The 115343-nt window shown below is 40.8% G+C and carries 83 protein-coding genes, 16 tRNA genes, 2 rRNA genes and 2 other RNA genes (1 of these 103 cut by a window edge); 73 read left to right on the top strand and 30 right to left on the bottom strand.

What is annotated here, in order from left to right; translation table 11 throughout:
* The 4 genes from OM33_RS13430 to OM33_RS13415 all read left to right on the top strand — a co-directional run.
* Positions 1 to 1979, top strand: a 23S ribosomal RNA gene (locus OM33_RS13430); it begins 902 nt to the left of the window's first position.
* Between the two features lie 135 nt (positions 1980 to 2114).
* A 5S ribosomal RNA gene (gene rrf / locus OM33_RS13425) occupies positions 2115 to 2229 on the top strand.
* 720 nt (positions 2230 to 2949) lie between these two features.
* Positions 2950 to 3034 (top strand) — tRNA-Leu (locus OM33_RS13420).
* A 146-nt stretch (positions 3035 to 3180) separates the two neighbouring features.
* Positions 3181 to 3678, top strand: a complete 498-nt coding sequence (locus OM33_RS13415) for an RDD family protein (RefSeq protein WP_038642426.1) — start codon at positions 3181 to 3183, stop codon at positions 3676 to 3678.
* A 46-nt stretch (positions 3679 to 3724) separates the two neighbouring features.
* Here OM33_RS13415 and lptG read toward each other — a convergent pair whose 3' ends face one another.
* Both lptG and lptF read right to left on the bottom strand, forming a co-directional pair.
* Entirely contained in the window at positions 3725 to 4789 is a 1065-nt protein-coding gene (gene lptG / locus OM33_RS13410) for an LPS export ABC transporter permease LptG (protein ID WP_038642423.1), read from the bottom strand.
* A complete protein-coding gene (lptF, locus tag OM33_RS13405; RefSeq protein ID WP_038642421.1) occupies positions 4786 to 5901 on the bottom strand; it encodes an LPS export ABC transporter permease LptF in 1116 nt (371 codons plus the stop codon). Before lptF ends, lptG begins: the two co-directional genes overlap by 4 nt.
* 155 nt (positions 5902 to 6056) lie before the next feature.
* Between lptF and pepA the strand changes: the two genes are divergently transcribed.
* From pepA to iscX, 5 genes are all read left to right on the top strand, one after another.
* Positions 6057 to 7568, top strand: a complete 1512-nt coding sequence (gene pepA, locus OM33_RS13400) for a leucyl aminopeptidase (RefSeq protein ID WP_038642419.1) — start codon at positions 6057 to 6059, stop codon at positions 7566 to 7568.
* Between the two features lie 21 nt (positions 7569 to 7589).
* The gene (locus tag OM33_RS13395) at positions 7590 to 8030 is read left to right on the top strand and encodes a DNA polymerase III subunit chi (protein ID WP_038642417.1); all 441 of its coding nucleotides are present in this window, start codon (positions 7590 to 7592) and stop codon (positions 8028 to 8030) included.
* Between the two features lie 17 nt (positions 8031 to 8047).
* Positions 8048 to 10894 (top strand): valine--tRNA ligase, encoded by a 2847-nt coding sequence (locus OM33_RS13390; RefSeq protein WP_038642415.1) that lies wholly within the window; start codon positions 8048 to 8050, stop codon positions 10892 to 10894.
* Positions 10895 to 11075: 181 nt separating this feature from the next.
* Positions 11076 to 13235 (top strand): S46 family peptidase, encoded by a 2160-nt coding sequence (locus OM33_RS13385; RefSeq protein WP_038642413.1) that lies wholly within the window; start codon positions 11076 to 11078, stop codon positions 13233 to 13235.
* 108 nt (positions 13236 to 13343) lie between these two features.
* Complete coding sequence (gene iscX / locus OM33_RS13380; protein WP_038642411.1) at positions 13344 to 13547, top strand: Fe-S cluster assembly protein IscX; 204 nt, start codon at positions 13344 to 13346, stop codon at positions 13545 to 13547.
* A 3-nt stretch (positions 13548 to 13550) separates the two neighbouring features.
* On the opposite strand, the gene OM33_RS13375 is transcribed toward iscX, so the two are convergent.
* Positions 13551 to 14402, bottom strand: coding sequence for an HDOD domain-containing protein (locus OM33_RS13375; protein ID WP_038642408.1), 852 nt, complete (start codon positions 14400 to 14402; stop codon positions 13551 to 13553).
* A 437-nt stretch (positions 14403 to 14839) separates the two neighbouring features.
* On the opposite strand from OM33_RS13375, the gene OM33_RS13370 reads away from it, so the two are divergent.
* From OM33_RS13370 to OM33_RS13300, 15 genes are all read left to right on the top strand, one after another.
* Positions 14840 to 15448, top strand: a complete 609-nt coding sequence (locus OM33_RS13370; RefSeq protein WP_038642406.1) for a GTP cyclohydrolase II — start codon at positions 14840 to 14842, stop codon at positions 15446 to 15448.
* 67 nt (positions 15449 to 15515) lie between these two features.
* Positions 15516 to 16331, top strand: coding sequence for a BPSS1780 family membrane protein (locus tag OM33_RS13365; protein ID WP_038642404.1), 816 nt, complete (start codon positions 15516 to 15518; stop codon positions 16329 to 16331).
* Positions 16332 to 16796, top strand: coding sequence for a regulatory protein RecX (locus OM33_RS13360; RefSeq protein WP_038642402.1), 465 nt, complete (start codon positions 16332 to 16334; stop codon positions 16794 to 16796).
* A gap of 8 nt (positions 16797 to 16804) precedes the next feature.
* A complete protein-coding gene (alaS, locus tag OM33_RS13355) occupies positions 16805 to 19405 on the top strand; it encodes an alanine--tRNA ligase (RefSeq protein WP_038642400.1) in 2601 nt (866 codons plus the stop codon).
* Positions 19406 to 19407: 2 nt separating this feature from the next.
* Complete coding sequence (locus tag OM33_RS13350) at positions 19408 to 20622, top strand: aspartate kinase (protein ID WP_038642398.1); 1215 nt, start codon at positions 19408 to 19410, stop codon at positions 20620 to 20622.
* Positions 20623 to 20704: 82 nt separating this feature from the next.
* Positions 20705 to 20896, top strand: a complete 192-nt coding sequence (gene csrA, locus OM33_RS13345; RefSeq protein WP_038642396.1) for a carbon storage regulator CsrA — start codon at positions 20705 to 20707, stop codon at positions 20894 to 20896.
* A gap of 115 nt (positions 20897 to 21011) precedes the next feature.
* A complete protein-coding gene (locus OM33_RS13340) occupies positions 21012 to 22835 on the top strand; it encodes a DUF885 domain-containing protein (RefSeq protein ID WP_038643392.1) in 1824 nt (607 codons plus the stop codon).
* Positions 22836 to 23004: 169 nt separating this feature from the next.
* Positions 23005 to 23097: transfer RNA gene (locus OM33_RS13335), tRNA-Ser, on the top strand.
* Positions 23098 to 23107: 10 nt separating this feature from the next.
* Positions 23108 to 23184 (top strand) — tRNA-Arg (locus OM33_RS13330).
* 59 nt (positions 23185 to 23243) lie between these two features.
* Positions 23244 to 23320, top strand: a tRNA-Arg gene (locus OM33_RS13325).
* A 59-nt stretch (positions 23321 to 23379) separates the two neighbouring features.
* Positions 23380 to 23456 (top strand) — tRNA-Arg (locus OM33_RS13320).
* A 194-nt stretch (positions 23457 to 23650) separates the two neighbouring features.
* A tRNA-Arg gene (locus tag OM33_RS13315) sits at positions 23651 to 23727 on the top strand.
* 993 nt (positions 23728 to 24720) lie between these two features.
* Positions 24721 to 24957 carry an OadG family protein gene (locus tag OM33_RS13310; protein WP_038642394.1) on the top strand — a complete coding sequence of 79 codons (237 nt, stop codon included), beginning with the start codon at positions 24721 to 24723 and terminating at the stop codon, positions 24955 to 24957.
* Positions 24958 to 24974: 17 nt separating this feature from the next.
* Complete coding sequence (gene oadA, locus OM33_RS13305; RefSeq protein ID WP_038642392.1) at positions 24975 to 26765, top strand: sodium-extruding oxaloacetate decarboxylase subunit alpha; 1791 nt, start codon at positions 24975 to 24977, stop codon at positions 26763 to 26765.
* Between the two features lie 15 nt (positions 26766 to 26780).
* On the top strand, positions 26781 to 27911 hold the full coding sequence (locus tag OM33_RS13300; protein WP_038642390.1) for a sodium ion-translocating decarboxylase subunit beta: 1131 nt from the start codon (positions 26781 to 26783) through the stop codon (positions 27909 to 27911).
* Positions 27912 to 28121: 210 nt separating this feature from the next.
* Here OM33_RS13300 and OM33_RS13295 read toward each other — a convergent pair whose 3' ends face one another.
* Together OM33_RS13295 and OM33_RS13290 are read right to left on the bottom strand one after the other, a co-directional pair.
* Positions 28122 to 30314: a DUF6351 family protein gene (locus OM33_RS13295; protein ID WP_038642388.1), complete on the bottom strand. Its 2193-nt coding sequence runs from the start codon at positions 30312 to 30314 to the stop codon at positions 28122 to 28124.
* Positions 30315 to 30398: 84 nt separating this feature from the next.
* On the bottom strand, positions 30399 to 31715 hold the full coding sequence (locus tag OM33_RS13290; RefSeq protein WP_038642386.1) for a peptidoglycan DD-metalloendopeptidase family protein: 1317 nt from the start codon (positions 31713 to 31715) through the stop codon (positions 30399 to 30401).
* Between the two features lie 186 nt (positions 31716 to 31901).
* Between OM33_RS13290 and tyrS the strand changes: the two genes are divergently transcribed.
* Positions 31902 to 33101, top strand: a complete 1200-nt coding sequence (gene tyrS, locus OM33_RS13285; protein WP_038642384.1) for a tyrosine--tRNA ligase — start codon at positions 31902 to 31904, stop codon at positions 33099 to 33101.
* Between the two features lie 30 nt (positions 33102 to 33131).
* Entirely contained in the window at positions 33132 to 33638 is a 507-nt protein-coding gene (locus OM33_RS13280; protein ID WP_038642382.1) for a methylated-DNA--[protein]-cysteine S-methyltransferase, read from the top strand.
* 17 nt (positions 33639 to 33655) lie between these two features.
* Here the strand turns inward: OM33_RS13280 and OM33_RS13275 are convergent, their stop codons facing one another.
* The 4 genes from OM33_RS13275 to OM33_RS13260 all read right to left on the bottom strand — a co-directional run bounded on the left by OM33_RS13275 (position 33656) and on the right by OM33_RS13260 (position 36824).
* Positions 33656 to 34480, bottom strand: a complete 825-nt coding sequence (locus OM33_RS13275) for a helical backbone metal receptor (RefSeq protein ID WP_052141010.1) — start codon at positions 34478 to 34480, stop codon at positions 33656 to 33658.
* Positions 34458 to 35411 carry a cobalamin biosynthesis protein gene (locus OM33_RS13270; RefSeq protein ID WP_038642380.1) on the bottom strand — a complete coding sequence of 318 codons (954 nt, stop codon included), beginning with the start codon at positions 35409 to 35411 and terminating at the stop codon, positions 34458 to 34460. The genes OM33_RS13275 and OM33_RS13270 overlap by 23 nt, the downstream gene beginning before the upstream one ends.
* Positions 35412 to 36122, bottom strand: coding sequence for a 5'-methylthioadenosine/S-adenosylhomocysteine nucleosidase (gene mtnN, locus OM33_RS13265; RefSeq protein ID WP_038642379.1), 711 nt, complete (start codon positions 36120 to 36122; stop codon positions 35412 to 35414).
* A gap of 111 nt (positions 36123 to 36233) precedes the next feature.
* Positions 36234 to 36824, bottom strand: a complete 591-nt coding sequence (locus tag OM33_RS13260) for a DUF2726 domain-containing protein (protein ID WP_038642378.1) — start codon at positions 36822 to 36824, stop codon at positions 36234 to 36236.
* A gap of 254 nt (positions 36825 to 37078) precedes the next feature.
* On the opposite strand from OM33_RS13260, the gene OM33_RS13255 reads away from it, so the two are divergent.
* Complete coding sequence (locus OM33_RS13255; protein ID WP_038642377.1) at positions 37079 to 38905, top strand: type 1 glutamine amidotransferase family protein; 1827 nt, start codon at positions 37079 to 37081, stop codon at positions 38903 to 38905.
* Positions 38906 to 38948: 43 nt separating this feature from the next.
* On the top strand, positions 38949 to 41270 hold the full coding sequence (locus OM33_RS13250) for an ATP-binding protein (protein WP_052141009.1): 2322 nt from the start codon (positions 38949 to 38951) through the stop codon (positions 41268 to 41270).
* On the opposite strand, the gene arcA is transcribed toward OM33_RS13250, so the two are convergent.
* From arcA to OM33_RS13235, 3 genes are all read right to left on the bottom strand, one after another.
* Entirely contained in the window at positions 41271 to 41984 is a 714-nt protein-coding gene (gene arcA / locus OM33_RS13245) for a two-component system response regulator ArcA (RefSeq protein WP_038642376.1), read from the bottom strand.
* 108 nt (positions 41985 to 42092) lie between these two features.
* On the bottom strand, positions 42093 to 42599 hold the full coding sequence (locus tag OM33_RS13240; RefSeq protein ID WP_038642375.1) for a YfiR family protein: 507 nt from the start codon (positions 42597 to 42599) through the stop codon (positions 42093 to 42095).
* Positions 42596 to 44248 carry a HAMP domain-containing sensor histidine kinase gene (locus OM33_RS13235; protein ID WP_038642374.1) on the bottom strand — a complete coding sequence of 551 codons (1653 nt, stop codon included), beginning with the start codon at positions 44246 to 44248 and terminating at the stop codon, positions 42596 to 42598. Before OM33_RS13235 ends, OM33_RS13240 begins: the two co-directional genes overlap by 4 nt.
* A 142-nt stretch (positions 44249 to 44390) precedes the next feature.
* Here OM33_RS13235 and OM33_RS13230 point away from each other — a divergent pair, with 142 nt between their 5' ends.
* Complete coding sequence (locus OM33_RS13230) at positions 44391 to 44846, top strand: hypothetical protein (RefSeq protein ID WP_038642373.1); 456 nt, start codon at positions 44391 to 44393, stop codon at positions 44844 to 44846.
* Here the strand turns inward: OM33_RS13230 and OM33_RS13225 are convergent.
* Positions 44828 to 45850, bottom strand: a complete 1023-nt coding sequence (locus OM33_RS13225; protein WP_038642372.1) for a methyltransferase — start codon at positions 45848 to 45850, stop codon at positions 44828 to 44830. The two genes, OM33_RS13230 and OM33_RS13225, sit on opposite strands and share 19 nt — an antisense overlap.
* Positions 45851 to 45853: 3 nt before the next feature.
* Positions 45854 to 46579, bottom strand: a complete 726-nt coding sequence (gene trmB / locus OM33_RS13220; protein ID WP_038642371.1) for a tRNA (guanosine(46)-N7)-methyltransferase TrmB — start codon at positions 46577 to 46579, stop codon at positions 45854 to 45856.
* A 163-nt stretch (positions 46580 to 46742) separates the two neighbouring features.
* On the opposite strand from trmB, the gene mutY reads away from it, so the two are divergent.
* Complete coding sequence (gene mutY, locus OM33_RS13215; RefSeq protein WP_038642370.1) at positions 46743 to 47801, top strand: A/G-specific adenine glycosylase; 1059 nt, start codon at positions 46743 to 46745, stop codon at positions 47799 to 47801.
* A 31-nt stretch (positions 47802 to 47832) separates the two neighbouring features.
* Positions 47833 to 48105 carry an oxidative damage protection protein gene (locus OM33_RS13210; protein ID WP_038642366.1) on the top strand — a complete coding sequence of 91 codons (273 nt, stop codon included), beginning with the start codon at positions 47833 to 47835 and terminating at the stop codon, positions 48103 to 48105.
* A 47-nt stretch (positions 48106 to 48152) separates the two neighbouring features.
* Here the strand turns inward: OM33_RS13210 and OM33_RS13205 are convergent, their stop codons facing one another.
* Positions 48153 to 50903 carry a hybrid sensor histidine kinase/response regulator gene (locus OM33_RS13205; RefSeq protein WP_038642364.1) on the bottom strand — a complete coding sequence of 917 codons (2751 nt, stop codon included), beginning with the start codon at positions 50901 to 50903 and terminating at the stop codon, positions 48153 to 48155.
* A gap of 408 nt (positions 50904 to 51311) precedes the next feature.
* On the opposite strand from OM33_RS13205, the gene OM33_RS13200 reads away from it, so the two are divergent.
* From OM33_RS13200 to OM33_RS13155, 10 genes are all read left to right on the top strand, one after another.
* A tRNA-Phe gene (locus OM33_RS13200) sits at positions 51312 to 51387 on the top strand.
* 27 nt (positions 51388 to 51414) lie between these two features.
* Positions 51415 to 51490: transfer RNA gene (locus OM33_RS13195), tRNA-Thr, on the top strand.
* Positions 51491 to 51547: 57 nt separating this feature from the next.
* Positions 51548 to 51623, top strand: a tRNA-Phe gene (locus OM33_RS13190).
* A 27-nt stretch (positions 51624 to 51650) separates the two neighbouring features.
* Positions 51651 to 51726 (top strand) — tRNA-Thr (locus OM33_RS13185).
* Positions 51727 to 51771: 45 nt separating this feature from the next.
* Positions 51772 to 51847: transfer RNA gene (locus OM33_RS13180), tRNA-Phe, on the top strand.
* Between the two features lie 500 nt (positions 51848 to 52347).
* The gene (locus tag OM33_RS22075) at positions 52348 to 54483 is read left to right on the top strand and encodes an EAL domain-containing protein (RefSeq protein ID WP_052141008.1); all 2136 of its coding nucleotides are present in this window, start codon (positions 52348 to 52350) and stop codon (positions 54481 to 54483) included.
* A 125-nt stretch (positions 54484 to 54608) separates the two neighbouring features.
* Complete coding sequence (locus tag OM33_RS13170; protein WP_038642362.1) at positions 54609 to 56027, top strand: efflux transporter outer membrane subunit; 1419 nt, start codon at positions 54609 to 54611, stop codon at positions 56025 to 56027.
* Positions 56014 to 57318 carry an efflux RND transporter periplasmic adaptor subunit gene (locus OM33_RS13165; RefSeq protein WP_038642361.1) on the top strand — a complete coding sequence of 435 codons (1305 nt, stop codon included), beginning with the start codon at positions 56014 to 56016 and terminating at the stop codon, positions 57316 to 57318. Before OM33_RS13170 ends, OM33_RS13165 begins: the two co-directional genes overlap by 14 nt.
* Positions 57315 to 60428, top strand: a complete 3114-nt coding sequence (locus tag OM33_RS13160; protein WP_038642359.1) for an efflux RND transporter permease subunit — start codon at positions 57315 to 57317, stop codon at positions 60426 to 60428. Before OM33_RS13165 ends, OM33_RS13160 begins: the two co-directional genes overlap by 4 nt.
* 344 nt (positions 60429 to 60772) lie before the next feature.
* Positions 60773 to 63478 carry a TonB-dependent receptor plug domain-containing protein gene (locus tag OM33_RS13155; protein ID WP_038643385.1) on the top strand — a complete coding sequence of 902 codons (2706 nt, stop codon included), beginning with the start codon at positions 60773 to 60775 and terminating at the stop codon, positions 63476 to 63478.
* A 96-nt stretch (positions 63479 to 63574) separates the two neighbouring features.
* Here OM33_RS13155 and OM33_RS22070 read toward each other — a convergent pair whose 3' ends face one another.
* Positions 63575 to 68266, bottom strand: a complete 4692-nt coding sequence (locus OM33_RS22070) for an ImpA family metalloprotease (protein WP_052141006.1) — start codon at positions 68264 to 68266, stop codon at positions 63575 to 63577.
* A gap of 96 nt (positions 68267 to 68362) precedes the next feature.
* Positions 68363 to 68545: non-coding RNA, 6S RNA (ssrS, locus tag OM33_RS22370), on the bottom strand.
* 176 nt (positions 68546 to 68721) lie between these two features.
* On the opposite strand from ssrS, the gene OM33_RS13145 reads away from it, so the two are divergent.
* From OM33_RS13145 to OM33_RS13115, 7 genes are all read left to right on the top strand, one after another.
* Positions 68722 to 69282 carry a UPF0149 family protein gene (locus tag OM33_RS13145; protein WP_038642357.1) on the top strand — a complete coding sequence of 187 codons (561 nt, stop codon included), beginning with the start codon at positions 68722 to 68724 and terminating at the stop codon, positions 69280 to 69282.
* A 15-nt stretch (positions 69283 to 69297) separates the two neighbouring features.
* The gene (pepP, locus tag OM33_RS13140; protein WP_052141005.1) at positions 69298 to 70617 is read left to right on the top strand and encodes a Xaa-Pro aminopeptidase; all 1320 of its coding nucleotides are present in this window, start codon (positions 69298 to 69300) and stop codon (positions 70615 to 70617) included.
* A gap of 8 nt (positions 70618 to 70625) precedes the next feature.
* On the top strand, positions 70626 to 71807 hold the full coding sequence (gene ubiH, locus OM33_RS13135) for a 2-octaprenyl-6-methoxyphenyl hydroxylase (RefSeq protein WP_199922544.1): 1182 nt from the start codon (positions 70626 to 70628) through the stop codon (positions 71805 to 71807).
* Positions 71807 to 72973 (top strand): FAD-dependent monooxygenase, encoded by a 1167-nt coding sequence (locus OM33_RS13130; protein WP_038642352.1) that lies wholly within the window; start codon positions 71807 to 71809, stop codon positions 72971 to 72973. Before ubiH ends, OM33_RS13130 begins: the two co-directional genes overlap by 1 nt.
* A 12-nt stretch (positions 72974 to 72985) precedes the next feature.
* Entirely contained in the window at positions 72986 to 74158 is a 1173-nt protein-coding gene (zapE, locus tag OM33_RS13125; RefSeq protein WP_234402696.1) for a cell division protein ZapE, read from the top strand.
* A 117-nt stretch (positions 74159 to 74275) separates the two neighbouring features.
* Positions 74276 to 74506 carry a TIGR02647 family protein gene (locus OM33_RS13120; RefSeq protein ID WP_038642350.1) on the top strand — a complete coding sequence of 77 codons (231 nt, stop codon included), beginning with the start codon at positions 74276 to 74278 and terminating at the stop codon, positions 74504 to 74506.
* A gap of 88 nt (positions 74507 to 74594) precedes the next feature.
* Positions 74595 to 75416, top strand: a complete 822-nt coding sequence (locus tag OM33_RS13115) for a DUF4124 domain-containing protein (RefSeq protein ID WP_038642348.1) — start codon at positions 74595 to 74597, stop codon at positions 75414 to 75416.
* Positions 75417 to 75430: 14 nt separating this feature from the next.
* On the opposite strand, the gene OM33_RS22570 is transcribed toward OM33_RS13115, so the two are convergent.
* The 3 genes from OM33_RS22570 to speA all read right to left on the bottom strand — a co-directional run bounded on the left by OM33_RS22570 (position 75431) and on the right by speA (position 78601).
* Positions 75431 to 75604, bottom strand: a complete 174-nt coding sequence (locus tag OM33_RS22570; protein ID WP_199922455.1) for a DUF6435 family protein — start codon at positions 75602 to 75604, stop codon at positions 75431 to 75433.
* Between the two features lie 150 nt (positions 75605 to 75754).
* Positions 75755 to 76684, bottom strand: coding sequence for an agmatinase (speB, locus tag OM33_RS13110; protein ID WP_038642346.1), 930 nt, complete (start codon positions 76682 to 76684; stop codon positions 75755 to 75757).
* Between the two features lie 3 nt (positions 76685 to 76687).
* Positions 76688 to 78601, bottom strand: coding sequence for a biosynthetic arginine decarboxylase (gene speA, locus OM33_RS13105; protein WP_038642344.1), 1914 nt, complete (start codon positions 78599 to 78601; stop codon positions 76688 to 76690).
* A 522-nt stretch (positions 78602 to 79123) separates the two neighbouring features.
* On the opposite strand from speA, the gene OM33_RS13100 reads away from it, so the two are divergent.
* The 3 genes from OM33_RS13100 to OM33_RS13090 are packed head-to-tail and all read left to right on the top strand — an operon-like array spanning position 79124 to position 81578.
* Positions 79124 to 80134, top strand: coding sequence for a GlxA family transcriptional regulator (locus tag OM33_RS13100; RefSeq protein WP_038642342.1), 1011 nt, complete (start codon positions 79124 to 79126; stop codon positions 80132 to 80134).
* The gene (locus OM33_RS13095; RefSeq protein ID WP_038642340.1) at positions 80131 to 81378 is read left to right on the top strand and encodes a S41 family peptidase; all 1248 of its coding nucleotides are present in this window, start codon (positions 80131 to 80133) and stop codon (positions 81376 to 81378) included. The genes OM33_RS13100 and OM33_RS13095 overlap by 4 nt, the downstream gene beginning before the upstream one ends.
* Positions 81378 to 81578, top strand: coding sequence for a DUF1272 domain-containing protein (locus OM33_RS13090; RefSeq protein WP_052141004.1), 201 nt, complete (start codon positions 81378 to 81380; stop codon positions 81576 to 81578). Before OM33_RS13095 ends, OM33_RS13090 begins: the two co-directional genes overlap by 1 nt.
* A gap of 94 nt (positions 81579 to 81672) precedes the next feature.
* Here OM33_RS13090 and OM33_RS13085 read toward each other — a convergent pair whose 3' ends face one another.
* The 3 genes from OM33_RS13085 to rnt form a co-directional block, all read right to left on the bottom strand.
* Entirely contained in the window at positions 81673 to 82839 is a 1167-nt protein-coding gene (locus OM33_RS13085; RefSeq protein WP_038642338.1) for a hypothetical protein, read from the bottom strand.
* A 275-nt stretch (positions 82840 to 83114) separates the two neighbouring features.
* Positions 83115 to 83470, bottom strand: a transfer-messenger RNA (tmRNA) gene (gene ssrA, locus OM33_RS22365).
* Between the two features lie 114 nt (positions 83471 to 83584).
* Positions 83585 to 84238, bottom strand: coding sequence for a ribonuclease T (rnt, locus tag OM33_RS13080; protein WP_038642337.1), 654 nt, complete (start codon positions 84236 to 84238; stop codon positions 83585 to 83587).
* 181 nt (positions 84239 to 84419) lie between these two features.
* Between rnt and OM33_RS13075 the strand changes: the two genes are divergently transcribed.
* Positions 84420 to 85301, top strand: a complete 882-nt coding sequence (locus tag OM33_RS13075; protein WP_038642335.1) for a flagellar protein MotY — start codon at positions 84420 to 84422, stop codon at positions 85299 to 85301.
* 49 nt (positions 85302 to 85350) lie between these two features.
* Here the strand turns inward: OM33_RS13075 and OM33_RS13070 are convergent, their stop codons facing one another.
* Both OM33_RS13070 and OM33_RS13065 read right to left on the bottom strand, forming a co-directional pair.
* Positions 85351 to 85680, bottom strand: a complete 330-nt coding sequence (locus OM33_RS13070; RefSeq protein WP_038642333.1) for a hypothetical protein — start codon at positions 85678 to 85680, stop codon at positions 85351 to 85353.
* A gap of 27 nt (positions 85681 to 85707) precedes the next feature.
* On the bottom strand, positions 85708 to 86127 hold the full coding sequence (locus tag OM33_RS13065) for a CBS domain-containing protein (RefSeq protein ID WP_038642331.1): 420 nt from the start codon (positions 86125 to 86127) through the stop codon (positions 85708 to 85710).
* A gap of 373 nt (positions 86128 to 86500) precedes the next feature.
* Between OM33_RS13065 and OM33_RS13060 the strand changes: the two genes are divergently transcribed.
* The gene (locus OM33_RS13060) at positions 86501 to 89305 is read left to right on the top strand and encodes a collagenase (RefSeq protein ID WP_038643375.1); all 2805 of its coding nucleotides are present in this window, start codon (positions 86501 to 86503) and stop codon (positions 89303 to 89305) included.
* Between the two features lie 108 nt (positions 89306 to 89413).
* Here OM33_RS13060 and mnmC read toward each other — a convergent pair whose 3' ends face one another.
* Positions 89414 to 91396 carry a bifunctional tRNA (5-methylaminomethyl-2-thiouridine)(34)-methyltransferase MnmD/FAD-dependent 5-carboxymethylaminomethyl-2-thiouridine(34) oxidoreductase MnmC gene (gene mnmC / locus OM33_RS13055; RefSeq protein WP_038642329.1) on the bottom strand — a complete coding sequence of 661 codons (1983 nt, stop codon included), beginning with the start codon at positions 91394 to 91396 and terminating at the stop codon, positions 89414 to 89416.
* 207 nt (positions 91397 to 91603) lie between these two features.
* Here mnmC and fabB point away from each other — a divergent pair, with 207 nt between their 5' ends.
* The 10 genes from fabB (at position 91604) to purF (ending at position 105161) form a co-directional block, all read left to right on the top strand.
* Positions 91604 to 92818: a beta-ketoacyl-ACP synthase I gene (gene fabB, locus OM33_RS13050; RefSeq protein ID WP_038642327.1), complete on the top strand. Its 1215-nt coding sequence runs from the start codon at positions 91604 to 91606 to the stop codon at positions 92816 to 92818.
* A 114-nt stretch (positions 92819 to 92932) separates the two neighbouring features.
* Entirely contained in the window at positions 92933 to 94060 is a 1128-nt protein-coding gene (locus OM33_RS13045; protein WP_038642325.1) for a 4-phosphoerythronate dehydrogenase, read from the top strand.
* 1 nt (position 94061) lies between these two features.
* Positions 94062 to 95078: an aspartate-semialdehyde dehydrogenase gene (locus OM33_RS13040; protein ID WP_038642323.1), complete on the top strand. Its 1017-nt coding sequence runs from the start codon at positions 94062 to 94064 to the stop codon at positions 95076 to 95078.
* A 310-nt stretch (positions 95079 to 95388) separates the two neighbouring features.
* Positions 95389 to 99207, top strand: a complete 3819-nt coding sequence (locus OM33_RS13035) for a FimV/HubP family polar landmark protein (protein ID WP_038642321.1) — start codon at positions 95389 to 95391, stop codon at positions 99205 to 99207.
* A 99-nt stretch (positions 99208 to 99306) separates the two neighbouring features.
* Positions 99307 to 100098 carry a tRNA pseudouridine(38-40) synthase TruA gene (gene truA, locus OM33_RS13030; RefSeq protein WP_038642319.1) on the top strand — a complete coding sequence of 264 codons (792 nt, stop codon included), beginning with the start codon at positions 99307 to 99309 and terminating at the stop codon, positions 100096 to 100098.
* 131 nt (positions 100099 to 100229) lie between these two features.
* The gene (gene accD, locus OM33_RS13025) at positions 100230 to 101105 is read left to right on the top strand and encodes an acetyl-CoA carboxylase, carboxyltransferase subunit beta (RefSeq protein ID WP_038642317.1); all 876 of its coding nucleotides are present in this window, start codon (positions 100230 to 100232) and stop codon (positions 101103 to 101105) included.
* Positions 101106 to 101134: 29 nt separating this feature from the next.
* Positions 101135 to 102403 carry a bifunctional tetrahydrofolate synthase/dihydrofolate synthase gene (gene folC, locus OM33_RS13020; RefSeq protein WP_038642315.1) on the top strand — a complete coding sequence of 423 codons (1269 nt, stop codon included), beginning with the start codon at positions 101135 to 101137 and terminating at the stop codon, positions 102401 to 102403.
* 2 nt (positions 102404 to 102405) lie between these two features.
* Positions 102406 to 103065 carry an SPOR domain-containing protein gene (locus OM33_RS13015; RefSeq protein WP_038642313.1) on the top strand — a complete coding sequence of 220 codons (660 nt, stop codon included), beginning with the start codon at positions 102406 to 102408 and terminating at the stop codon, positions 103063 to 103065.
* A gap of 60 nt (positions 103066 to 103125) precedes the next feature.
* Entirely contained in the window at positions 103126 to 103614 is a 489-nt protein-coding gene (locus OM33_RS13010; protein WP_038642311.1) for a CvpA family protein, read from the top strand.
* 26 nt (positions 103615 to 103640) lie between these two features.
* Positions 103641 to 105161, top strand: a complete 1521-nt coding sequence (purF, locus tag OM33_RS13005) for an amidophosphoribosyltransferase (protein ID WP_038642309.1) — start codon at positions 103641 to 103643, stop codon at positions 105159 to 105161.
* Between the two features lie 76 nt (positions 105162 to 105237).
* Here the strand turns inward: purF and OM33_RS13000 are convergent, their stop codons facing one another.
* Positions 105238 to 105840, bottom strand: coding sequence for a Yip1 family protein (locus OM33_RS13000; protein ID WP_038642307.1), 603 nt, complete (start codon positions 105838 to 105840; stop codon positions 105238 to 105240).
* 261 nt (positions 105841 to 106101) lie between these two features.
* On the opposite strand from OM33_RS13000, the gene miaE reads away from it, so the two are divergent.
* A complete protein-coding gene (gene miaE / locus OM33_RS12995; RefSeq protein WP_038642305.1) occupies positions 106102 to 106878 on the top strand; it encodes a tRNA isopentenyl-2-thiomethyl-A-37 hydroxylase MiaE in 777 nt (258 codons plus the stop codon).
* Between the two features lie 23 nt (positions 106879 to 106901).
* On the opposite strand, the gene OM33_RS12990 is transcribed toward miaE, so the two are convergent.
* Both OM33_RS12990 and OM33_RS12985 read right to left on the bottom strand, forming a co-directional pair.
* On the bottom strand, positions 106902 to 107627 hold the full coding sequence (locus tag OM33_RS12990; protein WP_038642303.1) for a UDP-2,3-diacylglucosamine diphosphatase: 726 nt from the start codon (positions 107625 to 107627) through the stop codon (positions 106902 to 106904).
* A gap of 43 nt (positions 107628 to 107670) precedes the next feature.
* Complete coding sequence (locus OM33_RS12985) at positions 107671 to 108165, bottom strand: peptidylprolyl isomerase (protein WP_038642302.1); 495 nt, start codon at positions 108163 to 108165, stop codon at positions 107671 to 107673.
* 141 nt (positions 108166 to 108306) lie between these two features.
* Between OM33_RS12985 and cysS the strand changes: the two genes are divergently transcribed.
* A complete protein-coding gene (cysS, locus tag OM33_RS12980) occupies positions 108307 to 109683 on the top strand; it encodes a cysteine--tRNA ligase (protein WP_038642301.1) in 1377 nt (458 codons plus the stop codon).
* Between the two features lie 69 nt (positions 109684 to 109752).
* On the opposite strand, the gene folD is transcribed toward cysS, so the two are convergent.
* Positions 109753 to 110607 (bottom strand): bifunctional methylenetetrahydrofolate dehydrogenase/methenyltetrahydrofolate cyclohydrolase FolD, encoded by an 855-nt coding sequence (gene folD, locus OM33_RS12975; RefSeq protein WP_038642299.1) that lies wholly within the window; start codon positions 110605 to 110607, stop codon positions 109753 to 109755.
* Positions 110608 to 110879: 272 nt separating this feature from the next.
* Between folD and OM33_RS12970 the strand changes: the two genes are divergently transcribed.
* The 8 genes from OM33_RS12970 to clpX all read left to right on the top strand — a co-directional run bounded on the left by OM33_RS12970 (position 110880) and on the right by clpX (position 115183).
* Positions 110880 to 110956 (top strand) — tRNA-Pro (locus OM33_RS12970).
* 40 nt (positions 110957 to 110996) lie between these two features.
* A tRNA-Arg gene (locus OM33_RS12965) sits at positions 110997 to 111073 on the top strand.
* Between the two features lie 38 nt (positions 111074 to 111111).
* Positions 111112 to 111187: transfer RNA gene (locus OM33_RS12960), tRNA-His, on the top strand.
* Between the two features lie 19 nt (positions 111188 to 111206).
* Positions 111207 to 111283 (top strand) — tRNA-Pro (locus tag OM33_RS12955).
* Between the two features lie 20 nt (positions 111284 to 111303).
* Positions 111304 to 111380: transfer RNA gene (locus OM33_RS12950), tRNA-Pro, on the top strand.
* A gap of 299 nt (positions 111381 to 111679) precedes the next feature.
* Entirely contained in the window at positions 111680 to 112984 is a 1305-nt protein-coding gene (gene tig, locus OM33_RS12945; protein WP_038642297.1) for a trigger factor, read from the top strand.
* A 192-nt stretch (positions 112985 to 113176) separates the two neighbouring features.
* The gene (clpP, locus tag OM33_RS12940; protein ID WP_038642296.1) at positions 113177 to 113788 is read left to right on the top strand and encodes an ATP-dependent Clp endopeptidase proteolytic subunit ClpP; all 612 of its coding nucleotides are present in this window, start codon (positions 113177 to 113179) and stop codon (positions 113786 to 113788) included.
* Positions 113789 to 113899: 111 nt separating this feature from the next.
* On the top strand, positions 113900 to 115183 hold the full coding sequence (gene clpX / locus OM33_RS12935) for an ATP-dependent protease ATP-binding subunit ClpX (RefSeq protein WP_038642294.1): 1284 nt from the start codon (positions 113900 to 113902) through the stop codon (positions 115181 to 115183).
* Positions 115184 to 115343: the final 160 nt, after the last annotated feature.

Below are 115343 nucleotides of genomic sequence, written 5' to 3'. Positions count from 1 at the left end.
ATACCAATAAGTAATATCCGGGAGACACACGGCGGGTGCTAACGTCCGTCGTGGAGAGGGAAACAACCCAGACCGCCAGCTAAGGTCCCAAAGTGTATGTTAAGTGGGAAACGATGTGGAAAGGCCCAGACAGCCAGGAGGTTGGCTTAGAAGCAGCCATCCTTTAAAGAAAGCGTAATAGCTCACTGGTCGAGTCGGTCTGCGCGGAAGATGTAACGGGGCTAAACATACCACCGAAGCTGCGGCTGCGAATTTATTCGCGGGGTAGGGGAGCGTTCTGTAAGCTGTTGAAGGTGTGTCGGGAGGCATGCTGGAGGTATCAGAAGTGCGAATGCTGACATGAGTAACGATAAAGCGGGTGAAAAACCCGCTCGCCGGAAGACCAAGGGTTCCTATCCCATGCTAATCAGGGTAGGGTGAGTCGACCCCTAAGGCGAGGCCGAAAGGCGTAGTCGATGGGAAACGGGTTAATATTCCCGTACTTGGAATAATTGCGATGGGGGGACGGAGCAGGCTAAACAAGCATGGCGTTGGTTGTCCATGTGAAAGTATGTAGGCTGGAAACTTAGGCAAATCCGGGTTTCTAAGGCTGAGATACGAGACGACACTCTACGGAGTGGAAGTTGTTGATGCCATACTTCCAGGAAAAGCCTCTAAGCTTCAGATTATTTCGAATCGTACCCCAAACCGACACAGGTGGTCAGGTAGAGAATACTAAGGCGCTTGAGAGAACTCGGGTGAAGGAACTAGGCAAAATTGTACCGTAACTTCGGGAGAAGGTACGCTCTTATCTGTGATGAGACTTGCTCTCTAAGCGGACGAGAGTCGCAGTGACTAGGTGGCTGGGACTGTTTATTAAAAACACAGCACTCTGCAAATTCGAAAGAAGACGTATAGGGTGTGACACCTGCCCGGTGCCGGAAGGTTAATTGATGGGGTTAGCTTCGGCGAAGCTCTTGATCGAAGCCCCGGTAAACGGCGGCCGTAACTATAACGGTCCTAAGGTAGCGAAATTCCTTGTCGGGTAAGTTCCGACCTGCACGAATGGTGTAACCATGGCCACGCTGTCTCCACCCGAGACTCAGTGAAATTGAAATCGCAGTGAAGATGCTGTGTACCCGCGGCTAGACGGAAAGACCCCGTGAACCTTTACTACAGCTTGGCACTGAACATTGACCCTACATGTGTAGGATAGGTGGGAGGCTTTGAAGCACAGTCGCTAGATTGTGTGGAGCCGTCCTTGAAATACCACCCTTGTAGTGTTGATGTTCTAACATAGGCCCCTGAATCGGGGTTGTGGACAGTGCCTGGTGGGTAGTTTGACTGGGGCGGTCTCCTCCCAAAGAGTAACGGAGGAGCACGAAGGTTTGCTAAGTACGGTCGGACATCGTACGGTTAGTGTAATGGTAGAAGCAAGCTTAACTGCGAGACAGACACGTCGAGCAGGTACGAAAGTAGGTCATAGTGATCCGGTGGTTCTGAATGGAAGGGCCATCGCTCAACGGATAAAAGGTACTCCGGGGATAACAGGCTGATACCGCCCAAGAGTTCATATCGACGGCGGTGTTTGGCACCTCGATGTCGGCTCATCACATCCTGGGGCTGAAGTCGGTCCCAAGGGTATGGCTGTTCGCCATTTAAAGTGGTACGCGAGCTGGGTTTAGAACGTCGTGAGACAGTTCGGTCCCTATCTGCCGTGGGCGTTTGAGAATTGAGAGGGGCTGCTCCTAGTACGAGAGGACCGGAGTGGACGAACCGCTGGTGTTCGGGTTGTGATGCCAATTGCATTGCCCGGTAGCTACGTTCGGAATCGATAACCGCTGAAAGCATCTAAGCGGGAAGCGAGCCTCGAGATGAGTTCTCACTTTAACTTGAGTTAACTGAAGGGCCGTTGAAGACTACAACGTTGATAGGCGAGATGTGGAAGTGCTGTGAGGCATTAAGCTAACTCGTACTAATTACCCGTGAGGCTTAACCATACAACGCCAAAGTGGTTTAGACCCGCAGAAGTTGAATAGTCTCTGAAAAAAGAGACAAATACTAAAGTAGACATTTACTTAAAAAAAGCTTTCCAGATTTAGATTTAAGACAAGCTCTTAAGTCAACCGAATTTGCTTGGTGACTATAGCGTTTTGGAACCACCTGACCCCATGCCGAACTCAGAAGTGAAACGAAACAGCGTCGATGATAGTGTGGGTTCGCCCATGTGAAAGTAGAACATCGCCAAGCTCCTAATTAAAGAAAGCCTCAACATTATGTTGAGGCTTTTTTGCGTTTGGGCGGTTAATGAACTCACAGCGCTATAATTCATCCATGAAGCTTATCGACATTCGTACATCCATGTACATCAAAGCCCACTCAATGAGCGGGCTTTTTGCGTTTTAGCGTTTAATCAACAGTGACAACTCATCCATGAAGTTGGACACTTTAAGATAATATTTCCATGAATTCATATGAATACTTCCATGTAGCTTTGCTCCATCGCGCATCATTGAGATCAATTCCTTATTAGGCATCGAAACTTCAGAGACTCCGAGCGTTATGCATTTCGTCCTTTATGCCAGTTGACCTGTTCAGAGACTGCTGATATTTTTGTTGGCCATCGTCACACTAGTACCTTTTTACGGGTGTTTTTTAAATCACGCTTTATGGCTTTTAGGGTTTTTGTTAAGTGAAGAATTGATTGCTGGATTCTTATCTATATATTTAACACTCAAGACTTGTAACTAGCGAATTCAATAATAAAGTTGTTGAACCTTATTAACTGGGTTGTTGTATTTTTCCCTTGTTGGTTCTCTGGTCGATCTACTACTTTGAAGCGTGTTTTAAATTAGCTCTGTTTACTTGATAACCACTTGAGATTTAAACATTAAAAACAGCTTGCTGTACTTGAATTAGTTTGTATAATGCAATGACTTGATTAGTTTATAGTTCTTCTCAAGAATCTGTGCCAGTGTGATGGAATTGGTAGACATAGGGGATTCAAAATCCCCCGCAGCAATGCGTGGCGGTTCGAGTCCGCCCACTGGTACCACTTAACATTTAATTTGTTAAGTAATAGTAGCCGACGAGAGTCGGTTTTTTTGTGCCTTCACTTCCCCCCATCTATTTTTATTAGCGTCTAATCCTATCTCTAGGTTAGAATTATGCGAATATCAGGTTTGAGGTTTTATTAATTCTATGTCTAATATCGAACAACGAACAGGCTTTATGCGTCGCTTTGCTTCTTGGGTATATGATGCGTTGGCTACAGTAGCGATTATTATGTTGGCGCAAATTCTATTTTTAGGGTTTGTAGAGCTATTGCTTTCTATCGGGTTGATCAGTAAATCAGATGATGTCGATATTTCATACTTTGTCACAACTCAACCATGGAATTTCATTAATCAGTTTTATCTAGTGTGTGTTGCTTGTTTTTTCTATGTGTATTTTTGGTGCAAAGGTGGCCAAACAATCGGTATGCGAGCCTGGCGTTTAAAAGTAAGAAACTTAGATGGGACACAGATTACTAAGCCACAAGCGCTTATCAGAGCGATTACGGCCTTATTAGGGCTTGGTAATTTGTTAGTCTTGGTTGATTTTAAAAATAAACGTTCACTTCAAGACTATTTAGCTAAAACAGAAGTCATTACACTTTCTAAGGAAGAGAATAAAAAAGTGTATCGTGAGCTCGATTAATAGATTGAGAGCTCACTGCAATATTTTAAAAAGAAAAAAGGCGCTATTATTGGCGCCTTTTTAGTAGAAATGTTGCTATCGCTACAAAGATCACACTTGGCATAATGGCGCCAATCGAAGGGTGTAATTCATACACTAATACAAACGGGCCAAAAATCCGGTCTGTTAAATGAAAGATTATTCCAGTCACAACGCCCATCACTATACGTGCACCCATAGTCACACTTCGTAGTGGCCCAAATATGAAGGATAATGCGACCAGTAACATCACGGCAATTGTTAGTGGTTGAACTACTTTACGCCAAAAGGCAAGATCGTATGTGCTCGTATCTTGGTCATTTTCTTTTAAATAAGTAAGGTAAGAGTATAACCCCGTAAAAGAAAGTGTTTCAGGTTTAACGGAAACAACTCCCAGTTTTTCTGGCGTTAGTTTAGACTGATAAAAAAACTGCTCACTTTGAGTTGTATCAGTGCGGTTTTCATCAATAATCAAGTTTTCAATTTTATATAACTGCCAGCCATCTTTTTCAGGAACAGCCCTTTCAGCACGTTTTATTGATTGTAACTCAAGACGTTCATTGAATTGATACATGGTTAGGCCATCAAGACGGCCTGACTCATCCACATTGTTTATATTGATGAATGTATTTCCGTCTTTTGCCCACACCCCTTGCTGGGCATTGAAAATATTTCCCCCTGATATTTCCATTGCACGCAGTTGTTTAGCCGTTTTTTGTGCTTCAGGTACAACCCACTCAGCAATTGCCATCATAACCAAAGCCAAAATGAGTGCTGTTTTCATAACTGAGCGGATAATCTGAAAGCGTGACAAGCCCGCAGCCTGCATTACAACGAGTTCACTATTTGATGCAAGAGCCCCAAGGCCTAATAAACCACCGATCAATGCTGCCATAGGAAAGAATATAACGATGTCATAAGGCATACTATAGAGTGTGTATAGAACCGCATCGACAATATCATAAGTACCGCGACCAACCGATTTTAGCTGCTCAATAAATTTTATTAATGTGCCAATACCAACGAGTACAAGTAAAGTGAAGCCGGTGGTTTGCAGTAAACTGCGTCCTAAATAACCGTCTAAAATTTTCATGCGGTAGCCTCCTTCTTGCTAAACCATGCCCTAATTGTAGAGCCAAGAGGCCTATCTCTAAGAATTAAGAAAGTACCAATAAACAATGCGCTTAGGTGGATCCACCATAGACCTATTGAAGTTGGTATTTTTCCGTCTTGCACTAAAAACGTGCCCGCATTTAATAAAACGAAGTAACCAAGGTAGAGCGAAATTGCAGGTACCAATTTAGCAAACTTGCCTTGACGCGGATTAACAACCGATAAAGGCACAGCAATTAGGGTAAGTAAAGGAATCGATAAGGGCACAGCTAGGCGCCATTGAAACTGAGCGATGGCTTCTTTACTCCCTTGTTCTAATAGTTGCATAGAGGGCAGCGCTTCAAGCTTTCGACGCTTTTGCTCAATGGCCTGATCTTGTATCTGCACTTCATAGTTTGTAAATTCAGTTAACTGGAGCTGTTTTGAACCGGCTGGATTTTCGTAGCGTTTTCCATCACTCAAAATTAGTTTCTGCTCACCTGTATTGTCGTCTTCTAATACTTTACCTTTTTCTGCGTAGACTACCTCGGAGGTACGCATCTCACTGTCTCTGTCTATTTGCGCGTAAAATACGCGGTCAAGCTCAGTTCCACCTTGGTTAATATCATGTATAAACACTACAGCTTTTTCGTTATCGGTTTGCTGAAATCGCCCTGAACGGAGGGCTGCGAGGCCGGCATCAGCTTCTATTTTTTCTTTTAATTGATATTCGTGCTCATTCGCCCAAGGAGCAAGCTTAAGCGTAAGAAACCCGGCTAAAATTGCGAGCAGTGTTGAAGAGATTAAAGTTAAGCGCACCACATACCACTCGCTAACACCGCATGCTTTTAATACCGTCATCTCACTGTCGGCATAAATGCGACTGTAGGCCAGAATAATGCCCAAGAAAATACTCAGAGGTAAAATTAATGACGCTAATTGGGGGAGCTTAAGCATTACCATTTGCAGTACTAATTGCCCGGGTATTGAGCCTTCTGCGGCGTCAGCCAAAATAGACACAAACTTCTGACTGACAAAAATTGTCATCAGAGTGAGGAATACCGCGAGCTGAGATTTAAATACTTCTGTCGATAAATAGCGAAAGATTAACACCGCGACCTCTACAAAACTTGTCTTTTTACTGGAATAGTCTGAAATTTTAAGTAAACTTTGTATTTTTACAACTTAAATATATGCCATTAGGACTTAAATTTAAAAATTAAGTTTGTTTTGGATTAATTTATAGTCAAAATCACTCAGGAGTCGCTATGGAATTTAGCGTTAAAAGTGGCAGCCCAGAAAAACAACGCAGTGCATGTATTGTTGTGGGTGTTTATGAACCTCGTCGTTTATCACCAATTGGCGAGCAACTCGATCGTATTAGCGATGGTTATATTTCTAATTTGCTACGCCGCGGCGACTTAGAAGGTAAGCCTGGGCAAATGTTGCTATTACACCATGTACCAAACGTGTTAAGTGAGCGCGTGCTTTTAGTTGGTTGTGGTAAAGAGCGTGAGCTTGATGATAAGCAATATAAGCAAATTATTTCAAAAACCATTAGTACGTTAAATGATACTGGTTCTATGGAAGCGGTATGCTTCTTAACAGAACTACATGTAAAAGGTCGCGATACGTATTGGAAAGTACGTCAAGCAGTAGAAACTACGCAAGACAGCCTATATGTGTTCGATCAGCTAAAAAGTAAGAAAAGTGAAGCACGCAGACCGCTTCGTAAAATCGTATTTAACGTACCAACACGTCGTGAATTAACGATTGGTGAGACGGCAATTGAGCATGGCTTAGCGATTTCTCATGGCCAAAAGTTGTGTAAAGACGTTGCAAATATGCCACCTAATATCTGTAATCCAGCGTATCTCGGTGAGCAAGCGCAAGCACTTGAAGCAAACTTTGACAACGTTAAAGTAAATTTAGTTGGCGAAAAAGAAATGGAAGAGCTTGGTATGCATTCATACCTTGCAGTAGGCCGTGGTAGTGCGAATGAATCGATTATGTCGGTTATTCACTATACTGGTGCGGCTGAAGAAAAAGCGCCAATTGTACTGGTTGGTAAAGGTCTTACTTTTGACTCAGGTGGTATTTCAATCAAACCAGGCGAAGGCATGGATGAAATGAAATACGATATGGGTGGTGCCGCGGGCGTACTTGGCACGATGCGTGCGATTGTTGAAATGCAGTTGCCAATTAATGTAATTGCCGTGCTTGCAGGTTGTGAAAACATGCCAAGCAGCAACGCCTATCGCCCTGGTGATATTCTAACAACCATGTCTGGTCAAACTGTTGAAGTTTTAAATACCGATGCTGAAGGCCGTTTAGTATTGTGCGATGCATTAACTTATGTTGAAGCTTTCGATCCTGATACAGTAATTGACGTTGCTACCTTAACAGGTGCATGTATCATTGCACTTGGTCATCACACGTCAGGTCTACTTGCTAACCATAATCCACTTGCTCATGACTTATTGAAAGCGTCAGAGCTAAGTGGTGACAGAGCGTGGCAGTTACCTTTATGGGATGAATATCAAGAACAACTTGAGAGCCCATTTGCAGATTTCACTAACCTAGGTGGACGCGCAGCAGGTACAATTACAGCAGCATGTTTCTTATCTCGTTTCACTAAAAAGTATCACTGGGCACACTTAGATGTGGCGGGTACTGCTTGGCGAAGTGGTAAGAGCAAAGGCGCGACAGGTCGCCCAGTTGCAATGTTAACTCAGTATCTATTAAACCGTGCTGATGTTAATATGGAGCAAGATGCCTAAAGTGATTCTAGAGGCAGTTTAATGAACGCAGTATTTTACGTTCTAAAACAACTAAATGAGCCGGTAAATTCCATTCCGGCTCATTTTGATCTAGCAGCAAGGCTGGCTGCAGATTGTTACCGACAGGGAAAAAAAGTTTTTATTTTTGTAGATAATCAAGACGCTGCTCATTTAATTGATGAGCACCTGTGGCAATTCGAAGTCGATAGCTTCGTGCCACACAATCTACAAGGCGAGGGACCACAAGCAGGTTCACCTGTTGAAATTGGCGAGTCAGCGCCGGTGGCAAATCGCAAAGTGATAATAAATTTGGCTAATACAGTGCCTGATTTTATTCGTCGCTTTTCAGAGGTATATGACTTTGTACCTGCTGATGAACAATTAAAAGGTGTAGCGCGTGAACGCTACAAAGTAATGCGTCAATTAGGGGCGCATTTGTCGACACAAGAGATAGAGATTTAGTATTAAGGTTCTGTGCAATGGATAAAACCTATAATCCACAAGATATTGAACAGTCGTTATATCAAGGCTGGGAAGAGAAAGGCTACTTTAAACCGTCAGGTAAAGGTGACGCGTATTCAATTATGATCCCACCGCCAAATGTCACAGGTAGCTTGCACATGGGCCACGCCTTCCAAGATACCATTATGGATACGCTGACACGTTTTAAGCGTATGCAAGGCAATAATACACTTTGGCAGGTTGGTACTGACCATGCTGGCATCGCAACGCAAATGGTTGTAGAGCGTAAACTTGCAGCTGAAGAAGGTAAAACGCGCCACGAGCTTGGCCGTGATAATTTCATTGACCGCATTTGGCAGTGGAAAAACGAATCAGGCGGTACGATTACCAAGCAGTTACGTCGCCTAGGCGCATCGGTTGATTGGGACCGTGAACGCTTTACGATGGATGAAGGTCTTTCTGAAGCAGTTAAAGAAGTATTCGTTCGTCTTCACAAAGAAGATTTAATTTACCGTGGTAAGCGTCTTGTAAACTGGGATCCAAAGCTACACACAGCAATCTCAGATTTAGAAGTTGAAAACAAAGACAAACAAGGCCATATGTGGAACCTGCGTTACCCACTGGCTGATGGTCTTACTACAAAAGATGGTAAAGACTACATTGTTGTTGCAACAACACGTCCTGAAACCATGTTAGGTGATACAGGTGTTGCTGTTAACCCAAATGATGAGCGTTACCAAGATTTAATCGGTAAAGAAGTTTTATTACCAATCGTTAATCGTCGCATTCCGATTGTTGCCGACGAACATGCTGATATGGAAAAAGGCACTGGCTGCGTAAAAATTACCCCAGCGCATGATTTCAACGATAACGAGGTAGGTAAACGTCACCAGTTACCTATGATCAATATCTTTAACAAAGATGCAGCGGTATTAACTGCAGGGGAAGGTTATACCTTTGATGGTAAGCCGCAAGAAATCGATGCGCCAATTCCAGAGCGCTTCCATGGTCTTGACCGTTTTGATGCGCGTAAAGCGATTGTAGCTGAATTTGAAGAGCTTGGTTTACTAGAGAAAATCGAAGATCACAGCCTAACTGTACCGTACGGCGACCGTTCAGGTGTGGTTATTGAACCACTTCTTACCGACCAATGGTATGTCCGTGTAGCGCCACTTGCAGAGCCAGCAAAACAAGCAGTTGCTAATGGCGACATTAAATTTGTGCCAGCACAATACGAAAACATGTACAACGCCTGGATGAATGACATTCAAGATTGGTGTATTTCACGTCAGCTTTGGTGGGGTCACCGTATTCCTGCATGGTACGATGCTGAAGGTAATGTGTATGTAGGTCGCAGCGAAGAAGAAGTACGTAGCGAAAATAACATCGCTGCGGATGTTGCACTTACACAAGATGAAGACGTACTTGATACTTGGTTCTCATCAGCACTTTGGACGTTCTCAACACAAGGTTGGCCTGCACAAACTGAAGACTTAAAAGTATTCCACCCATCAGATGTGCTGGTAACGGGTTTTGATATTATCTTCTTCTGGGTTGCACGTATGATCATGATGACCATGCACTTCATCAAAGATGAAGACGGCAAACCACAAGTACCATTTAAAACCGTATACGTAACCGGCCTTATCCGCGATGAAAACGGCGATAAGATGTCTAAGTCAAAAGGTAACGTACTTGACCCAATCGATATGATTGATGGTATCGACCTTGAAAGTTTAGTGACTAAACGCACCAGCAACTTAATGCAGGAAAAAGTTGCGGCTAAGATTGAAAAGAATACGCGTAAAACGTTTGAAAACGGTATTGAAGCACACGGTACTGATGCGCTTCGCTTCACACTGGCGGCAATGGCATCGACAGGTCGTGATATCAACTGGGATATGAGCCGCTTAGAAGGTTACCGTAATTTCTGTAACAAGCTTTGGAATGCGAGTCGTTATGTATTGATGCACACAGAAGAAAAAGACTGTGGCTTTAACGGTGGCGATATGCAGTTGTCACTGGCAGATCGTTGGATCTTAGGCCAGTTCCAAAATACGGTTAAGACATTTACCGATCATTTAGATAACTACCGTTTTGACCTTGCAGCAAACACCATTTATGAGTTCACTTGGAACCAATTCTGTGACTGGTATCTTGAGCTAACTAAGCCGGTACTATTTAAAGGTAATGAAGCAGAACAACGCGGTACTCGTAATACGCTAGTAACTGTTCTTGAGGGTTTACTGCGTTTAATGCACCCATTAACGCCTTATATCACTGAAACAATCTGGCAGCGTGTTGCACCTCTTGCAAACATTAATGCAGATACCATTATGCTGCAGACATTCCCGCAGTTTGATGAATCTCAAGTTGATGAGTCAGCAATGGCTGATTTAGAGTGGGTTAAGCAGTTTATCGTTGCGATTCGTAACATTCGTGGTGAAATGGACATTAGCCCGAATAAACCACTTGATGTACTGCTTAAAAACGCAAGTGACGAAGATAAGCGTCGCCTAGAAGAAAATGCTAAGTTCCTAGCATCACTAGCAAAATTAGAATCTACAACTGTATTAGCTGAAACTGACGAAGCGCCAGCTTCTGCTACCGCGTTAGTAGGTGGCTTAGAAGTGCTTATTCCTATGGCGGGCTTAATCGATGTCGAAGCTGAACTTGCGCGTATTAGTAAGCAACTTGAAAAGGCCGAGAAAGGTTTAGCGCAGGTTGAGAAAAAGCTAGCAAACGAAAAGTTTGTTAATAATGCGCCTGAAGCGGTCCTTGCCAAAGAGAAGGAAAAGCTTGCAGAATACAGTGAAGCCAAAGCCAAGTTGCTTGAGCAAAAGACCAAAATTGAAAGTCTTTAATAATTCAATTAACTAAAAAAAGCCGCGTTTATCGCGGCTTTTTTATTTACAAAACTGTTTACTTAACGTTACAAAAGTTGGGGTTATTACGACGCAAAAAATTGACTCGTAAAGTCATTTTAAGACATAGTGATAATGTAACATTATTACAAAAAATACTGATAAAAAAGGAAACGCACAAATGCGCATTAAAGCACTTACAGCTGCACTGGCACTTGGTTTGTCGGGTGTGGCGTCTGCTGATGAAGGTATGTGGCAACCGCATCAACTACCTGAACTGGAAGATATTCTCAAAGCTAAAGGGTTAGAAATTGATGCTAAGTCAATCTCAAAGCTTACCGAATTCCCAATGAATGCCGTAATTAGCTTAGGCGGTTGTACAGCATCATTTGTATCACCAAAAGGTTTAGTTGTTACTAACCACCACTGTGCGTATGGTTCAATTCAATATAATTCAACAACGGATAACAACATTCTAGAAAATGGCTTTTTAGCGAAAACGCCTTCTGAAGATCTACCAGCTGCACCGGGCTCTCGCGTGTATGTTACTGAAGAAGTGACTGATGTAACGGCAAAAGTAAAAAAAGCCACTGAAACACTCGCTGGTAAAGCACGCTACGAAGCCATTGATGCAAACCGTAAAGCACTTGTTGCTGAATGTGAAGAAGACAAAGGTTACCGTTGTAATGTGTATACGTTCCACGGCGGATTAGAGTATTACTTAATTAAATCGCTTGAGATTAAAGATGTTCGCTTAGCGTACACGCCAGCAATGGGTGTGGGTAAATACGGTGGTGATATTGATAACTGGATGTGGCCGCGCCATACCGGTGACTTTGCGTTCTACCGTGCATATGTTGGTAAAGATGGTAAGCCTGCAGAATTTTCTAAAGACAACGTACCATTTGAATCTAACTCGTTTTTAAGCGTAAGTGCAAAAGGTGTACAAGAAGGTGACTTTGTGATGGTAACAGGCTACCCAGGCCGTACTAACCGTTACCGTGTATCCCCTGAGGTAGATTATGTTTTCAATACAGCATACCCACTTGCGCGTAAGCATAACTCTAAATATGTTGAGCTAATCGAAGAAAACGCACCTGAAGGTTCACAAGAGCGTATCGCATACGAAAGCACAATTGCAGGCTACAACAACTACATCAAGAACTATGGTTCAATGATTGAGAGCTTCAAAAAAGGCTCGATGTATTCGCGCAAGCAACAATTTGAACAAGACCTACAAGCTTGGATAAACAGTGACAGCGACCGCAAAGCAAAATATGGCGAGGTATTAGCTGATTTAGAAGCGCTTGTTGCAGAGTCTCAAAAGCATAATCAGCGCGATCGTATGCTTGGTTATGTACACCGTTCACAAATGATTTCAACAGCGCGTATGTTGTATCGTTTAGCGGTTGAAAAGCAAAAGCCAGACGCAGAGCGCGAAAGTGGTTATCAAGAGCGTGATTTGCCACGTATTGAAGCGCGTCTTAAGAGCATGAGCCGTCGTTATGCAGAGCCAGTTGATAAAGCAATTCTACTTCACTTCTTAGAGCTATACGCTGCACTTCCAGCAAATGAGCGTTTAGTTGAAGTTGATAACGCGTTAGACCTATCCAATGGTTTTGATAAAACTAAACATGCAGCAATGCTAGATGACATGTACGCAAACTCTAAACTTGCTGATGAGAAAGCGCGTTTATGGATGCTCGACTTAGATCTTGCACAACTTGATCAAAGCAACGACCCATTTGTGAAATACGCCAAAGCGATTTTCAGTGTAATGAAGTCAATTGAAGATCAAGACAAAGAGCTAACAGGTAAAATGCAGGCTGCTCGCCCAGCGTTAATGGAAGCGATTATTGCGTACAATAAATCACTTAATAAGCCTGTGTATGCAGATGCAAACAGCACATTACGTGTTACTTACGGTACAGTGAGTGGCTACTCACCGCAAGATGGTCTTGTAGCAACGCCATTTACTTCACTTGAAGGCCTGCTTGCGAAAAATACTGATGTTGAACCATTTAACTCTCCGAAAAAGCAAAATGACTTAATCAAGCAAAAGCAATACGGTGATTACACAGGTGGTATGAACACAGTACCTGTTAACTTCTTATCAAATGTTGACACAACCGGTGGTAACTCAGGCTCTCCAACATTAAACGGCAAAGCGGAGCTTGTTGGTTTACTGTTTGATGGTGTGTACGAAAGTATTATTGGTGATTGGGACTACGATGCGAACCTAAACCGTTCAATTCATGTAGATTCTCGTTATATGCTTTGGGTGATGGACAAAGTTGATAATGCGCAAAACTTACTTGAAGAAATGAAAATCGTTAAGTAAGCGATGATAGTTAAAGTAAAAAATTAAGAGAGGCAACAGCCTCTCTTTTTTTGTCTCAATTTCAGTGATAAGACTAAACTTAGAAAAGCACAAGATGGGAGCAGGAAAATGAAATTGAAGTGGGTTGATTCTTTGGAAATTGCATTGGCATTGTTAGAAGCTCATCCTGAAGTAGAGCCTTCTCAAGTAAGATTTACTCAACTACGAGATTGGGTATTAGCGCTGGAAGATTTTGATGATGATCCAAGCCATAGTGGCGAACGCATTCTTGAAGCAATTCAAATGGCTTGGATTGAAGAATATGATGACTAGATGCTAGTGTGCACTATTAAAAAAATCTTCCGCATCATCTTTAATATCTTGATAATCCTCATCATCAAGATCCAATACTGCCAACACTTTTTCTTTCATATACGGCCAATCAGGTGAAGCAACAAAACGGCGGTTAACATGCACAATATTTTCCGCCATTTTCAATGTGGCAAAAGTTAATTGATCCTGACCGAAGTTGATCTTTTCTAAAAAACTCACGTCGTGATGACGTAAAATGATTTGGCAAATATTCTTAGGCAAATTCCAACTGGTCGCTAAAAAATAACCAACAACGGCATGGTTTGTCCGGTAATTTGCTTCTTCACGTTCTATTAAAGAAGTGTGGTAGTCGCGATTTGACTCAGCAAGTACCTTAACGTAATCCCCGTAATTCATTGCCATGGCAGGTATACCAGCGTCATGAAACAACCCAACCATATGCAAATTTTCGGTAGGTACTTTTGACTTTAGTTTCTTACCTATTAGAGTTGAAATAGCAGCGATTTCGCTCGCAGTATCCCAAAAACGTTCAAGTTTGATACAACAGTTAGTTTGATCAAATGCTTTTTCAAGTAAAAAGCCAGTTACCAAGTTAGTGATGCCCTCTAAGCCAAGAAACATAACAGCTTGTTTTATATCTGTAATTGTTCTGGCAAGACCATAAAAAGGCGAGTTGATCACTTTTAAAACCATCGCTGCAATCGCTACATCTTCAGCAACAATGGACGCAATAGTGTTTAGCTCAGGAGAGTCACTACTTAATTCATTCTGAAGTGACTGCAATAATTCTGGTTTAGGGGGAATGGTAAATCCAGACTCTAGATCAGTAAGAACCTTACTATCAATTTCGATCATGTTAAGCACCCTGTATTCTTTAAGTAACCATTATACTGAGTCTTTATTTCTTAAGTTAGATTTAAATCAAAGGTTCTGAATGTAGAACAATATTCTTTATCAAGAATTGGTATCGGACACACAACTAACTTACTCATTTAATTTTTTACCTTTCTAACTTAATGCGTTGACTGTAAACATGACAGTTAACGCATTTTTTTCATTTTCAAGTGAACCATTTTCATATTTTCACCTTATAGCAGTGGGTGCTTTTATTGCCTTTATGCTTTGAAAAAGCAAGCTACTCTTAATTTAGGGTGTCAAAACTCGCTGCCTATTTAGGTAATAAAGTTTATAAACGGCATTGAAAAATTGAAAAAAGCACATATAAAGTCGTAGACGCTAGTTTGAAAAATTAGCTAGTGTTACAATATCACAAAATACTTGTTGGAAATGTCGTGGCTGAAGTAAGAGCAAGAGTCCAGCTCAAAGTTGGCAAAAACAGTAAAATCCCTGCAGAAATCGTATCTTTTCATGGTCTTTTAGACGGTGAAGAACACGTTGCTTTAATCTTTAATAATGCTGATAAAGAGCCAAATCCGTTAATTCGTATGCACTCTGAGTGCTTAACAGGGGATGTATTCCATTCTTCTCGTTGTGATTGCGGTGAGCAACTCGACGAATGCATCGAAACCATGCATAAAGTGGGTGGTATTATTTTATACCTTCGCCAAGAGGGCAGAGGCATTGGTTTATACAATAAAATTGATGCTTATGTTCTGCAGTCTCAAGGGATGAATACCTATGAAGCAAATAATCATCTCGGTTTTGCTGATGATTTACGTGAATTTAGAGACGCAGCTTTAATGCTTAATGCACTGGGTGTTAACAAAGTTAAATTAATGACTAATAACCCACGTAAAGTGAAAGAGTTGACCGAAGCAGGTATTGAAATTGCTTCACAAGTTGGCACTTCGGCGCACATTAAAGAAGGTAATGAAGCTTATTTAGCGGCAAAAGTATCACGTGGTTCACATATGCTGGATTTAACGCAAGTAAAAAAGTAGCATAAGCATATCGTGAAGATTTTGAACGCTCCATATCATGGAGCGTTTTCATTTATAAGAAAGAAAAATGGCTGTAGAAATTAGAATATTCAAGGCAAAAGCTGGCCTTAACTGGTTTAAAGCGGGGTGGGAGCTGTTTAAGTGTCAACCTGGCACCTTTATATTAATGCACTTATTTATTGGCATCTTATCTTTAATTGCCTTGGTTGCACCGATTTTCCAATTACCCGCAGCAATCGCAATGCCATTTGTCACAGCGGGATTTTATCGCGCTATGCTTAATCGCCAGCAAGGCAAGCAAATTTCTTTTTTAGATATTTTCAGCGTGTTTAGCGAAGCTGGGCGTCGTTTAATGTTGTTTCGTTTGGGGCTTTACCACTTATTTGGCGGCTTTATTTTAGCACTCTTAACGACTACTTTATTTCAAGGTTTAAGCGAACCAATAAATGCTTATTTAAAAGCTGTTGAGTCACAAAATGTTGACTTGGTGCAATTACATGCACAACAGGTAATCGACAGCATTCAGTTTTCAAACGTTATTGTTTTAGTTGCTGCGTATTCACTTTATACCATGTGTTTTGCGTTCACTATTCCTCTCGTATATTTTTCTAATAACAACAGTATTTTAGAGTGCATAAAAGCCAGTCTGTTAGTGTTTTGGCACAATATGGGGGCGCTCAGTATTTTTGGTGCAATCTCAGCTGGTCTCATTTTATTTGCGGCATTTTTATCGTTTATTCCATTGTTATTTATTTTACCTATTCTTTACGCTGGGTTCTTTGTGTCTTTCCAAGCGATGTTTATGTCAGCGGTGATTGTTAAACCTGAACAATCTAATAATGCCGAGTCACAAACGCACAATCACGATAGATTTGATGCGTAAATGACAGAAAAAGAACAAGCAAAATTAAAAAACTATGTGCTTTGGTTACTTTCAAGACAAGAGTATTCCAAAGCACAAATTGCCAAAAAATTAGCTGCCCGTTGTGAGGACAATGAGTTTATTGAAAAGCTAATTTTATGGTGTGAAGACTATGGCTTTATTGATGATATACGCTATGCCGAAAGTTTTGTACGACGCCAAATAAACAAAGGTTTGGGGTTGATGCGAATTAAAAATGAGGCTTATCAAAAAGGGGTCAGTGCCGATCTAGTTCAAACTATTGTCGAAGAATTAGAAATAGACTGGTATCTGCAGGCCCAATCCGCATATAATAAGAAATTCACAAATACAAGTAGTTCCCTCGACTTTAAAGAAAAAGCGAAGCGCATTCGCTACATGAGTTATCGAGGGTTTAATCATGAACAAATTGAATTTGCAATGCAAACAAGTCCGTCAAACGAGTGAGAGGTAGCATGCAGCACATGACGACCGCGGAAATCCGCAACGCGTTTCTAAATTATTTCGCATCAGAGCAACACCAAGTAGTGCCATCAAGTTCATTGGTACCAGGTAACGATCCTACCTTGCTATTCACCAATGCAGGTATGGTACAGTTTAAAGATGTATTTCTAGGTGCTGAGCGCCGCCCATACAATCGTGCAACGAGTTCGCAGCGCTGTGTACGTGCTGGTGGTAAGCACAACGATTTAGAAAACGTAGGTTATACTGCTCGTCACCACACGTTCTTTGAAATGCTTGGTAACTTTAGTTTTGGTAACTATTTCAAGCAAGATGCGATTAAATTTGCTTGGCAATTCCTCACAGACGTTATCAAACTGCCAAAAGATAAATTACTTGTAACGGTTTATCACACAGATGATGAAGCGTTTGATATTTGGCATAAAGAAATGGGACTTGCAGAGGATAAAATTATCCGCATCGACACTGCTGATAACTTCTGGTCGATGGGTGATACAGGTCCATGTGGTCCATGTTCTGAAATATTCTACGATCACGGTGAAGAGATTTGGGGTGGTCCTCCGGGCAGTCCTGAAGAAGACGGTGACCGTTTTATCGAAATTTGGAACCTAGTATTCATGCAATACAACCGTCATGCTGACGGTACAATGGAGCCTTTACCAAGCCAATCTGTTGATACAGGTATGGGCCTTGAGCGTATTTCTGCCATTATGCAGGGCGTTCACTCAAACTACGAAATCGATATTTTCCAAAACTTAATTAAAGCTGCGGCTGCGGTTACTAATGCGCAAGATTTAGAAGATAAATCATTACGTGTTATTGCAGACCATATTCGTTCGTGTGCGTTTTTAATTGCTGATGGTGTGATGCCATCAAATGAAGGCCGTGGTTACGTATTACGTCGTATTATTCGTCGTGCAGTGCGTCACGGCAATAAGTTGGGTGCTACTGAAACATTCTTCCATAAGTTAGTTGCTGCGCTTGCAACTGAAATGGGTGAAGCGTACCCAGAGCTAATCAAGCAACAGTCAATTATTGAGAAAGTTCTGCGTATTGAAGAAGAACAGTTTGGCAAAACGCTTGATCGTGGTCTGGCGATTTTAGAAGAAAGCCTAAAAGGTTTACAAGGCGATGTAATCCCAGGTGATTTAGTCTTTAAACTTTATGATACCTACGGTTTCCCTGCTGATTTAACGGCAGACGTTGCACGTGAACGCTTTATGACTATTGATGAACGTGGCTTCCAAGAAGCAATGGAAGTTCAACGCAAGCAAGCACAGCAAGCTGGTAAGTTTGGTGCAGACTACAATGACCAGTTAAAGTCTGAAAAAACAACAGAATTTAAAGGCTACGATAGCGAGCAATACACAGGTACAGTGGTTGAATTATTTAGCGGTGCAGATGCCGTTACTGTTCTTGAAGACGGACAACAAGGTATTGTTATTCTTGATCGCACACCTTTCTACGCAGAAAGCGGTGGTCAGGTTGGCGATACAGGCGTACTTAAAGTTGCTAATGGTGAGTTTATTGTTGAAGACACCACAAAGCTCGGTAATGCATTCGCCCACAAAGGTAAAGTTGTTGGTCGTATTGGTGTGAATGACCGTGTTGATGCACATGTTGATGCAACACGTCGCGATAACACTAAGAAAAACCACACTGCAACGCACTTATTACACGAAGCACTTCGTGTGGTACTTGGCGAACATGTTACACAAAAAGGTTCATTAAACGACCCAGAGCGTTTACGTTTTGACTTCTCACACTTTGAAGCAGTAACAAAAGAAGAGTTACAACGCATTGAAGATATGGTGAATCTTGAGATCCGTAAGAATATCGACCTGAACACCGAATTAATGGCAATTGACGCGGCGAAAGAAAAAGGCGCAATGGCGTTATTTGGTGAAAAATACGACGATGAAGTGCGCGTTGTAAGCATTGGCGACTTTTCAATTGAGCTATGTGGTGGTACGCACGTTAAGCGCACTGGTGACATCGGTTTATTTAAGATTGTGTCAGAAAGTGGTATTGCAGCAGGTGTTCGTCGTATTGAAGCGGTAACGGGTGAAGGTGCAGTTGCTTATATCAATAAACAAGCTGAAACATTATCAGCAATTGCTGCGCTAGTGAAAGGCGATAGCAATAATGTGTTAGACAAAGTATCAGCTTTAGTTGAGCGTGCTAAAGGCCTTGAAAAGGAAATTTCTCAGCTTAACGATAAACTAGCAAGTGCAGCTGGTGCGTCATTACTTGACGCTGTAATTGATGTAAATGGCGTTAAATTACTGGTAGCAAATGTTGAAGGTACTGAGTCAAAAGCATTGCGTGGCATGGTTGATGACCTTAAAAATAAGCTTGGCTCTGGCATTATTGCGCTTGGTGTTGCCAATGGTGACAAAGTAAGTCTAATTGCCGGTGTGACGAAAGACTTAACTGGTCAGTTTAAAGCCGGTGAGCTTGTTAACCACATGGCGTCGCAAGTAGGTGGTAAAGGCGGTGGTCGTCCTGATATGGCGCAAGCCGGTGGTTCACAACCTGAAAACTTAGCTGCAGCACTTGAAAGTGTGAATGCGTGGGTGAGTGAGCGCGCTTAAACTTGGCGTTACTAGTTAAAAAATTTGGCGGCACTTCAGTTGGTTCTATCGACCGAATTGAAGCTGTCGCCGACCTTGTTGTGCGTTCTAAACAGCAAGGACACCAAATCGTCGTTGTTGTGTCAGCGATGTCTGGCGAAACTAATCGCCTCATTAATCTTGCAAAACAAATAGATGCCACTCCCAGTTCGCGCGAGCTCGATGTACTGTTAACTACCGGTGAGCAAGTCTCAGTAGCATTGCTTGCAATGGCAATTATCAAACGGGGTCATTCAGCTATTAGTTTACTTGCTGATCAAGCGGGTATTATGACCGATAACTTATTTGGTAAAGCCCGTATTCAGATGATTCCGCCAAAACGCTTAAATCAAGAGCTTGAGCAGGGCAGAATTGTCATATTGGCTGGATTTCAAGGACGTGACATTGAAGGCAATATCACCACGCTTGGACGCGGAGGCACGGATACTACCGCAGTAGAAGTTGCTGCTGCAATTGGTGCTGATGAATGTCAAATTTATACTGATGTCAATGGTGTTTATACCACCGATCCGCGTGTTGAGCCAAAAGCGAAAAGAATGGATTATGTTACTTTTGAGGAAATGCTTGAGCTAGCTAGCTTAGGGGCAAAAGTATTACAAATCCGCTCCGTAGAAGCGGCTGGTAAGCATAACCTGCCTTTACGGGTGCTTTCATCGTTTGAGCCTGATCACGGCACATTAATTAGTTATGAGGAAAACCCTATGAATTCTAAAGTAGTTTCAGGGATTGCGTTTAGCAAAGACGAAGTGCTAATTAAAGTACATAATTTGGATAACACCCCGGAACAACTCGCTGAATTATTGGAAGTATTCTCTGATAATAATATAGAAATTGACATGATCAGTAACTTTTCCTGCAAAGGGGATAAAGTCGGCTATGCTTTAACTGTACATGAAGTCGATTCGCAGTTGGCAGAAAAGTTAATTAAACAAAATCTTACAACTCTTAATGCGGATTCAGTTACAGTTAATGAAACTGTTGCTAAGATTTCTGTTGTTGGAATAGGAATGAAATCTAACGCAGGTGTTGCAGGAGCACTTTTTAGAGCACTAGCGAATGAAAATATTAACGTTCAGCTTATTTCAACCTCAGAGATAAAAGTCTCGGTTTTAGTAGATGAGAAGTACCTAGAATTGGGAGTTAGAGCTTTACATAGTGCTTTTTCTTTAGACCAGTAAAAGTTTCTAACTTTTTGAATAATATTCATGTAAAATGGAAATGATACGGAATCTTTAAACTTTGGATATTTAGGAGCAAAGAATGCTAATTTTGACTCGTCGCGTAGGTGAAACCCTCATGATTGGGGATGAAGTTACAGTTACTGTACTTGGCGTAAAGGGTAACCAGGTACGCATTGGTGTTAATGCACCAAAAGATGTTTCAGTACATCGTGAAGAAATTTATATGCGAATTCAAGCTGAGAAAGCAAACGCTGAACCAGGCAACGAATAGTTTAGAACAGAATTTTAAGAGCCAGCATTAATGCTGGCTTTTTTTGTTTTTAATAGCTTGTCACTGTTTTATCTACTGTTATGATGTATACAATTTTAATAATGATAAAAATGCTATGATTAAACAAACCTCTCTCGCACTTGCAGTCGGTTTTGCCTTAACAGGCTGCATGGATACTCAAACAAATACCAATAATACTGAAGTAACAACGAAAGCAGCAGTAGAGCAGTCGGCTCAGCTAAGTGAAAACCAAAAGCTAAATCAACTTGTTGAAAATTATTTTGATGAAGCCTTAGCATTTTCGCCGGTATCCGGTACTTATGTGGGTGAATCTCAATATAATAATCAGTGGAGCCCTGTAATAAGTGCTGAAAATCGCGCAAAAGCGACTGCATTTACAAAAAAATATCAGGCATCGCTAGCAAAAATTGATTCTGCCAAGTTAACTGGGCAAGATCTTTTAAGTTATCAAATTTTTAAGCGTGACTTGGCGCTGTCGTTAGAGTCTGAAAAATTCCCTGGTTATTTAATCCCAATTGACCAAATGGCCGGTCAACATAATACTTTTGCAAGTCTAGGTTCGGGTAAAAGTGCGCAACCGTTTACAACCAAAGCAGAATTTGATGCCTTTATTGGCCGTGCAAATGGTTTTGTAACTTGGTTGGAGAGTGTTGAAGCAAACATGCGCGAGGGTATGAAGCAAAATGTTACTTTGCCTAAAGTACTAGCGAAAAAACTTTTACCACAATTCCAAGCACATGTTGTAACAGACCATACGCAAAGTGTTTTTTGGATGCCTGTAGCAGAAATGCCAGAGTCAATTTCTGCTGAAGATAAAGCGCAAATTGAAAAAGACTATCAAGCACTTATTCTTAAAACGCTAGTACCAGCCTATGCAAAGATGGCAGCTTTTATAGAGCAAGAATACATTCCAGCTGCAAACGATAAAGTTGGTTATTCTAATTTACCGAATGGTAAAGCATGGTACGAATTCTTGATTAAACAACACACCACGCTTGATTTAAATGCCGATGAAATTCACGAAATTGGTTTGAGTGAAGTAGAGCGCATTTTAAATGAAATGAAAGGCGTGAAAGAGGCGGTAGGCTTTGAAGGGGATTTAGCGGCGTTCTTTGTTCATTTACGTGATAGTGATGAGTTCTATTACGATAAACCAGAAGACCTTGTTAAAGCGTATGAAGATGTAAAAGTTAAGATAGATGCCAAACTACCAAAACTCTTCGATATTGCGCCTAAAGCAGATTACGTAGTTAAACCGGTTGAAGCATTTAGAGCGGCATCTGCTGCAGGCGCTTCATACCAAGCACCAGCACCTGATGGTTCAAGACCGGGCGTGTTTTACATCAACACACATAACCTAAAGGCCCAGCCTAAGTTTTTACTCGAAACGCTCTCGATTCATGAAGCTGCTCCTGGTCACCACTTCCAAATTGCATTACAACAAGAAGTAGAAGGTTTGCCACGCTTTAGAAAGTTTGGTGGCTACACAGTGTTTGCTGAAGGTTGGGCACTGTATGCTGAAAGTTTAGGCAAAGAGCTAGGCTTATTTACCGACCCTTATATGTGGTACGGACGTTTAGTTGACGAGCAATTACGTGCGATGCGCCTTGTGTTAGATACAGGTTTCCATGCCAAAGGTTGGACACGTGAGCAGGGTATTGAATACATGAAAGCAAATTCATCCATGGCTGAAAGTGACATTATTTCAGAAGTTGAGCGTTATATCGGTTGGCCTGGACAAGCCTTATCTTATAAATTGGGTGAATTTAAAATCCGTGAGCTGCGTGAAAAAGCAAAAGCTGCACTTGGTGATAAATTTGATATTAAAGCGTTCCATACACAAATTTTGATTGATGGTGCACTGCCAATGCCGATTCTAGAAGCTAAACTAGATAGCTGGATTGAAAGTGTAAAATAGGCAAATTTAAGTAGCAGTTTCGGCTGCTACTTAATATAAAAACTTGTATATTCTAGCCGCCTTAGCTACAAAAATAAGCAAACTGCATATTCTGTGAACGAACAGAAAAAATATGACTAAAATTGTTTGACTTATTTTCAATAGGCTTTAATATACGCACCCACAAGACGGAGAGGTGGCCGAGTGGCCGAAGGCGCTCCCCTGCTAAGGGAGTATAGGGTTTGTAGCCCTATCGAGGGTTCGAATCCCTCCTTCTCCGCCATGTCTTGTACGGACGCGTAGCTCAGCTGGATAGAGTACCTGGCTACGAACCAGGCGGTCGGAGGTTCGAATCCTCCCGCGTCCGCCACTTTACTAAAGTGGTTAAATAAATAGTCATCAGCTAAGATGTAAAATTAGAAATATCGCGGACGCGTAGCTCAGCTGGATAGAGTACCTGGCTACGAACCAGGCGGTCGGAGGTTCGAATCCTCCCGCGTCCGCCACTTTACTAAAGTGGTTAAATAAATAGTCATCAGCTAAGATGTAAAATTAGAAATATCGCGGACGCGTAGCTCAGCTGGATAGAGTACCTGGCTACGAACCAGGCGGTCGGAGGTTCGAATCCTCCCGCGTCCGCCACTTCTTTTGAAGTGACATCAACCGACAGAAGTCGGTTTTTTTGTCTCTATGATTTAATAGACACAAACATCAGAGTTAGATGTAAACACTAAAGCATACTGCGGACTTGAAGCACAACTAGATAGGTTATTTAGGTTGGCTACGAACAAGGTTCGTAAACATCAGTGTAAGATGTAAAAACTAAAGCATACTGCGGACGCGTAGCTCAGCTGGATAGAGTACCTGGCTACGAACCAGGCGGTCGGAGGTTCGAATCCTCCCGCGTCCGCCACTTCCTCTGAAGTGACATCAACCGACGAAAGTCGGTTTTTTTGTGCCTCAAATTTGTTAGATAGAAAGAATCAGAGTTAGATGTAAACTACTAAAGCATATTACGGAAGCTTAGCTTAGCTGGATAGAGTACCTGGCTACGAATCAGTCGGTCGGAGGTTCACTCTTTAAGGTAAATAAGTCCCGCGTCCGCCACTTCTTTTGAAGTGATATCAACCGACGAGAGTCGGTTTTTTTGTGCCTAAAATTTGTTAGATGCAAAACATAAGAGACCTATTTAAACGCAAATACATACTTCGACGGCTTAGCTCTGCTAGATAGAGTACCTAGCTACGAATCAGTCGCTCGGAGGTTCACTCTTTTAGGTAAATAAGTCCCGCGTCCGCCACTTCTTTTGAAGTGATTTCAACCTTTGAGCGTCAGTTTTTTTGTGCCTAAGTTTCAATGAAACGATTATTTTGACCGCGTAGCTCTGCTTTATTAAGTAATTACTACGAACTAGACGATCGGAGGTTCCCCCTTTTTTTGGTCTCGTCTAAAATGTCTAAAATATTTCAATAAGAGTGTTGGGTTGTGGCTTAACAGCCTTTAACTAACTCCATTTCTGCTGAAGCATTCATGTTTGTATTACCAAACTTGAGAAATAATCAGTGTGATTGAATGTTTATATCTTATGTTAGAATAATTGGTCTTACCAATTATTTGCCTTATGATACCATCTATCTAATTTCCTCTTTTAAAACGCTTATTTTATCTCTAAACACTCTAAACTGCGTTTAATTTTATTCTTACAAACCGTTAAATGCTAAAAGGTCATGAAATAAGCTCATGTTTGTCATGTTTTTAGCCTATTGTTAATGGGTTGTTTAATCTTGTATAGTATTGTGAATTGGTTTTACCAATTGACAACTTGTGGTAAGTGATCAATATTGTGCATCACGTTTGAATAATTATTTAAAAAGTCTAACTAAAAATTCTAAGTTTGAGGTGGGGAATGGATGTATCAGGATTGCTGTTAGAAGCGGCTGTTTTAATGTTAACTGGCATGGTGGTCGTTTTTGTTTTTTTGACCATTTTAATTTTTACCATTAAAGCAATGTCTAAAGTACTTGCTAACTTTCATACACCTGAGGTAACTCCAAATCCAGTCAAGTTGTCTGGTAATCAATTACCAACTAGTCATGTTGCAGCGATTGCCGCGGCAGTTAAACAGTACCGCGAAAAGCAATAATAAGAAGGGGCCAAATCATGTCACAACTAAAATTAACAGAATTAGTACTGCGCGATGCACATCAGTCATTACTCGCGACCCGTTTACGTTTAGAGGATATGCTACCAATCGCTGAGAAACTCGATAAGGTTGGCTACTGGTCAATGGAATCGTGGGGTGGCGCAACCTTTGATGCGTGTATTCGTTATTTAGGTGAAGATCCTTGGCACCGTATTCGCGCGCTTAAAGCTGCAATGCCAAATACCAAGCAACAAATGTTATTGCGTGGCCAAAATCTGTTAGGCTATCGCCATTATGCCGATGATGTTGTTGAACGTTTTGTTGAACGAGCACATAAAAACGGTGTTGACGTATTTCGTATTTTTGATGCCATGAATGATGTTCGTAACTTAGAAACGGCAATCAAGTCCGCGGTAAAAGTGGGTGCTCACGCGCAAGGTACAATTTCATATACAGTTAGCCCAGTTCACAACCTTCAAATGTGGCTCGATCAAGCAAAACAATTAGAAGATTTAGGCGTTCACTCAATCTGTATCAAAGATATGGCGGGTCTGCTTAACCCTTACGATGCTGAAAAGCTGATTACAGGATTAAAAGAAACCGTTGCGGTACCTATTGCAATGCAGTGTCACGCAACAACGGGCCTTAGCACAGCGACTTATCAAAAAGCGATTGATGCGGGTATTGATATGCTTGATACCGCAATTTCGAGCATGAGTATGACGTATGGCCACAGTGCCACTGAAACTATGGTTTCAATTGTAGAGAATACGGATCGTGCAACAGGTCTTGATATGAATCTACTGGAAGAGATTGCAGCTTATTTCAGAGAAGTACGTAAAAAATACGCCAAATTTGAAGGCAGCTTGAAAGGGGTTGATGGCCGTATTTTGCTAGCACAAGTGCCTGGTGGCATGTTAACTAACATGGAAAACCAATTAAAAGAGCAGGGTGCAGAAGATAAGCTTGACGATGTATTACTAGAAATACCAAAAGTACGTGAAGATTTAGGTTTCTTGCCGTTAGTAACACCTACATCACAAATTGTTGGCACACAAGCAGTTTTAAATGTTCTTACTGGTGAGCGTTATAAGTCCATCACAAAAGAAACATCAGGTGTGCTTAAAGGTGAATATGGTGCAACGCCAGCACCAGTAAATAAAGAATTACAAGAACGTGTTTTAGAAGGCGTTGAGCCAATCACATGCCGTCCAGCGGATCAAATCGAACCAGAGCTTAGCAAGTTAGAGCAAGAGTTAGATGAAATTGCGCAAAAAGATAAACTCGATTTAGCGGATGATGTAATTGATGATGTATTAACCTATGCATTGTTCCCGCAAATTGGTTTGAAATATCTGAAAAACCGTAATAACCCGGAAGCATTTGAGCCTGCACCAAGCAATGAACCGTTACCAACAGAGCAAACACCCGCACCAAAAGGCAATGGCAAAACAGAACATTACAGCATCAGTGTTGACGGTAAGGTGTATGCGGTCAGTGTCGCGCCAAGTGGTGAATTAACCAATATTCAACCGGCACCAAGCGCTTCAAGTCAGCACACTGATGTATTGCCGCAATCGGCATCGGTTGATGCTGCGGAAACCTTAAATTCACCGCTTTCGGGTAATATTTTTAAAGTAAATGTTAAGCCAGGTCAGCAGGTTTCCCAAGGTGATGTGGTAATTATTATGGAAGCGATGAAAATGGAAACGGAAGTTCGCGCTGCAAAAGATGGCACAGTTGCAGATATTTTTGTATCAGAAGGTGACTCAGTAGCAACTGGTGAACCATTAATATCGTTAGCTTAAGGTTGGAGAGGTGTAATGGAAAGCTTAATGACCTTATGGCAAGCGACAGGTATAGCAAATTTACAATTTCCCCAATTAATTATGATGTTAGTGGGAGCGCTATTGTTATATCTTGCGATTGTTCGCAACTTCGAACCACTTTTACTGGTGCCCATTGGTTTTGGTGCAATTTTAACTAACATTCCTCTTGCGGGACTTTCAGATGTGGGTGGGTTGCTTTACTACGTTTACAAAATCGGTATTGACTCTGGCGTTTTCCCACTGCTTATTTTTATGGGAGTAGGCGCGCTTACTGACTTTAGTGCACTTATTGCTAACCCTAAAATGTTGTTGTTAGGTGCTGCTGCGCAGTTCGGTATTTTTGCCACTTTATTTGGTGCAATTTTCTTAAATTATATTCCTGGTTTTGAGTTTACGCTGCAAGACGCTTCCGCTATTGCCATTATCGGTGGTGCAGATGGCCCAACAGCTATTTTCTTAGCGTCGAAACTGGCACCAGATTTACTTGGCGCTATTGCGGTTGCTGCATACTCTTATATGGCATTGGTGCCAATTATTCAGCCGCCAATAATGAAACTCTTTACTAGTGAAGCAGAGCGCAATATTGAAATGCCCCAGCTACGCCAAGTAAGTAAAGCGGAAAAAGTGATATTTCCATTATTAGTATTAGTGCTTATCGCTATGTTCTTACCTGCAGCGGCGCCACTTGTAGGTATGTTTTGTTTAGGTAACCTAATGCGTGAATCAGGTGTTGTGGATCGTTTAAGCAAAACAGCTCAAAATGAGCTGATTAATATCACAACTATATTCCTTGGTTTGGCTGTTGGCTCTAAACTTGCCGCTGACCAATTCCTCACGGTTGAAACTTTGGGCATTTTAGCCCTTGGTGCTGTGGCGTTTGGTATTGGCACTGGCTCAGGCGTACTGATGGCGAAATTGATGAATAAATTCAGTAAAACACCCATCAATCCACTTGTTGGTGCCGCGGGTGTATCAGCTGTGCCAATGGCTGCACGTGTTGTTAACAAGGTTGGTTTGGAAGCCAATCCACATAACTTCTTATTAATGCATGCAATGGGGCCAAATGTAGCCGGTGTACTTGGTAGTGCAGTTGCTGCGGGTATACTGCTTGCCATGGTGGGATAAGTTTCATCGTAGAGCTCAACCAGCTCATTTGCGGCCGTTAACTCGGCCGCTTTTTTATCTTCACTTTTCTCGATACAATCAATCACTCAACTAGTACATTGGATTGTTTAATGAATGTTTTTATTTTGTTGATTGTGCTTTTCGTGGCCTTGATTGTCATTATTCCCCTTATTGAAAAATCGGGCATGCGGTTTTCAGAGCAGCAAACCGCTAGGATTGCTCGTTGGATTTGGCCGCTTGTAATGATTTCAATGGTTGTGAGTCTGATCTACCATTTAATGCGCTAAAGGGGTTACCTAAATCGGGTCTGTTATAGTCGCATACACCATCTGGAAATGTGCGCTCTAGCTCTTCGCGATACGCTGTCATATCAATGGGTAGGTAAATACCTTTATTTAACGCTTCACGAACTGAAATGCGCTGACATTTAAAAACACTTCCAGCCCAAGGGCCGCCAGCTTGAATACGTGAGTTGGTATAAATCGGGAAATGACGCGTGCACTTTCCTTTTGTTTTGTTATTCCATTCACCGTCCCATACGCTTTTACCTTCAGCAATAACTTCACCTTGCTCGCCAAAGCAACGATCACTTGCAGATACCGGTGATTGCTTGGTTGTTAACCAAGTATCTAACACCGCAAATGCTTCATTGAGTGGTGTATAGTGTTTGTCGGCAATCCAAATACGGTGGTTTTTAAGATTCCCTTGGTGTTGCAAAATACGAAGGCGAGTGGCGAAAGATGTTGAAATATGGTGCATATCAAGTTGGTCTTCTAAATAATGATGTATATCAATGGTTGGAATATCATTGATTCCTAAGTAGATTTGACCATAACGGTAGGCTTGTTGAATTGCATTAATATTTGACTGAGTGCGCTTAGCCGGCCTTTCATCAGCATTGTATATGTTATGTCGGCTCCATTGTGTTAACCATATAGGGGTTTTTATAAAAGGAAAAAACAACAATTGTTCTGGTTGCTGTTTTGCCTGAGGTTTCCAGCCTCCGATGTGGTAATTCAAGTGTAAAAACTCTTCTGGAGACAATTGCCCTTGCTTCAAGCCTTTTAAACCATATTGCACACCTTGATTGTCCCAGAGTGAAGGTGCATTTAAGTCACCTTTTTGCTGTGTAATAAGCGCTAAATCTTGCCAATAACTCCAATTAGTCTGCTGATTAACAGTTTGACTAAATAGCGGCTTAAGAAAACCTTGGGCTGGGTTGTTAACTAAACTACTTAAGCCAAAATAACCATGAGTACATTCGCTGTAAACCTTGGGGCGATAAAGTGTTTGGCCCGTAATAAGTTGGTTGATGGGGGTATAAAACCAAGATTTGTGTTCTATCTCCGCATTGTTTAATCCTTCAATGGCGAGACGTTTAGAGCGGCTTTCCCATTTCGCTAAGTCGCTTTTAAAATGGTAATACGTATTAAATAAATCACAGTCTAAGGCATAGATGGTTTGTGAAACCATATCAGGATAAGAATAGAGTGGAATCGCTGCATCGATTAGGCCTGGACTATTTTGTGCAATTAAGTATTGTGCAAGTCCACCGCCAGAGCCGCCAATACCTATGGTGTATTCAGGTATACCATAAAGAGCTTCAAACTGACGTTTAATGCGCCAAGCCGTGTCTTCAGCTAGCAGCATATTGTAGGTGTAACTTGTTTTATTGGCACTCGATGTAATTACCGCAAAGCCTTTGTGTAATTCCCGATAGCGTCGATTAAGCAATTTAGTTGGGTTTACTTTACCCTGACGAAAGCCAATGCCGACCCCACCTGCAAACTGATAAATGAGTTTATTGTTCCACAGTGAGCTTGTTTTCCATGTGCCATGCTCTTGAACAGTTATGGGCATTGCAATCGTATATATATGTCGGTTTATTGTTCCTTGCTCTAATCTAATCAATTGCAGTGAATTTTTAGAGGCAACTTCTTCTAGTTGTGAAATGGATGTTACCTCAAAACTTTTACCATCAAAGCTAACAGCAAAGTAGCGTAACTTTGAGCGTGCTAAACAGTCTTTGCTGTAGCCTACAATTGTACTGGTGATGTTCCCATCTTTATCCTCTTTGAAAACTGCTGTACCAAATGCTTCTTGGTTGTCTACTTCCGGCTGACCAAGTCCTGAGCGCATTGTGTCACAAGAAAATGGATAGCGGTTGGCTCCTGCGTAAAGCGGTGTTATGGGCCCGATTGTGCCAAGCGCGATAGGGTATTTAACCAAATCTACAGGTCTTTTGCTAAAGCGTATATGAGTTTCAACGTTCAATTGTGTTGTCGTTTGAACTGGCGCAGAATTTAATACTCGAAATTGAGAGTGAGGTGCTTGGGTGCAGGTAAGCAATAATAAGCAAATGCTAATAAGAGTTGCACGTCTAACGAGTAAAATAAACAACATAGTATCTGCCTCCTTAGCGTTAAGTATAGGCAGAAGAAGTTTGCTCTGTTAGAACGAAAAAGGCCCCCGAAGGTGCCTAATATGCTATTTTGCGAGAGCGAGTTGTAACTCTCTGTTTTTCTGTAAACTTGCAACCATATTTTTAGCGTAAGGTCTGAAGTTCGCTAATTCTGATTTAGGCAGCGCTTCAGCTTTTGGCAACTTTACCGTTCGTGGATTACGGTGAACCCCGTTAACTAAGAACTCATAATGTAAATGTGCGCCGGTTACACGACCAGTCGCACCAACAGTTCCAATAAGTTGCCCTTGCTTTACTTTTTGGCCGCGTTTTACTTTACGCTTATGTAAGTGGAGGTACTTGGTGACATATTCTTGACCATGTCGGATAAATACATAATTACCATTGTATTTATTATATCCCGCCTTAATCACCGTGCCGTTACCAGCAGAAACTACAGGGGTGCCAGTTTTAGCGGCGTAATCAATGCCTCTATGTGCTTTCACTTTACCGGTAACTGGATGTTTTCGGCGTGGATTAAAGTTGGAGCTAATGTACTTAAAGTTAACTGGAGCACGTAAAAAAGCTTTACGTAAGCTGCGGCCTTCAGGGGTATAAAAATTATCATCTGTATGGCGAACTGCGGCATAGCTTTCGCCTTGATTTATAAATTCAGCGGCTAAGATTTTGCCTGTGCCTATGTATTCACCATCCACATAATGGTTTTCATAGATTAATGTGAATGCATCGCCTTTTCGTAAATCATTGGCAAAGTCGATATCCCAACCAAAAATATTAGCGAAATTGATTATTTGTTTTTCATTAAGGCCTGCGCTGATCCCTGCACTCCAAAAACTTGAATCAATAATGCCCGAAGCATATTCGGTGCGTTTTTCGATGTCTTTTTTGTCAAGGCTAGAGCTAATTGTTTGATCATCATTGAGTTTAACAACTAAAGTTTCTGTGCGGCTAATTTGGTAATTTAACTGAATGAGTTCGTTATTTTCATTTGCAGCAAATAGCAGAGAATCGCCTGGGTGGATCTTGGTAAGTTGTTTGTTTAATTTGTTTGCGTTGATAATCTTATGCAGAGTTGAGGCTGAAAAACCTGCGCGTTTGAAGATTTTTGCGAGGTTATCGCCTTTTTTTACTTTGAACTCTTTAAAATCAAGTGTTACTTCGGGTAATTCCTTGCTAGGTTTAGCCGCAGCAGTTTCTTGTTCTAATTTTTCTACTTCAATTGCAAGCTCGTAGCGTTTACCAATTTCAAGCGCATCTTGATTTGTTTGCCTTGAAGCACTCGCCTTTTCAGAGGGTAGAAGCACCAAAGCTGTAATAAATGTAACTACCCCAGCGAGCAACATTTTATGTTTTTTCGGTAGTTTTTTTACTTGCAAAACCATAATGTGCCTTTTGCTACATTAATTAAATAAAAGTGAATAAAATCAGAATAACCTTATATGACCTGTAGTGCCAGTGTTTTGTGCATTTAAAGTGACCAGAATATAGGGTAGAATCAAGAAATTGTTATCTTAAAAATGAATTTTTTGTCAAAGTACGCAAATGTACTTTTGCAAACGGAGAAATACATGGCTGATATCCAAGCTGCGTTAGCGGAAATAAAGCGTGGTGCAGAAGAAATCCTGATTGAAGATGAATTAGTTGAAAAACTAAAATCAGGTAAAAAGTTAAAAATTAAAGCGGGCTTTGATCCAACAGCGCCAGATCTTCATTTAGGTCACACTGTTCTGATCAATAAAATGAAAACATTTCAGGATCTTGGCCATGAAGTTATCTTTTTAATTGGTGACTTTACGGGCATGATTGGTGATCCGACCGGTAAAAATGCAACCCGTAAGCCGCTTACACGCGAAGATGTGCTTGCTAATGCTGAGACATATAAAGAGCAGGTGTTCAAAATTCTTGACCCTGCGAAAACAACGGTTGCTTTCAACTCTGAGTGGATGGAAAAGCTAGGTGCTGCAGGCATGATCAAACTTGCTGCACGCCAGACAGTTGCGCGTATGCTTGAGCGTGATGACTTCAAAAAGCGTTATGCAAGTGGTCAATCAATTGCAATTCATGAGTTTTTATACCCTCTGGTACAAGGTTGGGATTCAGTAGCTCTTGAATCAGATGTTGAGCTTGGTGGTACTGATCAGCGCTTTAACTTATTAATGGGCCGAGAGCTACAAAAAGACGAAGGTCAAAAGCCGCAAACTGTATTAATGATGCCATTACTTGAAGGTACTGATGGCGTTCAGAAAATGTCTAAGTCATTAGGCAACTACATTGGTATTACTGACGCACCAAACGATATGTTTGGTAAAGTGATGTCAATTTCTGATGATTTAATGTGGCGTTACTACGAGCTGTTAAGTGCATTAAGTATTGATGAAATTGAAGCGCTTAAAGAAAAAGTTGCTAATGGTACTAACCCGCGTGATATCAAAATAGATTTCGCGAAAGAAATGATTGCACGTTTCCACTCTGTGGAGGCTGCGGAAGAAGCACATCAAGACTTCATTAAGCGTTTCCAAAAAAATGCGTTACCAGATGATATTCCTGAAGTAACAATTACTGCAGATGGCGAACTTACTATTGCTAGCTTACTTAAAGAAGTTGGTTTAGTTGCAAGTACCTCTGAAGCAATTCGTATGATTAAGCAAGGCGCTGTTAAAATCAATGCGAAAGAAAAGGTAACTGATAGTAAAATGTTAATAGAAGTTGGCAGTTGTGAAGTTTACCAAGTAGGTAAACGTAAATTTGCTAAAGTAACTGTAAATTAAAAAGGAGCCCACAAATGTGGGCTTTTTTGTATGTCAAAAATAAATATAACAGAATACAAAAGCCCGGTTGGTGAAATACTGATAGGGTCTTTTGATGAAAAATTGTGCTTATGTGATTGGTATGATCGAAAAGCAAGGGCTCGAGTAGATAGTCGCCTTTGCAAAGGGCTAAATGCCGAGTATACCCGTTCAGACAGTGCATTTAATAAGCAAGTAATAAGTCAACTAGACGCTTACTTTGCTAAAGAGCTTACTCTGTTTTCAATTCCGCTGAAGTTTGTGGGTACTGACTTTCAGCAAAAAGTTTGGCAGGCATTACAGAACATTCCTTTTGGTAAAACACAAAGCTATGGTCAACTAGCAGAGTCACTCAATATGCCAAGTGCGGTTCGCGCGGTAGCAAATGCCAATGGCGCCAATGCAATATCAATTATTGTCCCATGCCATCGTATTATTGGCAGTAATGGAACATTGACAGGCTATGCAGGTGGACTGGGCGCGAAAAAACGGTTACTTGAAATTGAGGGTTTATTTTAAACCCACAAACGTTACTATTAAAAAGCACTTACCTTGTGACAAAGTTCATTAGCTGCAATCAGCACTCGGTTAGTGTAGCGATGTAAATGGTCTGGATTTAATTTTATTATTTGTTTTTTCTTTACCGCAGGTATGGTGTTCATGCCATGCCAAATGGATGACTGAACATTGTCGTTATCCATTTCTGAAATCACAATGAATTCAGGTTGTTTAAGCAATACTTGTTCTTTATTCACTGTAGGGTAATTTACCTTGCTTGATGAAAATACGTTTTTGAGCCCACACATCTCGAAAATTTGGTTAACTAAAGTATGTTTGTTGGCGGTCATTATAGGTGTGTGCCAAAGTTGAAAAAATGCACTTGAAGGGGATGTTTTTTGGTAACGTTCTTTTAATGCTTGAATATCGCTTTTAAATTTCTTAGTGTAGTTTTTTGCAGCAACTTGTTGAGCTAGCTCTTCGCCAAGTGCTAACACTTCTTTTTCGATATCTTCCAGTGTGTGTGGATCAGATACGAACACATTGAGCCCTAATTGCCTCATTTTTTCTATTTGCCCAAGTTTGGCATTTGAGCGCCAAACTAAGACAAGGTCAGGCTTTAGCTCAACCAACTTAGTTAAGTTTATGCCATTAGCATCAGCAATAATCGGATGCCTTTTGGCATCTTCCGGGTAATCACTATAGCTACTAACAGCAATTATTTGTTCGCCATTGCCGAGTGAATAAGTCCATTCGGTTAAGTGAGGTGCAAGGGTTGCAATTCGTTTCGGTGATGCAGTAAGAGAGCAACTTAAAAAAAGAAGGCTAAAAGTCACCAAGTTAAAAATGGTTGGTAGCCGCATAAATAACTTCCAGTAGTAAAATAATAAAAAGCCAAAAGAGGCTAGCAAAAACAAGTGCGTTTTTAGCACTTTTAATGGCATCTTGTTTTGGTAATTGCTTTGATCCAATACGTGTTTTGCTGTATCGAATACCTTGATAATAAGCTGGGCCGCCTAGTTGCTTGTCAATATATCCAGCAAGGCATGAAAGCAAAAAACATGAATTCTTGTTATAGCCATTTCGCACATACAACGAGAGATATTTAAAGCTTTGCGTATTTGGTTTTAATAGAAGTGGCAAACAAAATAAACGTAATGGAATATATTCAAGTGTGTCGACAATTTTGCGGCTAGCAAGACAAAACTTACTATCCAGAGGTGTCGCTTTTGAATAAGCATTGGCGCAAGTTGTTATTAAGCAATATACCAATGTAACCATAAACCCAAAGCCATAATAAAACAGCAATGGAACAAAGAATTGACGTACAAAGGTCAAGCTTTGATATTCAATGACCGCTTTTATTATACCTGTTTCTGATAAGTTAGCCGTATCTCGGCGTAAGCATAGGCTTAAAATATCGCGTACAACCGGTTTTTGATTTTGCGCTAACAGCCAAGTCGCTCTTTTCAACTTTGGATTGTTGTAAGGGTTCGAGATAAATAAAAATAACACTAACAACTCAAATGCAATTGGGAAATGAGCAAAGCTAATAACGCCAACACTTAATACTGTTATACAAGATACGATGAGTGTAGTTAGGAAAAGAGAGGAAAATACTTGATAGTATGGCGATGACTTTTCATCATAAATACGCTTGGCTAACTTGCTGACCAACAATCTGAAAAGAGGAGTGGGGTGGTATTCAGCGGGTAAAAATATAAAGGAAGTAATCAGTGCAAGCAGCAAAGTGCTCCATGCACTGATTGAAAAAAGTGGTGGTTCAAACCCCACTTACAGAGTTACCTGCTTTAAGTTATTTAGAAGCGCAATAACCATTTCAGAAGAGTTTTCTGAAGCCTTAACTAAATATGACTCGAATGATTCTGGCGATTCTTTACCAGCAATATCTGAAAGTGAGCGGATAACGACAAAGGGTGTGTCTAATTGATGGCATACCTGTGCAATTGCAGCACCTTCCATTTCCACCGCTAGCATATTTGGAAATTGCTCACGCGTTTTATCGATACGCACAGGGTCACACATAAATGAATCTCCTGTACAAATTTGGCCAACCATGGTTTTAATGCCTTTAGACATTGAGGCAATCGCTTTTTCAGCACTTTCTACTAGAGTTTTATGCGCAATAAATGCTGGTGGCATTTGTGGTACTTGACCCATTTCATAACCAAATGCAGTTACATCAACATCATGGTGGCGTACTTCGCTTGAGATTACCACATCACCAACGTTCAAGCTTTGTTCAAAACCGCCAGCAGAGCCTGTGTTGATAATGCAATCTGGTGCGAAAAGCTCAATCATTAATGTTGTCGCAAGTGCCGATGCCACTTTACCAATACCTGATTGAACCAAAATAACGTCTTGTCCAGCAAGTTGACCTTGATAAAAGGTGAAACTACCTCGTTCTGTAATTTGGGTGTTTTCAATAGCAGCTTTTAAAATTGCTACTTCTGGCTCCATTGCGCCAATAATACCGATTTTCATGTTGGTTATGCCTACTTAAAAAGCGAATAAAAGAAATATGGCGGAATTATAGCTAGGTTAACAACTAATAGACAAACAAAACCCGCAATATGCGGGTTTTAAAAAGAAAACTTATATTTGTGCAAGTGCTGTTGAGGCTGACTTAACTTGTGATGGAGAAAGAACAGGCGTATTTTTAATCGTTGATTTACGAATTGGTTTACTGTTATTGGTTTGTTTACCTAATTTAAACAAGATCGCCTGTCTCACTTCTTGCGCCTTATAGCCTGATTTAACTTTAATGCGAATTAACGGAATACCCGCAGATTCTAGCGCACCGTTTACAAACCAGTCTTTCTTGGCTTTATGGCCGTTTTTACTCGCATTATTTACTAAATCAATTGCTGCAACAATTTTTAAACTGTCTTTATCAAGCAGCACATAATCTAGTTGTTTATTTTGTGCTTTAGCCAGCGCACTACGGCGAGATTTTTCATCAGTACCTGGTTGAAACTCTAAAATATCAATGAGCTTTACTCTACTGACAATTTTATAATCTGAGCCAATTGCTTTCTCTAGCAGGTTCAAAAATGCAGTTTCTACCTGTGTAAATAGGGATTTCTTTTGTGTGAACGGATACGGGTTACCTGAGTGGGTAAATTTTGACGCTACAAAGGCAGCAACCACCACTAGTACTAGGATTAATAACGAAACAAGTTCCATAGATACTCCAAATCAAAACTTTGACGCAAACTTTAACTAGCAAATAAAAGCAATTTTAATGCCAAGGTTATTTAGGGTTTTTCCTCTAATTAATGTCGAATTCCACTGGATAAAGCGCGTGAATACTTGTTACTCGTGACGAACCTAGGTAAAATTTCAAGATTCCGTTGTGCTCATTCGAATTTGGGTATTGCCGACATGCACAGTTCGGTATCTAGATTGACGCAATAAAATAACAATAAATGGTGTTAATTATGCGCTTCCCTCGACTTTGCCTGTTAAATAATATGTTTAGCAAAAACGTAAAAAATGTTGTTAATTCAGTGCTTGCAACCTCTTTGGTTGCTTTGGCTCCACTCACATCTGCTTCAGCAAGTACGTTAGTGCTTTTATCAGATGATCTCACAGTATGTTCTAGTGAAAACAAACGTTATTGCAGTGAAGATGGTAAGAATTCATTTTCTGATGATGTGAAACAAAAAGTTATTTTTGACATAACTGATGAAGCGTTAGTGCGCGTTTCTGAATACCCATGGACTGAACAAGAAGAGCTGAAAAAACAAGTAGCGGACATTTTAAAAGCAGTTAAACCAAAGTTTGAAAATGCAAAACTAACAGAACGCCAGTTTGTTAGGGCATTACGAGGGGTTTCGGTTAATACCTTTGAAGGCACTGTTTCTGGACGAGATGTATGGCAGAGCTTATACGAATTTGAAAAACGTAATTTATTTGATTTACTTGAACAAAAACAAGTCGAAGGCCGCAATAACCGCCTTAGAACTCAAGTAAATCTTGCGCAAAATACTAATGTAGAAGCTGATTTAGCGTATCAAAAGTTATTTGAGTTAAGTTCAGAAATTGCAGGTAACAAGCGTAAACCGCGCATTGCTGTTATCACGGGAACTAACCGTGACCCATATGCAAAAGTTGACTATTACTTAAATCTTTTTGAACAAGTCGGCTTTGATGCAACTTGGCTACCTCTTGATGCGGCAATGCAAACTGCGATCACAGCAAAAGATTATGAAAAAACGGCTTGTGATAGTCTGGAAGATTTTCAAGTAAAACGCTTAGCTAGTTTCCGACGTGAAGTTCTTTACCCTGATTTATTTCAACAGCAAGTGAGTGAATGTAAAAAATCAGAACCCTTGATTGGCACTATTAAACGTATGGACGCGATTTATATCGCTGATGGCAGCCCTCTTTTAAGTTATCACGCTTTTTACACCCCAACGGGTAGCCAAAGTGCAGCGCTTAATAAAATTCTAGATATGTACAAAAACAACGAAGTGTTGGTAGCCATTGAAGGCGGTAGCGTTAATGCTGTGACTAGCGATGCAAAACCGCTAAGCATATTAACCGGTGTAGTGAACGAAGTTAATACTGTTGAACCTGTATCATTCGCTTCAGGTAATGATGCGTGTAGCTTGGGTGCAGATTGCATTGCACTTGAGAGTGAGCGTGAATTCACAGTGGTTGAGTCTGCGATTTTGCCTTTCTTACCTGAGGGCATTATAGACACGCAAGTGTCACAACGAGGTAAACAGTTGCGTGGAATTCATGCTGCACTATTTAGCGCAAATACAAGATTATTTGGCTTGGATAACAAAACTTCTGTAGTGATGCTAAACAAAGAGACCCATTCTGAAATAGAAGTGATTGGCTCTGGTGGCTTGTGGTTGTTTGATGTAACCAAACAAAAGAATCAAGCGGGTGTGCGTGAATTCACAAGTCATTATTTCACCCATGGTGATACGGTCTCACTACGCAATGGCAGTGTGTCTGTAGAGTTTCCTAGCTGGAAGTACGCAACGCAATTAACGGGCTCGCAGCCTCAAGTTACTTCTGCGCAAGCATTTGCACGAAATAACTTTTATAAATTAAATGAAATGATGTGTAAAACGGGTGCAAAACAAGCTCTTGGTAATGATAAGGTGAATGAACAAGAGGTAAGCATTGCAATTTCGCAAAACAGTTCAGCACTCGCTCGATTGGGTGTTGTTAAAGCTCGCGGCAGTGAGTTCCAGGTGTGCTCGCTGTCACAAGTTGCTAATAAATTAACGGTTTCACAAAACCTGTAAGTTTAATATGGTGAGTTATAACTTGGACTATAGTTAACGTATTATGATTAGCTCACCAACCAGCTTTTGGGTATTAGCCCTTAACCGATTAATAGACCGCTTTGGCACTGGTAAGGCTGGAGCGGTAATCTTTATTCTTATTCAGTTAATTGCTCTAGCTGTTGCCTGCACCTATTACTATATTTCATTAGGTAAGATCCCTTGGCTTGAAGTAGTTGGTATGTTGGTGTTTGCAGCCATATTAGCCCCTCTGTTCATTATTTCAATTTTTGATATCAATCATCATCTCAATACTTCAAATAACTATATAGAAAGCGCCACTAAGCAAGAAAAGCTCTTAAACCAAAGCTTAAAAGAAAATATTCGTCGTCTAAATAATGAAATTGACGATAGGAAATTGGCTTTCCAAGCTAAACGCCGTGCAATTGAAGAACTTCGTCGCGAAATTGCTGAACGAAAGCGCACTCAACAAGAGCTTGATGATCAAGAAGTGCTTCTTCGCTCCATTGTGGACTCGTCACCTGATTTATTTTATTACCGTGACAATTCAGGGTGTTTTGCTGGCTGCAACAAGATGTTTGAAGAAGTGATGGGGCTGTCATCTGAGTTGCTGATTGGTCGCCGTGCGGATGATATTTTTGGCAAAGGGCAAACACCTTCGGTGTTAAACACTGATAATGAAGTCCAGCAAAACCATGTTTCTGTTACCTTAGATGTCAGCTGTAAAGTAAATAATGACTTACGCTGGTTCGAAATGCGTAAAGTTCCTTTTTTTAATCCTAATAACGAATACATCGGTTTATTAGGTTTCGGCCGTGATATTACCTCTCGTAAACAGGCTGAGCAGGACTTAGAGACTGCCTACAAAGACAAAGGTAAGTTTATTGCCACGTTAAGCCATGAGCTAAGAACTCCCCTAAACGGTATTGTAGGGCTAACACGCATGTTACTTGATACTGAGTTATCGAGTGAGCAGCGAAGTTGGTGTAACACAGTGTTCTCAAGTGCTGAAACACTGGGCAATATCTTTAATGATATTATTGACCTCGATAAAGTTGATAGAGAGCAGTTAGACATCGCCTGTGAGAGTGTGAACCTGGCCGACTTCCTAAATGATATTTTTAATTTTGGTGGTTTAATAGCACAGCAAAAAGACCTTGAATTTAAAGTAATGCAAGAAGGCGTTTTTGATGTTCATGTTGAAATAGATCCTACTCGCTTACGTCAGGTGCTTTGGAACCTAATTAATAATGCGGTTAAGTTTACCCAGCAAGGTACGATTACCCTCGATTGCAAACGTGTATACCGTGGCAGTAAATCATTTCTAGAAATTAGTGTAAGCGATACTGGTATTGGTATTGAGAGTGACGAGCTAGGTCGCATCTTTGACTTATATTATAAAGTGCCAGATCTTTCTGGAGGTAATGCGCTGGGTTCTGGTATCGGTTTAGCAGTATCTCGGGCGCTAATACTTGCGATGGAAGGGGATATTCATGTTGATAGTGTTATGGGGCAGGGTAGTACCTTCAATATTGAAATTCCACTTGTATTAACAGAGCAACCTGTTCAACAAGTTTACGATGGCCGACCTTTAAACATTTTACTAGTAGAAGATGTTCCCCTAAACGCTGAGATTGCCACTAACTTATTAGAACAACGTGGACATGAAGTTATTTGGGCTGAAACCGGTGAAGATGCATTGTCATTTATTGAAACAGAAGATGACCTAGACTTAGTTCTGTTGGATATGCAGCTGCCTGATATCAATGGTGATCAGGTTGCGCGAATTGTTCGCTCTAGAGAAGAGTTTAATGCTTTACCATTAGTAGCATTGACCGCAAATGTGCGCCGCGCTGAAGAAGATTTGGCCGGGGTTGAAATGCAAGGTTCTTTAGCTAAACCTATCAATACGCGAAAGCTCGATAGTGTGCTTGCTGAACTTTTCCCTCACTCAACCAAAGAAGTTGAATTTGAGCAAGTAACGGCAATTAAACAATCAAACCTTGAAACAGCAGATAGCCATTTATTAGACATGGAAACGTTAGAAGACTTTGTTGACTCAATGGGGGTTGATTCGTTTAAGCGTGGTGTACAATTATTTGAAAAGCTCTGGCCTAATTACTCAGAGGAACTTAACTTGGCCCTGCAAGAGAAGAGTTACAGTGAGTATAAATCTGTCGCACATAAACTAAAAGGTGCAGCAGGTTCTGTTGCGTTAAAAGAGGTTCAACAACTTGCTAAAAAGATGGAAGATAATGCTGAGACTGCTGAGGATGCACAACTAGAGGCGTGGTTAGTGGACTTAGTTAAAGACATAGAAAAAGGGCTTAAAGCCCTTAATCTTGTGTTGGATGCAACTGATTAATTAATCAATCTTACCAATAAAACGATAGCCTTCACCGTGAATTGTGCTGATAAGCTCTGGGGTGTTTGCTTCGCTTTCGAAATGTTTACGAATACGACGAATCGTTACATCAACTGTACGGTCATTGGCGCGAAGTTCACGGCCTGTCATGTGCTTAATAAGCTGTTCGCGGCTAAAGATTCTACCCGGCGCATCAAGCATTAAACGTAAAGCGCGATATTCGCCTTTCGGTAAGCGTTTCACATCACCCGTTGGTGACGTTAAACAGCGGCTATTTTCGTCTAGTTCCCAACCGTTAAATGTTAACACGCCAGAACTATTGCTTTCGATTTCTTCTCCACTTGAGTTAGTGCGCGTTAATAAATTGCGTGCACGAATTGTCAACTCACGAGGATTGAAAGGCTTGGTAATGTAGTCGTCGGCACCAATTTCTAAACCAAGAATACGATCTACATCGTTATCACGGCCCGTTAAGAAAATAAGGCCAATATTACGTTGTTGACGAATTTCACGAGCCAGAATTAAACCATTTTTCCCTGGTAAATTGATGTCCATAATTACCAAGTTAATATCATCATTTTGAGAAATACGCTCGTGCATTTCTTCACCGTCAACGGCTTCAAGCACTTTATAGCCTTCAGCTTCAAATAAGCTGACAAGATTTAACCTAGTTACGTCTTCATCTTCGACGATTAAAATCACAGGCGTCTGCATTCTTATTTAACCCTTATAGGTAAATTAAAATTATTTTCAGTAATTACTTACAATTTAGGATTATAGGGGCTATCAGTTTAGTAAACAAGTTTTCGGGCTGCGTGAGCTTTAATAGTTTTTTACTTTTGCAAGGGAGAGCAGGCGAGCGTTAAAACTAACCGTATTTTCATCCAGTTTAGAGCGGTTGATGTGAATGCGGATTTTCTTTTGTTCTTGCACCAGAGCCATGAGTGCGCCCTTAACTAGAACAGATTCCTCTTCACCTATTGCGATGGTTTTCGCATCGGCGTTTTCAAGGTAACTTTCAATGCTTTCTGTGTTTTTTGCTAGATACAAATAGGTGCATTGTTGCAAACTATCTTTAGAGGGGGTCACAACCATTAGATCGAAGTTGATTCGTTCTTTTAACACTGCTTTTTGTGTGTCTATTAATCCGCCTACTTTACCTAATTGTTCTGCAAAGCAATAAGTAACTTTAAAAGGCTTATCTGTCGCATTTGTATACCTAACAAAGGCTGGGATCTGGATGAGGTAGGCTGCCCGTAATTGCTCTGCTGTTTTTGCTACTACATTAGTACTAGCAACCAAAATACAGAAAATTAACAGTAATCTCATGAGAAATCCCCCTCTGCAATGGGAATTTCTATGACAAAATGAGCGCCTTTGGTTGCTTCAGTGTCAAGCTTAATACTGCCATCAAGTGCTTGCGTAACAAGGTTATAAACGAGGTGCATACCCAATCCGCTGCCACCTTCACCACGACGGGTTGTAACAAATGGATCGAAAATACGATTGCGAATATTGATAGGTACGCCATTACCGTCATCTTGATAGTCAATAATTGCATTATTGTTATTTTGAGAGATTGTAATAACAATATTGCCATGTTGCTCGGCATTAAAAGCATGAATTAAGCTGTTGCTGATTAAATTCTCTATAATTTGCTGCACAACAGGGGGCTTAGTCCAAACCTCCAAGGTGTTATCCCCTTCAACAGACACTTTATGAGGGAACTTTGCTAATTCGCCTGTTAAAGTGGAAATAACCTCTTGCGTAAATAAACACAAGTTGATCCTTTTACCCTCTTGGGTTTCATGGGTAACAGCAAGCTGTTTAAAACTAGATACAAGTTCTGCAGCACGATTTAGATTACGGTAAATCAAATCTAAGTTTTCAACACCATCCTCAATAAAACGGCTCATATGTGAAGAAGTCAGAGTTTTATTATCGAAATGGGATTTTAATTCTTCCAGTTTATCCTTGAGTAAAGTCGAGCCAGTTATGCCAAGACCTAGCGGTGTATTAACTTCATGAGCAACACCTGCAACCATTTGACCAAGCGAAGCCATCTTTTCGTTTTCGACAATTTTGGTTTGATATTGGTGCATACGCTCTAACGTGCTAAGCAGCTCTTGGTTTGCTTCTTTCAAAGCAATCGTCCGCTGATTAACTTTCATCTCAAGGTTTTGGTTGAGCTGCCTAATTTCTTGTTCATCTTTCTTTTGTCGCTCGAGTTGTGCCAGTGTGCGTGCAAATAGAGTGTTGATGCTTTTAGCCAATAAGTCTAATTCAGTAATTTTTGCATTAGGTACAATAACATCGTAATTTTTATTTTTAGATACGTCTTTTACAACAGCGCTGAGTGCTTCAATTGGTCGAGAAAATCGACGCTGAAAGGTAAGTGTTATAAGTAATACAGAAATTAAAATGACCAGACCAACAAATATGTCAATGGATACCCTGTTTTGAAGTGCGCGTTGAATTGGTTGATCAGTCCCGAGTATATATACATAGCCGTCAATTTTCGGAGTTGTACTTATTGCGCCTTCAGTATCATCGGTACGAATTGGATAGATAACTTCAATTGTATCCCCCTCAACATTGGCGGTCACCTTGTTTGAAAGCTTCTTTACACGAGAAGGGATAGGAGGGTTTTTGCCTGTGTCGTAGGTTGCGAAAAGTGAAATTGTGCCTGTGAAATCATCAACCTGATAGATATGAATATTCTTGATGTACTCTACTTTTTCATAAGCTTTTAATTGCTTTTGCATTTCATCTTTGTCAACAAAAACAAGCGGTACGTAAGCATTAAAAGAAATGATACCAGCTAACGTATTAAGCTCTTCAATCAGGTTCTTTTTTTGATTCGAGACGTCTATCACTGTACTTACAATGACAGAAAGCAGTATGCTTAAAGAGGTGATGACAATCACCGCTCGGCTTAGCGCCTTTCTAATTGTTATTGTTTTATGAGAATTAGGCATATTGCATTATTTTTTACAGGGTTAGTTACATCTTACTGAGGCCACTATTTTTAAGCAAATCTTTGTATTAATGCGATTAACAGAATTAGATAGGGCGTCTAATCAAGTTTAGACGCTATATGAGTAGTTTATCAACAGATATATGGAAAATAACGAATCTTCACTTTGGGAAATCTATCAATCGGTAGCATTAACACCTTTACGGCAGCAGAAAACGGGCTCGATTACCATGTTATTGAGTGTGTGGAATGCTAATGGCGTGAAACGCACAAGGTTACAAAATCGACTGCTAGCAAGAAAAGTTACTAAGCATCTTGCACTTAAAGGAATAAAATATTATCAGGTTTGGGGTGGCTCAGAGAGTATGGATTACAGAGAGTTAACGCTTGTATTTCAGGTAAAAAATCTAAGCCAAATCAAGCGTTTTGCAGAGTTCGCAGAGCAGAACGCTTTTTATTTTGTTAAAAGAGGGCAACTTTACCTAGCTAATACAAGAGTAAATCAAAAAGCACTTAAACTCGGACAATTAAAAGAGCATACCAAACGCTATCCAACAAGATTGCTAATGCTTGGAAAAAATCAGGCTGTAGCGGAATAAATTGTAAACTTTTTATTATCTTCAAGCTTTTTAAAGCTGCCAAATTCACTCGTTAGTGCGTCCGCGTAGGGTAAAAAACTATTGGCAACAATAAGTAATTCACCATGTTTGTTTAATCGCTTTTTTGCATCCGCAATAAACAGTTGGGTGATGTCGTAATTGGTAGCAAGTCCTGTGTGAAACGGCGGATTTGACACAATATAATCAAATTTAGCGTCAATTGATGAAATACCGTCAGCTAGTTTTAGCTCCGCATGAACGCCGTTTTGGGCGAAGGTTAATTGAGCAGCCGCAAGTGCAAGAGCACTTACGTCTGATGCAACAATCTGACACTGTGAATTATGTTTGGCTAAAAATGTAGAGATCACACCACAGCCGGTGGCAAAATCCAGTAACCTTTTAGGATTATTTAGTTTGATTGTTTCAAGCAGTATCTCAGTGCCTTTATCAAGCTCACCATGACTAAATACACCTGGCAAAGTGACTAAGCTGAGCGGCGTTCCAGCTACATTGATTTCAAATTGCTTAGCATAGTTAGCTAGTTGGAAATCAGGGTTTAAAGCTAAACCTGAGAACTGAAACAAACTGCAGTGGCGTGCTGAATCAACTTTACGTGAAAATTGCGCATCGTCTTTCAGTTGCTTGATAGCTGATTTAACGCCGCCTTTATTTTCGCCAACCACCAATAAACGCGTTGAATCAGTACTAATAGCGCGAATATTGTCCAAAAGCATCTGTGCTTCAGCTTTAGCTTTAGGGTAATAAAGTACTACTAAATCAAACGGCCCTTGCGGCAGTTCGGCTGCTACTACTTGTTCAAAGTTTGCGTGTTTGGCATCAGCTTGATTAGTTAATATGCTAGTAAATGCGGTTATTTTAGCATTGGGGTATAGAGTACACAGCTGCTCAGCAAAGCCATCATTCAAATGGTTTACTAATAAAACAGATTCGGCTTCTAAGTATTCTTGATTACGAATTAATACTTGGCTGGCAGCTGATAACATAGCTTATACCTTTCTTTCGAACATTAAATCCCAAACACCATGACCTAAACGGTGGCCACGCTGTTCGAATTTAGTCAGTGGACGGTCGTCCGGTCGCGGCATGTAATCGTTAGTTTCCGATTGGTTTTTAAATTTCTCAGCCGCAGTCATCACTTCTAGCATGTGCTCAGCGTAGTTTTCCCAATCAGTGGCCATATGAAACACACCGCCAATTTTCAGTTTACTGCGAAGGTTTTCAACGAATTCAGGTTGAACAATACGGCGCTTATGATGGCGTTTTTTGTGCCATGGGTCAGGGAAAAATAGTTGTAATTTAGCAAGTGAACTATCGGCAATGCAGTCCGCTAGTACTTCAACAGCATCGTGCTCATAAACACGTAAGTTTGTTACGCCCGCTTCGCTTGCATCCATTAAACATGCACCCACACCAGGTCGGTGAACTTCAATACCGATAAAGTTAGTATTTGGTGCATTCTTTGCCATTTCAACTAATGACTTACCCATACCAAAGCCAATCTCAAGTACAACAGGGTTGTCATTACCAAACACTTTGGTGAAATCAAGCAGGCCATCTTGATGGTTTAATCCCATTGTTGGCCAGTTATCTTCAAGTGCTTTTGCTTGCCCTTTTGTCAAACGCCCTTCGCGTTTTACAAAACTACGAACTTTACGAATGTATTTACCTTCTTGTTCTGCTTGCTCTAAAGCAGTTTTAGATGTTTCGCTCATATCTCACCGACGTTGAAAATTTGGGGGCGTATTATCCCCGTAAGTTGGGTTTAGCTCAAGTATAGCTGCCGCTTTTTTATCATAAATCACAACAATTGCTTGAATTTTCAATCTGCCTTAATAGACTGGCGACGATTTAAATCAATTCTATTTAGGGTCGTGCGTGAAAATAGAGAAACATGAAAGTAAGTGGTTTGCGGATCAAGTTGTTGATTGGTATCACTTATATGGTCGAAAAACATTACCTTGGCAGCTAGCGAAAACGCCATACAAAGTGTGGGTATCTGAAATTATGTTGCAGCAAACGCAAGTAATAACGGTTATCCCATATTTCGAACGTTTTATGGCAAGTTTTCCAACGGTTGAGTCTTTAGCAGAGGCGGATGAAGATAAAGTATTGCACCATTGGACTGGTTTGGGTTACTACGCACGAGCTCGTAACTTACATAAAGCTGCCAAGATCATTGTTGAGAAGTACCAAGGGAAGTTCCCAACGAATATTGATGAAGTAATTGCTTTACCTGGCATTGGTCGTTCAACTGCTGGGGCTATTTTGTCACTGTCACTTGGGCAACATCATCCTATTTTAGATGGCAACGTAAAACGGGTTTTAGCACGTTTTTTTATGGTGTCTGGTTGGTATGGCGAAAAGAAGGTAGAGAATCTTTTGTGGCAATTATCTGATCAAATCACGCCCAAAGGAAATGTAGTTGAGTTTAACCAAGCAATGATGGACTTAGGTGCAAGCCTTTGCTCGCGTACTAAATTTGATTGTGACCCTTGCCCGTTAATTGACAAATGCGGTGCATATAAAGCTAATAAAGTAAAAGAATTTCCTAACCCTAAACCAAAGAAAACGAATCCAACAAAATTCTGTTTAATGGCGATTGTTAAATCAAAAAATGAAGTGCTAATGGAAAAACGCCCGTCTTCTGGTATTTGGGGTGGATTGTTTGGCTTCTTTGAGTTTACAAATGAAGCTGAGTTAGATAATTGGATGACGAGCTTAAACTTAAAGGGTGAAAAGACATTACTACCTGAGTTTAAGCATGTTTTCAGTCATTTTAACTTAATGATTACGCCAGTGGTTATTAATGTTGAAACAATGCCGATGCAAGTGGCAGAAAAAGAAGTGCTTGCATTTAATTTGTTTGATCAGCAGCAAGTAGGTTTAGCGACTCCCACTAAGAAAATTATTAAAACTTTATCCAGAAAAGGGTAAACTGCACCCAAAGATTAGAGTGAGATTGATTATGGCACGTACAGTTTTTTGTCAAAAATTACAAAAAGAAGCCGATGGCTTAGATTTCCAACTTTATCCGGGTGAAGTTGGCGAGCGTATTTTTAACAATATTTGTAAAGAAGCATGGGCTGAGTGGCAACACAAACAAACTATGCTGATTAATGAAAAGCATCTTAATATGATGGATCCAGAACATAGAACTTTCTTAGAAGAGCAAATGGTTGGTTTCTTATTTGAAAACAAAGATGTTGAAATCGAAGGTTACAAACCAGTAGAAAAATAAAAAAGGCGCCAAATAGGCGCCTTTTCTAATTAGTTTTTAAAAATAGTTTAGCTTTTAAGATTATTGTTTAAGTAATCATGAATAAACTCATTCGCTTCGAAAAAACTTCGTTCTAACTCATCAGCATAATGAGTAAGAGTAATACTGGATATTTCACGTTCTTGATTCACTAGCGTTTCAATAGCGTTTGCCGCTTCGGCAACGTTAATAGCACCAATGGTATTTGCTGTGGATTTTAATTGGTGCGCGAGTTTTCCTGCTTGTTCAGTATCCTCTTGTTTGAGCGCACGAGAAATATCGAATGCGAGATCTTGCCCGTGTTTTGCGAACATCTCGAGGTAATGCTTGTGTTGTGCGATATCTTCACCCACATAACCAACCAGTTTTTCAATCAGAATAGGCGTGCTACTGGTTTGCAATTGCGTTCTGGGCAGCCACTTTTCCATTAATTCTTCGAGTACATTTAGCTCAACGGGCTTGGTAATGTAATCATTCATGCCACCTTCAATGCATTTTTCTCGTTCACCTTTCAGTGCATTTGCAGTGATGGCAACTATGGTTGTGTTATTTTTTAAATCTTTGCGATAAGGTGATTCTTGTCGAATTTGGCGCGCCAAATCGTAGCCAGACATTTTTGGCATATGAAGGTCCGTTAAGACAAATTCATAACAGCCGTTTTTCCACATCTCAAAGCCTTCCTCGCCATTCGATGCAATATCAACACTGTAACCTAATAAATTAAGTTGATCGCAAATAACCTGTTGGTTCATTAAGTTATCTTCAACTAATAGGACTTGGCACTGTCCTTTAAACTGCTCATTCGTTAATGGGCTAATTTTACGTTTAGTATTAATAACTTTGGGCGACTGTAGACCTGCAGCAATAAGTAGCGAATTGAAAAAAGCACTTTTGCAAAGCGGCATTGCAGATAAATAGAAGAGGTTCTTTAAATTCAGCTTTGCTTCAGTAAGACGACCAAGCACAATTGCTTGTTGATTATGAGTCTCTAGGTTGTAGGCTATTTTGCGAAGGATAGTATTGGCTTCTTCCATATTAAAGGTGCCATCGATCACCCAAATCATACCTTGCTTTAATTGCCACTCTGATAATTCGTCAGAAATTTGATTAAAAGGCGTTACTTCGGCGCCTAAATAAGACAAATAAGCGCGTAATCGCTCTTTATTTTTTTCAACAGGGCTGAATAAAGCAACGCGCCGCTTTTGTAGGCGACCGCGATGACCTTTAGCGGCCTCTTCATCTTTGGTAAATGGGATTCTTACAATAAACTCACTACCAAGTCCAAGCTCTGAGCTTACGCGGATATTACCGTACATAAGTTCTGTTAAACTTTTACAAATAGAAAGTCCTAAACCAGTACCGCCATATTCGCGTGTAATACTTTCTTCTGCTTGGCTAAATGGCTGAAATATTCGGGCAAGCTGTGCTTTATCCATGCCTTTACCATTATCGCTAATAATAAAATCGATGGTGTCAAAGTCATGGCTGTTTGAGGTTAGTTTTGCTTCTATGCTCACTTGGCCTTGCGTATCATCGCTGGTTTGAGTGAACTTGATAGCGTTTGAACACAGGTTATAAATGACCTGGCGAACGCGAACGGCATCACCGAGAACCGATTCAGGGATTTCAGGGTCAATATATAGTGATAATTCTAAATTGCTCTTATGGGCAATTGAGCTCATCACTTTGGCTACTTCTTCAACGACACTGACAACACTAAATGGTTTGTTTTCAACAGTGAGCTTACCAGCCTCTATTTTTGAGAAGTCTAAAATATCATCCAAGATCCCCAGTAGTGAAAATGCAGATTCTCGAATAATGCTGCTTAAGCGATGTTGCGAACCACTCAATGAGGTATTCCGTAACAGGTCGATAGTTCCAATCACACCGTTCATGGGAGTTCTTATTTCATGACTCATGGTTGCTAAGAATGTTGTTTTCGCATCATTAGCACGCTCAGCAACTTTGATTGCTTTTTCTAGTTCATGAGTTCGCGATACCACTTGATGTTCTAGGCTCGATTGTAATGCTTGCAACTCATTTTCTGCTTTAATGTGCAGTTGCTCACTTTTATTAACTGCATCAAGCAAAAGGTTTACACGTTCAGCTGTCGGCGCGAGGCCTAAACCGATATCAGTGTCGACACGCAGTTGATAATCACCTTTTTCAGTAATCATAGCAATTTCGTTATCAAGTTTATTGGTGTGGGCAACGATCTTTCGCGTCAGTGCAGTGGGTAAGAAGGTTAAACAAAAGGCACCAGAAATTAATGCGATTACCGCCCATACATAAGCTGCTGAAGATGAGGTTGCAACAGTGATAATTTGAGATGGCTTTTGAAATTCAATAACAAGAAGACCATGCACTTTATTATCGAGGATAAGCTGTTGGTTAATTATGATGGTGCTATCATTTTCTACTGCACTGTTTTTGTTTTCAGGATCAGTGATATCTCCACCCGTTTTACTAATAAGCTGTAACTTGTCTCGTTTAAGGTTAAACAGGTAGTAATCGAGTTCTTTATCTACGGCTTTCAAAGAGTGGATAATTTGGATGGCGTTATTAAAACCAAAACGAGTAATTGCATCCACTAAAGGCCTATCAACTTTATCAGCGATCGCTTCTAAATCAGCTTTACTATAAGTCGGAGGTTTTGGTTCATTAGCATTTAGATTAATAAAGCTATTTAACGACATATAGAGGGAGAATACGAAAACCATAAAGGCAGTCACATTTATAGTATGGATAGCCTTGAGTGATAAAACCTTGTTAGTAAGCATTTTAGAACCTTACTCCAGTCATTTGGGGATTCTTTGGATAATTATTGTTTTTTTTATTGCGTAAGGCCAAAAATTAGTAAAATGACCTTCGCTTCTACTACAAAATAACTACAAATCTTACTATTACATACGAATTTAGGAAAGTGAAATCATTTGTGCTGGGTTGTTTCTGCTCAAGTTGGGTGATAAGTGTTCAAACAAATATAAATCTTGAAAAAAGTGTTGACTTAAAGAGGTAAAACCCTTTTAATACGCCGCACGCCCAGACAGGCAGAACGCAAAAGCGAGAAGCAACTAGTGTTCAAATGTTTAGTAAAGAAGTTTACGTATTTGCCCAATTAGCTTAATCGGTAGAGCAATTTGGAATAGCATTGAAAATCCTTAAAACGATTTTACTTACCGAAAAACGCCCAGATAGCTCAGTCGGTAGAGCAGAGGATTGAAAATCCTCGTGTCGGTGGTTCGATTCCGCCTCTGGGCACCATCTTTTAAAGATGACCAGTTTTAGTGTGCCTGCTTAGCTCAGTTGGTAGAGCAACTGACTTGTAATCAGTAGGTCGCCAGTTCGACTCCGGCAGCAGGCACCATTTATTTACTCGAAAGAGTGTACTTTAGCAGTACTAAAATAGCTAACGCATTAAAGCGCCCAGATAGCTCAGTCGGTAGAGCAGAGGATTGAAAATCCTCGTGTCGGTGGTTCGATTCCGCCTCTGGGCACCATCTTTTAAAGATGACCAGTTTTAGTGTGCCTGCTTAGCTCAGTTGGTAGAGCAACTGACTTGTAATCAGTAGGTCGCCAGTTCGACTCCGGCAGCAGGCACCATTTATTTACTCGAAAGAGTGTACTTAAGCAGTACTAAAAAAGCTTGCCCAGATAGCTCAGTCGGTAGAGCAGAGGATTGAAAATCCTCGTGTCGGTGGTTCGATTCCGCCTCTGGGCACCACTTATTCTTAAACCCCGACCTTTAGGTCGGGTTTTTTTATGCTTGAAATAAAAATGCTTGGCGAAATCTCACGTTAGTTCGATGAGAAAATATTTCCGTGTATTTTCCAAGCCATGCTGCGCATGTTCAAAATGGTTCCTGACAATTTTGTCCGCCTCTGGGCACCACTTATTCTTAAACCCTGACCTTTAGGTCGGGGTTTTTTTATGTCTGAAATAAAGATACTTGGCGAAACCTTATGTTACTCTAGTGACATAAAAGTTATTCTTTTGCTGAACATTCTCTTATGTATCGATTCTTTCACTACTACCTCAAAAAGCTTTAAGATGCTAAAAACTTTAATTTAGTCATAAAAATTAATGAGTTAGTATAATTCTGTGATTGAAAGAGTTGCTTCATGAAGTAGTCACCTTGTTAACAATGATTGCCCTTTCTTCCTTTTATGGCTAAATTGCAAGTTCATGCTAATTAGGTTTTGACGATGCGATAGTAGTTTAATAATGGTATTTAATTCGGATTATCAGCTTTTAAAAAAATTAAATGCATATAAATTATTGCTTGTGGCGAGCTTACTATTTTTAGGTGCATTTACTTTTTGGCAAGGTTACTCGGCAATTCAAGTTCATAAACGCTATCAATCACAGTTGATGGAGAGAGTTGTTGATAGAGTCGATAGTGAATACCAGCGCTTTCTATCTGAATTAAAGCTCACCATTAATACATTTCAAATCAATAACAGCAAACAATTACAAGACTTATATGATGCCGGCTCCCTTGCCACAAAAGAAGACTATATATCTTTACTTAATAAGCTCAAGCAAGATGTGCCTGATGTAAGGTTGTTTTCTCTTATCTCACCAGAACAGATAGGCACAGTTTCACATATCACAGGCGATTTTTTACCTGATTGTAAAGAAGAGATCTCAAGTACATTTAGACATAATCAGCAAGAAGAACTGTTTTTGCATCGCAGTGCTAAAAGTATGCACTTTGATTTATTGATCCCTCTAGTGGATCGTCCAAACGCATTTTTATTTGTTGCTTTTAATGTGGATGAATTGAATGCGTTGTTAAACCGCTACAGTTTACCTCAACAAGAACTTTTCTTACTTAGAAATGACTTAATTGGTGTGGTGGAGTTAACTAACACTCTCAGCGTTAATGACGTTGTTAAGGTACTTAGTATGAGCGAGAGTGAAGTTCGTTCATTTAGTTTTTCTAAACCCATCGAGAATACTCGCTGGAACATAGCAATTAAACTTGCTGACAAGTATAAAAAAGAAATTCTGCACGACTCGATTATTCGCGCTCTGATCTTAACCACAATTTTCTCTGCGGTGTTATTAGTTTTGTATCGCATTGTGTCTCGCTCTACAAATCAGTTAATTCGTGCAAAAGATTATATTTTCAAACAACAAAGTTATGACGCATTAACTGGCGCATATACCAAATATCGATTTATAAAATCTTTGAACAACGACATAAAGTTGGATTCACTCAAACAAAAACTGTGTATGTCGTTTCAAGTGATTTCTGTGGCAGATGTCGGTTTGCAAGATGATGAAATCAAGCAATCAGACTTTTACCTGAAGCAATTAACCAATGCCTTAATGGAATTATTGGGAGAGGAATATACCTTTGGTCGCATTAGTGATGAGATTATTGCTATTTACTCGATAAAACTAAACGAAGAAAAAGTAGACGAAATTTTAAATGAACTTGATAGTTTGTTATCAACTGAATCGCAGCAACGCTTTGGCATTAAATCGGTTGCGTTGGCGATGGATGGTGAATTACAAAATGGCGTTCACTTAGTCAAAGCACATATAGGTTGCCAGCGCGACAAGAACCTTAAATCGGGTGAGAAACTGACAGTTAAAGACAGTCATGTGCAAAGCTTATTAGCGCAAGAACAGATGCTTAGCTTATTACTTGAAGCAATTGAAAAGCAAAATTTTATTTTGTATTACCAAAAAATCACTTCATTAATGCGTGAAGAACAGGCTTGTTATTTTGAAGTGCTGGTTAGGCTGAAAAATGGTGAACAGATAATCGCCCCAGATCAATTTATTCCACTTGCTGAACAAACGGGGCATATTGTTGCACTGGATAAAGCGGTGATTAGTAAAACCTTTGAAAAAATGAGCCTGACGGCAGAGATTATTCATTGTGCAATTAATCTATCGGGCAAAACAATTACCGACCCTTCACTAAAACCATTTATTAAGTCTTGTTTAGATAAATATCATGTGTCACCTGAGCACGTTACTTTTGAAATAACCGAAACCGATGCGGTAAATGACTTTGCCCGTGCTCAAGCATTTATTGAATGGGCTACTAACTTAGGTTGTCAATTTGCTCTCGATGACTTTGGCAAAGGCTTATCGTCATTTAGTTATCTACAACAACTGCCCATTAACAAACTGAAAATAGATGGTAGTTTTATCCGCAACTTAGATACAAATATTAAAAATCAAATGTTTGTTAAAACCATGACTGATTTGGCACATAACATGGGATTAAGTTGTGTTGCGGAGTGTGCTGAACATCAAGCGATTGTCGATTTGCTCATTGCTGCGGAAGTGGATTATGTTCAGGGCTATGTAGTGCATAAACCTGAACAGTGGGGAGAATGATCTAATTGCGAATTGTGTCTGTATTAGGAATGAATGTAAGTCTATGTAAAGTTTATTGAGACACTTCTTAGACAATTATTAAACTATGATATTGAAGATTTTCAATTCTCTAGTGAGAGACACTAATGAGCAACAGGTTAAAGTCGCGTTTAAGGCTAACCTTCCAGATAGGGTTATATACCTTTTTAGTTGGCTGTAATACGACAAATACAATAACAACAGACTACCGCGCTGACATTGCTACTCCCAGTATGTGGCAAGCACAAGATGAATACCTTGCTATTCGCGAAAATTGGCTTTCTGAGCTAGAAGGTACGCAAGTATTATCATTAATTGAAAAAGCCCTCATCAACAACCGAAGCTTAAAACAAAAAGCACTCGACATTGCTGTAGCCAAACAACAGCTCGTCATTACTGGCAGCGATTTGTGGCCAACCCTTGACCTTTCCTTAAACAGCAACCGACGCTACATGCCAAGTAGTGATAATTATGCTAATGGTAATGGACTCGATCTTAATTTATCTTATGAATTCGATGTTTGGGGGAAATTATCGGCAAAAGAGCGCAATGCAAATCTGAATGTAATGGCACTTGAAGCAGAATATTTGTCTCAAAAGCAAACTCTAGTAGCAAATGTCGTAAAAGCTTGGTTTGCGGTTATTGAAGCGAATAATCAAGTTGCATTGTTAAATGAACGTTTAGTATTGGCACAACAAAATTTAGATATCATTGAGTCAGGCTATCGACAAGGTCTCAACAGTGCACTGGATGTGTATTTAACCCGTAACGAATTTAACAATGAAAAATCACGCTTAGCAGCGCAACAAACTACTCAAATCGAGCGTATTCGTGAATTAGAACTATTAATTGGCGATTACCCAGCCGGTTTGCTGTCAGTAACGGCAGAACTACCGTTATTACAATCTGATATTCCATTGGGTATGCCTTCCGAATTGATTACCCGCAAGCCTTCATTAATTGCCAGTTGGTACGCCTTACTTGCCAAAGACGCAGCGCTTGCATTTGCTCATAAGCAGCGCTTTCCAAGTTTAAAATTGACCGGCAGTGTGGGTCCAGATAGCAACGAGATTAGTGATTTACTCGCAGGTGGAAATATTGCTTGGTCTATTGCTGGCTCTTTAACGGCTCCCTTATTCAATGCTGGGCGCCTTAAAGCCAATGAAGAAAAAGCGTTACTTGAATTAAACAAACAAGAGATAAGTTACTTAGACAATTTATACACCGCATTTCAAGGTGTTGAAAATGGGATATCTAAAGAACGTAACTTGCAACAACGCTACGATTCAACATTACTTGCAGCTGACAATGCCAAGTTAGCAGAAACCTTGTCATTTGAGCAGTATCAAAAAGGTTTGGTCAGTTACACCACAGTATTGGATGCGCAGAAAAGGTCGTTTGATGCGCAAAGCAGTTTAATCAGTATTAAAAATCTATTAATTGCAAACCGAGTCAATCTTCATGTTGCACTTGGTGGCGATTTTAAAGTGATAAATTCAAAGGAAAGCGCTAATGCCGTTCAATAAAGCAAAACTTCCACGCTTAGTAATGCCAGTGATTATTTTAATTGTGGCAGGCATCATCATCAGCGTCATATTTAAAAATCCACCCAGTACAAAACGGTTTGGTGGAGCGAAACAAGCTCAACTTGTGGTTGATATCAAAAACATTCAAGCGGCTCCATATCGTATCAATGTTGCCAGTTATGGTGTGGTAAAACCGCGTACTCAAAGTGTGCTGGTGGCACAGGTTTCTGGTGAAGTCAGTTTTATCAGCGAAAGTCTGCGAGATGGTGGCTTTTTCGAAAAAGGCCAAGTGCTACTGCGCATTGATGAACGTGATTATCGCTCTGAGGTGAAGATTGCGGAGGCTAGTTTATTATCAGCAAAGCAAGCGTTGTTTGAAGAGCAGGCGCGAGGTAAACAGGCACTTGCAGATTGGCAGCGTCTAGGCAGTGATGAAGCGCCGAGCGACCTTGTATTACGTAAGCCACAGCTGGCTTCGCAAGAAGCCAATGTACTATCAGCACAAGCTAAACTTGAAAAGGCTCAACTTGCGCTTGAACGAACTAACATCGTAGCGCCATTCTCAGGTCGCGTATTGAAAAAGCATGTCGATATTGGCCAAGTCGTATCAAACAATGCTCAATTAGCTGAGGTTTTTGCCACAGACACGGTTGAAATTCGTTTGCCAATAAACAACAAAGACTTAGCGTTTATTGATTTGCCAGAGATTTACCAAAGTGGTGAGAAAACAAATCAAAATAGCCAAGTTATTTTTAACTCCGATTTAATTGGGGAGCAAACATGGCAAGGCAAGTTAGTTCGCACAGAAGGAGCAATTAATGATGCATCTCAGCAACTGTATGTGGTAGCACAAATTGAAGACCCTTATTCAACGCCAGTAACAGGTCAAAACCCTGTGAAAATCGGCCAGTACGTTAATGCATTGATTCGAGGGCGCGAGATCCAAAATGCCCTTGTGATCCCCAATGATGCAATTTATCAAGGCAGCTATGTTTATGTTTTAAATAATGAAAACCGTTTATTACGCAAAGATATTACCCTTGCTTGGCAAGGTGAAAGTGAAAGCTTAATTGGAGCTGGTCTTGAACCGAACTCACGCCTAGTTGTGACACCGCTTGGACAAGTGAGTAGTGGTACTCAGGTAGCTGTATTAGGCGAGGCGACAACAAACGCGAGTAATCAGTCTGACCGTTTAACTAAATTAAAAGAAATAGCGAAGCAACGTGGTATCTCGGTTGAGCAACTAATCGCAGAGCGTAAAGCTAAGCGTGAGCAGGAGAAAGCGCTATGATCGCCTGGTTTACTCGCAACCATGTCGCTGCCAACTTGTTGATGATCAGCATATTAATTGGTGGCTTGTTCTCAGTGACAACACAATTACCGTTAGAAGTATTTCCCTCGTTTGAAACAGATCGTATTAGCGTAAATATGTCATTGCGCGGTGCAACCCCTGAAGATGTAGAACAAGGCATTACCATTCGTGTAGAAGAAGCAGTGCAAGACTTAGAGGGGATTAAAGAAATTCGCAGTCGTTCTGCAGAGGGGTCGGCATCCATCACCATTGAGGTAGATTCTGGCTATGATCCGCGAGAGATGTTAGCCGATATTAAAAGTCGTGTTGATGCAATTAACACCTTTCCAGCAGATGCCGAAAAGCCAGTTGTGTCTTTAGCCCAGCGTAAACGTGATGTAATAAATGTCACAGTATCTGGAAGCTATTCTGAAAAGGAAACCCGTGAATTTGCAGAGAAAGTGCGCGATGACTTACTGCGTATTCCCGGGGTGACACAACTTGAGCTCGATGGTGTGCGAAATTATGAGATAGCAATTGAGATAAGCCAAGATAAGTTACGCCAATATCAGTTAACGATTGCTGATGTCGGCAATGCTATTGAGCGTTCCAGTGCCGATATTTCAGCGGGCAACTTACGTTCAAGCGGTGGTGATATCTTACTGCGATCAAAAGGGCAGGCATATTACAAAGATGAATTTGCCAGCATTATAGTAAAAAGTTTATCTGATGGTTCTTTAGTTCGTTTGTCTGATGTTGCGAATATCAAAGATGATTTTGAAGAGTCTCCAGTACGCACGCGCTTTAATGGTAAGCAAGCGGCATTTATTGAGGTTTATCGTATCGGTGACCAAAGTGCGATAGAAGTGGCTGACAAAGTAAAAGCCTACATCCAACAGCAACAAAGCAAACTTCCCCAAGGTTATGAGCTTAGCTATTGGGATGACGACTCGGTAATTGTTAAAAACCGAATTTCTACCCTGACGTCAAACGCATTACAAGGCGGTATTTTAGTACTTGCTTTATTGACTTTATTTTTGCGTCCAGCGATTGCGTTCTGGGTTTTTATTGGTATTCCAGTGTCCTTTATGGGCGCGTTTTTAGCGATGCCACTGTTTGGCATTACGCTAAATATAATGAGTTTATTTGGCTTTATTCTCGTGCTGGGGATTGTGGTAGACGATGCCATCGTTACTGGGGAAAATGTCTATACCCATTTAAATAGTGCGGAATCAGGCGAGGAAGCTGCGATTAAAGGCACGCAAGAAGTGGCAACCCCAGTCACGTTTGGCATATTAACCACAGTTGCTGCGTTTTTACCGCTGGCCTTTATTGATGGCGCACGTGGCGCGTTATTTGCGCAAATTCCTGTGGTGGTTATTCCGGTATTATTAATGTCGTTGGTCGAGTCTAAATTTGTATTACCCGCTCACCTTAAATATTTAAAACTGCGCAAAGAAAAAGGCAAAGTAAGTCGATTTAGTCAATTTCAGCAAAACTTTGCTGATGGGTTTGAACGTGTCATTCTAAAATACTATCGTCCGTTATTGAATAAAGCAGTGAGTCACAAAGGTGTTACTGTTTCGCTATTTGTCGCTGTATTCTTCATTATTTTGTCGCTGATTATGAGTGGCTGGACTAAGTTTATTTTCTTTCCGCGTATTCCAAGTGAAACAGTGCGTGCAAATCTAACCTTACCAACTGGTACACCGTTTGAGGTTACCGCCAAATACATCGATTTAATGGCGGGTAAAGCAGAGCTTCTACGCGAAAAATACCGAGACCCTGAAACAGGTGAAAGTGTCATAATAAATGTGTTAGCAACCACTGGAGGCCGAGGTGGGGCGACAAACACGGGTGGAGTTCGTTTTGAGATTACACCGCCAGAATCACGCACGCTTGATATTGGTTCGCGCGAATTAGTATCTGAGTGGCGTGGCTTAATCGGTCAAATTCCGGGAGCTGAAAGTTTAACATTCCGTGCTGAGATTGGTCGCTCAAGCGATCCTATTGATGTTCAGCTAACAGGCATGTCTCTGGCTACTTTGCAAGAGGTTGCGGATCAGGTGAAGAAGCAATTAGCAACGTATCCAACGGTGTTTGATATTGCTGATAGCCTTAGCGATGGTAAAGATGAATTACAGTTAGAACTCACAGCACAAGGTAAAACACTTGGTTTAACCAGAACTGATGTGACTCGCCAAGTGCGCAATGCTTTTTTCGGCGTACAGGTGCAACGGATCCAACGTGGCCGAGATGATGTTCGGGTTATGGTGCGTTTGCCTCTTAATGAGCGCAGCTCTTTAACCACTTTAAATTCATTATTAATTAATACTCCAAGTGGTGGACAAGTACCGTTAAATCATGTCGCGACATTAACGCCAGGGCAAAGCCCATCGAGTATTTACCGTATTGACCGTTATCGTACTGTGAACATCACAGCAGATATCGAAAAAGCCAATACCAATATGACGGTTTTACAAGCTGAATTAAAAGACTTCCTTGATGGGTTAGTTGCTAAGTATCCTGGTGTCCGTCATTCTCTTGAAGGTGAAGCCAAAGAGCAAAGAGAATCGTTTAGCTCGTTAGGTTGGGCGCTGATCTTTGTATTTTTTGTGATATACGCATTATTGGCCATCCCATTTAAATCTTATATCCAACCTTTGATTGTGATGAGTGTGATCCCTTTTGGCATGATTGGCGCGGTGTTAGGGCATTGGATAATGGCGATGGAACTGACCATAATGAGTCTATTGGGTATGCTTGCCTTAATTGGTGTTGTAGTAAATGACTCATTAGTACTTGTTGATTATATTAATAAGCGACGCCAAGAGGGACTTGCATTAATGGATGCGGTGTTAACGGCCGGAGTATCGCGCTTTAGACCAGTTATGCTGACTAGTATTACAACATTTTGTGGACTTATGCCGTTATTGTTTGAGCAGCAAACTCAAGCGCAGTTTTTAATTCCTATGGCGGTTTCACTTGGTTTTGGTATTGTGTTTGCCACTTTAATTACATTAATCTTGGTGCCTGTAAACTATTTAATCGTTGAAAGGCTAAAAACAGGGTACCGTAATTTAACAATGGCAAAAGAACAAACAGCCTAAACAATTATTTTTCATTTTAAAAAGGGGCTTCGGCTCCTTTTTTGTTTTTACATCTTCTTTACTTTTCTATTTTAAAAAATGTGTTGATTACATTTAATCACGAAACATAAAGCTATCTAACTGATAATTAAGTATTAAACAGAAAAAACCGACGGCCAAAGATATGCCCTTATTAATATTTTGTATACAAAAGTGTAAAAAATTATTTATTTATGTAGAAAGTATACAATATATTTTATATAAATAAGTGTGTGTTATGTACTCTCACTTAATTAACACAATTACATAAATTATTTTAATAAATGGCGAACAATATAATGAAATCACATTTTTTGGGTTACCAAATGAATTTTAAAAAGGCGCTGCTCCCTTTTACAATTTCTTCTCTTTTACTTGGTGCACCTGCTGTTACTGCGGCAGATGAAGAGGCGGCAGCACAAGTTGAACGTATTTCGGTTACTGGTTCACGTATTAAACGTGTAGATATGGAAGGCGCATCCCCTGTAATTTCTATTACTGCTGCAGATATGGAATTATCTGGCTTTTCGACAGTAAGTGACGTTTTAAGAAACTCTACGTTAAACAGTTTTGGTTCATTTGGTGGTGCTTCAAACAATGGCTACAGCTCTCAAGCGCAAGTAGCATTACGTGGTGCTGACCCTCGTCAAACATTAGTACTCATTGATGGCGTTAGACTGACTAAATCACCTGTTTCAGGTGGCTCTGCTAACTTAAATATGATCCCAACAGCGGCAATTGAACGCATTGACATTTTAACTGATGGTGCATCAGCAGTTTATGGTTCAGATGCCGTTGCAGGTGTAATTAACGTTATTCTAAAGCGTGATTATGAAGGTGCTGAATTTTCAGCAAAAGTGGAAGCGCCGGACACCATCGATGGCGGTGACTCACAACGCTTTACTCTGACAGCAGGTGGTTCTTCAGAGAACAGTTCATTTGTTTTTGCGTGGGAACATTACAAAGAAGAACAAGTGCTGTACTCAGATTTACCTTATGCAAAAGCACAGTTGAAAGAAGAAGGTTTAGATCCTCGTTATATCGACAACTGGCATGGTATTAGTTCGACTGGTCGTGCATTAGAGCAGTGGAGTAATGGGTGGGTAACACAATCATTTAACCAAGAAAATAATTGTGATGTTTACAATGGGCAAGGTTCAGGCACATTTGTAGGGCCATTAACACGCCTTTCTGATGAGAGTTATTCAATTTGTGGCTACGATTGGACACAAGCGGCTCAAGTTCTGCCAGAAACACGCCGTGACTCGATTATGGCGAACTTTACCTATTCATTAACTGAAGACACAACCATGTTTGTTCGTGGTATGTGGATGAATCAGAATACCCTTGATATCTCAGCGGGTGATCCAGCGTGGTTCCCAGTAGATGATGCATTACCAGCACGCACAATTACCACATCTGATGGTACAACACTTAACTTAACGCCAGTAGAAGCTGGTGGTTGGTTTGGCTATCGTATGAATTCAGCTGGCGACCGTACCGCGGATCATAATGACAACTCACTTGATTTAGCGATTGGTCTTGATGGCAGCTTTGGTGATGTCTATTGGGACTTAAGTGCCAACTATGCCCGTTATGATGCGTTCACTTGGGGCACTAACTATACCAGCACACCACAACTTTCAAGTTCGGTGGGTGGATTTGATGCGGATGGTGTTTGGCAGGGGTGGGATCCACGTGATCCAGAATCGCGTCCGCCTGCTTCGGTATCTGCAAACTTTGATAAGTACCGTCGTTCAAGTCAAACAGCTGTTCGTGGTGGTTTGCAATTTGATGTAGCAGAACTGCCAGCAGGTGCAATGTCGACTTACATTGGTGCTTCACATGCACGTGAAACTTACTACAGCAAAATCGATGCTCAAGCGGAAGCTGGTAATGTAAGTGGTGGTAACGGTGGTAGTGGCGGTATTGGTTCACGCACTATTACGGCTGCGTTTGCTGAACTAGCTATTCCAGTGATTGAAGGAATGGAAGTTAAATTAGCGGGCCGCTTCGATGATTACAGCGATTTTGGTAGTACGTTTAACCCGCAAGCGAATATCAGCTATCGTCCAGTAGAGAGTTTATTATTACGTGCCTCTGTGGGGACTGGTTTCCAAGCACCTTTACTGACTGATTTATACAGTGATGTTGTAAGAGGTTACGATGACGACGAAGCTGATCTGATTGGCTGTTATCGTGCTGGCATTAGCATCGAAGAGTGTGATTATCGTACAGCATATTGGGCAAGCTCTGGTGGTAACCCAGATTTAGAACCAGAAGAGTCTGATAACACTAATTTTGGTATCGTATGGCAGTTTTCTGATGGTTGGTCAATCTCTGCAGACTATTGGACACTTGATGTTGAAGGTCGTGTAGATACTATCGATCACGAACTAATCCAAATTATGCAGATCCAAATTTGGGAAACAGAAGGTCCAAATGTACCTATTTCAGAGCGTTTACCGGGTGTTGACATTCTTTACCGTGGTGACAATGTCGATGAAATTATTAGCCCGCTAACAAATGCTGGTGTACGTGAAAGTGCCGGTCTTGATATGACATTAAACGGTAAGTTTGATTTTGACGCAGCAGGTTCGATTGATTTTGACCTTAACTGGTCACACATGGTTACCTTCAAAACCAGCTTTATCAATGAGGCAGGTGGCATCGAACTAGGTCAAGACGAATTGGGTGATGTTTACCGTCCGCAAGATAGAATTAATGCCAATATTACTTGGTCAATGGATGATCATGCTATCAACCTTTATTCATACTATATTTCGTCGCAAGAGGACTCTTATGTAGATGATAATGGTGAAAAGCAAATCTTTGACTCACTAGATTCTTTTACAGGTCATAACCTGACATACACATACAATGCACCTTGGGATGCAACTATCTCATTAGCAGCATTAAATGTGTTAGACGAAGACACGCCACGCAGAACAGATTCGCCGCGTGAACCTGTACTATCGTTATACGATGTGCGCGGCCGCGTATTCACGCTTAATTACACTCAACGTTTTTAAGCGAAACAAAGTTTAAACTTACAAATTCCCTGAAGTAAGTTTACCAAAGCCCAGTTTATAACTGGGCTTTTTTTGTTTGAAAGAAAGGTTGTTGTATTAAAGGTGTGGCCAAACTTGTTTGCCATCTACAGGCAATGACGACTGCGTTAAGCTTGAGCAATAACCAGTACCTGTACTGGTATAAAACACTTCAGCTAACCTTTTAAAGCCATTTGATTGCACCTGCGCTTTGGCTTTGTCTGTCACTGAAAAACCGTACATTTCAAACCAGGAAGTTAAATCCAGTTGGGTAATATTACTCAGTGAAATATAAAGCCAGTCGTTTCGAGAGATGCTTGATAAGTCGGCTCGGGAATAATCGGCAAAACCAAGGCCAACCTTTTTTGCTTCCCATGCACTATCAGAGTCATCTGCGCGATAATATTCACGTTCCCAAATATGTAGGCGAGGGTAAACATACCAACCATTGTTGAGGGTATTTTCTGCCTCGACAGCCATCATCAATTGCATATAAATCGCATGATGCTCTGACCAGCTTTTGCTGAGGTTGGCTTGCATATAGGCAACTGGATCTGCTGCTAGCTTGCTTTGCTGTAAGGTATTAAACAGAGCTTCAAAGGGTAAACTTTGACAACTTGCTGATTCACCTGTGTCATCTTCGTAAATTGATTTACTAAAGTATGAGTAGAAGTTAGTGTTTGAGTGACCACCATAGCCTTCAAAACGCATGCTACTGCGTTCAATACCATGACCAAGTTCATGTAAATCACCATGTCCTGTTGGGCTAAAGTTCCATCCTGCATCGTATGGATTTCCGCTACAGCCCCAACCACAAGTAGGCTGATCTGCATTCATATGTTTGACTATATCGATGGTATCTACGGCAAGTCCTCGCGCCGTTACAAAGTCGTGAATTTCTGGCTCTACATCAATGCCAGGACCTTTAAAGCCCGCAAGTACATGCACTAAGTTGTGGGTATAGCGTGAGGTTGCATTGGCAAAGTCGGAGGCAACAGGCCAAATACTGCCAGCTAGCGATGCTTCTAATTTTGTAAGCTTTGAATGTACTTCAAAGCCAGGAGTAGCAATTTCTGCCCAATCATAATCACCACTGGCCATGCGCTCAGCAAAAATAGCGTCGTCAGATTTATTGCGCCAATGTGGATGACGGCCAATATGAGTAAAACTAAACGTTACATCCACGTCTTTTTTATCAAAGGCAATTTGGATTGGGCCACCGTAACTCGAAGTAAGAGTCACTGACTCATTGGGTTTCACTTCAATTTTTTGCGTTTGCAGCAAATACGGACGGTTGTATTTGTTTTCATTGAATATGTGGGTTGCGCCAGTACGCAACGTATTGATAAATATATGGGTTGTGATTGCTTGGTTATCTGTACGTGTAACAGTAAACGATTGCCCTGGTAAGGCATAGACGCCCGCTGAGCGGAAATAGGGTTTTGCGGTGAGCGAAATAGTTGCATGCTCTGGCGTGATATGGCTGAAATCCGAGCGACTAAAGTTACCCATATCTGGTTGAATAGGATTGATATCTCTTACATTGTAAACAGCATAATCGGCATAAAGAGATTTAAAAAATGAAACGGTGTCAGTGGTTATTTTATCCATTGGAAAGCTCACCGTTTGACGATAATGGTCAGCAAGTAGAATCAGCAACTTGTTTAAGCGATAGTCAGAGCTTTTGAAAATATTTCGTTTCTCGCTGTCAAAACCATTAAACATCGCTTTAACAACATCTGCGCCAGCGAAAAACTCGTTGTAAACATTGGAATTATCCGGGCAACTACGTGTTTCACAATTTGTTAAGTCAACATTAAATACTTCGGCTTTAAAGTTATTTAACAGGGTATTGATTGCCTGCATGTCGTTTGGCAAGGTATTAAATACGGTATTTGGATTAAAATCATCTAAAAAAAGTTTCCACCAATAGTTATCATTTGTGTGGTTGATATTGAGTAATTGCAGTAGTTTTCGGCCATGTTCACCAATGCCGCCATCATATTGAATATAAACAACAGGAATATTTTGTTTTAGCGCGTTACTTACAGCATCAAGAATAGCCTGTTGATTATCGCCATCACGTAGCATGCGAGAAATAATTATTACGTCAGGTTTTGCGGCTACACACTGCGCTAACTTACTACCATCACATTCTCCCGCTTGGTTGTATGATACATTGCTGTAGTGTGTATCAAACCAAGTTCGGGTTAGACTTCTATCTCTAAACCAATAGCTTTCGTCGAGTTGACTAAGTACAACATTAAACTGATTTTTAGTGGTCGTATTGGTTTGGGTCAACCAATCAAAAGTGTTCGTCATAAACGTCAACATTTGATCATTTACTGAATTTCTAAATGGGTTGCCGCCGTAAGCGATGTATCTGCCTGAAGTGGGCGTTTTGCTGCCTGCAATAGCCATTGGTAATACTCTATCAGGTCCGCCAGATTGGTTAGAGTTGGTGGTGTAGAGTACCGTATCGTTAAATGGGTATTGACCTTGCAAAATAGCAGAGTCGTGGGTTGGGTCCCAATCAATGGCATTGAGCACACCGCCATGATCATTAAGCTTAAATAATTGTGATTTTATATCGTCAAAACGTGTTTTATGTGATGACAGCTCAGTGATCGCGGCATTCAAAATAGTATTACTGTCTTTGACAACCAATGCATTGCCTGTTTCGATGGCAATGGTTAGCCAACTTTTAGCAACCACTAAGCTGAGAGTTTGTGGGTTGGTTTGTTTACCATCAAAGAGGTTGAACGTAAGCGCTTCATTGCCAACATTCTGCTCTAAAGGGGTACCAGATAGTAATAGGGTTGTGGGATCAAAGCTCAACCAGCTTGGCAGGTTAATTGGTGTTACTTCTATGGGGTCCTTATCAGTATCTTGAACTGTGAGCGTCAAACTAAAGCTCTCATCTGCTCGTGCTTGCGCTGTGGTTGTCAGCAATGTCGGTAAATTATTAGCCGCTTCAACTGTAATAGATAGAGTCAGTGAGTCCTCGGCTTTACCATCACTTACCGTCAAGATAATGTTATTAAATGTACCTACATCTTCACTGCTTGCTGTGCCTGATAGTTTGCCTGTGTTGGGATCTAGGCTAAGCCAATAAGGTAAATTTGTTGATGTAAATGTGAGCTTATCTCCATCATTATCTTTAACTGTCGGTAAAAACTCATATGCAATTCCTACAATAGCATTATTTGGCGCGCCATCAATCTCAGGTGGGGTATTTGTTATAGGGGCTTTAGTTACCGTAATGCTTACGATAATGCTAGCACTGGCTTGCCCATCATCGACAATGATTTCGATGTTTTCAAAGGTGCCAATATCGTTAGAACTCGGAGTGCCATGAATTTCACCATTAAGCGTATTAAAGCGAGCCCAGCTAGGCAGGTTTTTAAACCTAAACCTAAGCGTGTCACCATCGACATCGTGCGCTGTTGGAATAAATGAATAAGCTTTATTCTCTTCAGCGTCAGGTGGTGTACCTGAAATTACAGGTGGCGTATTCGCAGGTTCACCTTTTTCAACATTTATTGAGAAGGTTTTCACAGTTTGCAGTTTGCCATCGCTCACTGTAAGTATGATGTTGTCATGTGAACCAATATGATTGGTTGTAGGCATACCATTTAATGAGGTGGTTAGTTCATCAAATGTGAGCCATTCGGGTAAATTCTGAATCTCAAAAGAAAGCGTGTCATTTTCATTATCTGTCACATTAAATGAATAACTGTATGCTTTATTTGCGATGGCAACTGTTGGTGTTCCGATAATGATTGGCGCTGTATTGCTCACTGTCGGGTCAATCACTGTGATGTCGAAAATACCATTACTACTATATTCGCCGTCAGAAACGGTTATTTTAATTTCGGAATGACGTCCAACATGTTCAATTGTTGGTTTTCCACTTACCTCGCCAGTTTGTTGATTAAAGCTTAACCATGCCGGTGCATTGTGAATTGCCATAATAAGCGAATCATTTTGAGCATCGCTAATACTGGGCGTATAGCTAAAGTCAGAGTCGATTGTTGTAGTTTGATTGGTTACATCAATTTGCGGTGGAGTATTCACTGTTGACGCCGATTTTACTGTGATATTAAAGGCGAAATCTACGTTATTGATGCCGTCATTTACTGAAATAATGATATCTTGATATGTGCCAATATCTTGTGTGCTGGGTATGCCACTGAGGTTAGCATTGGTAATATCAAATTCAGCCCAGCTAGGTGTATTCTCAATGGCAAAACTTAATACATCGTTTTCTTGATCCTTAATAGCTGGTGTAAAGTTAAACGCTTTCCCCACATAAGCTGTAGGCACTTGCCCGGAAACACTGGGTGCGGTATTGGTTTCCTGTGCATTAATGACCTGCAGGCTAAATGTGTGAGTTGAAGATGTTTTGCCATCAGAGATAATAAGATCAAATGTCACACTGCCTAAATCAGCTTCGCTTGGTGTCCCTTTAAGCACGTTATCACTGAGGGTGAGCCAATTGGGTAAATTGTTTGCACTTAACGTTATAGGGTCGTTATCTTTATCTTCAAGCTGAGGTGCAAATTCAAAGGCTGTACCTACATAGGCATTTTCAGGTTCACCAGATAAGGTCGGTGCTGAGTTAAAAATGATATTGGTATTTTCTTCTGTGCTGTCACCACCGCCACAGCCAACTAAGCTGAAGGCTGCAAATACTAAAAAAAGAGTATTGATGTAGTTCATTGTTATTGTTGTTAATTTTGCATTTATATTGAGCTTTAACTCTAACATTTAGCAAACATAAACAGAATCACTAAAAAGTTGGTAATTAGTCCAAGATTCAAAAAGTTAGAAAAAGGTGCTGATGCATATTGGAAGTAGTAAGGAGGTGTTCCCAAAAGTGCGGTATCAGGTGTCAGCCCTTGAACCCTAAGGCTCAAGGCGGAGCGCAGTTAGTTACCGTAGGCTTCTCGGTACATGCCGAGCTTGCGCAATAGCAATCTGAACTGAGTTCCTAAGAAAAGTTTATCGGCTCAGGGACGTAACCTTTCTCCAACACTCGAGGGAACATCTTTATTATAAGAAATATTGCCAAGATAACTAGTTAAAATCTGCGATTGTTTGATTAAGTGCAGTAAAAGTATTCAAATTGTTTTTGTTTTAAACACTTTAGGCTAAAACAATGGCGTGAATTGGGCGTCAGTGTTAGCATTATCATTGAACTACAGCAATTTAAATAGCGCGTTATGTCACAAGATTACCAAGCAACTCAAGTTACTCTCGAACAGAATGAATTATTTATTATGCCAAGCGAAGTGCATGGTGTAATTACCGGCCTTCTCGCATGTGGGGTAGATATTGAAGACAAAGAATACCTGACAATTTTGAGTGATGTATTTAATGACGGCATTGCTTTTTCAGGGGATTTAAAAAAATTACTGGTTGGTTTTTACAGCCAGATCCGTAGCACGCTTGATAATCGTGAATTGCAATTTGAGTTATACCTACCTGATGAAGACGAGTCGCTTCATGATAGAGCAAATGCATTAGTTGCTTGGGTATCTGGCTTTCTATTAGGGTTTGGATTAAAGCAAAAAGACTACGGTAGATTATCTGCCGAGGTTAAAGAAGTAATCCATGACTTCACAGAAATAAACCAAATGGACACGACATTCGACGAAACCGAAGAAGACAAACAAGCATTCCATGAGGTGGTTGAGTATGTTCGTATTTCAGTTCATTTATGCTTTGCAGAGCTTGGCAAATCAGAGCATCAAAACGCCGCAATTAATACCACAATTCATTAAGCAGTAGGATTTATCATGACACATCCAGTATCTATTTCTGTGGAAGAAGTAAAAGCACGCCGTGCTAAATTATTAGAAGCAATGGAAGCAAATTCGGTTGCAATAATTCCTGCCGCGGTGGAAGTTACGCGTAGCCGCGATACTGAATTTGCGTTTAGACAAGACAGTGACTTTTTCTATTTAACCCAATTTCCAGAGCCCGATGCCGTATTAGTACTTGTTAAAGGTGAATCGAGCGAATCGCACTTGTTTTGTCGTGAAAAAGATAAATTGGCAGAGATTTGGTGTGGTCGTCGTATTGGTGCAGAAAAAGCAAAACAAGATTTCGGCTTTGATAGCGCGTTTACCTTAGCAGAGCTTGACGATAGCCTAATTGACTTAGTGTCAGGGAAGCAAACCCTATACTACGCACAAGGTACCTATAAAGAGTTCGACGACAAAGTATGGGAACTGTTAAGCAAGCTTCGCGGTGCGCCAAAGCGTGGTTGGAAGGCGCCTACAGTTATTAAAGATATTCGCAACGCATTGCATGAAATGCGTTTATTTAAATCTGATGCCGAACTTGCAATTATGGCAAAAGCAGGCGAAATCAGCGCAGAAGGGCATATCCGTGCGATGAAATTTGCCAAAGAAGGTGCAACAGAGTATCAACTAGAAGCTGAAATCCACCACCATTATGCGATGTCAGGTGCGCGTCACCCAGCATACGGTACGATTGTGGGCGGTGGCGATAATGCGAACATTTTACATTACACCGAAAATAGCGATGTACTAAACGATGGCGATTTAGTATTGATTGATTCAGGTTGCGAGTTAAATGGCTATGCAGCAGATATTACGCGTACTTTCCCTGTTAATGGCAAGTTTAGCGAAGCCCAGCTAGAAGTGTATGAGCTGGTATTAAAAGCGCAACTTGCAGCGCTTGAAATGGTTAAACCAGGCAATACCTTAAAACAAACGGCAGATGCTGTCGTGCGTATTCTTACCGAAGGTTTGGTTGAGTTAGGTATTTTAACGGGTGATGTTGATAGCCTTATCAGTGATGAAAAATACAAAGACTATTACATGCATGGTTTAGGCCATTGGCTAGGCCTTGATGTACACGATGTAGGTGAATATAAATTAGATGATAAAAACCGCCCATTTGCACCGGGTATGGTACTTACTATTGAGCCTGGTTTATATATCGCAAAAGATAGCGATGCACCTGAAAAATACCGTGGCATTGGTATTCGTATTGAAGACGATGTTGTTGTTACCGAGCACGGCCACCGTAATTTAACTTCGGGTGTGCCAAAAACAGTTAATGAAATTGAAGCGTTAATGGCTAACTAATTTCAGGTATTAAAACGATGTTCGATATTGTAATTGTAGGTGGTGGTTTAACGGGAGCATGTGCTGCACTTGCTATTAAACAGCGAAACGCAGCGCTCAATGTGGCTGTTATTGAGGCATTTGCTGCCACAGACGAAAGTCAGCCAAGCTTTGATGACCGCAGTATCGCGTTAGCAAGTGAGTCGTTCAAATACTTATCTTCTCTTGGTTTGCTTGATGCTAACAATGACTTTACTGCTGCGATAAAGGAAGTATTGGTCTCTGACCGTGGCCACTTTGGTAAAACCTACATTCATTCAGATGAATACAGTGAGACTGCCTTAGGCTATGTGGTTGAAGTGAGACCATGGGGTCAACAACTACATAAAAAGATGGCGACAGCGGGAATAACGCTTTTTTGCCCTGATAAGGTAAGCACTTATCAACAACAAGTGGACAGTGTACATGTAACCCTTGAATCTGGTGAGCAGCTATCAGCAAAGTTAATGTTGGTTGCAGATGGTGCACATTCTAAATCATTAGCACCGCTGCATATCCATACTCACACCGACGACTACGATCAAGTTGCACTCATTGCTAATATTGAAGTGGCTAAAGGTCACAATAATAAAGCGTTTGAGCGTTTTACCGAAACCGGCCCAATGGCTTTATTACCAATGACTAAAAACCGTTATTCATTGGTGTGGTGTGTAAAACCCGAGCAGCAAGAAACACTTCTAGGTTTACCTGAAACTGATTTTGTTGCGCAATTACAAGCGTCATTTGGCTATCGTGCGGGCATTTTTACTAAAGTCGGAATACGTGCTGCTTATCCATTAAAAGTAGGCAGACCAGAACGTTTAATGCATCATCGTGTTGCAATTTTAGGTAATGCTGCTCATTTAGTTCACCCAATCGCTGGACAAGGCTTTAACCTAGGTTTGCGCGATGTAATCTTACTTGAAAAGTTAATTACCGAGGCAACAACCAAGCACCGCGATATTGGTGATGTCATCGTGCTTAACCGCTACCAAGTTGAGCGAAATCAAGATGTTGATACCGTATTATGGTTAACTGATGCACTCGTTAGAGGATTTTCAAATGACAACCGCGCTTTTGCATTAACGCGCAGTATTGTGTTAACCGCAATGGCTAAGTGCAAGCGTTTAAAAGCGCCATTGGCAAAACAATTAATGGGGAATGTAGGCTAGTGAAACAAGTTCAAGCAATTGTTGTTGGCGGTGGCTGTATAGGGCTAAGCGCTGCGCTTGGTTTAGCTAATCTTGGTAAAAAAGTGCTCTTAATTGACGCGGGAAAACCTGCGAATGTCAATAATGAAGAATTTGGCTTACGTGTGAGTGCGATTAGCAAAGCAAGCCAAGCCCTGTTTGAAAATTTGGGTATTTGGCAGGGCATTCAGGCCCAGCGATTGGCGCCTTATACTGATATGGATGTTCGTGACAAAGACTCGATAGGACGTATTCATTTTTCCAGTAATGATCTCGAGTTAACAGAGCTCGGACACATTGTTGAGAATGAGGTTATTCGTCAGGCGCTGATTAATAAGTGTGAAAGTCATAGTAATCTCGAAGTGTTATTTGAAACACCTTATAGCAGCATTCACCAAACGGATGAGCAAGTATTGGTTACGCTGGCTTCTGGTGAACCGGTTATGGCTGAATTGCTGATTGCCTGCGATGGGGCTAATTCGGCAATTCGCGGCCAATTTAAAATGCCAATTACCTTCTGGGATTATGATCATCACGCAATTGTGGCAACCATTAAAACTCAAGCTGCTCATACAAATACTGCACGTCAGGTATTTTTACCAACAGGGCCATTAGCATTTTTACCGCTACCACAACAAAATACCCATTCAATTGTATGGTCAACATCGCCAGATCAAGCACAACAGTTACTTGCAATGGGAGATGCTGAATTTAATAAAGCGCTCACAGCTGCGTTTGATAGTGAACTTGGTTTATGCTCTGTCGCAAGTCAACGTGTAAGCTTTCCACTTAAGATGCGATACGCACGAAAGTGGGTTGAAAATCGCGTTATCTTAATGGGTGATGCGGCGCACACCATTCATCCACTTGCAGGTCTAGGCATGAATTTAGGTTTGAAGGATGTAGCAAAGCTATTGCAGTTAATTGCTGATGAGCAGCATGGCGTATTTGCTAACGCGAAAACGTTACGTCATTACGAGATGGCGCGAAAAGCCGATGCGCAAACGCATATTGCGATGATGCAAGGGTTAAAGGAATTATTTGAAGGCAGTAATCCTGTTAAAAAACTGATTCGCGGCATTGGGCTAAACTTGGTCGATGCAGCAAAGCCTATCAAGCATTTGTTTGCTGAAAAAGCACTTCAATAAAAATGATTTGGCGTGTTTCGCGCCAAATTTTATCTCGATTATTTAAGTATGCCAAATACGCCCACTTCAATGAGCCCTCAACAAGCTTATCAAACTGCACTTGAAAATGGTTTTGTAATCGACAGTGCTCAGGCAATAGCCGTTAATGCACTGCATAATTGCTATCTAGCACTGGAAAATAAGCGACCAAATGTAAAAGGTGTGTATTTATATGGTCCGGTGGGGCGTGGCAAAACGTGGTTGATGGATAGCTTTTTTAACAGCCTAACCGTACCTGCTAAACGACAGCATTTTCATCATTTTATGCGCTGGGTACATCAGCGCTTATTTCAATTAACAGGCAGAGAAAATCCACTTAATGTTTTAGCATCTGAACTAGCCAATGAAGTTGATGTGCTCTGTTTTGATGAGTTTTTTGTTAGTGATATTGGCGATGCGATTTTATTGAGTGGGCTTGTACAGGCATTTTTCGAGCAAGGCTTAGTGCTGGTGGCAACATCAAATCAACCTCCAGATCAACTTTATGAAGATGGCTTTAATCGCGACCGACTACTACCGGCAATTGCTGCGTTAGAAAAGCATATGCAGGTACTGAGTGTCGATGGTGGACAAGACCACCGTTTACACCCAGGTGATAGGCAGAAACGGTTTTGGGTGAAGCAAAGTGGTGCGCTAGTCGAACAATTTAATATGCTTGCCAAAGCGTATAATCAAACATCTTTTTCGGATGAATCAATAGAACTTGGACATCTAAAAATAGATGTCATTAACAAAAGTGAGCATTTACTTCTTTGCTGCTTTAATGCGCTATGTGAGCAACCCTTGGCAGCTGTCGACTTTATTTCACTGTGTGATACTTACAAGGTCATTTTTCTTGAAGGTGTGCCGCAGTTATCGTGCGATTCTGTTGCAAATCATATTGCTCGTGGTACCGAAGATGGCGCAGAGCGTGTTGCCGCAGGAGATCGCACTTTACCGCAGTTATCGCGAAAAGATGATGGCGTACGTCGTTTTATTGCTTTGGTGGATGAATGTTATGACCGTTCAATTCCGCTTTACATAAATGCCGATGTGCCATTGCATCAGCTTTACACACAAGGCATATTAGATTTTTCATTCAGGCGTACGCTCAGTCGCTTAAATGAAATGCAATTAGCACGTTTTCAGGCTGCAGAACTTAATTAGGAAAATATAAGTCATACAGCTTGTTGAAAATTCAATGTTTTGTATGCGCAAGATCAAGCAATTTTCTTAAGCTTATCTATACTGTGTAACGGAACAAATAATAAAAAAGGAAACACAATGAGCCTAGGTACAGAACAAATCACCGATCTAGAATTACTTTTGAAATTTCCAACATCAAGTGCAATGCAAGGGCTAAAAATTCACCATGATGCACCAGCAAGCTTACAAGCGTCCGCTAAGCGTTTATTTGATCGCGGTATTATTGATCAAGTAGATGGAGGCTATTTAACTGAACTTGGTCATGAACTTCAGCAACATGCATTGCATTTAAGTAACGCGCTAAAATAATCCCAGTCACCTAACTCTGCTAAATTAAAAGTCCAAATACTGCCTAGATTGGTGTAATCTAGGCACGCTACATTCATTAAGGACTTTCATGTTTACTCTCAAGAATTCATTTTTATCACTTTGTTTTGCAATGAGCTTTGCACCGCAAGCCGCGATTTATAAATGTGAAATTGATGGCGTGCTCACGTTTAGTGATCAGCCATGCAGCGATAAATATGAAAAAATTGAAGTAAGTCCTCAAGTCATAAAAAAACGTCCAAACGCCACTGCAACACCCAATACTGACTCAACGGATACGTACGTTAAATCGCGACAATTAAAACGTGAGATTGACAAGGTAAAAGCGCGCATTAAAAAACTGCAAAAAGATATGGATGCAGAAATTGGCGAAGCTAAAAATATGACAGTGCGTACCGCAAATAATTTATACGGGGCTTCGCGCTCTGAAGCGCTTGCAATGGAAATGAATGCCATAACTGAACGATACCGCGGACTTATTGAAGCTGAGCAAGCGAACCTAGAGCGATTACAAAATGAATTAAACCAACTAAAAAGCGGCAGCACTAATCGAGCAAATGGCAATAAACACAACCAAGAGCTCAACCGCATTGGTAGTTATGTTGACGAGCGAAATGTTGAGAGACAAATCGCAAACAATAATTCAAAAATAAAACAGTTACAGCGCAAAATGCAAGATGAGATTTCTGTGTTAAAACAGCAATCAGCAAAAGCAAACACCAATTTAGCTGGGGCGAAATTACAACTATCCATTGCTCAAGAAATGTCAGCAGTAGCGAAACAATACCAAATCAAAATCAATGCACTGCAAAAAGAGTCTCAAATATTACGTTCGCAAAAAGCAAAAGCTCCAGCACCAAAAGAACCCGTTTATGGTGGGGAAGGGTATTAATCTAACTAATATGCTTAAACTTTGCCTTCAAGGGCTTCTATTTTTTGCCAGAGGGTTTCAGCATCAGCAGTAAGCATTGAATAGGTTTTGATGTCACCATTTCGTTGCGCATGCATGGCTTTTTCTAGTAATTTGAAATAGTCTTTTTTCATTTTTTTTACTGGGTTGGGTTTTAGAAAACTAAACATTTTGTGACCTTTAGGTAATTTACATAGCTAAACGTATGTAACGCTAAGGTGGATCACAAACACACTGATTAGTTTGAATAACCACTCATTGAAAATAAAAAAGCCTGTGAAAACACAGGCTTTTTGTTGGGTGCCAAAATATAAACGAGGTTATGCACCTAGCTTATGTTTATACGTCCACAAATGCAGCATTTCGAGCGCAATGGTTGCGCCTGCAAGTGCGGTAATTTCGCTGTTATCGTAAGCGGGAGCAACTTCTACCACATCCATTCCGACAATATTCAGCCCTTTTAATTCGCGAAGAATATTGAGCGCTTTGTCGGTGGTTAAGCCACCACATACTGGTGTGCCCGTACCTGGTGCAAACGCTGGGTCAAGCGCGTCAATGTCAAAGGTTAAATACACAGGTAATTCACCTACTGTGTGTTTAATCATTTCACCAATAGTGTGTGCTGATAATGCATTACTTTCTGCGCCATCAATCACTTTAAAGCCATGCTCAGCTTGGGTGTAATTAGTGCGAATACCCACTTGTACCGAACTGTTTTTGTCGATGAGTCCTTCATTTGGCGCATGATAAAACATAGTGCCATGATCATACTGACTGCCATTAGCATAGGTATCGGTGTGGGCATCAAAATGCACTAATGCCATTTTGCCAAAACGTTTTGCATGGGCACGTAAAAGCGGCAAAGTAACAAAGTGATCGCCACCAAAACTTAGCAGGCTTTTACCTTGTTCTAAGAGTTGTGTTGCGGCATCTTCCACTTGTTGTGTAAAACCTTCGCTATCGCCCGGTGCAAACACCAAGTCGCCTGCATCAATTACAGTACAATGGTCGTTTAGTGTAAATGGCCAAGGGTAACGGGTTTCTTCCCATGCAAGATTAACAGATGCGCGGCGCATCGCATCTGGGCCCATGCGGGCACCAGAGCGACCAGAAGTTGCCATATCAAATGGCAAGCCAATTACAACCACATTAGCATCACTTGATGTTGGGTCGTTAACTAATGGCTGGCGCATAAAAGTTGCGCCGTTGCCAAAAAGCATGCCGTTGTGTTTTTCAAAAACCTTAACCATAGGTTAAATATCTTCCAAGTAGGTGTAGCCTTTTAAACCCGCATCCAGCTCAGCAAGAACTGTGCTGCGCTCGTGCTCAGGTAATTTACTATTCGCTAATTGAGCAAATGCGAGTCTGAATTCTTCTGCATCTAAGTGCACATAACGCAGCATATCTTCTACGCTGTCGCCTTCGTTAATTTCAATAATTTCGCTGTTGCCATCTTCATTTACATTGACTACCACACTGTGAGTGTCACCAAATAGGTTGTGCATATCACCTAAGATTTCTTGATAAGCGCCCACTAAGAAAAAGCCTAACAAGTAAGGTGAATCGGCTTGCCAATTTGGCACTGGCAAGGTGGTTTCAATACCTTGGCCATCTACGTACTGGTCGATTGTGCCATCTGAGTCACAGGTAATATCAAGTAGCACTGCACGGCGATCTGGCATAGTTTCTAAGCCAGAAAGCGGTAATACTGGAAACACTTGATCAATACCCCATGCATCTGGCAGCGATTGAAACAGCGAAAAATTAACAAAGAATTTATCCGCTAATCGCTCGTTTAACTCGTCCATAATTGGCCGATGAAAACGGTTTTTGCCATCCATCAACTGCTGTAGCTCGTAGTTAATACGCAGTGTAATTTGCTCTGCCCATGCGCGTTGCTCTAGGCTTAAAAGCCCCATTGCAAACTGGCTGTGTACTTCAGCTAGATCGTTAATGCAATCGTGATAAATCTCAATTAACGCTCTGTCATCAACACGGTTATTAAGCTGTAACCATGAACGCCACATGTTTTGTAAAAGTAGTGGTGCATCGCTCTCAAGTGCTGGCAGTTCTTCTACCTGATACGATTCAGTGCCAATCACATTGGTAATAAGTACCGCGTGATGCGCTGTTAACGCACGGCCTGACTCTGAAATAATCATCGGCATTGGCTGCTCATATTGCTTACACATGTCACCAATGGTGTAGACGATGTTATTCGCATATTCCGCAAGCGAGTAATTCATAGAATTGCTTGATTGGCTGCGCGTGCCGTCGTAATCAATGGCTAAACCACCACCCACATCCATACAGGCTAAATTTGCACCTAAACGGCGCAATTCACAGTAAAAACGTGCGGCTTCACTGACACCTGTGCGCACATCGCGAATGTTTGCCATTTGTGAACCTAAGTGAAAGTGAACGAGTTGTAGTGCGCTTTCCATTTTGTGCGATTTAAGCTCAGCTAATACGCTTAATACTTGCGATGCTGACAAACCAAACTTTGATTTTTCACCACCGCTTGCTTGCCACTTGCCTTTACCTTGCGATGCTAAACGTACGCGCACACCCAAGCGTGGGCTTACGCCAAGTTTGCGTGCTTCTTCAAGCACCATTTCAAGTTCAGAACGTTTCTCAAGCACAATATTAACTTTGTGACCAAGCTTTTCGCCGATAAGTGCTAAGCGAATGTATTCACGGTCTTTATAACCGTTACACACAATCACAGAGCTGACTTTTTGTGCCATCGCAAGTACTGCAAGCAGCTCAGCTTTACTGCCAGCTTCTAAACCTAATTGCTTTACCGATTGGCTAGCTTGGCTTGCTAAAATTTCTTCCACCACTTCGCGTTGTTGGTTTACTTTGATTGGATAAACCAGCAAGTAGTTGTTGCTGTAATCATAGCTTTCAATAGCCGCGTTAAACGCATTGCATAAGCTATGTACGCGGTGGTGTAAAATTTGCGGAAATCGCACAAGCGCTGGTAACGATAACCCTTGCTGTTGAATTTGTTCGGCAATTTTAGACAAACTTACTGCATGCGTTGGCTTCGCCATATTTGGTGACACAGTAATTTCGCCTTGGTCATTAATGCCATAATAACCTTGGCTCCAATGCGGTACATTGTAGCTTGCACGAACATGTTCAATTGCAGTGGTTTCTTTCATTTCTACCCTTAAAAAATAAATCGACCATAAGACCAAAAAGTGCGCGCATTTAAAGGGAATAGAGGGGGTAAGTCCAACACAATATTTTTGTCGTATCGACAATTATTATGTTGTGAAAAAGCGCATTAAAATAATTTATTTTTAGCGAGTTACAGGCTATAAACAAAGGCAAATTGGTGACCCAGAATTGCGGTTGACTGGTTATACTCGGAACGACTAAATGCGTGAACTAGCGCACATCAGTAATTTAAAAAATCTGCGACCATTCAAAATTTAGCGACATGTTAAGTGCCGAGCAAAATCACTCCATGTTTTTAAGGTGGGTATTATTATAATTACCGCGATTTATTTCTTTTAAGCCTCTGCTTAAATTTTAAAAGCAACAAAAAGCCTGTGTATCCCACGGGCTTTTTTTTACTTGCTTTATGCCTCTAAACTTAATGTTCAAATGTCTGATAATGTCGTTTTAATGTATTAAATGACATTTTTAACGGGGTATGATGAGCGCGTGGAGGAACACACATGACGATTAAACAAGTTTACTTTATTGCAAATGGATTTCAGGCGCTCGACTTATTTGGCCCGCTTGAAGCCTTTATGGAAACCAATAGTTTTAAACGCGGTGCTTACGATTGCAAGTTATTAGGCATAAATGGTGAGGACGTACACACTGCATATAATCAAAAAGTGAGCGTTGATTTTACGCTAGAAGATGACTTTGAACTGCACGATTTGATTATTTGTGGAGGCACAGGCATGCGCACACTGGCGCTTAGTCAAATTGAATTTGTAGCGCTTAAAAAAATAGCGTTAAAAGCAAAGCGCGTATTTAGCATTTGCACCGGTGCTTTTATTTTGGCCCAACTTTTTCAAGATAAAGCGTTAACGCTTACAACCCATTGGCGTCATGCAGCTAGTTTAGCCAAGCAACATCCCAATAAAATTGTTACACCAGAGCCACTCTTTATTCGCGACCACACTATTTGGTCATCAGCTGGCGTGCTATCGGGTGTGGATCTTGCCCTTGCGATTATTCGTGAAGATTACGGCAACAGCATGGCGGCAAAAGTCGCGAAAGATTTGGTGGTATATTTACAGCGTGCAGGGTCACAGCAGCAATATTCTGATGTGCTTGCACTGCAATCGGGCGACAGTTTAAAGCTTTCGCCACTTATTGACTGGCTAGCAACACAGCTCAATAATGCAATTTCAGTTTCGCGCATGGCAGAGTATTGCAGTTTAAGCGAAAGGCAGCTTACGCGACTGTTTAAGTTGCACCTTAATTGCACGCCGAGTCATTATTTCCGTATGTTAAAACTCAACCACGCACGGGACTTGTTATCTCAAGAAAACAGCAATTTACAACTTATTTCTATCAAGCTGGGGTTTAATAATTACGATAGTTTTCGCCGCGCCTTTACCAAACAGTTTGGTGTGTCACCTTCCCATTATTCAAATGGCACACGCCATTCTGCGTTAATTAGCAATAACACCTTTGCTCAAGACACAGTGCAGCAAGGAGAGGGAGAATGAGAGTACAACTGATTTTAGCCATGCTGGTTGTTGCATCGTTTAATTTAAACGCAGCCAATTTAACAGAAAAGCAGCAGAAACTGTGGTTAGAAGATATCGACTTTTATCAAAATGAAGTTAAAACAAAGCATATCAATCCATTTCATACCTTGTCAGAAGTTGAATTTGATCAATATATTAACGATTTAAAAAATGATTTAGCAATACTCAGTGAAGTCGAAGTAGAAACACGCCTTATGGCAATAACCGGTGCTTTGGGGGACGGTCATAGTAACTACTTTATGATGTCTGGGCCGCATCAGCATTTTCCGCTTCGCTATAAATTTTTTGACAATACTTTACGTGTAGTAGATACAACAAACGCTTATCGTTCGCTTCGAGGCACAGAGTTAAAAACCATAAATGGTAAAAGTGTAAGTGAGCTATTTAAGATTGTTTCACCGCTGTTACCCGGTGTAGATAACCAATTTAGTGCAAAAACGAGTTTTGAATATTACCTAACACTACACAAGTTGTTGCTGGGATTAAATATTGTAAATGAGGATGAGCCAGCTAAATTTGAGTTTTGGCATAAAGGCAAAGTGATTGAAAAAGAAATTCTACCTGTTTCAATGGGGGAGTTTGGCAAATTAAGTTCAGTGTATCCGCAAACAATACCAAAGTTAAGAAATACCGATATTGCGATGCCAGGCATTAGATTAAGTTATTTTAACAAAAAGAACATCGCCTATTTTGCGTTTAATTCATATCCAAAATTTGAACAAGTTGTTGGTAATTGCAAGGCATTACAAACAGAGCTTAAAAGTGCACAATCGCGGTATTTAGTGATTGATTTTAGAGGTAATGGCGGTGGTAATTTTTATACGGGCCTGGCATTTTCATCGTGCTTATTACCCCTTGACCAATTTGATTGGCAACACGGGGTTTATGTACTAACCGATGGTCAAACATTTTCAGCTGCCATGAGTAATACGGTGCAATATCAGCAGATTTTAAATGCAAAAATTGTTGGTGTGCCAACTGGGGGCGACCCCAATCATTATGCAGAAAGTTACCGTTTCACTTTACCTAACTCAAAACGAAAGCTGAGTTTATCAAAGCGCTATTATGCTTTTCTAAAAGAGCCAACAGATGCTATCTATCCCGATATTCAAATAACACCAACTTGGCAAGACTATCAAAACGGTAAAGACACTGTGTTGCTCGAAGTGCTTAAGTTAATTAATCAACATAAGGGGCAATAATGTTAAAACTTAAACCAAACTGCGAGTGTTGTAACAAAGCGCTTTTGCCAACATCAACCGATGCAATGATCTGCAGTTATGAGTGCACGTTTTGTAAAACATGTGTTGAAAAGGTACTTTTAAACGTATGCCCTAATTGCGGCGGGAATTTTAAACCAAGGTTAGCGGATGAAAAAAAAGAAAAACTCGAACCTGATTAGTTGAGACTAAACGGGCTAACGTGTTAACTAGGCATATTGAAAGGGGAGGAGCGGTTTATCTATTGTGCGTACCAGATAAACCACAACTTAGTATTTAAGGGTGACCTAAGTGATTACGAATAGACGTTCTGAATGTTCTTGCGTGGCTTAATCCAGAGCGACTTGTTTCCGAAACATCTTTCTTCTCGGCATTAAGAAAGGTACACATATTAATATTTACTTTTGATGTTTTTTCACGACATTCAACAACGGTATAAAGATGCCCGTTATGCGTAATATTCGCAATTGCATTCCATTGTTCGACAGCTGTTTGAATTGACAAGCCTCTTTGACCAATTAATGATAACAATTGATTGTTTGTGTCATTAACATGATCGTTAATTGCTTGTGTGATTGTGCCGTTTCCCCTTACGGCTCTGATTCTAGCGAGCAAATCAGAGTCGTTGTAAGTCATTGCTCGAGCACCTAATTTTAAAATACCATTGCTGTTATTTGTGCCTGTGCCGATAAAAGAAGAAAAGCCCTTGAAGTTTGCACCCAAAGCATCTTTTGCCCAGCCACTTCCGCCGCCACCTAATCGGTTTGATTGAGTGAGCGCAACATTTATGAATGCTAGAAACAGTGATAAACGCAAACCTTCAATTTGTATTTGAGGAATATTGCGGTGGTGCCAAAGTGCAGCGCCTGCTGCGAACAATTCCTGTTGGGCAGTAACTGCGGCCTCAGCAAGAGCAATAACAATTCTCTGTTTTCTTCTGTCGCCCACTAGCATCTTAATGCAATTCTCTCGGCGATTGGCATTGTTACTTAGCAAACGGTGCACACCAATCCCCACTGTGGTTTGCAGACTTCCACCAATACTGCTAGGACGAAATTTTCCCCAGCGATTTTCTGTGGTGCGGTTACCCCCATAATTAAAGGTGTTTTGTCCTGTTCTAACCCCTCGAGGTCCCAATGCTTTCCACACTGAGTTGCGTAATCGCAGTAAGTTCAAATCATCAATACGGTGAGGTTTAGAAACAAGTTCAGCGGGACTTGATTTGCCAAAATTATCAGAATCTTCAGGTGTAATATATACACCTCTGAAGTTTGCAAAACTTCGCGAACGTACCAAGGGTGTACGCTTAAATACATCATGAAAATTGGCAGCTTGAATAATATCTTCATTGTTCCATCGAGATGAAACACTACCAACGCCTTCAACTTCAATTCCTATCAAAGGGTGGCCGGCAAGTGGTGCCGCTTCGCTATCTATCGGCATACAAATATCCTTTTTCTTGCTTTGAACAGTAAATAATTAAGTTTTTATTATGGGAACAAAAATGCTACCACAGAGATAAATGGCTGCAAAAGTGTTTGTTATACAAATAAATCATAATCAAACTTTATATATTGCTAGTTTGTGTATGGGCGTAATAACATTTACTTAGCATCGTTAAAGCCAAATGATATTGGAAATATATTAAGGAAATTAGATTGGTATTTAAAAAGGCATAAAAACAAAAAAGCCCGTGCAATGCACAGGCTTTTTATATTTGGTGGAGCTGGGGGGATTTGAACCCCCGTCCGAAAAGCGTCGACCTTCGGTCCTACATGTTTAGTATCGTCTTTTGGTTAACCTTTAAATCTCGGACGAACACGATAAGTAAAGGCGAGGCCGCTTCAATTTAGCCCTTCAACCCCGGCCAGGGTTTCCGTAGCGATCTTGTGTAGGGTGACACTTCGAATCTCAGTCCACAAGCATACTTGAGTGAAGTGCTAGCGGGAATTAAGCCGCTAGAGCGTAAGAATCGTCGTTTGCGATTACTTTAAATACGGCTTTTTTACGAGGCCAGCCGCACCTCGACATGCACCTTAGGCTTCATGAATCCCGTCGAATCCTAATCAGCCCCTGAATTTGTTTCATCTGAATCATACTCAGTTGCGAGGATTATAACGCTTAGTTTTTACGTTAAACAAGAAAAAACCACAATTAAGTGGTTTTTAGGTGGCTATATGCTGAGTTTTTAATCGTTTCCTTCAATTTCTGGCATTGGCCAGCCGCCTAAGGCTTGCCATTTATTCACAATATAGCAGTAAAGTTCGGCAGTGCGCTCGGTATCGTAAAGTGCGCTATGTGCTTGGCTGTTATCGAAGTCGATGCCGGCGGCACGGCAAGCTTTTGCCAGAACGGTTTGTCCAACGGCAAGACCTGCAAGCGTCGTTGTATCAAAACTTACGAAAGGGTGAAATGGTGTGCGCTTGATGTTATTGCGTTCAATGGCTGCATTTAAAAAGCCATGATCAAATGCAGCGTTATGAGCGACTACCACGCTGCGCTGACATCCTGCTGCTTTTTGTGCTTTGCGAACAGCTTTACAGATTTCTTTTATCGCTTCGACTTCTTTTACCGCGCCTCGCAGAGGGGAAAAGGGGTCGATGCCATTAAACTCGATGGCTGATTGCTCAATGTTGGCACCTTCAAATGGTTCAACGTGAAAGTGAAGTGTTTTGTCGATACTGAGTTCGCCTGAATCGTCCATTTTTAAAAGACTAACTGCAATTTCTAATAATGCATCGGTTTTATTATTAAAGCCTGCTGTCTCGACGTCGATAACTACAGGAAAGAAACCGCGAAAACGCTTGGCAAATAACGTGGTTGGTGCTTCAGCTTGAGACATATACTTACTTTCAGTGCTTAATAAGGCCGCGTATTATGGCAAAATTAGGTGGATACTGACCAGTAAAATTTTATGCACAGGTAGCTTATTTAGGTATATTTTTTGCTTAACTTTATTGTTTGTTGCAAGTTGCAGCAGTTGTTACGTTTAACCTTACGTTTATCGAATTTAGGAGACCTAAGTGCAATTAAATAAAGTAGTTCAGTACTTATGTGTTGGTCTTTCTTTGAGTGCTGTTTTTTCTTCACATGCTGCGCTTCGCAGTTATGGTGCAGTTGAAAGTAATGCGAAGTGGAATACGCCAGAAAGCTCACGTTTGAATTGTCAGCTTGAGCACGATATTCCACGTTTTGGTAAAGCTCGATTTCAATCTGCAGCAAGTAAAGATAAACAGCTTCATTTTACTCTTGATATGCTAATAAAGCCTGAAGGTTATGATATTGCTGATGTGTTATCGGTACCGCCAATTTGGAAAGCAGGTAATCGAGCGCGCAGTTTATTTGATGCTAATTTGCTTAAGCAATTTGATACTGAACTCGACTCTAAAGCATCGTGGTTATTGTTAACTGAACTTGAAAAAGGCAATGTGCCAACGTTTTATTACCAAGACTGGCATAACAACCAAGACAAAATTAAAGTTGAGTTATCTTCGGTTAATTTTCGCAATCAATATTTAAACTTTTTAGAATGTCGGGATGCGTTATTGCCATTTAGCTTTGATGATATTGCGTATACTGTGATGCGATATGAATCTAACAGCAGTGAACTTACGCGAGATTCAAAAAAACGATTAGAAAAAATTGGCTTATATTTAGAAAACGATCCAACCATTGACTCGGTGGTTATCACTGCTTATACCGATTCTTATGGTGGCCGTTATATAAACCAACAATTGTCAGAAAAACGTGCTGAAGCCATTAAAGCGTACATGACAGAAAAAGGCATTGCAGCTGAAAAAATTATGACGCAAGGTTTTGGTGAAAGACGACATGTAGCGACTAATAATACAATTATCGGTCGCGGTAAGAACCGTCGCGTAGTGATTCAGATAGAAAAGGTTTAAAAATTACAGGTCACTTCATTATGGCTGTATGATCTAAAGGATGACGGTGTTATTCCGTCATCATAATACTCAGCTCACACCAGCTTTCTTGCTGGTAAAACCCTATCTTTACTCGCTTGCCTGATACTGTGTAGAAATAAGTATAACGACCGATGTCTTCAGTAACGGTGTTTGGTTCGCCGAGTTGTTCACGATAAAATTGCATGACGGATTCTAAATCTTGCTTAACAAAACCATTGATGATCATCGGGTAATCATCTTCAAGGGCCATACGCACTTGAAAGTCATTAGGAAGTGGAACATCATCAATATTGGCGTGCGCCATATAGCTTAAGCTGATTAGAACGCTAAATACAACACTGCAACATAACTGCTTCATTTAATCACTCCTGATCACCCTTTAGGGTTAACCTTCTAATAATGTTAAGGATAGCCTAACAAAGTCTGACGATGTAACAATGCCAAGTAATTGATTCTCGTCATCGACAATTGGCAAACATCCGTGACGATTGTTTAAGAAAAAACGTGCGGCGTCTGTTAAAGGCATCGTTTGGTTAGCAAACACTACGTCTTTATCAACCAATTCAGAAACGGGCACTTGTTTTTCCCTTCTTTGTAACGCATTTACACCGTATTTGTCTAGTAAATACATAGTTTTAGCTAGAACACTTTTTTGTGTAACCATGCCATAAAAGCAGCCATTTTCGAGCACCGGAATGTGTCGAACATTATGATCTTTCATCATCTGATGAAGGTCTAGCATGGAGTTATCAAGGTCTATTGAAAGTACATTTCGCGTCATTAAATCGGCAATTGTTTTTGTCATGGTTTTCAACTTTTAGGGTTATTATTTTAATAGTTTAGCCTGTATCTCATATCTCGCTTTGCGCTAGGGCAATGAATGTATCATTTATTGTTGTTTTTAGTGCAATAGCTATTTTGTGCGGTCAAATTTTAACCACACAAGGTTTTTAAAAGCTTAATAAACTCATACCATTTTATCATTTTCAACTTTTAAGTAATTGAAAATAAACAACTAGTAAATAAAGTGTTAGTTTGCCCCTATATTTAAAACAAAAGTTAATATATTGTATACAGTATATTGAATCCATGTATTATTGGTTCAGTATATCGTTTAGCAACGAATTTCGATTTAGCTTTAATCGAACATTATGACAACAACAACTGGAAAATTAACAATGAAACTTACTAAATTGGCGTTAGTAATTGCCACATTAAGTTACGGGACAAGTGCACTGGCAAACAGTGCGCCAACCTCGGAAAATCAGCCTAAGGTTCATCATCATGGTGTTGAGTTTGACCGCCAAGACAATGCGCCTACAGCGGTGACATCGCAACACGCAAATTTACCTTTCGACCATGCTAAAAATGATTTACATACTTTGCATATCGAAGATATGCAACAAACGTTCGCAGCGACATCATGTAATGTTAATGCACTGGCAACATCTAACTCAACGCAACTAATTAATGAAATAAAATCGCAAGGTGCTAGCTGCGTAAATGAGTTATTTGGTGCAACAAGTGATATTCAAAAGGCAGCATATGATTCAAATAACATGTATGCAGTCGCTAATCATGTAAAAGGGCTTTCGCAAAGCTATCAAGGCGGTGGTGATAACGATATTGAAGCGTTATTTCTATATTTGCGCGCAGGTTACTATGTTGAATTTTACAACGATCAAGTTACCTTTGCTTCTTGGGTAAAGCCTGCGGTTAAAGGCGCGATTGATGCCTTTGTAAATAACAGTCATTTTTATGATGATAACGACGCGCACGGTAAGACGCTTTCAGAAGTACTAATCACAATGGATAGCTCTGAGCAGCAAGATGTGTATCTGCCGGTAGTGGTTGAGTGGTTAAACCGCTGGAACGAAAGTTATGCAGCCAAATGGAATATGCGCAGTGCAGTTAATGGTGTGTTTACTATTTTATTCCGTGGCCAATGGAATACTGAATTCAAAAACAAAATTGGATCAGCTAATGATTTAGTGAGTGCATTAGCTAAGTTTACAACTAGCACTTATATGATTGACTCAGACGCTGAATACATGATCGCCAATGCGGCACGTGAATTAGGTCGTTTAAAGCAATATCCAGGCACAATTCAAACAAGTGTTGATGCGGCGTTAAATCGCATTTTCTCTGATTACCAAATGTATGGATATGGTGACTCAGTATGGTTAGGTGCGGCAGATACTGCGGGTTACCACGGCAGCTGTGATACGTATAATATTTGTGGTTTTGAACAGCAGCTAGAATCACAAGTGCTGTCACAAACATATACATGTAGTAGTACGATTAAGATTCGTTCTCAAAATATGACTAGCGCGCAGCATCAAGCAGCATGTAGCAAAATGGGTTACGAAGAAACGTATTTCCACGGTCAATTACAAACTAACAATACGCCAGTAGCAGACGATGTGAATAGCCAGTTACAGGTCAATATCTTCGATTCAAGTAATGACTACAGCAAATATGCAGGTGTGATTTTTGGTATTGATACCAACAATGGTGGTATGTACTTAGAAGGTAATCCATCTACTCCAGGTAATATTCCAAACTTTGTCGCGTATGAAGCAAGTTATGCAAACCCAGATCACTTTGTATGGAATTTAGAGCATGAATACGTGCACTATTTAGATGGGCGTTTTGATCTTTATGGTGGTTTTAACGCACCAACAGAAGCTATTGTTTGGTGGAGTGAAGGTGTAGCAGAATACATTGCTAATGAAAATGACAATCAAGCAGCTATCGATACCATCAAAGATGGTTCAACATACAGCTTAGGCACAGTGTTTGAAACCACTTATGCTGGTTTTGACCAAGACCGTATTTATCGTTGGGGTTACTTAGCTGTTCGCTTTATGTTTGAGCGCCATCGTGACGAATTAAACTTGATGTTAGCGTCAACTCGTTCGGGCGATTGGGCGGGCTACAAGGCACGTATTAATACTTGGGCTGCTAATTACGCTAACGAATTTACCCAATGGACACAAGAGCTTGCTAGTGGTGGTGATACTAATCCGCCAGCAAATACAGCACCTGTTGCTGTTATCAATGGCCCTTACAGTGGTGAAGTAGGTACGCTAATCGCCTTCTCAAGTAATGGCTCAAATGATAAAGAGTCTAATATTGCTTCTTACAGCTGGAACTTTGGTGATGGCACCACAAGTTCAGAAGCAAATCCTACGCACAGTTATACAACTGCAGGTGAATATGCGGTTACCTTAACTGTAACCGATCCAGAAGGCCTAAGCTCAAGCGAGGCAACTACTGCAACGGTAACAGGTAGCGAGCCGCCAGTGGGTAATGAGTTACAAAACGGTGTAGCACAGCAAGTGACTGGTAACACAGGTGATGAAAAACGCTTTGTTGTGAATGTACCAGCAAATGCAAGTGATCTTGAAATTACCCTAAACGGTGGTTCTGGTGATGGCGATCTTTACGTTAAGTTTGGTGACGCACCTACTCTAACTAGCTATGACTGTCGCCCGTATGTTGGTGGAAACAGTGAGCGTTGTACTATTGAACAGCCTCAAGCAGGTACTTATCACGTAATGGTTTATGGTTACGCTAATTTCGACACGCAAGTCAAAGCTAACTATACCGTACAAACTGGTGGCGGATTCAATGTGCCGAATGCGTGTGCAACAGAAGGACCTAGTGGTGGCGGTCGCCTATATGATGGTGATGTAATGTGTCTTGCAGAGCAAGAGCCAATTTGGTTAAGCATTGCTGATGTGAGTGGCGCAACAAGTGTAGCAATTACAACATCAAATGGCTCAGGCGATATTAATCTTGAATACCGTAATGGTGGCTGGCCAAGTGCTGGTAATGTGGATGCGTCTTCACAAAATGTGGGCAATGGTGAATGTATCTATATTACTAATCAAAGCGAGTACTGGGGCTATGTAAAAGTGTCAGGTACAGCAAATGGCGCTTCGATTGTTGTGGATTTCAATACACCAGGTTGTCGTTAATTTCTTAGGAAGTTGATGAATACCTAATTAAGATACTATTATGTGTTAAAAGAATTAGTTAGGTAACAAACAATAGCCGCACCTCCTAGCAAGGTGCGGCTATTTTTATTAGCGTTTATTGCGCTTTAAATCACGAATAATAAAACGGTTTGGGTGAAGCATTTCACTGATATGTGTTGGTACGGGTAATGGCTCATCACAGAGTTCAGCCACTAACATTTCCGCCGCAAGAGGCGCGGTACATAAACCACGGGCACCTAAACCAGAAAATACATAAATGCTGTGGTATGGATTTTCAGTGTCACCAAAATCATACTGCTGACCTTTTCTTAGCGGCGCAAAATTATTTATAAGTGTTTCCTCACAAACAGCTTCACCCACAATCGGCTGATGATCTGGCGTTGTACAGCGAATGGCAGCTTTTGCATCGAGCATTGAATCAGCAGTAATACCTAATTGCTCAGGGTAAAATGAGGTCAGCTGGTTAAGGTTTATGTGGTTATCCTCTTCACTAATTTTACGACAGAGCGTGTTTTTTTCAAAGGTTGCGCCCATGCAATGTGTGTTATCCAGCTGCGGTGTAAAATACCCTTTATGACACAACACAGTATTAAGCTGTTGCGATAAATTATTTGCAGCGACGCGCGTCACTTGCCCACGAACAGGCTTAAATGGTAATGCTTGCATTTGCGAAAAACGCGCTGTCAACTCGCCGCAGGTGATAATTACATGGCTAAATTCGCCCAGTGAATTCTGATTTTCATCATGTAATTGATAACCGGTATGTGTTTCTACAATGTCACATACTTCACTATTAAAATGCACTTTATGTTTAGTTTTGCTTTGACTTGCAGCGAAAAGTGCATGAACCAATGCCGGAGGATTAACCCAACCTGCCGGTTCAATAAATAAACCTGAGTAGTTAGATTCTATCCCCGAGATTTTATTTGCTTCATCAGTGTTTACACCTCGGATAAGCGATGTTGGCCAATTACCTTTTTGGGCAAGGCGGGTTTGAATTTCAACTTTACTGTCAGTTACCCCATGTAACAACACACCGCACCAGTCATGGGGATAGTGGTGTCCCTCATGATGGACTTGCTGGTAGAGCCGTTTTGCATAGTAAAAACTGTGGGCAAAAAATTCACTGCTACTGTTAAAGTCGGCTTGAAGGTTAGGATAAACCGCGCCTTGATGGTTATGGGATGCGCCTTGTGCAAACGTATCGTCTTTACAAAACACCTCGGTAGTTATACCGCGCTTTGAAAAACTATAGGCAAGAGTTGCCGATGCAATGCCACCGCCAATAATGGCTACTTTAGTAAGTTGTTGTGGCTCACGTTTATAATACGCAGGCTGGGTGGTATTGTGATTAGCAGTGTCTAAAGTTCCGACAACCATTTCGCGTTTACGGCCGTATCCTTTTACTTTTTTGGTAGTAAAACCTGCATCACTCAGACCTCGGCGCACAAACCCTGCGGCGGTAAAGGTTGCAAATGTACAGTTTTCTCGGCCTAAATTAGCCATGCCATCAAAAAGTGATTGTTGCCACATATCCGGGTTTTTACTTGGCGCAAATCCATCGAGATACCACGCATCAACAATGCCAGATTCACTGTAGCAAAGCTGCGGCAGTGTATCTTGAATATCGCCAAACCATAAATCTAAAATAACGCGCCCTTGCTCAAACTCTAAACGGTGGCAACCTGCCATGGCGACAGGGTATTTTGCGATAAGTTGTTCGCTTAACTCTGTAAGCTCAGGCCAGGCTAAAAGCGCCTGTTGTAATGCTGTTTGTTCTAAAGGGAATTTTTCAAAACTAATAAAGTGAAGTTGTTCAACAGATTTATCGTCATCTTGATTAAAACGCTGCCACGTATTTAAAAAATTAAGGCCAGTGCCAAACCCTGTTTCAGCAATAACAAAGTGCCTTCTCGGGTGATTTTGCCAACGCGCAGCAATATTGTTTTGCTGAAAAAATACGTAATCTGACTCTAATAAGCCGTTATCGTTTGAAAAGTACACATCATCAAAGTCTTGTGCGACCGGTGTGCCTGATTCATTAAACTCAATTTTTGCGTGGCGGATCATAATTATTTAAAACAAACTTAACGTGGCGCTATTGTACGAGATATAAGGGGGCGGTTAAACTTGATTTAGAACAAATTAAGCTTATAAATTTGGCAGTTAAGGTTAAAATACTGTAAATTCGAAACACGTGTACGCTGAGATTAGACCAGTTTTTTGTAAATAACACGTAGAATAGAGCACAATTTACTTTGTAGAAAAGGTTTATCCATGAAAAGAGCCGTAATTACGGGTATCGGTATTGTTTCAAGTATCGGTAATAATCAAGAAGAAGTACTTGAATCATTAAAAGCAGGCCGTTCAGGCATTACATTCAACCAAGAATTTGCAGACCTAAAATTACGTTCAAACGTATGTGGTAGCATTGACCTAGATCCAAAAGAGCACGTAGATCGCAAAGCAATGCGTTTTATGGGTGATGCAGCAGCATATTCATACATTTCAATGCAACAGGCGATTGATGATTCAGGCCTATCGGAAGATCAAGTATCTAACCCGCGTACAGGTATTATTGTTGGTTCAGGCGGTGGTTCATCTAAAAACCAAGTTGAAGCAGCTGATATTCTTCGTGAAAAAGGTGTTAAACGCGTAGGCCCATACATGGTTCCTCGTACTATGGCTTCAACGACATCAGCATGTTTAGCTACACCATTTAAAATTAAAGGTGTTAACTACTCAATCAGCTCGGCGTGTGCAACATCGGCTCACTGTATCGGCCATGCTGTAGAACAAATCCAACTTGGTAAACAAGACGTTGTTTTTGCTGGTGGTGGTGAAGAACTTCACTGGACGCTTGCAATGGAATTTGATGCGATGGGTGCCTTATCAACTAAATATAATGAAACGCCTGAACTTGCTTCACGTACTTACGATGCAAACCGTGATGGTTTTGTTATCTCTGGCGGTGGCGGCATCGTTGTTGTTGAAGAGCTAGAGCACGCATTAGCGCGTGGTGCGAAGATTTACGGTGAGATTGTTGGTTACGGCGCAACATCTGATGGTTACGACATGGTTGCGCCATCGGGTGAGGGTGCTGTTCGTTGTATGCAACAAGCACTTGCAACAGTTGAAGGTGATATTGATTACCTAAACACCCACGGTACATCAACTCCAGTAGGTGATGTTAAAGAGCTTGGCGCAATCCAAGAAGTATTTGGTGGTAAATCACCTGCAATCAGTGCAACAAAAGCGATGACAGGTCACGCTCTTGGTGCTGCGGGTGTTCACGAAGCAATCTACTCAATCTTAATGTTACAAAACAACTTTGTAGCGCCATCTATCAACATCGATGAGTTAGATGAGCAAGCTGCAGGCCTTGATATTGTAACTGATAAGCGTGACTTAGAAATCAACACTGTAATGTCAAACAGCTTTGGTTTTGGCGGTACAAACGCAACGCTAGTAATGCAAAAATACAAAGGCTAATTAACCTTTTTAAAACGCAAATCTAATTGATTGAAAGAAAAGCCACTTAAGTGATTGAGTGGCTTTTTTATTGTCGTTAAAATAGCGCATCTGCTTTGCCTAAATAGGATAATTATGCGCATCCTCGCTGACCAAAATATGCCACTGGTCGAAGAATTCTTTTCAGAGTTTGGTGAAATAACACGTTTTGCTGGCCGAGAGCTCAGCCCTCAGCAACTTGTTGATACTGATATTTTATTGGTACGCTCGATTACCAATGTGAATGAAAACCTACTCACTCATGCAAATAAATTGAAATTTGTTGGCACTGCAACAATTGGCACCGATCACGTTGATCAAACGCTGCTAAAGCAAAAAGGCATCGCGTTTTCCAGCGCTCCTGGTTGTAATGCAACGGCTGTGGCCGAGTATGTAATATCAAGTTTACTGGCGCTTGCTCAAGAGGACGGTTTTAATTTACAAGATAAAACCGTTGGCATTATTGGTGTAGGTAATATTGGCAGTCGCCTTTCGAAAAAAATAGCAGCGTTAGGCTGCAACGTATTACTCTGCGACCCACCTAAGCAAGCTGCCGGTGAACTTGAAGGTGGTGTGTCGTTAGACACCATTATTAACGATGCTGATATTTTAAGTTTTCACGTGCCTTTAGTGAAAGAAGGCGCGCATCAAACAAAGCACCTGTTGAATAAACACAATCTTTCTCAGTTAAAAGATAATGCAATTGTAGTTAATTCGTGTCGTGGTGATGTCATTGATAATCAAGCACTACTTGAATTTATGCAAGCTGGTGGTGGTTTATCATTGGTGTTAGATGTGTGGGAGAATGAGCCAACGATTGAACAAGCGTTATTGCCGTATACACGCATTGGTTCGGTACATATTGCTGGGCACAGTTTAGAGGGTAAAGCGGGTGGTACAGATATGCTTTATCAAGCGGTCTGTCAGCAACTCGGCAAACCAGCGACACATAAAATGGCGAATTTCTTGCCAGAGCCAGAGTTTACAGAGGTAAATTTAGGCAATACTTTTAGCGAAACAAACGTGTGCCAATTAGTACACAGTGTTTATGACGCCCGTCGAGATTTTGGTTTGTTAAAGCAGGGATTAAATAGCGTAGGTTTCGATAGTTTGCGAAAAAACTATCCAGGGCGTCGCGAATTTAGCACTTTAACGGTAAAATGCAGTTCATCTGCAAATGCAAAACGTTTAAGCCAACTCGGCTTTAATGTGATTGAGGAATAACATGTCACAAAAATTCAATGTTGCCGTTTTAGGTGCAACAGGCCTTGTGGGCCGTCAAATTATCGAAACGCTTGAAGAACGTAAATTTCCTATTGATACACTTTACTTATTAGCGTCAGAGCGCAGTGCTGGTGAAGATATTAAATTCACAGGTGAAGACATTGAAGTGATTGATGTTGAAACCTTCGACTTTGCCAATGCGCATATTGCATTATTTTCAGCAGGTGGCAGCGTTTCTGAAAAGTATGCACCAATTGCCGCAGAGGCAGGTTGTGTGGTTATTGATAACACCTCACATTTCCGTAATGACTACGATGTGCCGCTTGTAATCCCTGAAGTAAATCCAGAAGCGTTAAGTGACTTCAGAAATCGCAACATTATTGCTAATCCAAATTGTTCAACCATCCAGATGCTGGTGGCTTTAAAACCAATTTATGATGCCTATGGTATTGAGCGTATAAACGTAAGTACGTACCAGTCTGTTTCAGGTGGTGGTAAAAAAGCAGTGGATGAATTAGCTAAGCAAACTGCTAATTTAATGAATGCACGCCCGCTTGAAAATGATGTATTTCCGAAACAAATTGCGTTCAACGTGATCCCACAAATTGATAGTTTTGAAGATAATGGCTATACCCGCGAAGAAATGAAAATGGTGTGGGAAACCCAAAAGATCTTGGGTGATGGCAGTGTTATGGTCAACCCAACAGCAGTACGTGTACCTGTGTTTTATGGACACGCAGAAGCGATTCATCTAGAAACGCGAATGCCAGTGGATGTTGAGCATGTAAAACAGCTACTCAATGATGCACCTGGCGTTGAATACATTGAAGATGAGCAGGATTATCCAACACCTGTGTCTGATGCAAGCGGCAATGATACGGTATATGTTGGCCGTGTGCGTCAAGATATTAGCCACCCGCATGGATTAAATCTATGGGTTGTTTCTGACAATACGCGAAAAGGTGCTGCCACTAACAGTGTGCAAATTGCTGAATTACTGATTGAGCAATACCTCTAATTGTCAATTCTTTGATGCCAAACAAACAGCATCCATTGTTTGTTTGGCAAACTTCTTAACTTATTGAGTTTTAGCTTAAAGCAAGATTTGAGCTAATGTTCGCCTTCCAAACATTTTGCCACTGCTTATTAATGGATATTCGGTGTTTTCTGGTTTATAGTTTTATGCTGAAAATTATAAAAAGAGTGGCACCCATTTAAGCTTAATTGGCTTAGATAATAATAAATTTGGTGCAAACTTTGCATAAGTTAGATGTTCGAACACCTTTTACGAGCAGATGAGCTTTCAAAGTTAATATTAAAGGAAACCCATGCGCAGCTTCTTTTCTTCTAAAGCGATTTTATTACTGTTGGCAGTCTTGCTAAGTGCATTGAGCTTATCATTTGATCTATATGCAGATAATACACGGATCCGTGGACCGAAAAATGTTGATGTGGGTGAGCAAGGTAAACGCTATGGGCCAGTCCGCGACACAGACACTCTTTGGCGCATTGCAACCAAACTAAGGCCTGATGATTCCGTCACTATTTACCAAGTGATGCAGGCAATTTTCCAAAAAAATCCCGACTCTTTCCTAGATAATAATATTAACCATTTACGCACAGGCTCATATTTGCGCATGCCATCAATGCGTGAAATTCGAAGTATTAATCCTGGTTTTGCCCAAGAACGTTCAGAACTTGACGATAAGTTGTGGGACAAGAAAGTTAAAGGCGAGATGAGTCAAGCTGAGATTGATGTTGTTGCTAAACAAGCAGAGCAAGCAAAAAAACAAGATGTAATTGTTGCTAAAAAAGAACTCAGCGAAGAAATTAAACAAGCGAAACAAGCACAAACAGAAAAATTAGAGCAGCTAAAAGATGAATTTAAGTCGTCTGTAAATAATGTTGAAGCGATCCTCACTGAAAATGAAAATTTAAAGAATCAGGTATCTAGTTTATCTAACGAGTTGGAGTTAATTCGCGGGCAATTAGACAGTGACAGACAGACTTTAAATGAGCTTAAAGCCTTGCTTGCTGACCAACATCGTATTTTGGCTGAGCAAGAAGCAAAAGCAAAAGCGGATGCAGAGTCATTTAGCCTACAGGACCTAACCAACAACCCGCTTTTACTGGTTTTACTTGCATTAATTCCAGGGTTTTTAATCGTTGGCGGAGCAATTTATTGGTTTAAGTCTCGCGCAACAAAACCTGAACCTGAAGAACCTATTTTTGATACACCGTCAGCAACGATCCCTGACCCGATTGTGAATGATAATTTAACGGATGACCTTACGGGTGATCTGGATGACGCTCTGTCAGATGGTCTGGATGAACCTTTAGATGATGAGCTTACCGCGACATTAGACGATCCCTTTGATGATGCGTTAGAACAGAACTTTGATGACGCGCTTGATGACGACATTGTTGCACTCGATGATAGCCTCGATGACGCATTGGATGCGCCTGATGATTTATTGTATGAAGATGAAGAACCTGCACTAGAAAATACGAATTCGTTACTTGATCAAGACGAACTCGATGGCCTGCTTGGCGATGCACTAGATGAAGATGGTAGTGATGATTTAGTTCCTGAGATGGAAAGTGAGCCTGCTGATGATGGTTTACTTGATGCCGATGACATCGATGCAATTTTAGCGCAGGATTTTGACTCGCCGATTGATAATGATGGTGAAAGTGATGACATTGCAATCGATGATATTATTTCAAATGAAAGTGAAATAGAGCTCGATATACCAGAAGAATTTGAACCTTCTAGTGAAGACAGTGCCGATGTTGCAGATGTTGATGCAATTATGGATGAGCTAAGCAACGATGATGCTGACCCTAGTCAAAATGTAAACGATAATAATTTATCAGATGATCTCGAAGAGGAAGAAAAGGAACCTGAGATTCAACTGGATATGGATGATATTGATGCGATGATTGATGAAGTTGAATCAGATGATATTGATTTAACTGACTTAGATGCATTATTAGAAGAAGCTAACTCTGATGCAGAACGATTGGCTGCTCAACAGGCTGCAGCAGAGGCATTTGCTAATACCGACACATCAGAACAAGACCTAGATGTGCCTCTAGAAACAACTGAAAACATTGATGGTTCTGAAGTTTCTGAAACGTTAGAGGCGAATGATGAACTAGATGATATAGATACATTACTTGATGAAGCGTCTGAAGCCTCAGACGATGACGTAGATCTAGATGATTTGCTTGATGAATCAGCGGACTTATCAGAACTACCAGCTGATGAAACGGCTGAAGATACAAGCCTAGAGGATTCAATCGACGATTCACTGCTGGATGAAGTAGAGCCTCAAAGTGAAGCGGCTATAGATGATGAATTGCTTGCAGCACTTGATGAAGAAGCTCCGAGTGAAGCAACAGAAGAATCTGAACTTGCAGATGATGAAGTGATTGACGATGCAAGCCTTGAGCATTCAATCGACGATTCACTGCTAGACGAAATAGAACCTCAAAGTGAAGCGGCTATCGATGATGAATTGCTTGCAGCACTTGATGAAGAGCTGGTTGATGTAACTGACGAATCTGAACTTTCAGTTGATGAAGTGATTGACGATGAAAGCCTTGAGCATTCAATCGACGATTCACTGCTAGACGAAGTAAAGCCTCAAAGTAAATCGGCTATCGATGATGAATTGCTTGCAGCACTTGATGAAGAACCCACAAGTGAAGTAACTGACGAATCTGAACTTGCAGTTGATGAAGTGATTGACGATGCAAGCCTTGAGCATTCAATCGACGATTCACTTCTGGACGAGTTAGAACCTCAAAGTGAAGCGGCTATCGATGATGAATTGCTTGCAGCACTTGATGAAGAACCCACAAGTGAAGTAACTGACGAATCTGAACTTGCAGTTGATGAAGTGATTGACGATGCAAGCCTTGAGCATTCAATCGATGATTCACTGCCTGACGAAGTAGAACCTCAAAGTGAAGCTGCTATCGATGATGAGCTGCTCGAAGCACTTGATGAAGAGCTGGTTGATGTAACTGACGAATTTGAACAACCAGTTGATGAAGCGATTGAAGAAACAAGTCATGAACATTCAATCGATAATGATTCGCTGCTAGACGAAGTAGAGCCTCAAAATGAAGAAGCTATCGAAGATGAGTTACTTGAATCTGAACTTGATAGCGCTTTAGTTGATATTCACTCTACTGAGAGCAAAGAACTTGCATCAGAGAGTATTGAAAATGAAGATATTAATGATCAATTAATTGATGATATCGCATTACCAGAAGACATTGCTCATAACGATACACTCGAAAGTGATTTTGATGATCAACTAATATCGGAGGAAAGTGTCGATTTTGGTGATGACCCTCTAGCGATTGATGTTGATTTAGCGGCAGATGATGAACCGTTATTAGATAAATTTGATAATGATGAGCAGCATAGAGCAGATACTCCTAGTCAAACTTTAGACGAGTATCCTGAGCTCGAGCTTGATGAAGCACTTGAACAAATTGATGCACCTGCTTTTAATGCAGAGGAACCGCTTCCTGAAATTGAGAAAGCACAAGAAATTAATGAAGAAGTTATCACAACAGAAGATCTTTCTACGGCCGAACAAGATGATTTTCTAGATGATGATATAATCAGCAGCGATTTAGACAACAGTAATGACTTGTTAATTAATGAACTTGAAAGTACAGACTTTGACAGTTTATTGAATGAGTTAGCTGAACCTGAGCCAATAAGTCCTGAATCGCAAAAAGATTTTGAACTTGATTTTGATTCTCTGCTCAGTGAACAAACCGACGCAGAGCCTTTCGAAGTAGAAGAAATCGATACTGCAGAATCAGACTATTTAGATATCGATGATTTACTTGAAGAAAGTGATGAGGCTGATGCAGATGTAGAACCTTATCAAAATGCTGATATGGATGTTGGTCTCGGGGATTTTGAAGATTTATTGGCAGGTGAAGACTCGCTGGATGTTGATATGGAAAGCCAAGGTTTTTCCGCGAAGCTTGACCTAGCTCGTGCTTATCTAGAAATTAATGATTCGGAAAGTGCTTTGAAAGTGATCGATGAAGTAATAAGCAACGGCCCACCAGAAGTGCAAGACGAAGCACAAGCATTAAAACAACAATTATCCTAAGCAATTTCTAAAAAGCCCGCATAGCGGGCTTTTTTGTGCTTGGTATCACGTCAACCTCTCGGTATACTTAGGGTTTTTAAAATTCATGGAATAGTGTTCATGCGAGTCGCGCTTGGCGTAGAATATGATGGTTCTCAATACTCAGGTTGGCAGCGTCAACAGCACGTAAACAGTGTACAAGAAGAACTCGAAAATGCGCTTACTAAAATCTGCAATGAAAAAATAGAAGTGACTTGTGCTGGTCGAACTGACGCTGGTGTTCATGGTACGGGTCAAGTCGTTCACTTCGACACAACCGCGGATAGAGCAATGGTGGCATTTACGCTTGGTGTAAATGCTAATTTGCCAGATGGTATCGCCATTCGTTGGGCTAAAGAAGTGAGCCAAGAGTTCCATGCTCGTTATAGTGCAACCGCCAGACGCTATCGCTACATTATTTATAATAGCACTTACCGACCGGGGATTTTACGAGCTGGTTTAAGCCATTATCATCATCCATTGGATGTTGTAAGAATGCAGCAAGCAGCACCATACCTACTCGGAGAACAAGATTTCACCTCTGTTCGCGCCGTTCATTGTCAATCAAAAACACCGTTTAGAAATGTAATACATCTCAATGTAGAGCGTTATAATGACTTTATTGTGATTGATATAAAAGCGAATGCCTTTGTTCACCATATGGTGCGTAATATCGCTGGATGTTTAATTGATATTGGCCAGGGCAAGTATGAGCCCGAGTGGATGCAGCAAGTATTAGCTTTGAAAGATCGTACCCAAGCGTCGGCAACGGCCAAGCCTGGGGGCTTATATTTAGTTGAGGTTGATTACCCTGACCATTTTGAGATCCCTAAAACAACGCCTGGGCCGCTATTTTTACCAAATAGCTTATAAATAACCGAACAAACAACACAATTTAGCGACATATTAGACCAGTTTTTTATACCTTAGTCGCACGATTAGTGTTTTAATTGCAAAAATTTTCTGCGCCGTTTAATGCAGATATAGCAGTGAGAGAGATTTAAATGAGCTGGTTAGAAAAAATCTTACCAAAGACGACCAAGTCTTCAGGTCGTAAAGAAATTCCTGAAGGTGTTTGGGCTAAGTGTGGTGATTGTGACACGATTGTTTACAAAGCAGAACTCGAAAAACAACAACACGTCTGCCCTAAATGTGATCATCACATGCGTATCGGCGCACGTAAGCGCCTAGAGCAATTCTTAGATGATGGTGAGCAAGTTGAGCTTGGTAAAGACTTAGAACCTAAAGATGTATTGAAATTTAAAGATTCAAAAAAATACACTGACCGCATTACAAGTGCGCAAAAAGTAAGTGGTGAAAAAGATGCGCTTGTTGCTATGACAGGTCGTTTAAAGGGTGTACCTGTTGCCGCTGTAGCATTTGAGTTCTCATTTATGGGTGGCTCGATGGCATCTGTGGTTGGTGCGCGTTTTGTTGAAGCAGTTAATGCATGTCTTGAACATAAAATGCCGTTAATTTGTTTCTCTGCATCAGGTGGTGCACGTATGCAAGAGGCACTTATGTCATTAATGCAAATGGCTAAAACAAGTGCTGCGCTTGATAAAATGAGTGAGCAAGGTTTACCGTTTATTTCAGTACTTACTGACCCAACTATGGGTGGTGTTTCTGCATCATTAGCAATGTTAGGTGACGTTAATATTGCTGAGCCGAAAGCGCTAATTGGTTTTGCCGGTCCACGCGTAATTGAACAAACTGTACGCGAAACACTTCCAGAAGGTTTCCAGCGTTCTGAGTTCTTATTAGAGCATGGTGCAATTGATATGATCGTTGACCGTCGTGAAATGCGTGACACAATTGCTCGCTTAGTTGCTAAATATATGCACTTGCCGTCAACTGAACAAGAGCATAGAATTGCATAATCTAATTTGATTTAGCAACTTATTGCACTATGACACATGTTGTACCAAGCCAATCCTCGAGTTTAGAAGATTGGCTTTGTTATTTAGAAAGTATTCATCCTCAAAACATTGATATGGGTTTAACGCGCGTTCGCCAAGTGGGTGAAAAGCTGGGTTATACCTCTTTACCAAATGTAATTTTAATTGCTGGCACAAACGGAAAAGGCACAACTGCACGTTGCCTTGAAGCCATTTTATTGGCACAAGGTTATTCTGTTGGCACCTACGCATCCCCTCATTTAATCCGATACAATGAACGTGTTCGTATCAATGGCGCTGAATTACCCGATCAAGATCACGTGGATGCATTTCACGCGCTTGAACAAGGGCGCGGTGACATTAGCCTAACGTACTTCGAATTTGGTACCTTGGCAGCCCTTGAGGTATTCAAACAAAAGCAACCCGATTACATTCTATTAGAAGTTGGGTTAGGCGGTCGATTAGATGCTACCAACATTGTTGAGCCAATTGCATCAGTCATTACTACGATCGATTTAGACCACAAAGAATACTTAGGTGATACGCGAGAATTAGTAGGTCGTGAGAAAGCGGGGATTTTTAGAGCCGACGCGCCTGCGATCGTAGGCGATTTAGCAATACCTCAGTCTATTTGGCACTATGCTGAAGAATTAGGTACTCATGTTACCGCCGCACAGAAAAACTATTCATATAGGCTTTCAACAGATTATCTGACTTATCAAAATGGTGATTTAACTCTGACATTACCAGTGCCAAATATTCCAGCGCAAAATGTAGCGACTGCGTTAACAACGTTACACACACTCGCCTTACTACCTGATCAAAACACTTTATCAAAGGTCTTAGCAAATCTAACTGTTGAGGGACGTTTTCAATGTTTAAGTAAACAGCCATTAGTGTTTGCAGATGTTGCTCATAACCCTGAATCAGCCCGTTATTTAGCATCCAAGCTTGGTGAGTTTAAAGCGCAGGGTAAACATGTCATCGCACTTGCTGGTATGCTTCAAGATAAAGATCAAAAAGCAGTATTTAATGCCGTGAAGGCAGAGGTGGATGAATGGCACCTTGCGAGCTTATCTTGCTTTCGTGGTGATCAGGCTGAAAATTTATCGCTAAATCTAAAAGCCGAAATTGTGGATTCACAATTTACTTTGCACACCAGTGTCGCGCAAGGTTTAACCTCTGTTTTTAAAACAATGGACGAAGAGGATTTGCTAATTGTATTTGGCTCATTTTACACTGTGGCAGATGCAATTGCCTTTTGGCAGAATAAGGAGTGAGGGTGACAAGTCAATTTATCAATCGTTTAGTGGGTACTATCATCGTTGTAACAGCAGCGGTTGTGTTTATTCCTAATATTTTGGATGGTGAAAAGGTACAAAAACGTGAGACCTTTAAAGACATTCCAGAGCGCCCTGAGTTTAAAGCAATTGAGCTTGATCCCGAGCCGGATCAAACCCTTGCCCGAGAGTCACTGCCAAGTACCCCGATAATTGAAGAAGCGGCTATTGACGAAGATAATAGCTCACCATTCAATAATGAATTGCCAGATGAGCAGCTTACAGCTCAAACAGAAGCTGAAATTATTGAAGAAAAGCAGGTCATCACGGTTGATACTGAAGCAAAACCTTCAGTTGAGACACCAAAGGTTGAACCAAAAGTGGCTGTAAAACGCCCTGAAAAAAGCAATTTAAATGAGTTTGCCTGGGTTATTCAACTTGGTAGCTTTTCCCATAAAGCGAATGTTGAAGCATTACTAGAAAAATTAAAGCGTGCTGGGTTTACTGCCTTCACTAAACCGATTAAAACACCCTCTGGTACACTGACTAAAGTGTTTGTTGGTCCAGAGCTAGATAAGAAAGCGTTAGAATCGCAATTACCTCAATTAAAGAAATTAACCAAGCTAAATGGTCGAGTGACGCAATTCGAAATCACAAATTGAGCTGGCAATTAAGCGTAAGCTTATATAAAATGCGCGCGAAACATAAAAGGGCAGGTTAATATGATCTGGGTAGATTACACCATTTTGGGTATCATCGGACTTTCATCCTTAGTAAGTTTGATGCGCGGCTTTGTGAAAGAAGCAATGTCGCTAGCTGTTTGGATCGCTGCCTTTTTTATCTCAAGTATGTTTTATGAGCATCTCGCTGTCTTCCTCGCTGACTCCATCTCCGAACCCCTAGTGCGTAATGGCGCTGCAATTGCAATCTTGTTCTTTTCTACCTTGATTGTAGGCAGTTTAGTTAATTATGTGCTTGGAGAACTTGTCCAGCGTACAGGATTATCAGGTACTGACCGTGTTATTGGCTTAGTGTTTGGCGCATTGCGTGGCGTGCTTATAATTAGTGCACTATTATTTTTTCTCGATGCTTTCACCAGTGCCCCAAGTAAAGACTGGTGGAGTCGTTCAAATTTAATTCCAGAGTTTAGCTTTATTATTGAATGGTTTTTTGAATACCTAGAAGATAATTCAAGCTTTCTAACTCAATAACCCCTTATCAGGCGAGGATTTTTCTCATGTGTGGTATCGTTGGTATCGTCGGAACTACCCCGGTAAATCAAACTCTTTATGACGGTTTAACCGTTCTACAGCACCGTGGTCAGGATGCGGCGGGTATAATTACCATTGACAATAACACCTTTAGCTTACGTAAAGACAATGGCCTCGTGAAAGATGTATTTCACACACGCCATATGAAACGTTTACAAGGCGATATGGGTATTGGTCATGTTCGCTACCCAACGGCTGGTTCTTCAAGCTCTGCTGAAGCACAACCGTTCTACGTAAACTCGCCATTCGGTATTGCCCTTGCGCATAATGGCAACTTAACCAATGCTGAAGCGCTGAAAGAAGATTTATTCAAAACGGCTAAACGTCACGTTAATACCACATCAGATTCTGAAGTGTTACTTAATATCTTAGCGCACGAACTTGCTAAGCCGAATAAACTTGAGCTATCACCAGAAGATGTTTTTACTGCGGTTACTACGGTGAACTGTAAAGTTGTTGGTGGCTATGCTTCAATCGCGATGATTATCGGCCACGGTATGATTGCATTTCGTGATGCTAACGGTATTCGTCCACTCGTGTTTGGTAAACGTGAGACAGAGCAGGGCATTGAGTACATGTTTGCATCAGAAAGCGTTGCGCTTGATGCATGTGGTTTTTCGTTTATTCGTGATGTAGCGCCAGGTGAAGCTATCTTTGTATCAAACGATGGTCAGCTTCATTCACAACAATGTGCTAACAATGCGGCTTACAGCCCGTGTATCTTCGAATTTGTTTATTTTGCTCGTCCAGATTCAACGATTGATAAAATCTCAGTTTATGCTGCGCGTGTAAACATGGGGACTAAACTTGGCGAAAAGGTTAAGCGTGAATGGGCTGACAAAGAAATTGACGTTGTTATTCCAATTCCAGAAACATCATGTGACATCGCATTGGAAATGGCGAATGTGCTAGAGCTACCATATCGTCAAGGTTTTGTGAAAAACCGTTACATTGGCCGCACCTTTATTATGCCTGGTCAAGAAATGCGTAAAAAGTCGGTTCGACGCAAGCTAAATGCTATCGCGCAAGAGTTTAAAGGCAAAAACGTATTGCTGGTAGATGATTCGATTGTTCGTGGTACCACATCAGCACAAATCGTTGAAATGGCACGTGAAGCCGGTGCTAAGAATGTTTACTTCGCATCAGCTGCGCCGGAAATTCGCTTCCCGAACGTGTATGGTGTAGATATGCCATCAGCGCAAGAATTGATTGCTCATGGTCGCGAAGTGGAAGATATTAACGCAAGCATTGGCGCTGATGGTTTAATTTATCAATCATTACCGGATTTGATCAGTGCAGTAAGTAAAGAAAACCCTGAAATCACTAATTTTGAAACATCAGTATTTGATGGTAATTATGTGACTGGTGATATCGACCAAGCTTATTTAAATCGTATTGATGCACTGCGTAACGATGCCGCTAAATCAGATCGCGCATCAGCAATGTCATCGGGTTTAGAGTTGCATAATCAAGATGCTAGTGAATAATCACTTACAATGATAAATATAAAAAAGGAGCATTGATGCTCCTTTTTTGTTTTATCAACGATGAAAACTAGAAAATCTAACCTGATGTAAACATTGGGCCAAAGCCTGATGTCCACATAATTGCTGTTGCTGCAAGAATAATAACCAGAAGTACTAATCCACACGTAACTACTGAGCTTGCATAAATAAAGCCACGCTCTTCAGGAATGTGCATTAAAATTGGCACACCTGTGTAGAGTAAATATACTGAATAAGCCACAGCACCACACCCTACAAGTACAATAAACCATAATTCAGGATACACTGCTGCCAACGCAGACATAAATATTGGCGTAGATGTATACGCTGCTAATTCAAGTGTTTGTGTATAGCTTGGTTCAGCACCAAAGGTGACTGCCATCCAATGAGCTAGGTACGCCAGTGTGAAAACACCTGCAATCAGTGCAAAATACATTGAAATGGCGAGTAACATAGCACTCGATTCTGTTAAGAAAATGCGTTCACCAACGCCAACACTCCATCCTAAGTATACTGATGAAAAATAACCCATGACACTTGGCACAAGTGCAATAAGTAAAATATGCGACATGCTGTAACCAAAACTTTCATGGCGAGCGTCTATCGTATGCCACTCTTCTTTTGGGTGGGCATATAAACCCCAAAGGTGATTTAAAATCATGTTGTGTTCCTTGTATTACCCTAAATTGATTGGCTAATGTGATTTTTGACTTCAAATTCAACAATTAGCGTTTGTTGTTTTTTTAAACAGGTCATTACTACTTATTGGTTATTGTTAATAAAATGTCAAGAAATATAATTGAGGGTTATCTTTAATTTCTGACAAAGATCAATGCAAGCAAAGGTGGCGTAAGAAGATTCAAGACTTAGTTTAAGTTGTTATGATAAAATTAATTATTATTCATTTTTGTATAACGTAGATATGAGTTTAGCTAAATATCAGGAATTACTTGCCCCCATTTATCAATTTTTGCAGTGCGAAACCCCTGATGAATGGATCGCAGAAGCTAAAAAAACTGAAAACTTACCTGTTTTACTCGTTGATCACTTGATTTGTGAGCTAAAAGCAGGGCAAACCGCAATGTGGCTTATTAAAAAGTATGCTGCAGATAAGAAAAGTGGTGAAGCGCTACAAGAATGGTTTCAACCGTATGAGAAGTTTGTTTACAAAAAAGAAGGCTCGCTTGAGTCACTTGCTGAGCATTACAAACTGAGTAAAGAAATTGTGCCAAAGAGTGATTCTAATTTTGGTCAAGACTTGATTGATAAAATGGTGTTATTAATCAAAGAAGAGCTCCATCATTTTTATCAGGTATTAGAGATTATGGTTGCACGTGATATTGAATACAAAAATATTACGGCAAGTCGATATGCTAAGGGAATGATGACACATGTGCGTACCCACGAGCCTGCAATATTAGTCGATAAGCTAATTTGTGGCGCTTATATAGAAGCCCGTTCCTGTGAGCGTTTTGCAAAACTAGCCCCACACCTAGATGGTGAGCTGTGTAAATTTTATATTTCGTTACTTCGTTCAGAAGCGCGTCATTATGAAGATTATCTAGCCCTTGCAGAGCAAGTTGCCGGAAAAGATATTTCCGAACGTGTTAAGTTTTTCGGTGAAATAGAGGCTGAACTTATTTCGTCGCCAGATGATGATTTCAAATTTCACAGTGGTAAACCAAAAGAGCGCAGTTAGCGCTCTTTTTGATTGTTCTAAATTTATAAAGGCTCTTTAATCAACTCTAAGCCTTCATTGGATGCCTCGATATACCATAAATCAGTATACCAATCGCCAAGTACATAACGTGTTTTATTATTATCATATTTATGCACGTTAGGGCGGTGAGTGTGGCCATGGATCATCTGGCTGACGTTAAATTTAGTAAACATGTTACTCACTGCTCGTTCGTTGACATCCATAATGGCCTGAGACTTCATTTTCTTTGATTGATTACTGTGGGCACGAATTTTTGCTGCCTTCTTTTGCCGATAGCTAAGCGGCAAATTAAGCATTAATGTTTGCCACCACCAAGAGCGACTTTTTTTTCGGAATTTTTGATACTCTATATCGTCAGTACAGAGTTCATCGCCATGGCAAACAAGCGTTGGCGTACCATATAAATCAATAACAGTTTGCTCTGGTAGCAGTGTCATGCCGCAGGCGTTAGCGTATTTTCTTTTAATTAAAAAGTCGCGATTACCATGGGTAAAGTAGAGTTTTACACCTGCTTGATTCAATTGATTTAACTCATTTGCCACTTGTTGGTTGAGTGTCGTGTGATTGTCATCACCAATCCATGCTTCGAAAAAGTCACCAAGAATATAGAGTGCGTCTACCGAGTTGGCGTTTTGCTTTAAGTTTTCAAGAAAAGAGAAGAAACCTTGATTAATCAGGGAGGTATCGTCGCTTAAGTGAAGATCTGCAATAAAGTAGGTTTTGTTCATAGTTGGCCAAAAATTGCCTCGGTAACCCGAGGCAAATATGCAATTAAGCGTCGATAGTTGCGCTTTCAATCACAACAGAATCAAGCGGTACGTCTTGGTGGAAACCATAGCTTCCTGTTGGTACTGCTTTGATTTTCTCGACAATATCCATGCCTTCAACAATCTCGCCAAATACACAGTAACCCCAGCCTTGCGACGTCTCGCTAGTGAAGTTTAAAAAGTCGTTGTTGTTCACGTTAATGAAAAACTGTGCTGTTGCTGAGTGTGGATCTGGTGTACGCGCCATTGCAATGGTGCCTACTTTGTTTTCTAAGCCGTTATTTGCTTCGTTCTCAATTGGTGCTTGTACGTTTTTTTGTTCCATATCAGCAGTAAAACCACCACCTTGAACCATAAAACCGTCAATAACACGGTGGAAGATAGTACCGTCGTAAAAACCCGACTTTACGTAGTTAATAAAGTTTTCTACTGTTTTCGGAGCTTTTTCTGCATTTAAAGCGATTTTGATGTCGCCAAAATTGGTTTTAATAGTAACCATGTATATTCCAACTGTTAGTTTTTAATAAGTGTCAGACTATTTTATAAAATATCTGGTAATAGAACAAAGAAAGATTTATCCGATAACCACAACCATGTTAAAATGCTGCTTTAGTATGCGCAAACATAGAGGAAATTATAAATGTTGCAGATTTACAACACACTTACACGACAAAAAGAAGCCTTTAAACCACTTGTAGCTGGCAAAGTAGGTATGTATGTGTGTGGTATCACCATTTATGATTACTGTCACGTTGGTCACGCACGCACCTATGTGTCGTTTGATGTGATGAATCGTTTTCTTCGCCACAGTGGTTTTGATGTTACTTATGTCCGTAATATCACAGACGTCGATGATAAAATCATCAAGCGTGCAAACGAAAATGGCGAAGCAATTGATGCGCTAACCTTACGTATGACCAAAGCAATGCATGAAGATTTTGATGCGCTTAATATGTTGCCAGCTGATATTGAGCCCACAGTAACTGGTCATATGGATGAAATCATTGCGATGATTGAACGCTTGATTGAGAAAAAGCATGCCTATGTAGCAAGCAATGGCGATGTGCTTTTTGACGTTTCAACCTTTGAGCAGTACGGTGCATTATCGCAGCAAGATTTAGACATGTTGCAAGCAGGCGCACGCGTAGACGTTGCTGAAGGCAAAGATGATCCACTTGATTTTGTACTTTGGAAAAAAGCCAAGGTAGATGAACCATCATGGTCAAGCCCGTGGGGAGAAGGCCGCCCAGGTTGGCACATTGAATGTTCAGCAATGAGTAACAAACACTTAGGCGCGCATTTTGATATTCACGGCGGCGGATCAGATCTACAATTCCCGCATCATGAAAATGAAATTGCCCAGTCTTGCTGCGCTACGGGTGAAAAGTATGTGAATACTTGGATCCATACAGGCATGGTACAAGTAAATAAAGAAAAAATGTCTAAATCGTTAGGCAATTTCTTTACATTGCGTGATGTACTGAAAGAGTATGACCGTGAGTCAGTACGCTTTTTCTTAATTAATGGTCACTACCGTAGCCAACTAAATTACTCAACTGAGAATTTAGAGCAGGCCCGTGCAGCAATGGAACGTATCTATACTGCACTTCGTGGTGTTGAGGTAATTGAAACATCACTTGAAAATGATTTTGTTGCTCGCTTTAACACAGCGATGAATGATGATTTCAACACGCCTGAAGCGTTGCCGGTTATTTTCGAACTTGCAAAAGAAATTAACCGTCTAAAAGATGAGGATGTTAACCAAGCAGGTCAACTTGCATTTATTCTTAAAACACTAGGCGAAATCTTAGGTATTGCGCAACAAGATCCAGAGAGCTTTTTACAAGGCGAACAAGCCGATGATGAAGTTGCTGAAATTGAAGCGCTGATTTTACAGCGTAATCAAGCGCGTGCGGATAAAAACTGGGCACTTGCAGATGAAGCGCGTGATAAGCTAACCGCTATGGGTGTGGTGCTTGAAGATAGCGCTGGTAAAACAACGTGGCGTAAAGCTTAACTTTTTAAGTTTGAACAATAAAAAAGGTTGCCATGGCAACCTTTTTTATTGGGATTTTAAATCTGAAATCTAGCTGTGGTATGTCTCACATGCTTCAAGTGTGTTAGCAATTAAGCTTGCAACTGTCATAGGACCAACACCACCCGGTACCGGGGTAATAAAGCTCGCGTTTTCAGCGGCAACATCATAAGCCACATCACCCACTAATTGACCAGACTCTAAACGGTTAATACCTACGTCAATGACAATAGCGCCTTTTTTAATCCACTCACCAGGAATGAACTCTGCTTTACCCACAGCCACTACGACTAAATCAGCGCGACGTACGTGTTCTTCTAAGTTTTTAGTGAATTTGTGGCATACAGTTGTTGTGCAACCAGCAAGTAATAATTCGAGTGCCATCGGACGACCAACAATATTTGATGCACCAACCACAACAGCATCCATTCCTTTATACTTAACACCAGTTGAATCAAGTAGTGTGATAATGCCTTTCGGTGTACATGGACGAAGTGCAGGCATGCGCTGTGCTAAACGACCAACATTATAAGGGTGAAAACCATCAACATCTTTATGTGGTGTAATGCGCTCAAGAATCTGTTCTGCGTCTAAACCCTCTGGCAGAGGAAGCTGTACTAAAATACCATCTACATCTTGGTCATTATTAAGCTGCTCAACTAAATCAAGTAATTGTTGCTGTGTTGCGTCACCTGGCAAATCAAATGATTTAGACACAAAGCCCACTTCTTCACATGCTTTACGTTTTGAACCAACATAAACTTGGCTTGCAGGATCTTGTCCTACTAATACAACCGCAAGACCGGGTGCGCGGAGTCCTTGTGCTTTACGTTCTGCTACACGCTCTGCAACTGATGTTCTAACTTGTTTTGCAATTGCTTTACCGTCAATGATGTTTGCTGACATTAAAAAACCTACATATAAGATACTAAAGAGTGGATTGGGGCGCATTTTCTCATGAATTTAGTCAATAGCCAACAGGTGTGAGCGGACAAATGTCCGATAACTTTGTTTATCTTTTATGCGTTATAATTAGCTTGATAACAAAAACTGAACACATAGCGCTAAAATTAACCACTTAAACACTTTTTTCGAAAAAAAGGTTTGACGAGACTAGGTCAAATCACTATTATGCACCCCGTTGTTTACGAGCACTCACATGAATGTTCAAAAGCAGTCGGCGTTTAGCGCAGCTTGGTAGCGCACTTGGTTTGGGTCCAAGGGGTCGCAGGTTCAAATCCTGCAACGCCGACCATTTTATAAAGGGTTTCTGCACAGTAGGTGTGGTTCGAAATGCGCCCGTAGCTCAGCCGGATAGAGCAACGGCCTTCTAAGCCGTCGGTCGAAGGTTCGAATCCTTCCGGGTGCGCCATTTATAAAATATTTAACAACACACTGCATAAAGTAGTGGCGGCTGTAGCTCAGTTGGTAGAGCCCTGGATTGTGATTCCGGTTGTCGCGAGTTCAAGTCTCGTCAGTCGCCCCATCTTACTTTATTACTGTATCGGCGTTTAGCGCAGCTTGGTAGCGCACTTGGTTTGGGTCCAAGGGGTCGCAGGTTCAAATCCTGCAACGCCGACCATTACAGTAAAATTCTATTATCGGCGTTTAGCGCAGCTTGGTAGCGCACTTGGTTTGGGTCCAAGGGGTCGCAGGTTCAAATCCTGCAACGCCGACCATTTCTCCCTGATTACTACATTTCATTTCTTTAATTTTCCTTATATTTGCTGCTTGTTTTAAGCATTTTTATTAATTTCGTTAGGATACTCGACTATCTCAATTATTGCGTTATAATGCCGCGTCTAAAGTTTAACTTGAAACGCTTTATACCAATCTGGTAAGCAAATTTTAGGGTTTGGTTATCAGATTGGTATTAGGTTATTCCACAGTGGAAATAGGGTTTAATAAAGACACATTAAACTTCCACTGGGAAAAGGAAGGCGTAGCAAACGCCAAATTAAAAAGATTGAGGTAAAACATGCAAGTTTCTGTTGAGACTACTCAAGGCCTAGAGCGCCGTATTACGATCACTGTTCCAGCTGAGAACATTGATACTGAAGTTAAAAAACGCTTACAACAACTTTCTAAAACACAGCGTGTAGATGGTTTCCGTCCAGGTAAAGTGCCTGTGTCTATCATCAACAAGCGTTACGGTGCAGCAGTACGTCAAGAAGTTGCTGGTGACCTAATGCAGCGTCAATACATTGATGCAGTAATTGCTGAGAAACTTAACCCAGCTGGCGCACCTTCATTTGAACCAAAAGCGCTAGAAGCTGGTAAAGACCTAGAGTTCTCTGCAACATTTGAAGTTTACCCTGAAGTTGAAATCAAAGATTTAGAAAAAATCGCAGTTGAAAAGCCAGTAGTTGAAGTAACAGACGCTGATCTTGAAAACATGCTTGTAACACTTCGTAAGCAACACGCTACTTGGGCTGAAACTGAAGAAGCTGCTGCAGCTGACAACCGCGTAACAATTAACTTTGTTGGTACAATCGACGGTGAAGAGTTTGAAGGCGGTAAAGCTGAGAATTTCCCACTAGAACTTGGTCAAGGTCGTATGATCCCAGGTTTTGAAGATGGCATTATCGGTAAGAAAGCAGGCGAAGAAGTTGTTGTTGACGTAACTTTCCCTGAAGAATACCACGCTGAAAACCTTAAAGGTAAACCAGCGCAGTTCACTATCACTGTAAACAAAGTTGAAGTTCAAGAATTACCTGAACTAACAGACGAATTCGCAGTAAACTTCGGTATCTCAGAAGGCGGTTTAGACGCACTTAAAGAAGAAGTTAAGAAGAACATGAGCCGTGAACTTGACCAAGCTGTTAAAGCACAGGTTAAAGATCAAGTTATCAAAGGTCTTTTAGAGACTAACGAAATTGATGCACCTAAAGCACTTATCGCTCAAGAAATCGATGTACTTCGTCAGCAAGCTGCGCAACGTTTTGGCGGCGACGCTCAAAACATGCCTGAGCTTCCGGCTGAGCTTTTCCAAGATCAAGCTGCAACTCGCGTTAAGACTGGCTTACTTTTAGGCGAAGTAATCAAGTCAAACGAGATCAAAACTGACGACGCTAAAGTTGAAGAGTTAATCGCAACGATGGCATCTGCTTACGAAGATCCAACTGAAGTTGTAGAATACTACAAGTCAAACGACCAACTAATGCAGCAAATGCGTAACGTAGCGCTTGAAGAAGCGGCAATCGACGCAGTACTTGCAAAAGCAGCTGTTTCAGAAGTTGCTAAAGGCTTTGACGACATCATGAATCCACAAGCTGCGCAATAAGTCATTGACTTAAACGTTAGCTAACGATTAAATGGCTCGTGTATCTCTGCAAAAATTTGCAGATTGTACCGGGCCATTTTTATTGCCGGTAATCTGATAATCAGTTGGAATGTTTTATTCCGCATTGTTTCAGCGTCATTTGTTAACAAAACTAAATTTGGACTTTGTTAGCACAAAAGGAAAGTATTAATAATGTTAAATAACCCACTCGATCCTTTAAATGCATTAGTACCTATGGTTGTTGAGCAAACCGCTAAAGGCGAGCGCTCTTACGACATCTATTCGCGATTATTAAAAGAACGTGTTATCTTTCTTACAGGTCAAGTCGAAGACAATATGGCTAACTTAATTGTTGCTCAATTGTTGTTTTTGGAATCAGAAAATCCTGAAAAAGACATTTTTATCTATATTAATTCGCCGGGTGGTTCAGTGACTGCAGGCATGGCAATTTACGATACAATGAATTTCATAAAGCCCAATATTAGTACTGTGTGTATTGGTCAAGCGGCAAGTATGGGTGCATTCTTATTATCAGGCGGTACCAAAGGTAAGCGTTTTTGTTTACCAAACTCGCGTGTAATGATTCACCAACCATTAGGTGGATTCCAAGGTCAAGCATCTGATTTCGAAATTCATGCGAAGGAAATCTTATCTATAAAAGATAAGTTAAATAGATTAATGGCTGAGCACACAGGGCAGCCACTGGAAGTTGTTTCAAACGACACTGATCGTGATAACTTTATGAGTGCTCAACAAGCGGTTGACTATGGTTTAGTTGACGGCATACTTTCACAACGAGATTAATAGTTAGCGCTGCAAATAATCCTTTGCCATACTGGTAAAGAAGCTCGTTGTAAATCAGTTACCTTATGTTATAAACATAAAGGTCAGGAAAGAATATTAAGAGGTAGCTTAATGTCTGAAAATCGTAGTGACGGCGACAAGAGCGGTAAATTACTGTACTGCTCGTTTTGTGGTAAAAGCCAGCACGAAGTTCGTAAACTTATCGCAGGCCCTTCGGTTTACATTTGTGATGAGTGTGTAGAACTGTGTAATGACATTATTCGTGAAGAAATTAAAGATATTGCACCAGCACAAGCGAGCCAAGATCGCTTACCAACACCAAAAGAAATTCGTAGCAACTTAGATGACTATGTCATTGGTCAAGAGCATGCTAAGAAGGTGTTATCGGTGGCTGTGTACAACCACTACAAACGCTTACGTCACTTAGGTGGAAAAAACCCTGTTGAATTAGGTAAAAGTAATATTCTACTTATTGGTCCAACAGGTAGCGGTAAAACGCTACTTGCCGAAACTATGGCAAAGCTACTCGATGTACCATTTACGATGGCAGATGCAACCACATTAACTGAAGCAGGTTATGTGGGTGAAGACGTTGAAAACATTATTCAGAAGTTACTTCAGAAATGTGATTATGACGTAGAAAAAGCACAGCGTGGCATTGTTTATATTGATGAGATTGACAAAATTTCACGCAAAGCCGATAACCCGTCAATCACTCGTGATGTATCGGGTGAAGGTGTGCAACAAGCGTTGCTTAAACTAATTGAGGGTACTGTTGCGTCGGTGCCTCCACAAGGTGGTCGAAAACATCCACAACAAGAATTTTTACAGGTTGATACCTCTAAAATCTTATTTATCTGTGGTGGTGCATTTGCAGGACTTGATAAAGTAATTGAAGCTCGCGGTACTAAAAATACAGGTATTGGTTTCGGTGTGGACGTTAAATCTAGCGACTCAAAGCGCTCATTAACTGAAGCATTCCAAGATGTTGAACCTGAAGATTTAGTGAAGTACGGTTTAATTCCAGAATTTATTGGTCGACTACCAGTTGTTGCTACACTTGGTGAGCTTGATGAATCTGCGCTTATCCAGATCTTAAGCGAACCAAAGAATGCCTTAACAAAACAATATGCATCACTTTTCGAAATGGAAAACGTTGAGCTTGAATTTCGTGAAGATGCACTTAAAGCAATTGCTCACAAAGCAATGGAGCGTAAAACAGGAGCACGTGGTTTACGTTCAATTGTTGAAGGTGTTTTACTGGACACTATGTATGAACTACCTTCTATGGAAGAAGTATCAAAAGTAGTGATTGATGAGACTGTGATTAAAGGCGAGTCAGATCCTATTCTGATTTATGAAAATGCTACGCCTGATAAAGCTGTTTCTGAATAATTGTTTGATTATTGAACGAAAAAGGGGCCGAATGGCTCCTTTTTTTATAAAAGCATTGATCTCTTTAGAAGAGATCCCCATATTCACAATTAATCTAAAAATTTATAATTAGCTGACTAAACTGAATACAGTTTAATTAAGCTCATGTTACCAGTTTTAC

Origin of the sequence: Pseudoalteromonas piratica (assembly GCF_000788395.1) — a bacterium.
In the GTDB taxonomy this organism is placed as follows: domain Bacteria; phylum Pseudomonadota; class Gammaproteobacteria; order Enterobacterales; family Alteromonadaceae; genus Pseudoalteromonas; species Pseudoalteromonas piratica.
This window is presented reverse-complemented; position numbering and strand designations above follow the sequence as displayed.

Bases quoted from the DNA above. Each gene is read 5' to 3' on its own strand.
- OM33_RS13415 (WP_038642426.1), top strand. From the start codon at position 3,181: ATGTCTAATATCGAACAACGAACAGGCTTTATGCGTCGCTTTGCTTCT.
- lptG (WP_038642423.1), bottom strand. From the start codon at position 4,789: ATGAAAATTTTAGACGGTTATTTAGGACGCAGTTTACTGCAAACCACC.
- pepA (WP_038642419.1), top strand. From the start codon at position 6,057: ATGGAATTTAGCGTTAAAAGTGGCAGCCCAGAAAAACAACGCAGTGCA.
- OM33_RS13395 (WP_038642417.1), top strand. From the start codon at position 7,590: ATGAACGCAGTATTTTACGTTCTAAAACAACTAAATGAGCCGGTAAAT.
- OM33_RS13390 (WP_038642415.1), top strand. From the start codon at position 8,048: ATGGATAAAACCTATAATCCACAAGATATTGAACAGTCGTTATATCAA.
- OM33_RS13385 (WP_038642413.1), top strand. From the start codon at position 11,076: ATGCGCATTAAAGCACTTACAGCTGCACTGGCACTTGGTTTGTCGGGT.
- iscX (WP_038642411.1), top strand. From the start codon at position 13,344: ATGAAATTGAAGTGGGTTGATTCTTTGGAAATTGCATTGGCATTGTTA.
- OM33_RS13375 (WP_038642408.1), bottom strand. From the start codon at position 14,402: ATGATCGAAATTGATAGTAAGGTTCTTACTGATCTAGAGTCTGGATTT.
- OM33_RS13365 (WP_038642404.1), top strand. From the start codon at position 15,516: ATGGCTGTAGAAATTAGAATATTCAAGGCAAAAGCTGGCCTTAACTGG.
- OM33_RS13360 (WP_038642402.1), top strand. From the start codon at position 16,332: ATGACAGAAAAAGAACAAGCAAAATTAAAAAACTATGTGCTTTGGTTA.
- alaS (WP_038642400.1), top strand. From the start codon at position 16,805: ATGCAGCACATGACGACCGCGGAAATCCGCAACGCGTTTCTAAATTAT.
- csrA (WP_038642396.1), top strand. From the start codon at position 20,705: ATGCTAATTTTGACTCGTCGCGTAGGTGAAACCCTCATGATTGGGGAT.
- OM33_RS13340 (WP_038643392.1), top strand. From the start codon at position 21,012: ATGATTAAACAAACCTCTCTCGCACTTGCAGTCGGTTTTGCCTTAACA.
- OM33_RS13310 (WP_038642394.1), top strand. From the start codon at position 24,721: ATGGATGTATCAGGATTGCTGTTAGAAGCGGCTGTTTTAATGTTAACT.
- oadA (WP_038642392.1), top strand. From the start codon at position 24,975: ATGTCACAACTAAAATTAACAGAATTAGTACTGCGCGATGCACATCAG.
- OM33_RS13300 (WP_038642390.1), top strand. From the start codon at position 26,781: ATGGAAAGCTTAATGACCTTATGGCAAGCGACAGGTATAGCAAATTTA.
- OM33_RS13295 (WP_038642388.1), bottom strand. From the start codon at position 30,314: ATGTTGTTTATTTTACTCGTTAGACGTGCAACTCTTATTAGCATTTGC.
- OM33_RS13290 (WP_038642386.1), bottom strand. From the start codon at position 31,715: ATGGTTTTGCAAGTAAAAAAACTACCGAAAAAACATAAAATGTTGCTC.
- tyrS (WP_038642384.1), top strand. From the start codon at position 31,902: ATGGCTGATATCCAAGCTGCGTTAGCGGAAATAAAGCGTGGTGCAGAA.
- OM33_RS13280 (WP_038642382.1), top strand. From the start codon at position 33,132: ATGTCAAAAATAAATATAACAGAATACAAAAGCCCGGTTGGTGAAATA.
- OM33_RS13275 (WP_052141010.1), bottom strand. From the start codon at position 34,480: ATGCGGCTACCAACCATTTTTAACTTGGTGACTTTTAGCCTTCTTTTT.
- mtnN (WP_038642379.1), bottom strand. From the start codon at position 36,122: ATGAAAATCGGTATTATTGGCGCAATGGAGCCAGAAGTAGCAATTTTA.
- OM33_RS13260 (WP_038642378.1), bottom strand. From the start codon at position 36,824: ATGGAACTTGTTTCGTTATTAATCCTAGTACTAGTGGTGGTTGCTGCC.
- OM33_RS13255 (WP_038642377.1), top strand. From the start codon at position 37,079: ATGCGCTTCCCTCGACTTTGCCTGTTAAATAATATGTTTAGCAAAAAC.
- OM33_RS13250 (WP_052141009.1), top strand. From the start codon at position 38,949: ATGATTAGCTCACCAACCAGCTTTTGGGTATTAGCCCTTAACCGATTA.
- arcA (WP_038642376.1), bottom strand. From the start codon at position 41,984: ATGCAGACGCCTGTGATTTTAATCGTCGAAGATGAAGACGTAACTAGG.
- OM33_RS13240 (WP_038642375.1), bottom strand. From the start codon at position 42,599: ATGAGATTACTGTTAATTTTCTGTATTTTGGTTGCTAGTACTAATGTA.
- OM33_RS13235 (WP_038642374.1), bottom strand. From the start codon at position 44,248: ATGCCTAATTCTCATAAAACAATAACAATTAGAAAGGCGCTAAGCCGA.
- OM33_RS13230 (WP_038642373.1), top strand. From the start codon at position 44,391: ATGGAAAATAACGAATCTTCACTTTGGGAAATCTATCAATCGGTAGCA.
- OM33_RS13225 (WP_038642372.1), bottom strand. From the start codon at position 45,850: ATGTTATCAGCTGCCAGCCAAGTATTAATTCGTAATCAAGAATACTTA.
- trmB (WP_038642371.1), bottom strand. From the start codon at position 46,579: ATGAGCGAAACATCTAAAACTGCTTTAGAGCAAGCAGAACAAGAAGGT.
- OM33_RS13210 (WP_038642366.1), top strand. From the start codon at position 47,833: ATGGCACGTACAGTTTTTTGTCAAAAATTACAAAAAGAAGCCGATGGC.
- OM33_RS13205 (WP_038642364.1), bottom strand. From the start codon at position 50,903: ATGCTTACTAACAAGGTTTTATCACTCAAGGCTATCCATACTATAAAT.
- OM33_RS22075 (WP_052141008.1), top strand. From the start codon at position 52,348: ATGGTATTTAATTCGGATTATCAGCTTTTAAAAAAATTAAATGCATAT.
- OM33_RS13170 (WP_038642362.1), top strand. From the start codon at position 54,609: ATGAGCAACAGGTTAAAGTCGCGTTTAAGGCTAACCTTCCAGATAGGG.
- OM33_RS13165 (WP_038642361.1), top strand. From the start codon at position 56,014: ATGCCGTTCAATAAAGCAAAACTTCCACGCTTAGTAATGCCAGTGATT.
- OM33_RS13160 (WP_038642359.1), top strand. From the start codon at position 57,315: ATGATCGCCTGGTTTACTCGCAACCATGTCGCTGCCAACTTGTTGATG.
- OM33_RS13155 (WP_038643385.1), top strand. From the start codon at position 60,773: ATGAATTTTAAAAAGGCGCTGCTCCCTTTTACAATTTCTTCTCTTTTA.
- OM33_RS22070 (WP_052141006.1), bottom strand. From the start codon at position 68,266: ATGTTAGAGTTAAAGCTCAATATAAATGCAAAATTAACAACAATAACA.
- OM33_RS13145 (WP_038642357.1), top strand. From the start codon at position 68,722: ATGTCACAAGATTACCAAGCAACTCAAGTTACTCTCGAACAGAATGAA.
- pepP (WP_052141005.1), top strand. From the start codon at position 69,298: ATGACACATCCAGTATCTATTTCTGTGGAAGAAGTAAAAGCACGCCGT.
- OM33_RS13120 (WP_038642350.1), top strand. From the start codon at position 74,276: ATGAGCCTAGGTACAGAACAAATCACCGATCTAGAATTACTTTTGAAA.
- OM33_RS13115 (WP_038642348.1), top strand. From the start codon at position 74,595: ATGTTTACTCTCAAGAATTCATTTTTATCACTTTGTTTTGCAATGAGC.
- OM33_RS22570 (WP_199922455.1), bottom strand. From the start codon at position 75,604: ATGTTTAGTTTTCTAAAACCCAACCCAGTAAAAAAAATGAAAAAAGAC.
- speB (WP_038642346.1), bottom strand. From the start codon at position 76,684: ATGGTTAAGGTTTTTGAAAAACACAACGGCATGCTTTTTGGCAACGGC.
- speA (WP_038642344.1), bottom strand. From the start codon at position 78,601: ATGAAAGAAACCACTGCAATTGAACATGTTCGTGCAAGCTACAATGTA.
- OM33_RS13100 (WP_038642342.1), top strand. From the start codon at position 79,124: ATGACGATTAAACAAGTTTACTTTATTGCAAATGGATTTCAGGCGCTC.
- OM33_RS13095 (WP_038642340.1), top strand. From the start codon at position 80,131: ATGAGAGTACAACTGATTTTAGCCATGCTGGTTGTTGCATCGTTTAAT.
- OM33_RS13090 (WP_052141004.1), top strand. From the start codon at position 81,378: ATGTTAAAACTTAAACCAAACTGCGAGTGTTGTAACAAAGCGCTTTTG.
- OM33_RS13085 (WP_038642338.1), bottom strand. From the start codon at position 82,839: ATGCCGATAGATAGCGAAGCGGCACCACTTGCCGGCCACCCTTTGATA.
- rnt (WP_038642337.1), bottom strand. From the start codon at position 84,238: ATGTCTCAAGCTGAAGCACCAACCACGTTATTTGCCAAGCGTTTTCGC.
- OM33_RS13070 (WP_038642333.1), bottom strand. From the start codon at position 85,680: ATGAAGCAGTTATGTTGCAGTGTTGTATTTAGCGTTCTAATCAGCTTA.
- OM33_RS13065 (WP_038642331.1), bottom strand. From the start codon at position 86,127: ATGACAAAAACAATTGCCGATTTAATGACGCGAAATGTACTTTCAATA.
- OM33_RS13060 (WP_038643375.1), top strand. From the start codon at position 86,501: ATGAAACTTACTAAATTGGCGTTAGTAATTGCCACATTAAGTTACGGG.
- mnmC (WP_038642329.1), bottom strand. From the start codon at position 91,396: ATGATCCGCCACGCAAAAATTGAGTTTAATGAATCAGGCACACCGGTC.
- fabB (WP_038642327.1), top strand. From the start codon at position 91,604: ATGAAAAGAGCCGTAATTACGGGTATCGGTATTGTTTCAAGTATCGGT.
- OM33_RS13045 (WP_038642325.1), top strand. From the start codon at position 92,933: ATGCGCATCCTCGCTGACCAAAATATGCCACTGGTCGAAGAATTCTTT.
- OM33_RS13040 (WP_038642323.1), top strand. From the start codon at position 94,062: ATGTCACAAAAATTCAATGTTGCCGTTTTAGGTGCAACAGGCCTTGTG.
- OM33_RS13035 (WP_038642321.1), top strand. From the start codon at position 95,389: ATGCGCAGCTTCTTTTCTTCTAAAGCGATTTTATTACTGTTGGCAGTC.
- truA (WP_038642319.1), top strand. From the start codon at position 99,307: ATGCGAGTCGCGCTTGGCGTAGAATATGATGGTTCTCAATACTCAGGT.
- accD (WP_038642317.1), top strand. From the start codon at position 100,230: ATGAGCTGGTTAGAAAAAATCTTACCAAAGACGACCAAGTCTTCAGGT.
- folC (WP_038642315.1), top strand. From the start codon at position 101,135: ATGACACATGTTGTACCAAGCCAATCCTCGAGTTTAGAAGATTGGCTT.
- OM33_RS13010 (WP_038642311.1), top strand. From the start codon at position 103,126: ATGATCTGGGTAGATTACACCATTTTGGGTATCATCGGACTTTCATCC.
- purF (WP_038642309.1), top strand. From the start codon at position 103,641: ATGTGTGGTATCGTTGGTATCGTCGGAACTACCCCGGTAAATCAAACT.
- OM33_RS13000 (WP_038642307.1), bottom strand. From the start codon at position 105,840: ATGATTTTAAATCACCTTTGGGGTTTATATGCCCACCCAAAAGAAGAG.
- miaE (WP_038642305.1), top strand. From the start codon at position 106,102: ATGAGTTTAGCTAAATATCAGGAATTACTTGCCCCCATTTATCAATTT.
- OM33_RS12990 (WP_038642303.1), bottom strand. From the start codon at position 107,627: ATGAACAAAACCTACTTTATTGCAGATCTTCACTTAAGCGACGATACC.
- OM33_RS12985 (WP_038642302.1), bottom strand. From the start codon at position 108,165: ATGGTTACTATTAAAACCAATTTTGGCGACATCAAAATCGCTTTAAAT.
- cysS (WP_038642301.1), top strand. From the start codon at position 108,307: ATGTTGCAGATTTACAACACACTTACACGACAAAAAGAAGCCTTTAAA.
- folD (WP_038642299.1), bottom strand. From the start codon at position 110,607: ATGTCAGCAAACATCATTGACGGTAAAGCAATTGCAAAACAAGTTAGA.
- tig (WP_038642297.1), top strand. From the start codon at position 111,680: ATGCAAGTTTCTGTTGAGACTACTCAAGGCCTAGAGCGCCGTATTACG.
- clpP (WP_038642296.1), top strand. From the start codon at position 113,177: ATGTTAAATAACCCACTCGATCCTTTAAATGCATTAGTACCTATGGTT.
- clpX (WP_038642294.1), top strand. From the start codon at position 113,900: ATGTCTGAAAATCGTAGTGACGGCGACAAGAGCGGTAAATTACTGTAC.